Source organism: Streptomyces sp. NPDC052016 (genome assembly GCF_044548445.1).
Lineage (GTDB): Bacteria > Actinomycetota > Actinomycetes > Streptomycetales > Streptomycetaceae > Streptomyces.
Genome location: NZ_JBIUBX010000006.1, coordinates 170,026 through 282,584 on the forward strand (window position 1 = coordinate 170,026; position 112,559 = coordinate 282,584).

Here is a 112,559-nt window from a genome sequence, read left to right on the forward strand (position 1 = left end):
CGCCGGCCTCGTGCTCGACAACGCGCGCATGTACACCCACCAGGAGTCCGTCGCCGAGACGCTCCAGGACAGCATGCTGCCGCACATCCCGCCGCGGATGGCGGGCTGCGACATCGCCACCCGCTATCTGCCCGGCACCCTGCTCGGCCGCGTCGGCGGCGACTGGTTCGACTCCGTGAAACTGCCCGGCGCCCGCACCGCGCTCGTCGTCGGGGACGTCATGGGCCACGGTCTCAACTCCGCCGCGATGATGGGCCAGTTGCGCACGGCCGTCCAGACCATGGCCGCCCTCGACCTGCCGCCCGCGCAACTCCTGCGCAACCTCGACGACCTCGCCCAGCGTCTCGGCGACACCTACCTCGCGACCTGCCTGTACGCCGTCTACGACCCGATCGCGGGCGAACTGCACCTCGCCAACGCGGGCCACATCCCGCCCGTGCTGGTCCGCGCCGACGACGGCCGCAGCCGGCTGCTCGACCTGCCCACGGGAGCGCCGATCGGCGTCGGCGGAGTGCCCTTCGAGGCGGTGCGCGTACGCGTGGAGCCCGGCGACCGGCTGGTCATGTGCACCGACGGCCTGGTCGAGATGCGCGGCGAGGACATCGGCGTGGGCCTCGCCACGCTCTGCGAGTCGGCCGCCCACCCGGCCGCCTCCATGGACGACGCCTGCGACACCGTCATCCGCGCCCTCAACACCCGTGGCGGCCGCAAGGACGACGTGGCCCTGCTGATGGCCCGCCTCAACGGCATCGCCCCCGACGACGTCGCCGAGTGGACCTTCCCCCTCGACCCGCGCCAGGCCGGCCGGGCCCGCGCGGTGGTCCGCGAACAGCTCCACGCGTGGGGGCTGCCGAAGCTCGCCCACTCCGCCGAGCTGTTGGCCGGTGAGCTGGTCACCAACGCCGTACGGCACTCCCACGCCCGGCCCGTCGCCCTGCGGCTGGTCCGCGGGGACACCCTGCTGTGCGAGGTGGACGACGACGACCACGAGCTGCCGACCCTGCTGAGCGCCGGCCCCGGCGACGAGTACGGACGCGGGCTGCGCGTGGTGAGCACACTGGCCCGCGCGTGGGGCGCCAGCCGTACCGGCGGCGGCAAGTCCGTCTGGTTCGAACTCACGCTGCCCGGGCACTGAGCCGGGGCGCGACCGGGTGCGCTCTCGAACGGGGCGCGAAGGAACGCGCCCCCGCGCTTGTCCGTACCATCGGGGAGCGATACACCGTACTGGGCCGTCACCAACGACGGATCGGCCGCGCACCCTGGGGAGTTGGGCATGAGCGTGACGAGTCGGTACCGGGATGCCTGGGAGGGTTTCTGGCGGGAGGCCCCCGAGGAGGCGGGCGGGGTGTTCTGGGACGCCGACCCCGCGGTGACCGCCGCCCGTCACCTCGCCTTCTTCGAGCCCCGGCTGGTCGATCCCGGACTGCCGCTGATCGACCTGGGCTGCGGCAACGGCACCCAGACCCGTTTCCTCGCCGACCGGTTCCCGCACGTCATCGGCGTCGACCTGGCCGCCGCGGCCCTCGACCACGCCCGCCGTACCGACCCCGCCGGGCAGGCGTCGTACCGGCAACTGGACGCCGCCGGGAAGGGCGAGTCCGAGTCGCTGCACGCCGAACTCGGCGACGCCAACGTCTACATGAGGGGCGTCCTGCACCAGTGCGAGCCCGGCGACCGGCAGCCGCTGGTGGACGGGATCGCCGCGCTCCTCGGCGACCGCGGCCGCGCCTTCCTCGTCGAACTGTCGGAGGCCGCCCGCCCCGTCCTCGGCAATCTCGCCCAGAGCCCCGACGGGCCGCCGCCGAAGCTCGCGCCGGTCCTCCGGCACGGCATCGCCCCCGGCGAGGTCGCGGACGACGCGGTGCCGGTGTACCTGGGCGCCGCCGGACTCACCGTCCTCGCCTCCGGCGACCTCCCGCTCACCACCACCGAGTTCCTGCCCGACGGCACCCGGATCGAGCTGCCGTCGAAGTGGTTCCTGGCCGGCCGGACGGTGTGAGCACGGTCACAGTACGAAGGCGCTCGTCCGTCGTCACACTCGTGCGGCGCGCGGTGTCGGGGAGGTGAAGGAAGCCCGGAAGGCCCGGAACCCGGGAGCCCCGGACCCCCCGATGAGGAGTCGCCGCCATGTCCACCGCCTACGTCGTCGTCACCGTGCTGGGAGCCGTCATGGCCGGGTTCTCGGCCGCCTCCGTCTTCCTCGAGGCCGAGTGGACCGTGAAGCCGCTGGCCGACTACGGCGTGCCCCGCCCGTGGTGGCCGTGGCTGGGCGTCGCCAAGGCCGCCGGGGCGGTCGGGCTCCTGGCCGGGCTGTTGGTTCCCGTCGTCGGAGCGCTGGCCGCCGCCGGCCTGGTGCTGTACTTCCTCGGGGCCGTCGTGACGGTGCTGCGGGCCCGCTGGTTCTCGCACGTGCCGTTTCCGCTGGTCTACGCGGCGCCGGCGGCGGCCTCGCTCCTGCTGTGGTTCTGAGGGCCGGTCAGTCCCCGGGCGCGGCGGGACCGGACGCCTCGGGAGCGCGCGCGGCGGGGCCGGGACCGGCCGGGCCGAGCACGACGGCACCGAGCCCGGCGGGATCGGGCAGCGCCACCTCGATCCCGGCCAGCCGCTCCCGGTCCGCGACGGCGTCGATCCGTGTGATCCCCCCGTCCGTGAACGTGAAGAGGAGCACCAGCCGCAGTCGGCCGTGCGGCGCCATCGCGAGGCCGACCCGGCCGTCGAGCAGTGCGGCACCGGTGAACCGGGCCCGGCCCGTCGCCGCCATCGCTCCCTCGGCGACGGGACGGGCGCCGCTGACCGTGATCGGCTCCGGCGTCGGCACGACGAACCGGTCGGCGGTCAGCACCACGTCGGGGTGCAGCAGGGACAGGAGCGCCTCGAAGTCCCCGCCGCGGGTGGCGGCCAGGAACGCGTCGACCACCTCCCGCTGCCGGCCCAGGTCGGCGGCGGGGGCGGTCCCGCCCCTGACCCGCCGCCGGGCCCGGCTCGCGAGCTGCCGGGCGGCGGCCGGTGTGCGCTCGACGAGCGGGGCGATGCCGTCGAACGGCACCGCGAACAGGTCGTGCAGCACGAACGCCAGCCGCTCGTCGGGGGTCAGCGTGTCCAGCACGACCAGGAGCGCCACCCCGACCGAGTCGGCCAGCAGCGCCTCCTCCTCGGGGCCGGCCGCCTCCCGGGCGTCGGCCGTGTACGCCTCCAGCGGCTCCTCCCGCCGTGTCCGGCGCGCACGCAGCAGGTTCAGGCTCACCCGGCCCACCACCGTGGTCAGCCAGGCGGTGAGGTTCTCCACCTGGCCGATGTCGGCCCGGGAGGCGCGCAGCCAGGTCTCCTGCACGGCGTCGTCGGCCTCGGCGAGCGAGCCGAGCATGCGGTGGGCGATGGCCCGCAGGCGCGGCCGCTCCGCCTCGAAGCGTTCCGGCGGCAGGGTGTGCGTCGTCATGAGTCCCCGTTCGTGTCTGCCTCCGCGGAGGGTTCCGCGAGGAGATCAGAGCAGAGGAGCGTCCCGCGGGTTCCCTGGATGCGCGCGGACGAGATGTGATGCGCACCACACGGCCGGGATTGGGTACGCGACCGGGGCGATGTCCGTACCCAGGGCCGAACGGGCGCAGCCGCGCGGCCTGCCGGGCTTCGACGACGGCGTCGTCCTGCTGGATCTGCTGGCCGCGCTGCCGCAGGACCGGCGGGAGGCGTTCGTGCTCACCCAGCTCCTCGGTCTGCCCTACAGCGAGGCGGCCGAGCGCAGCGACTGCCCGGTCGGCACCGTGCGCTCGCGCGTGGCCCGCGCCCGCGCCACGCCGACCGGTCTGCTCCTCGAGGCGGACGAACCGGCCGTACTGGCGGCCTGACCCGTCCCGGGGAGGTCCACCGGCATGCCGCGTGGACCTCTCGGAGCCTCGGGATGCCTCGGGATGCACCCCGGCGACCGGGAGCGCGACGGGCCACCCGCGCGGCCCCGGCGCCCCGCACTGCGGCCGCACCGCGCACCCCACCCGGCCGCCGCCCTCGCGCGCCGGAAGCGGGTGTACCTCCCCGGTACCGGCCGGGAACCAGTGCCCCACCTCTCGGGAAAGAGGCGGTTCGCGACCCGGCGGCCACGGACCCCGTCGTCTTCGTGGCCGCCCGCGTCGCCGGCGCGTAACGTGACACCGCATGAAGATCCTCATCAGCGCCGACATGGAGGGTGCCACCGGCGTCACCTGGCCGGCCGACGTGCTGCCGGGGACGCCGCAGTGGGAGCGGTGCCGGACCCTGTTCACCTCGGACGTCAACGCGGCCGTCCTCGGCTTCTTCGACGGCGGCGCCGACGAGGTCCTCGTCAACGAGGCCCACTGGACCATGCGCAATCTCCTCCTCGAACAGCTCGACGAGCGGGTGCGGATGCTCACCGGGCGGCACAAGGCGCTGTCCATGGTGGAGGGTGTCCAGCACGGCGACGTCGACGGCGTCGCGTTCGTCGGCTACCACGCCGGCGCCGGCATGGAGGGCGTCCTCGCCCACACCTACCTCGCCAACTCCGTCACCGGGGTCTGGCTGAACGACGTACGGGCCAGCGAGGGACTGCTCAACGCGCACGTCGTCGCCGAGTACGGGGTGCCCGTGGTGCTGGTCACCGGGGACGACGTGGCCTGCGAGGACGCGCTCGGATACGCGCCGGAGGCGCTGAAGGTGGCGGTCAAGGACCATGTGTCGCGCTACGCCGCCGTGTGCCGCACGCCGGGCCGGACCGCCGCCGACATCCGGGCGGCGGCGACGGAAGCGGTCGGCCTGGCGGTCCGTCACGAACCGGTGCGCGGCGGTCCGTTCACCGTCGCCGTGGAGTTCGACGCCGAGCACCTGGCGATGGCGGCGACGGTCGTGCCCGGAGTGGCCCGGATCGGGGAGCGCAAGGTCGCGTACACCAGCGGCACCATGTACGAGGGCATCCGTACGTTCAAGGCGGTCACGACGGTCGTCGCGGCCGCGGTGGAGGAGCAGTATGGCTGACGCGCAGGCGAGGGACGAGGTGGTGCGGTTCACCTCCGACCTCATCCGGATCGACACCACCAACCGGGGCGGCGGGGACTGCCGGGAGCGGCCCGCCGCCGAGTACACGGCCGCACTGCTCGCGGAGGCGGGCGCCGAGCCGACGCTCCTCGAGCGCACCCCGGGCCGCACCAACGTCGTCGCCCGCATCGAGGGCACCGACCCGGCGGCCGACGCCCTCCTCGTCCACGGTCACCTCGACGTCGTGCCCGCCGAGGCCGCCGACTGGAGCGTGCACCCCTTCTCCGGGGAGGTGCGCGACGGCGTCGTGTGGGGGCGGGGCGCGGTCGACATGAAGAACATGGACGCGATGATCCTCGCCGTCGTCCGCGCCTGGGCCCGGGAGGGCGTCCGGCCGAGGCGTGACCTCGTCCTCGCCTTCACCGCCGACGAGGAGGACAGCGCCCGGGACGGCTCCGGTTTCCTCGCCGACGAGCACCCCCACCTCTTCGAGGGCTGCACCGAGGGCATCGGCGAGTCCGGCGCGTTCACCTTCCACGACGGCGGCGGACGCCGGATCTACCCCATCGCGGCGGGGGAGCGCGGCACCGGCTGGATCAGGCTCACCGCGCGGGGGCGCGCCGGGCACGGCTCCAAGGTCAACCGGGAGAACGCGGTGACCCGTCTCGCCGCCGCGATCACCCGGATCGGCGCGCACGAGTGGCCTCTGCGGCTGACGCCCACCGTGCGGGCCGCGCTCACCGAACTCGCCGCCCTCTACGGCATCGACGGCGGCCTCGACGACGTCGACGGCCTGCTGGAGAAGCTCGGACCGGCGGCCGCGCTGGTCGAGGCGACCGTCCGCAACAGCGCCAACCCGACCATGCTCGCAGCCGGTTACAAGATCAACGTGATTCCGGGTGAGGCCGTCGCGTATGTCGACGGGCGGTATCTGCCGGGCGGCGAGGACGAGTTCCGCGCCACCCTCGACGAACTCACCGGGCCCGACGTGGACTGGGAGTACCACCACCGCGAAGTCGCCCTCGAGGCGCCGGTGGACTCGCCCACGTTCGCCCGGATGCGGGCCGCCGTGGAGGAGTTCGCGCCCGAGGGGCACGTCGTCCCCTTCTGCATGCCCGGCGGCACCGACGCCAAGCAGTTCTCGCGGCTCGGGATCACCGGCTACGGCTTCGCGCCGCTGAAGCTGCCGGAGGGCTTCGACTACGCGGCCCTCTTCCACGGCGTCGACGAACGCGTCCCCGTCGAGGCCCTCCACTTCGGCGTGCGCGTACTCGACCGCTTCCTGCGGACGGCCTAGGCGAGCGGGGGAGAACGTGCAGATCCTGCCGTACGGTTCCTGGCCCTCGCCCCTCGACGCGCGTCTCGCCGCCGCGCACGGCGGACGGCCCGAGTACGTCGGCTTCGTCGGCGACGAGGTGTGGTGGACCGCGCCCCGGCCCGCCGAGGGCGGCCGGCGCACCCTCGTGCGGCGGCGCGCGGACGGGACGGAGGAGTCCGTGCTGCCCGCGCCGTGGAACGTGCGCAGCCGGGTCCTGGAGTACGGCGGACAGCCCTGGGCCGGCGCGGTCCACGAGGGCCGGACCCTGGTGGTGTTCGCGCACTTCGCCGACCAGCGGCTGTACCGGTACGTGCCCGGCGGCGAGCCCCGGCCGCTGACTCCCGTCTCCCCGGTGGGCGGCGGACTGCGCTGGGCGGAGCCCCAGGTGCTGCCGGAGCGGGGCGAGGCGTGGTGCGTACTGGAGGAGTTCACCGGCGAGGGGCCGACCGACGTGCGCCGGGTCCTGGCCGCCGTACCGCTGGACGGGTCGGCCGCGGACGACCGCGGCGCCGTCCGTGAACTCACCGACGACCGGCGGAGGTTCGTCACCGGGGCGCGGCTCTCGCCGGACGGCCGCCGGGCCGCCTGGCTGACCTGGGACCATCCGCGGATGCCGTGGGACGGCACGGAGGTGGTCGTCGCCGAGGTCCGCGCCGACGGGACGCTCGGGGCGGGCCGGGTCGTCGCGGGCGGCCCGCGGGAGTCGGTGGCGCAGGTCGACTGGTCGACCGACGGCCGTCTTCTGTATACGAGCGACCGTACGGGCTGGTGGAACCTGTACCGCGACCACGAGCCCGTCTGTCCCCGCGAGGAGGAGTTCGCCGGCCCGCTGTGGAAGCTGGGCCGGCGCTGGTTCGCCCCGCTGGACAGCGGGCTCGTCGCCGTCGTGCACGGCCGGGGCGCCGCCGCGCTCGGCATCCTCGACCCCGAGACGGGCGAGATCGTCGACGTGGCCGGACCGTGGACCGAGTTCGAGCCCACGCTCGCGGCGCACGGCCCACGCGTCGTCGCCGTCGGCGCCAGCCCGCGCAGTGCCCACGAGGTGGTGGAGGTGGACACCCGCCCCCACGCTCCGGCGAACCCGCGCGGGGGCGCCCCCGTCGGCCGGGCGCGGGTCGTCGGGGCCGCGCACGACGACACCGTCGCCCCCGCCTACTACCCGGAACCCCGGATCCGCACCTTCACCGGCCCCGACGGCCGGGAGATCCACGCGCACGTCTACCCGCCCCACCATCCCGGCTGCGCCGCCCCGGACGCCGAGCTGCCGCCGTACGTCATCCACGCGCACGGCGGCCCCACCGACCGGGCACCGCTCGTGCTCGACCTGGAGATCGCCTACTTCACCTCCCGGGGCATCGGGGTCGCCGAGGTGAACTACGGCGGGTCGACCGGATACGGGCGGGCCTACCGCGACCGGCTGCGCGAGCAGTGGGGTGTGGTCGATGTCGAGGACTGCGCGGCCGTCGCCCTCGCCCTCGCCGACGAGGGCACCGCCGACCGGCGGCGCCTCGCGATCCGCGGCGGCAGCGCCGGCGGCTGGACCGCCGCCGCCTCCCTCGCCGGCACCGACGTCTACGCCTGCGGCACCGTCGTCTACCCCGTCCTCGACCTGGTGGCCTGGGCGACGGGCGGAACGCACGACTTCGAGTCCCGCTACCTCGACACCCTCGTCGGACCGCTCGCCGAGGTGCCCGCCCGGTACGCGGAGCGCTCGCCCGTCGAGCACGCCGACCGGATCACCGTGCCGTTCCTGCTGCTGCAGGGACTGGACGACGTGATCTGCCCGCCCGCCCAGGCCGAACGCCTCCTCGCCCGCCTCGCGGGACGCCGGGTCCCGCACGCCTACCTCGCCTTCGAGGGGGAGGGGCACGGCTTCCGGCGGGCGGAGACCATGGTGCGCGCCCTGGAGGCCGAGCTGTCCCTGTACGCTCAGGTGTTCGGGCTGCGCCCGCCCGGCATCCCCACCCTGGAGCTCGTGCAGTGAAGGACCTCAGGCGGCCCGCCCGTCTCGCCCCCGGTGCCCGGGTCGCCGTCGTCGCACCCAGCGGACCCGTCGCCGAGGAACGGCTCCAGGCCGGGCTCGACGTGCTGCGCGGCTGGGACCTCGATCCGGTGCCCGCACCCCATGTCCTCGACCGGCACCCCGAGCTGGGCCATCTCGCGGGCACCGACGCCGACCGGGCCGCCGACCTCCAGCGGGCCTGGTGCGACCGTGCCGTCGACGCGGTGCTGTGCGCACGGGGCGGCTACGGCGCCCAGCGCGTGGTCGACCTGCTCGACTGGGACGCGATGCGGGCCGCCGGCCCCAAGGTGTTCGTCGGCTTCAGCGACGCGACCACGCTCCACGAGGCGTTCGCCGTACGCCTCGGCCTGGTCACCCTGTACGGCCCGGTGGCCGCCGGCGTCGACTTCGTCAAGAACGCCCGCGCGCAGGACCACCTGAAGGCCACTCTGTTCGCCCCGGAGACCGTCCGCACCCTCACCTCCTCCGGCACCGCCCTCGCCCCCGGCCGGGCACGGGGCGTCACCCTCGGCGGCTGCCTCGCCCTGCTCGCCACCGGCCACGGCACCCCGCACACCCGCCCCGGCGCCCGCGGCGGGCTGCTCCTGCTGGAGGACGTGGGGGAACCGCCCTACCGCGTCGACCGCTGGCTCACCCAGCTCCTGCGCACCGGCTGGCTCGACGGCGTCGCGGGCGTCGCCCTCGGCTCCTGGGACCGGTGCGGGCCCTACGAGGAACTGCGTCCCGTCCTCTCCGACCGGCTCGGCGGGCTCGGGGTGCCCGTCGTCGAGGAGCTCGGCTTCGGGCACTGCGAAGGAGCGCTGACCGTGCCGTTCGGGGTGGGCGCCGAACTCGACGCCGACGCCGGCACGCTCACCCTCGACGCGCCCGCCCTGGCGTGACACGCGGCGCGTCACCCGGAGGGCAGACGCCGCCGTGCGGGCGTGCGGCGTGCGGCCCACCCTGATCGCATGAGCCCGAAGACCTCCGAGAGCGGCGGGAAGGCCGGCGGCCGGGGGCCGGCGCTGACGCCCTCCCGGATCACCACGTCGGCCCTGGCGATCCTCGGCTGGTCCTCATCTTCGAGAACACCCGCGCCATCAGGATCAGACTGCTGATCCCCGAGGTGACGATGCCGCTGTGGACGGCACTGCTCGCCACCGGCGTCATCGGCGCGCTGTGCGGCGCGTACTCCAGGAGACGCGACTGACGGCCGCGGCGCCGCGAGGCGCCCCGTCGTACGCTGGGCCGGTGCCGCACACCGCATCCCGCTACCTCGCCGAGGGCCCCCGCGTGGGCATACGCCACTTCACCTACGCGGACGGCGCCGAGTTCACCGCACGGGCCCGGGAGAGCAAGGACCTGCACCATCCGTGGCTGTTCCCGCCCGCCACCGCCCAGGCGTACACCGCGTACGCGGGCCGGCTCATCGAGGACCCCACGAAGGCCGGCTTCCTGGTGTGCACCCTGGACGACGGCGCCATCGCGGGGTTCATCAACATCAACAACATCGTCGAGGGCGGCTTCCAGTGCGGGGCGCTCGGCTACGGCGCCTTCGCGCACGCGGCCGGACGCGGCCTGATGCGGGAGGGCCTCGACCTCGTGGTGGGACACGCCTTCGGGCCCATGCGGCTGCACCGGCTCGAGATCAACGTGCAGCCCGGCAACGCCGCCTCGATCGCCCTCGCCCGCGCCTGCGGGTTCCGCCTGGAGGGCTTCTCCCCGAAGATGATCTACATCGACGGGGACTGGCGGGACCACGAGCGGTGGGCGCTCACCGTCGAGATGCGCCGTCCGCGCGCCTGACGCCCTTCCGGTTGACCTTCATCGTGTCGAGGTCCGTGACCGTCGACCTCAGCCCCGTGAAGCCGTAGCCCAGCTCCCGCAGCCGCTCCCCGGCGCGGTCCTCGGCGAGCAGGCCCGCCATCTCCTCGCCGTCCGCCGGGTCCGACACCACCACGAAGCGCATCGAGAAGTGCTTCAGCGGCGACGGCGCGTACGACAGTGTGCCCTCCTCGGTGAACCGCATGCTGCTCAGACCGTGGTCGGCGGCCTCGGCGAGCAACCGGGCCCGGGCCTCGTCGCCGAGGCCGTCCCAGCTACCGCGGACGATGACCCGGTAGGTGTGCTGCTCGCTCACGATCACTCCTCGGCACAACTCGGTGGACGGTCGACTGTACGTCGGCGAGGATGCGTCGCATGCCGAATTTCGTCGTGGTGGACGCCCCCTCCAACCTGGGCCTGCGCCCACCCGCCCCCGGCACCGTGCCCGGCTGCCACAAACTCGCCGGGGCGCTGCGCGAGCAGCGGATCGTGCAGCGGCTGGGCGCCCGGGAGGGCGGGGTCGTCGTCCCGCCGCGCTACGACCGGGGGAACTGGCGGGAGGGCGACGGCGTCTTCAACGCGGCGGGCATCGCCGCCTACACCCGCAGGCTCGCCGACCGGATCGAGCGCCACGTGCGCGCCGGTGACTTCCCCGTCGTCCTCGGCGGGGACTGCTCCATCCAGCTCGGCGCCTCCCTCGCGCTGCGCCGCATCGGGCGGTACGGGCTGGCGGCCGTGGACGCGTCCCCCGACTTCCGGCACCCCGGCAACTCCGACCGGATCGGCGCGGCGGGCGGCGAGGAGGTCGCCATCGCCACCGGGCGCGGGCAGGAGGACCTCACCGACCTGGAAGGGCTGCGGCCCTACCTGCGGGACGAGGACGTGCGGTTCTTCGGCATCCGCGACTGCTTCACGGACGACCGCGCCGAACTCCTCGCCCTGAAGATGCCCGTCGTCACCGTCGGCGAACTGCGCGAGTGGGGACCGGCGGCCCTCGCCGAGGCCACCGCCCAGGCCTTCGCGATTCCCGAACTGGACGGCTTCTGGGTGCACCTGGACGCCGACGTGCTGGACCCCACCGTGATGCCCGCCGTCGACAGCCCCGACCCCGACGGCCTGTTCCCCGACGAACTCGTCGCGCTGCTGCGGCCGTTGCTCGCCTCCCCGCACTGCGTCGGCCTCAACGTCACCATCTACGATCCCGATCTGGACCCCGAAGGCACCGCGGGCGCCCTCCTCACCGACGTCGTCGTCGCCGCCCTCGGCCGCACCTGACCGGCGCCCGCCTCACCCCTGACGACGGTCGACGTACTCGTACACCGACCCGTCGGGGTGCCGTGCGATCAGGTTGCGGCCCACCGGCGTCGGCACCGGGCCCGCGATGACGTCCGCGCCCAGCTCGGTGAGCGTCTTGTGCGCTTCGTCGACGTCCGTCACGGCGATCGTCGCCGCCACCTTGCGCAGCACCTCCAGCTCGCTCTCCGGCCCGCTCATCAGCAGGAAGCAGCCGACCGCCGCCACCTGGACCCCACCGCGCCCGAATCGCAGCGCCGGGGCGCCGGCGAGCCGTTCGTAGAAGGGGACGGCGGCCTCGAGATCGTCGACGCAGACACGCAGAGTGGCTCCCAGAATGTCCATGCGGCGAGCCTAGTGGGGGCGGCCGGAGAGGGAAGATCCCTTCACCCGATCCCCCGCCGCCCGGCCGCCCGGCGTGCCGCCCGGTCGTGACGACCGGCCGCGAAGCCGTCCCGGAGGCGGCCGTTCCGGCCGGCGCACGCTGTTCCCCCGTCACCTCCCCTGTCGCCGGGCACGGCCGCGGCAGGACGGCGGATCGCCGGGACGACCGTCTCACTGCCGCGGCCCCGGCGGTCCGGTACACCCGAGGAGCCGATGGAGAGCCCACGCGCACAGCGGGGCGGCCGGAGTTACACGCCCGTCACCCCGGGTACCCGGCGGTCATGGAGCGCATGGATCACCTGGAGCATCTGGACAAGCATCTGGTCGACGAACTGGCGCAGGTGGCACGCGAGACGATCCGCGAGGAGCTGCGCGAGCAGACCCGCAAGCAGCGCCGCACGGCCATGCTGTACGCCGCGTCCGGCGCCCTCGCGCTGTACGCGGGCGCGGCCGTCGCGCTCGCCGTGGGACTGGCGCTCGGCATCGGACTGCCGGACTGGACCGCCGCGCTGATCACCGCGGCGATCCTCGGCGTCCTGGCGTACGTGCTGCGCGGCGCCGCCCGGCCGCACCGGCACCCCGCCCACGAGGCCGGCCAGGACGCCGCGCACGGGCGGGTCGTCGGCGGGACGCCGCCCGCCGGGCCGCCCGGTGGGCTCGGTCTGCCGTACCCGCCGATGCCCTCCACCGCACCCGGCGCGGACGTGCCGCGTCCGGCCGAGGCGCCGCGGACCGACGACATCGACCCCGAGTCGCCGCACCACCGGGCGTGATGCGGGGTGCGGACACCTTGGGGCCCGGTCGGAAAGGGCCGGGTGGTGGTGGTGACCGGGGCCACGGGCGGCATCGGCCGTGCCGCGGCCCGGGCCTTCGCCGCGCGCGGCGACCGGGTCGCCCTCCTGGCCCGGGGGCGTGAGGGCCTCGCCGCGGCGGCGGACGACGTGCAGCGCGGCGGCGGCGAGGCGCTCGTCGTGACCGTCGACATGGCCGACGCCCAGGCGGTCGAGGACGCGGCACAGAAGGTCGCCGACGCCTTCGGGCGTATCGACGTTTGGGTCAACAACGCCTTCACCGGGGTCTTCGGGCCCTTCACGGAGATCACCCCGGACGAGTTCCGCCGGGTGACCGAAGTGACCTACCTGGGCTATGTGTTCGGCACCCGCGCCGCCCTGCGCCACATGCTGCCGCGCGACCGCGGCACCATCGTGCAGGTCGGCTCCGCGCTCGCCTACCGCGGGGTGCCGTTGCAGGCCGCGTACTGCGGGGCCAAGCACGCCATCCAGGGGTTCAACGAGTCGCTGCGCTGCGAACTGCTGCACTCGGGCAGCCGGGTGCGCACGACGATGGTGCAGCTCCCCGGTGTCAACACCCCCCAGTTCGACTGGGTGCTGAACCGGATGCCGGGGCGGCCCCGGCCCGTGGCGCCCGTGTACCAGCCGGAGGTGGCCGCCCGGGCGATCGTGCACGCCGCCGGGCACGCGCGGCGGCGGGAGTACTGGGTGGGCGCCTCCACGGCGGCGACGCTGGCCGTCAACGCGGTGCTCCCCGGCTTCCTCGACCGCTACCTGGCACGGACCGGGTACGAGTCACAGCAGGACCAGCGGGCGGACGGGGCCGTGAACGGCGGCCCGGGCAACCTCTGGAGCCCCGCCGACGGCCCCCATGGGCACGACTACGGGGCGCACGGGCGCTTCGACGACGAGTCCGTCGCCCGGGACCCGCAGGTGTGGGCCTCCCGCAACCGGGGACGCGTCGGCGCCGGGCTGCTGGCCGCGGGCGTGGGCGCGGCAGTGACCGCGGGCCTGCGCCGCCGCACCCACGCGTGACGGACGCGCGCCTGACCGACGGCGCTGACCGACGGCGCCTGACCGGCGGCCTGCGGCTGTTCTTCGGCCGGGGCGGGTCTGCGGTCCCTTTATCCCGACGGGTCTGCGGCTGCTTTTCGGCCGCGTGGGCTTGTGGCTGTCCTTTGGCCGCGTGGGCTTGCGGCTGTCCTTCCGGTCGGCCGGGGTCTGCGGCTGCTCTTCGGCCCGGAGGTCTGGGGGCTGGTCTTCGGCCGCGTCGGCCTCCGGCCGTCCCTCAGCCGCGACGGATCTGCGGCCGCCTCCACGGCCTCGCGGCCCTGTGGGCGTCCCACGACCGTGTCGGCGAGCCTGTTGAGCCTGTGTGCGGTGGTCCTGCGCCGTCCCCGGACAGTGGCGCCGACGCAGGCCCCGCACCGCGGCCTGCGGCCGACCACGAACCTGCCGCCTGAGCCGGAGCGCTGCGCTTCGGACCTGCGGCCTGCCGTCCGGCGTCGGCGCACCTGCGGCCGGCCGCCGCCTGCTACCCGGCGCGCCCGCGCCCGCCGCTCGACCGCACATGCATCGGCGCGCCGACGGCCGCCGTGCGGCCTCGCGCAGCAGTGGGCGTCACAGATGTGCGGGGCCCCTGCCTTTCTGCCGACTCGCAGATTCGCGGTCAGCGGGGGACCGCTGGCTCCACCGGACCTGCGGTCCGCTCCACCGCCTCACAGCCCTCCCAGCCGATCCCCGCACGTCGGGCGGCTGTGTCCCCCGGTACTCCGCCGCTCCACGTCGCAGCGTCATTCGGTGCCCCGGTGCCCCGGTGCCCCGGTGCCCCGGTGCGTCCGGCCGCATCGTCCCGTCGGGGGACCCGGCTTGCCGTCCGCCCGGAGGCAGTCGTCGTCGCCGGCGCTCACCGTCGGCGGTGAGCGCGCGGGCACCGCCGCGACCCCGCACCGGACGCAGCCCGGTACGCAGCCCGGCGGGGCAGCGCCTCACGGCCACCACCCGCCTCACGGAAGCTGCGGCAGCACCTTGGTCCGGTAGAAGTCGAAGAAGCCCCGCTGGTCGGGGCCGATCTGGTTGACGTAGATGCGGTCGAAGCCTGCGTCCGCGAACGCCTTCAGGGCCGTGACGTGCTCGTCGGCGTCGTCGCCGCACACCGTGTTCTCGCGCACCATCTCCTCGGTGATCAGCGGCTGGAGCTGCTCGAAGTGGCTCGGCGTGGGCAGGATCTGGCCCATCTCGCCGGGCAGCAGCTGGTTCGACCACAGCCGGTGGACCGTACGGACCGCCTCGTCGCGGTCGGTGCCGTAACAGACCTTCGTGCCGCCGCTGACCGGCTTGGTGCCGCCCCCGCCCTTGCGGAACTGCTCCACCATCGGCTCCTCCGGCATCATCGTGATGTAGCCGTCGCCGACGCGGGAGGCGAGCGCCGTCGCCTTGGGACCGAAGCCCGAGATGTCGATGGGGATCGGCTCGTCGGGGACCGTGTAGAGGCGGGCGTTCTCCACCGTGTAGTGGGTGCCGTGGTGGCTGACCTCCTCGCCCGTGAACAGCCGGCGCATGACGTGGATCGCCTCCTCCAGCATCTCCAGGCGCACGTGCGTGGGCGGCCAGGGGTCGCCCAGGATGTGCTCGTTGAGGGCCTCGCCCGAGCCGACGCCGAGGCGGAAGCGTCCGCCGGTCATCACCGCGGACGTGGCGGCGGCCTGCGCGACGACCGCCGGGTGCATGCGCACGGTCGGGCAGGTCACCGCCGTCTCGAGGGGCAGCGACACCGCCTCCGACAGGGCGCCGATCACCGACCAGACGAACGGGCTCTGGCCCTGCGCGTCGTTCCACGGGTGGTAGTGGTCGGAGATCCACAGCGACTGGAATCCGGCCTGCTCGGCCATCCGTGCCTGCTCGATCAGGTCCGCGGGGGCGAACTCCTCGCAGGACAGGAAGTAGCCGTACTCGGGCATAACTGCACCTCCGCCGGTGTGCCGCGGGTGGGTCCGGTCGCCGCCCGGGTACCCGGCGCGAAGGCGGGAAACCGGGCCGGCAGGCGCCCCCACCCACCCCCGCCGGACGTTTGGCGGCCCTGGCCAGGGGGACGCGGAAACCCTCGTACGACACACGCGTACGACACCGACCGCCGGAGGCGAACCGTGAGTCGACCCCGCATCGTGATCGTCGGAGCCGGTTTCGCCGGGTACCGGACGGCCCGCACCCTGGCGCGGGCCGCCCGGGGCCGGGCCGAGATCACCCTGCTGAACCCGACCGACTACTTCCTGTACCTCCCGCTGCTGCCCCAGGTGGCCGCCGGCATCCTCGAACCCCGCCGGGTCACCGTCTCCCTCACCGGCACCCTGCGGGACGTGCGGCTGGTGCTCGGCGAGGCCGACCGCATCGACCTCGACGGGCGCACCGTCCACTACACCGGCCCCGAGGGCGAAGCGGGCACCCTGGCCTACGACCGGCTGGTGCTCGCCGCCGGCAGCGTCAACAAGCTGCTGCCCATCCCCGGTGTCGCCGAGCACGCGCACGGCTTCCGCGGCCTGCCCGAGGCGCTCTACCTGCGTGACCACGTCACCCGCCAGGTGGAGCTCGCCGCCACCGCCGGGGACGCGGCACAGTGCGCGGCGCGCTGTACGTTCGTGGTGGTCGGCGCCGGCTACACGGGCACCGAAGTGGCCGCGCAGGGGCAGCTCTTCACCGACGCGCTGGTGCGCTCCCACCCGCTGCGCAAGGGCATGCGCCCGCGCTGGATGCTCCTCGACATCGCCGAGCGCGTCCTGCCCGAGCTGGACGAGAGGCTGTCGCGGACCGCCGACCGGGTGCTGCGCGAGCGGGGCGTGGACGTGCGCATGGGGACCTCCGTGAAGGAGGCCACCCGCGACGGAGTGCTGCTGACCGACGGCGAGTACGTCGAGACCCGCTCCCTGGTGTGGTGCGTGGGCGTACGGCCCGATCCGCTCGCCGAGTCGCTCGGGCTGCCGATGGAACGCGGCCGGCTCCTCGTCGAGCCCACGCTGCGGGTGCCGGGCCGGCCCGAGGTGTTCGCCTGCGGTGACGCGGCCGCCGTGCCGGACCTGGAGAATCCCGGCCAGTACACGCCGATGACCGCGCAGCACGCCTGGCGGCAGGGCAAGGTCGCCGGACACAACATCGCGGCGTCGCTGACCGGCGGCACACTGCGGCCCTACCGGCACAAGGACCTGGGCTTCGTCGTCGACCTCGGCGGGGTCAAGGCCGCCGCCAACCCGCTCGGCATCCCGCTCTCCGGGCTGCCGGCCGGCGCGGTCACCCGCGGCTACCACCTCGCCGCCATGCCCGGCAACCGCGTCCGCGTCGCCGCCGACTGGCTGCTGGACGCCGTACTGCCGCGCCAGGCCGTCCAGTTGGGCCTCGTCCGATCGTGGGCGGTGCCGCTGGACACGGCGTCGCCTGAACTGGCGCGGGTGCCCGGCGCGGGCGAGGCGACCCCGGCCACGCATGAGTCCGGGCCCCGGGCGGCCGGCCCCGACGCCCCCGCGGAAGGGGACGGCCGGACGGTTCTGGGCGGGGGAGGGGGCGAGGACACCTCGCGGACGATCACCGCGCCGACGCCCGAACCCGTGCGCACGGAGCCTGCGAGCCGTCGGGTGGAGGAGGCTTCCGGGACCGACGCGCCCGCCGCCGGGAGTGCGGTGGGCGGGGGCGGGGATGAGGACACGTCCCGGACGATCACCACGCCGACGCCCGAACCCGTGAAGAGCGGGCCCGCGAAGAACCGACCGGGCCCGGAACCGGCGAAGAACCAGCCGGGCGCAGAGCCGGCGAAGAACCAGCCGGGCGGAGAGCCCGCCAGGAACCAGCCGGGCCCCGAGCCCGCCAGGAGCCGGCCGGCCGCGGAGCCGGCCGGCGGCAGGCCGGGCCCGGAGCGGGCGAGGAACCGGCCGGACCGAGAGGCCGCGGAGAAGGGGGCACGCCCGGAACGCGTCGGGCACGAACCCGCCCCCGGCCCCGTGCGGCGCCACGACACCCCCGCGAAAGGAGACCAGTAACCCGATGGACACCGCCGAACTCACCGCCCTCGGACAGCAGTTGCGCGTCGACAGCGTCCGCGCCTCCGCCGCCGCGGGCTCCGGGCACCCGACGTCCTCCATGTCGGCCGCCGACCTGGTCGCGGTGCTGCTGGCGAACCACCTCCGCTACGACTTCGACCGCCCCGCCCACCCAGGCAACGACCGCTTCGTCCTGTCCAAGGGCCATGCCTCGCCGCTGCTGTACGCGGCCTACAAGGCGGCCGGCGCCATCGACGACGAGGAACTGCTCACCTTCCGCAAGCTCGGCAGCCGGCTCGAGGGGCACCCCACCCCGCGGCGGCTGCCCTGGGTCGAGACCGCCACCGGATCGCTCGGGCAGGGGCTGCCGGTCGGCGTAGGCATCGCGCTGGCCGCGAAGCGGCTGGACCGCTCCGAGGCACGCGTCTGGGTGCTGTGCGGTGACAGCGAACTGGCCGAGGGGTCGGTGTGGGAGGCCGCCGAGCACGCGGGCCACGAGCACCTCGACAACCTCACCGCGATCGTCGACGTCAACCGGCTCGGCCAGCGCGGCCCCACCCGGCACGGCCACGACCTCGACGCCTACGCCCGCCGCTTCCAGGCGTTCGGCTGGCACACCGTAGAGATCGACGGCCACGACGTCGACGCCGTCGACCGCGCCTACGGGGAGGCCTGGTCCACCAAGGGCCAGCCCACCGCGATCCTCGCCCGCACCCTCAAGGGCAAGGGCGTCGAGGCCGTCCAGGACCGCGAGGGACAGCACGGCAAGCCGCTCCCGGACGCCGACGAGGCGATCGAGGAGCTCGGCGGCCCCCGTGACCTGCGCGTGGAGGTCCACGAGCCGCCCGCCGCCCGCCTGCTGCACTCCGTCCCCACGGGCCATCTCGACCTGCCCCGCTGGGAGAAGGGCGACCCGGACAAGGGTGTCGCCACCCGCGACGCCTACGGGCAGGCCCTCGCCGCGCTCGGCACCGCCCGCGCCGACGTCGTCGCCCTCGACGGAGAGGTCAGCGACTCCACCCGCGCCGAGTTCTTCGCCAAGGAGCACCCCGACCGGTTCTTCGAGTGCTACATCGCCGAGCAGCAGCTCGTCGCCGCCGCCGTGGGTCTCGCGTCGCGCGGCTGGGTGCCGTACGCCTCCACGTTCGCGGCCTTCCTGACCCGTGCGTACGACTTCGTGCGGATGGCCTCGGTCAGCGGGGCCGGGATCAACCTGGTCGGCTCGCACGCCGGTGTGGCCATCGGGCAGGACGGGCCCTCGCAGATGGGCCTGGAGGACCTGGCGATGTTCCGGGCCGTGCACGGCTCCACCGTGCTGTACCCGTGCGACGCCAACCAGACGGCCCGCCTGGTGGCCGCCATGGCCGGCCTCGACGGCATCCGGTACCTGCGCACCTCCCGCGGTGCCGGCCCGGTGATCTACGGGCCCGACGAGGAGTTCCCGGTGGGCGGCAGCAAGGTGCTGCGCTCCTCCGACCGGGACCGGCTGACCCTCGTCGCGGCCGGCGTCACCGTGTCCGAGGCGCTGAAGGCCGCGGACCTCCTGGCCGGCGAGGGCATCCAGGTCCGGGTGATCGACCTCTACTCGGTCAAGCCCGTCGACCGGGCCACCCTGCGGCGCGCCGCCGAGGAGACCGGCTGCCTGGTGACCGTGGAGGACCACCACCCGGAGGGCGGCCTCGGCGACGCCGTGCTGGACGCCTTCACCGACGGACGGCCGCTGCCGCGCCTCGCGCGCCTGGCCGTGCGGACGATGCCGGGCTCCGCGAGCCCCGGCGAGCAGCTGCACGCGGCCGGGATCGACGCCGAGTCCGTCGCGGCCTCCGCCCGGCTGCTGGTGGAGACGGCGGTCGTGCCGTGAGCGGTGGGGACGACGTCCGCAGGGTGCGCGTCGGACGCCGCAGCGTCGAGGTCCACCGGCCGGACAAGGTGCTGTTCCCGGGCGGCGAGAACGGCAAGGAGTACACCAAGGCGGACCTCGTCGCCTACTACCGGTCGGTGGCCGCGTTCATGCTGCCGCACCTGCGCGGCCGGCCCCTGATGCTGGAGCGGCATCCCGAGGGCGTCGACGGGCCCCGCTTCATGCAGAAGAACACCCCCGGGCACTACCCGGACTGGATCACCCGCGTGGAGGTGGCGAAGGAGGACGGAACCGTCCGCCACACCGTGTGCGACGACTCCGCCACCCTCGCCTTCCTCGCAGACCAGGCCTGTCTCACCCTGCACCGCTGGCTCTCCCGGTCCGGCCACGTCGACCGCCCGGACGTGATGATCTTCGACCTCGACCCCTCCGGTGACGACTTCGGCGCCGTGCGCGCGGCCGCCCGGTGGCTGGGCGAACTGCTCGACGAGATCCGGCTGCCGTCGGCGCTGATGACCACCGGCTCGCGCGGCCTGCACGTCGTCGTCCCGCTCGACGGGCAGCACGACTTCGACGAGGTCCGCGCCTTCGCCCGGGACGCCGCCGAACTGCTCGCCGCCGAGCACCCCGACCGGCTCACCACGGCCGCCCGCAAGAAGGACCGCGGCGACCGCCTCTACCTGGACGTCCAGCGCAACGCCTACGCCCAGACCGCCGTCGCCCCCTACACGGTGCGCGCCCGCCCCGGCGCGCCCGTGGCCACGCCCGTCGCCTGGGAGCAGCTCGACGATCCCGACCTCGGCCCCCGCCGCTGGACGATCGCCGACGCCGCCGAGCAGGCCCGCGACGACCCGTGGTCCGGGGTGACGAAGCGTGGCCGGTCCCTGCGCCCGGCCCGGCGCCGCCTGGACGCCCTGCGCGCCTGACACCGCATGGCACATACACATACCGTCGGTACGCAGTGGGTTCCGCCCGACGGCGCAGACCCGTGCTCTCGTGAAGGTTTGGCCAAGGACCTTCCGGCCACCCGAAGGAAGAGGTGGCCATGGCGAACACAAAAGACACAGCACATGCGCGGACTTCACACAACTCCGACGACGACAAGGACGACGACGTGACGGAAGACCGGCCGAGCCCCATGGAGGTGCTGCGTCAGGCGCGCAGTCAGCTCGCGGAGCTGACCGGCATGACCGCCGAGAGCGTCTCGTCGTTCGAGCAGACGCAGGACGGCTGGTCGCTGGAGGTGGAGGTCCTGGAACTCGCCCGGGTGCCCGACACGATGAGCCTGATGGCGAGCTACCAGGTCGACCTCGACCCCCAGGGACAGCTCATCGGCTACCGGCGCGTCCGCCGCTACGAGCGCGGGCGGGCCGACGCACAGCGGCCCGGCGGCCGTTAGGCCCCGCCCCGCGCACCGACCCACACCCCACACCGCACCACCCGGAACACCACCACCGAGACACATCACCACCGAGACACATCACTACCGAGACAAGGAGGCGCGGTCGGCATGACCGTTGTCCCGGCACAACAGACCGGCGGCGGGGGCGGCAGCAGCGGCCTCTACGACGTGCTGGAGCTCGTCCTGGACAGGGGGCTCGTCATCGACGCGTTCGTGCGGGTCTCCCTGGTCGGCATCGAGATCCTGAAGATCGACGTCCGGGTCGTCGTGGCCAGCGTCGACACGTATCTGCGTTTCGCCGAGGCGTGCAACCGCCTCGACCTGGAGGCCGGCCCGCGCAAGAGCCCGGGTCTGCCCGACATGGTCGGCGAGATCACCGAGTCCGGCGCGCGCGGCAAGTCCAAGGGCGCCCTGTCCGGCGCCGCCGAGACCATCTCCGGCGCCTTCAAGCAGGCACGTGAGGAGAGCGAGGCCGAGCGGCCGCGTGCCGCCCGCAAGGCGCCCTCCTCCCGCAGGAAGGAGGAGCAGGAGTGAGCACGTACGTCTACGGCATCACCGCGCGCTCGAACGCGGGTCTGCCGGAAGGCCTGGGCGGTGTCGGCGAGCCGGCGATGCCGGTGCGCGTGCTGACGGAGGGCGAGCTCGCCGCGATCGTCAGTGACGCGCCCGAGAACCTGCGGCCCAAGCGCAGGGACCTGCTCGCCCACCAGAACGTCCTCGCCGAGGTGGGCGCCGACGGCTGCGTGCTGCCCATGCGGTTCGGCAGCGTCGCCCCCGACGACGCGGCCGTCACCGGGGTGCTCGCCGAACGTGCCGAGCACTACCTCGAGCGGCTGGGGGCCCTCGAGGGCAGGGTCGAGTACAACGTCAAGGCCACGCACGTAGAGGAAGCCGTGCTGCACCAGGTGATGGCGGAGAGCCCGGAGCTGCGGGCCCTCGCCGAGGCCAACCGGCAGGCCGGCGGCGGCACCTACGAGCAGCGGCTCCAACTGGGCGAGATGGTCGCCGCCGCGGTCAAGGCGCGCGAGGCCCAGGACGCGGCCGACGTCCAGCAGAGGCTGGAACCGCTGGCGGCCGCAGCCAGCGTGGGCCCGGAGTCCACGGGCTGGCTGGCCAACGTGTCGTTCCTGGTGGCGCGGGAGAAGGCCGCGGAGTTCGCGAACGCGGTGGACGAGCTGCGCAAGGAACGGCCGCACCTCGACCTGCGGCTCAACGGGCCGCTGCCGCCGTACAGCTTCGTCGAGCCCGGCCCGGCACAGCCCGCGGGCACGGCCGGGGAGTAGCAGGAGCAGCAGGAGATCACCAGCCACTCGAGCGGAGGGAGAGGAGAGATGGGCCTGATATCGGAGGTGCTGCTGTTGCCGTTCGCACCGGTGCGCGGCAGCGCGTGGGTGATCGAACAGGTAGTGCGCGAGGCGGAACGGATCTACTACGACCCCGCCACGGTCCGGGCGGACCTCTCCCGCCTCGAGGAGCAGTTGCACGCCGGCGAGATCACGGAGGAGGAGTTCGACCGCATGGAGGACGAACTCCTTGACCGGCTGGAGATCGCCACGCGCCGGAGCACGGGAACGGACGACGGGACGGCACGATGAACCGAACGGCAATGGGCCTCGCGATAGGGGCCGGGTACCTCCTCGGACGTACCAAGAAGCTGAAGATGGCCATGGCGGTCGGCTCGCTGGTCGCCGGCAAGAAGCTGAACCTGACGCCGAAGGCGCTGGCCGACCTGCTCTCCCAGCAGCTGCGGGACAACCCGCAGTTCAAGGAGATCGGCGACCAGCTCCGCCAGGACCTGCGAGGCGTCGGCAAGGCGGCCTCCGGGGCCATGGTCGAGCGGCAGATGACCTCGCTCGCCGACAGGCTGCACGGCCGTACGGCCCAGGTCCGCGACCAGCTCGGCGGCGTGGTCCCCGACGTGCCGGGCACACCGTCGCGCCGGGACGACCGGGAGGCGGACGAGGAGCACGAGGAGCCGGAGTCCGCGCGCGGCGACGAGGGCCGGGACGAGGGCCGGGGCGACGCGGGCGAGGAGCCGCGGCGCAAGGAGCCGGAGGGCCGCAAGGCGCCCGCGAGGACGGCACCCGAGAAGAAGGAGAAGAAGGGGCCCGCCAAGGCGAGTGTCAGGAGGACCCCCAGGAAGGCGCCGGCGGGCGGGACGGCCAAGAAGACCACGGACGCGGCCCGGAAGGCGGCGACGACCACGGCCTCCCGAGTCCGGGGAACCAAGGGAGGCGATGAAGGATGACCGAGACCCTCGGATCCGCGAAGTCCGCCGCCGGCCGGGCGACAGGCGGCAACCTGCTTTCCGGCGTCGCCCAGAGCGAGGCCGCGGACCGGCTCAAGGCGGAGGTGCAGGAGTACCTCGCCGCCCAGGCCCAGCGGGCACTGGCCGGCGTCGGCCGCAAGCTCGGCGAGACCACCGTCAAGCTCAACGACATCGCCGAGGGCAAGAGCCCCGGCTTCGCCAAGCTGGCCCTGGACGGCGGCCGCAAGATCGCCGAAGGCAAGGGCCCGCTGCGCACCGCGCTGGAACTGGGAGCCTCCCGCGCCAAGGAGGGCGTGACCGGCGCCCTGCAGAACCTCGGCGGCGGCCAGAGTAAGCGCAAGCGCGGCGCGGGCAAGAAGCCCACGGTCATCATGGAGCACATCGACGTCGGCGTGCCGCTGCGCACCGCCTACGACCAGTGGACCCAGTACCAGGACTTCAGCACCTTCGCCAAGGGCGTCAAGAACGCGAGCCGCGCCGACGACACCACCAGCGACTGGCAGGTGAAGATCTTCTGGTCCAACCGGAGCTGGAAGGCGAAGACGACCGAGCAGGTGCCGGACGACCGGATCTCCTGGACGTCCGAGGGAGCCAAGGGCACCACGAGAGGCGTCGTGTCCTTCCACTCGCTCGCCGACAACCTCACCCGCGTCCTGCTGGTCATCGAGTACTACCCGACGGGCCTGTTCGAGAAGACGGGCAACATCTGGCGCGCCCAGGGCCGGCGCGCCCGCCTCGACCTGAAGAACTTCGCCCGCTTCGTCACCATCAAGGGGGAGGTGGACGAGGGCTGGCGCGGCGAGATCCGCGACGGTGAGGTCGTCCGCTCCCACGAGGACGCGCTCGCCGAGGAGCGTGAGGAAGGCGAGGAGGCCGAGGGGCGCGAGGAAGAGGAGGGCGCCGAGGGTCGCGAGGAAGAGGAGGAGACCCCGTACGGCGAGGAGGACGAGGCCCGGTCCGACGCCGACGAGGACCGCGACGAGAGCGAGGAGGACGAGGAGGAAGAGGACCAGGAGGGGTACGACGAGGGCGAGTACGACGAGAACGAGTACGACGAAGAGGCACCCGAGGACGAGGAAGAGGACGAGGAGGAGTACGACGACGAGGCCACTTACGAGGCCAGGAGCGGTCGATGAGCCTGCCGAGCCGGATGCCGGAGCCGTACGGCCAGGGCGGCGGCGCCAACCTCGCCGACATCCTGGAACGGGTCCTCGACAAGGGCATCGTCATCGCCGGCGACATCCGGATCAACCTGCTCGACATCGAACTGCTCACGATCAAGCTCCGCCTCATCGTCGCCTCGGTCGACAAGGCCAAGGAGATGGGCATCGACTGGTGGGAGGACGACCCGGAGCTGTCCACCCGCGCCAGGCGTGACCAACTCGCCCGTGAGAACGCCGAGTTGCGTGAACGGCTGGCGCGGCTGGAGCAGCTCGAGCCCAGTCGCGCCCCCCGCACCCAGGAGGAGTCGCCATGACGGGACTGCGGTACGTGTACGCCGTCTGCCGGCCCTTCAGCGCGCCGCTGCAGGCCGAGCTGACCGGCGTGGGCGGCGCGCCCGCGAAGCTGCTGCACCACCACGGCCTGGTCGCCGTCGTCAGTGACGTACCGGCGCGCGACTTCGCCGAGGAGCCGTTGCGGGCGCACCTGGAGGACCTGGACTGGCTCAGCGCGACCGCGCGCGGTCACCAGCAGGTGATCGACGCGCTCACGGTGGTCACGACGCCGCTCCCGCTCCGGCTCGCGACCGTATTCCGGGACGACAGCGGCGTTCGCGTCATGATCGAGGAGCGCGAGGAGGACTTCCGGCGCACCCTGGACCGGCTCCAGGGGCGCGTGGAGTGGGGCGTGAAGGTGTACGTCGAGGCGGAGGCGCCGGAACCGGCCGCGTCCGCGGCGCCGGCGAAACCCGCCTCCGGCCGGGACTACCTGCGCCAGCGCCGTATGCGGGCGAGGGCGCACGAGGACACCTGGCAGCGGGCCGAGCGGTTCGCGGGCCGGCTGCACACCCTGCTCTCCGAGCACGCCGACGCCGCCCGACTCCACCCGCCGCAGAACTCCGCCCTTTCCCGGGCCTCCGGGCAGAACGTGCTGAACGCGGCCTATCTGGTGCCCCGCGCGGAATCCGAGGAATTCGTGGAAATAGTCGACCGCACGAAGGGCGAGGAGCCAGGAATGCGCGTGGAACTCACCGGGCCGTGGGCTGCCTATTCCTTCGTGGACCTCGAATTCTCCGAGACGCCGGAAAGTGCGGAGGAGGTCACCGGGGAGAGCGAGAAAGAGATCCGGGAACGGGCCGACGCGCAGGCCGCCGAGGAGGGCTCATGACCGTCGTGGAACGCCGTGAGGTCGCCCTCGTCGACCTGCTCGACCGGCTGCTGGCCGGCGGGGTCGTCATCACGGGCGACCTCACGCTGCGCATCGCGGACGTCGATCTCGTCCGCATCGACCTGAACGCCCTGATCAGTTCCGTGAACGAGAACGTTCCAGCGCCTTGGGGGGAGCGGGCGTGACCACACCACGCACACCACGCAACCGGCTCGACCTGGAGCCCGACACCGTCGAGCGCGACCTGGTCAAGCTCGTCCTGACCGTCGTGGAGCTGCTGCGCCAGCTGATGGAGCGGCAGGCGCTGCGCCGCTTCGACCAGGGCGACCTCAGCGAGGAGCAGGAGGAGCGCATCGGGCTCACCCTGATGCTGCTCGACGACCGCATGGCCGAGCTGCGCGAGCGCTACGGCCTGCGGCCCGAGGACCTCAATCTGGACCTCGGGCCGCTCGGACCGCTGCTCCCCCGCGAGTGACCACGACTCCCGGGGGCTACTTCACCACCTGTACCAGCGGCTCCTGCCGCCCGCCGCGGTCGTTCCGCGCATCAGGAAGCCGAGAAGCCACAGGACGAGAACCGCGAGCGCGATCCACCACAGCACTTCCACTGCGAATCCGGCGCCGAAGAGAATCAATACCAGAAGCAGTACCAGCAGGATGGGAACCATAGTGTGAACCTCCTGCTTTCCGTGTTTCCTTGATTTCGCGAATCAGGCGTCCTTTCGGCACAGAATTTCTCCGTGCAGGACACCGAACCACCCGTCCTCCCGCTTTCCCCATTCCCGCCAGGCCTCCGCCACGGCCCGCAGCTCCTCTTCGGTGGCGTGCCCGCCGTCGGTGGCGCGCCCGGCGTACGCGGAGGCCACCGTCCGGTCCGCCCACAGGCCGCTCCACCACGCCCGCTCGTCGGGGGTGCTGAAGGTCCAGGTGCTGGAGGTGGCGGTGACGTCGGTGAAGCCGGCCGCGAGCGCCCAGGACTTCAGGCGGCGTCCGGCGTCCGGCTCCCCGCCGTTGGCGCGGGCCACCCGCCGGTACAGGTCCAGCCAGTCGTCCATGCCGGGCAGCTCCGGGTACCAGGTCATGGCCGCGTAGTCGGAGTCCCGTACGGCGACGAGCCCGCCGGGCCGGACCACCCGCCGCATCTCGCGCAGCGCCTGCACCGGGTCACCGACGTGCTGGAGGACCTGGTGGGCGTGGACCACGCAGAACGTGTCGTCGGGGTGGTCCAGGGCGTGGACGTCGGCGACCGCGAAGTCGACGTTGGTCAGGCCGCGCCCGGCGGCAGTGGCCCGCGCCTGCTCCAGGATTCCCGGGGCGTGGTCCACGGCGGTGACGTGCCCGTCGGGGACCAGGGCCGCCAGGTCGGCGGTGATGGTGCCGGGCCCGCAGCCGACGTCCAGGATCCTCATGTGGGGCCGGAGGGAACCGAGCAGGTAGGCCGCGGAGTTGGCGGCGGTGCGCCAGGTGTGCGAGCGCAGCACCGACTCGTGGTGCCCGTGCGTGTAGACGGCGGTCTCCCGTGCTGCCGGCATGGCTGTACCCCTTCTCGACGGACCGGTCCCCGGGCTCCGGAGAGCCCGGGGCGACACCCGCCACCGTACGCCCTGTGCCGAATGGTGAGATCGTTTGTTCTGCTATGTGGACTGACGGTTCGTCAGTCCGACGGGGTGGGCCGGTACACCGTCAGGTGCTCGGGCAGTTTCTCCAGCGTCACCTCGCCCTCCACATGGGTGACCTCACCGTCGAGGGCGAGGAGCGTGCCGGGGGCGACGTCCTTCAGACGGAGCCGACCGACCTGCACGGCCGCGTGGACGGGCGAGCGCGTGAGGGGACCCGCGAAGGCCGCGGCGAGCAGACGCAGGGCGGGCCTGCGGCCCCCGTGCACGACCCGTACGTCAAGGCGGCCGTCGGCCAGGTCGACGCGGCGGCCCGGGGCGAGACCCATGCGGTGGTAGGTGCCGTTGCCGGCGAACAGCAGCCACAGCGGACGCGTCCGGCCACCGAGCTCGGCCTCCAGCGGATGCCGGTCGGCGCGCAGTACGCGCAGGGCCGCGAGGACACCGGCGGGCCAGCCGCCGATCCGGTGCGACCAGCGGTCCCGCTCGCGCACCAGCTCCGGGTACACGCCCAGGCTGCACGTGTTGAGGAAGATGCCCTGCCGCTCCCCGCAGGTGACCCGGCCCACGTCCACGCGCACCGCCTCGCCCTCCCGCACCGCCCGGCCCAGCGTCCGCACGTCCTCCACGCCCAGGTCGTACGCGAAGTGGTTGAGCGTGCCGCCGGGCACGACGGCCAGCGGCAGCCCGTGGCGCAGGGCGACCTCGGCGGCCGTGTTCACCGTGCCGTCGCCGCCGCACACGCCGAGGACGCGGGCGCGGGCCGCCGCCTTCTCCAACTCGGCCGGCACGTCGGAGGGTTCGCACTCGACGAGCTCCGCGAGCGGCAGCGCGTCGTGCAGCGCGCGGACCCGGTCGGCGGTCCCGGCGGCGGTGTTCACCACGACCACCAGGCCCTCCCCGTCGGGCAGCGCCGGCGCGGCGGCGCGCGGCCGGGCCGGCGGAACGGCCGCGACACGGGCCGGCACCAGGCCCCGTACGGCGAACGCGGCGCCCACGCCCAGGGCGGCGCCGGCGAGGACGTCGCTCGGGAAGTGCGCGCCCGTGTAGACGCGGGACATCGCCACCGAGAACGCGACCGGCGCCACCGCCGCCCCCCACGCCGGTGACTCCAGGGCGACCCCGGTGGCGAAGGCCGCCGCCGACGCGGAGTGTCCGGACGGGAAGGACGTGGTGATGGGCTGCCGCTTGAGCTGCCGGACCAGCGGCACCGGATCGAGCACGGGCCGAGGGCGGCGCACCGAGCGCTTGCCGAGGGTGTTGATCGTCAGGGAGGCCAGGCTCAGCGAGGCGAGGCCACGGGCGGCGGCCCGGCGGGCCCGCGGGGTGCGGCTCGCCGCGATCGCGGCGGCCGCCGCGAACCACAGGACCCCGTGGTTGGCGCCGCGGCTCAGCCGCGGCAGGACCGGTTCGGCGCCGGGCCAGCGGCGCTCGGCGGCGAACTCGAACAGCCGGCAGTCGAGGGCGAGCAGCCGGTCGCGCAGCGCATGCCGGCCGGGTCGGGGCACGGTCAGATCGACGTCTGGGCTCATGGCCTGCGGGTACCCTGAGGTGGCCGCTTCCTGCGCGGGGAGGGCGCGTCGACACCCGGAGGCCGGCCGTATGCGTCTGATCCTCGTCCGCCACGGCGAGACCCCGACCAACGTGGACTACCTGCTCGACACCACCGCCCCCGGGCCGGGACTGACCGCGCTCGGCGAGCGGCAGGCCGCCGCGCTGCCCGGGGTCCTCGCCGGCGAGGACATCGAGGCCCTCTACGCCTCGACCTTGGTCCGCACCCAGCTCACGGCCGCCCCGCTGGCCGCCGCCCGCGGCCTCGAGGTGCGCGTGCGCGACGGCATCCGCGAGATCTCCGCGGGCGACCTGGAGATGCTGCCCGGCCATTCCGAGCTGGGCGAGCGCTACCTGCGCACCGTCTTCGCCTGGGCCGCCGGGGACACGGATCTGCGCATGCCGGGCGGCGAGAGCGGCGCCGAGTTCCTCGCCCGCTACGACGCCGTGGTCGCCGAGGCCGCCGGCAGCGGCGCCGCCGGCGTCGCCCTCGTCAGCCACGGCGCCGCCATCCGCACCTGGTCGGCCGCCCGCGCCCACAACGTGGACGTCCCCTTCGCCGCCGCCCATCGCCTCGCCAACACCGGTGTCATCGTCCTCGAGGGCTCCCCGGCCGACGGCTGGAAGGCCCTGACGTGGGCGGGCGCGACCGTCGTACCCGCGGGCGAGGGCGGACCCGCGGGGGAGCCGCTGGGCGGGGGCCGGTGAGAGGTGCCCCCGGGGCTCGCGAGGGCGTGGCCCGAACCCGCCCTCGGGCGTTCGCTCCCGGGAGGGTCCGCCGAGTCGGGGGCGGGCGCTCAGGACGCGTGCGGCGAGCGGCCGGTCCCGCCGGCCGCGGGCCGGGGACACCGGAGGGTCCGCAGAGCACGCCGGGCGCTCACGCCCCGTGCGGCGACCGGTTGGTCCGGCCGGTCCGGCCGGTCCAGCCGGCCGCGGCCGGTGTCGGCGGCCCCGGTCACGGCGGGCGCACCGCCGTGCGCCCGGACGCCGTCCGACCGCGGGAACCGCGACAACCGGTGCCGACCGGCCGCCCGCGCGAGAGCCTGCCGCGATAACGGTTTGCCGTGACTGACGGGCGGCCCGCAGAATGCCACCCCATGGGACATCTGGAAGCCGCGCACCTCGAGTACTACCTCCCCGACGGGAGGGCGCTGCTCGGCGACGTGTCCTTCCGGGTGGGAGAAGGCGCCGTCGTGGCCCTCGTCGGGCCCAACGGCGCCGGCAAGACCACTCTGCTGCGGCTGATCTCCGGCGAGCTGAAACCGCACGGCGGCACCGTCACCGTCAGCGGCGGGCTCGGCGTGATGCGCCAGTTCGTGGGCTCCGTACGCGACGAGACGACCGTACGCGACCTGCTCGTCTCCGTCGCGCCGCCCGGCATCCGGCAGGCCGCGCAGGCCGTCGACCGGGCCGAGCACGCCATCATGACCGTCGACGACGAGGCCGCCCAGCTCGCCTACGCGCAGGCCCTCGCCGACTGGGCCGAGGTGCGCGGGTACGAGGCCGAGACGCTGTGGGACATGTGCACCACGGCCGCGCTCGGCGTGCCCTACGACAAGGCGCAGTGGCGGCAGGTGCGTACGCTCTCCGGCGGCGAGCAGAAGCGGCTGGTGCTGGAGGCGCTGCTGCGCGGCACCGACGAGGTGCTGCTCCTCGACGAACCGGACAACTACCTCGACGTCCCCGGCAAGAGGTGGCTCGAGGAGCGGCTGAAGGAGACCCGCAAGACCGTCCTGTTCGTCTCCCACGACCGGGAACTCCTCTCCCGCGCCGCCGAGAAGATCGTCTCCGTCGAGCCCGGACCCGCCGGCGCCGACGCCTGGGTGCACGGCGGCGGCTTCGCCACCTACCACGAGGCGCGCCGTGAACGCTTCGCCCGCTTCGAGGAGTTGCGCCGCCGCTGGGACGAGAAGCACGCCCAGCTGAAGAAGCTCGTCCTGAACCTCCGCCAGGCCGCCTCCGTCAGCCACGAGATGGCCTCCCGCTACCAGGCCGCGCAGACCCGCCTGCGCAAGTTCGAGGAGGCCGGGCCGCCGCCCGAGCCGCCGCGCGAGCAGGACATCACCATGCGCCTGAAGGGCGGCCGCACCGGGGTGCGGGCCGTCACCTGCGAGGGACTCGAACTGACCGGCCTGATGAAGCCCTTCGACCTGGAGGTCTTCTACGGCGAACGCGTCGCCGTCCTCGGCTCCAACGGCTCCGGCAAGTCGCACTTCCTGCGCTTGCTGGCCGGCGAGGACGTGGCGCACACGGGCCGGTGGAAGCTCGGCGCGCGCGTCGTCCCCGGGCACTTCGCCCAGACCCACGCCCACCCCGAGCTCCAGGGCCGCACCCTCCTGGACATCCTGTGGCAGGAACACTCCCAGGACCGGGGCGCCGCCATGTCGAGGCTGCGGCGCTACGAACTGACCCACCAGGCCGAGCAGACCTTCGACCGCCTCTCCGGCGGCCAGCAGGCCCGCTTCCAGATCCTCCTCCTGGAGCTGGAGGGCGTCACGGCCCTGCTCCTGGACGAGCCGACCGACAACCTCGACCTGGAGTCCGCCGAAGCTCTGCAGGAGGGCCTGGAGGCCTTCGACGGCACGGTCCTCGCGGTCACCCACGACCGCTGGTTCGCCCGCTCCTTCGACCGCTACCTCGTCTTCGGCAGCGACGGCCGCGTCCGCGAGACGCCGGAGCCGGTGTGGGACGAGCGCCGGGTGGAACGGGCCCGGTAGTCACTGGGGCCGGCGACGACGCCGGGCACGAAGCCGGCCCGGCTCGTCCGGCGCCGCCGCCGGCCACGGGAGGAACCCGCCCCGGACCGCCCGCGGGCGGTCCGCGAACCGTCCGGCTTCGCGGGCGCCCGGTTCGCCGGCGGAGGTCGTGCCCGGTGGCGGGAACGTCACTTCCAGCGGAGCAGCGCGCCCATGCCGCCCACGGGGGCCTCCTCGTCCGCCGCGGAGACCACGAGGACCGGCGCGTCCGTGGCGACCGCCGAGCGGATCAGGGCGTCGTCCGCCCGAGCCGCCCACGAGTGCTGCTCACCGAGCGTCCGCAGCTCCGTACGGCGCACCGCCAGCTGGTCCGGGTCCTCGCCGATCCACACCTCGCGGCGGGTGTCCGGGGCCTCGGCGCAGATGATCAGCTCGTCGATCCGGTGCTCCCGGGCCGCCTCGACCAGCGCGGGTACACCCTCCACGGCCCCGGCCCGCCCCTCGTCGTCCGGTGCGCGGGCGGCCAGGAACCGCTCCAGCTCGGCCTCCGTCCGCCGGCGGGTGTGCTCGGCGCGGGCCGCCTCCACGTCCTCGTCCAGCAGGCGGCTGCCCGTCCCGTGCCGCGCCTCCACCACCCGGTCCTGCAGCCGCTGCGGCAACCGCTCGTGCACGGCCCGCCGCTCCCGGTCGTCACCGACCAGGATCAGCAGGTCCGCCTGGGTCTCCTCCTGGCAGACGGACAGCGCGTCGGCGATCTCCGCGGCGTTGTGCTCCCAGGTGTTCTCCACCTTCAGCTGGAAGTGCCGCTCGGACCAGTCGACGGACGACGTGCGGTGGATGGGGTGCTGCCGGCCGGTGACGGAACCCGCCTCCTCCCGTCCCAGCCCGCTGCGCAGCTCGAAGTCCGCGCCCTTGCGGTCGATGTACGCCACCACGCACACCGGGTCCTGGCCGGCCAGCTCCAGCAGCGGTGCGACCCGCGGCAGGGGCCCCCACTCCGCCATGTCGCCCTGCGGGGGCCGGGCGAGCGGCGGATCCAGGACGACCTCGCCGGCGCGGGCGAACAGGGCCCGCCCGTTCGGCTCGGAGGAGCGGCGCAACTCCTCGATCGCGTTCTCCACCGCCCGGCAGGTCGCCTCGTCCGCGCCCTGGTCCGCCAGCCGGCGGGCCATCGCGGACGCCGTGAGATGCCGTTCGTGGGCCGTGCTCTCCGTGTGCCGGGAGGTGTCGACGTACACGGAGGCCCAGGGGCCGGAATGTTCGTACAGTGGATGCAGGAAAGCGAGATCCATGGCTCCCTCCCGGTTGCCGCTCGAGGGTCGGTGCTCCTCAGGCGGGTACCCGAACCCCATGGACGAACACGACGAGTGGGGCACGACGATGACCGGAGTCGACCCGGACCGGCTGGACGACCAGCAGCTCATGAAGGAGCTGGAGACGATCCACCGCACGCGCCACGACACCCTGCTGTACGGCTCGAACGACGCGCTGCGCGCCCACAACGACCGCATGGCCCAGTTGGAGGGCGAGTACCTGCGCCGCAACCCGCGCCGCTCCGTCACGCCCGGACGCACCCGTGAGGGCGCCCGGGAGCGCGATGCCGCGGACGACCAGGGCGGCAAGAGCGCGGCCGGGACCCCGGTCGGCAAGTGGGGCCCGGGCAGGACGGGCCGCCCCGGCGGGGCCTGAGCCCCTCGCGGCCGCGAGGCCGCTGGGAGACCATCTCGGCTCGGGACGCCGAGCGGCCCGGACGTCAGTCCTCCCACGTCAGTCTCGGCGAACGCGGACGGACGGTCCGCGGGCGCTCGCTCGTGACCGGCGGAACACCGCCGTGGGCGAGCGAGCGCGGTCGGCGGACCGTCCAGCGTGTCGTTCCCGACCAGGCCCCATCGACCGGGGAGACCGTCAGCCGGCCGCCTCCTCGGCGAACACGTCCAGGAACGTCTCGCAGAACGCCTTCAGGTCGCCCGGCTTGCGGCTGGTCACCAGCTTGTTGGGCCCGTTGTCACAGACCTTGACCTGCTCGTCCACCCAGGTGGCGCCGGCGTTGCGCAGGTCGGTCCGCAGACTGGGCCAGGATGTCAGCACCCGGCCGCGTACGACGTCCGCCTCGACGAGCGTCCACGGCGCGTGGCAGATCGCGGCGACCGGGAGGCCCTGCTCGAAGAACTCCTTGACGAACGCCACCGCCTTGTCGTCGGTGCGCAGGAAGTCGGGGTTGGCGACGCCGCCCGGCAGGACCAGCCCGCCGAAGGACTCCGCGGAGACCTCGCCGACGACGGCGTCGACCCCGAACGTGTCCGCCTTGTCGAGGTGGTCGAAGGCCTGCACCTCACCGGACTCGGTGGACACCAGCGCGGGCTCGTGGCCCGCCTCCACCGCCGCCTGCCAGGGCTCGGTCAGCTCGACCTGCTCGACGCCCTCGGGAGCCGTCAGAAACGCGATGCGCATGATCGTTCAATGTCCTTTCGTGGCACGCCGGTGGGACTCGTCGCCCCCGGCACGCTGCTTCTTCCTGGCCTTGGTGGCCGCCCGCCGGCAGCGCAGCAGCTCCTCGCCGTAGGGCAGGAGCACGCACGTGCCGATCGCGGCGGCGATGCCCGCGAGATAGGCACGGGACAGCGGGCGTCGGCGCGGCACCAGCCGCCATGCGCCGGGATCGCCGCGCCCACCCCGCGCCAGGGACCTCACCTGGTCGGCGTGCAGGCACATCAGCGACGCCAGGGCGGCGAACGGCAGCGACTCCAGGAAACTGTGGATGTGCTGCTCGACCGGCCTGACCTCGCGCTCGCTGTCGACGGCCGTGCGGACGTCCCACAGCGCGGTCGCCTCGTGCACCGCGGCACCCGCCAGCTGCACCGACAGCAGCAGCGGGTTGACCTCGTAGCGCAGGGTGAGCGCGATGGGCAGGCCGACCTCGGCCATCATCAGGGAATGGATCAGGGACTCCTTCGTGCCCGCGGTGTCCTCGATCCGGGTACGGCGGTGCATCGCCCAGTCGGCGATCCCGGGCACGAACCAGCTGGGCAGCAGCCCGTACAGCAGGTAGCGGGTGGTCGCGTCACCGACATCCACGGTGGTGCCGGCCGCAGCGGTCTCCGCGGCCCGGTCACGGCTCATCCGCCGCCCCTGACCAGCGTCTCCGCCAGCTCCTGCACAGTGCTGTAGCGCTCCTTGTGCGGCAGCCGCCGCACCGCCTCCACGAGGGCGTCCGGCGCGTTCTTGCGGCGCAGGGCCCGGGCGAGTTCCTCCGCGCCCGCGGGGAAGGAGCTGCGGCCCAGGAGCCGGGCCAGTTCCAGCCGCACCTTCTCCAGCGACGCGCGCGGGTTGCCCGGCACCACCGGACCGCCCCAGACCTCCGGGTCGTCCTCGGCGGACGGCTCGGGGTCGTGCCACTCCTCGCTCCGCGTGGGGTGTCCGGACCTGAGCAGACCCTGCAGTTCGTGCTTCATCTCGTCGTCCCGGTGGACACTCAGCCGGTCACTGCCTCGCTGCATGTCTCCCTCCACATCTTCGGTAGCCGGCCCACCGCGTACCCGTGCGGCGCGGGCCGACACGGGATACGTGCCGCCGATGTCCCGCACCGCGCGGGGGCGCCGGCTACTTCCTGTCCCGGCCCGGCAGGAACTCCTGAATCTTCGCCTTGAAGCCCTGCTTGATCATCGAGCCGCGGTCCGCGTCGCCCTTGAGGATCGACGCGGCCGTCGCCTCCATCTGCTCCCAGGTCGCGTGCGGCGGGATCGGCGGCACGGCCGGGTCGGTGAGGAACTCGACCACCGCGGGCCCGTCCGCCTCCAGCGCCGTACGCCACCCCGCCTCGACGTCCTCCGGCTTCTCCACCCGCACCCCGGTCAGGCCCAGGGAGCGGGCGAACGCCGCGTACTGCACGTCCGGCAGCTGCTGCGAGGGCAGGAACGAGGGGGCGCCGCCCATGGCGCGCATCTCCCAGGTGACCTGGTTGAGGTCCTGGTTGTTCCACACGGCGACCACCAGCCGCGGATCCAGCCAGCGGTTCCTGTACTTCGCCGCCGTGATCAGTTCCGCCATGCCGTTCATCTGCATGGCCCCGTCCCCGACCAGCGCGATCACCGGCCGGTCCGGGTGGGCGAACTTCGCGCCGATCGCGTACGGCACCCCGCAGCCCATCGTCGCCAGCGTCCCCGACAGCGAGCCGCGCATACCGGGCCGCAGGGTCAGGTGCCGGGCGTACCAGTTCGCCACCGAGCCCGAGTCGGAGGTGAGGATCGCGTCGTCCGGCAGCAGCGGGTCCAGGGCGCGGGCGACGTACTCCGGGTTGATCGGGTCGGCGGACAGCTCCGCCCGCCGCTCCATCACCTCGCGCCAGTACCGCACGTTGTCGCACACCGTCTCGAACCACTCGCGGCCGCGTTCCCCGCCCGACCTCAGCATGGGGATCAGCCGACGCAGCGTCTCCCTCGCGTCGCCGACGAGATTCACCTCGTACGGGTAGCGCATGCCGACCATGTGCGGGTCGATGTCGATCTGCACGCCCCGCGCCTTGCCGAACTCCGGCAGGTACTGGGTGTAGGGGAAGGAGGAGCCGATGGTCAGCAGGGTGTCGCAGTCCCGCATCAGCTCGTACGACGGGCGGGTGCCCAGCAGGCCGATGGAGCCGGTGACGTAGGGGAGTTCGTCGCTGAGGACGTCCTTGCCGAGCAGGGCCTTGGCCACGCCCGCGCCGAGCAGTTCGGCGATCCGCTCCACCTCGGCGCGCGCCCCGGCGGCGCCCTGGCCGACCAGGATCGCCACCTTGTCGCCGGAGTCGAGGATCTCCGCCGCCCGCCGCAGCGACTCCTCCGAGGGGACGGTCGTCCACGCGCTCCGGTCCAGGCTGGAGGGCACCATCTTGAACTCGTGCGTGGGCGGCGAGTAGTCCAGCTCCTGCACGTCCCCCGGGACGATGACCGCGGTGGGGCAGCGGCGCGCGTACGCCGTGCGGATCGCCCGGTCCAGCACGTTGGGCAGCTGCTCGGGGACCGTCACCGTCTCCACGAAGTCGGAGGCGACGTCCTTGAACAGCGTGTGCAGGTCCACCTCCTGCTGGTAGGAGCCGCCCATCGCGGAGCGGTGCGTCTGGCCGACGATCGCCAGCACCGGCACATGGTCCAGTTTGGCGTCGTACAGGCCGTTGAGCAGGTGGATCGCGCCCGGCCCCGACGTCGCCGCGCACACCCCGAGACGGCCGCTGAACTTGGCGTACCCGACCGCCTGGAACGCCGACATCTCCTCGTGCCGGGACTGAATGAACCTCGGCCGGTCCTCGGCCCGCCCCCACGCGGCGAGCAGGCCGTTGATGCCGTCGCCCGGATAGCCGAAGACCTGCTCCACACCCCAGTCGCGCAGGCGCTGCAGGATGTGGTCGGAGACCGTGGTGCTCATGAAGGGGACCTCCCCGGTAGGAGACGAGGGCACGGGGTGCAGGGCGTAACCCGTGTCGAGTGACCCCGAGGGCCGCCGGGAAAACCTGGACGGGTGTTTGCGGACGGGGGCCGGGGGCAGGCGCACACACAGTGCTTCGGACCGGAGGCACGTCCGTGGGACACCGCCGCGGCGGCCCCGGCAGACCGTCCGGATGCTGCCGCGCGTTCCCACGCCGACCGGCCAACCCAGAGCACTTCCAAGGGAGTTGCTACGCATCATGCGAAACCGAGCGAGCGCGAAGCACCACCCGCACGACGACGCCCCCGACACCGCGCAGGCCTTTTGCCGGCTCGCCACCCTTCCCCCCGGCCCCCGGCGCGACACGCTCCGCGGCCAGATCGTCGAGGCCTGGCTGCCCATGGCCGACCGCCTCGCCGGACGCTTCCGCAGCCGCGGCGAGAGCTACGAGGACCTGCGCCAGGTCGCGGCCCTCGGCCTCGTCAAGGCCGTCGACCGCTACGACCCCGCACGCGGCAACGCCTTCGAGAGCTACGCCGTCCCCACCGTCACCGGCGAGATCAAGCGGCACTTCCGCGACCACATGTGGACGCTGCACGTGCCGCGCCGCATCCAGGACCTGCGCAACCGTGTCCGGTTCGCCTGCCAAGACCTGTCCCAGACAGTCTCCGGACGCCGCCCCACCGTCGCCGAGATCGCCGAGCAGGCGCAGCTCACCGAGGAGGAGGTGCGCGAAGGGCTCGAGGCGCTGGAGAGCTTCACCGCTCTGTCCCTGGACGCGGAGATGCCCGGCAGCGAGGACGGCTACTCGCTCAGCGACGCGCTCGGCACGTCCGATCCCGCCCTCGACACGGTGGTCGACCGCGAGGCCGTGAAGCCGCGGCTGGCCGCGCTGCCGGAGCGGGAGCGGGCGATCCTGTACATGCGGTTCTTCGGGGACATGACGCAGAGCCGGATCGCCGAGCAGCTGGGGATCTCGCAGATGCACGTGTCCCGGCTGATCAACCGGTGCTGCGACCGCCTGCGGGAGCAGGTGCTGAAGGACGCCGGGTAGGCGAGGCGGGCGGGTTTTCCACCGGCTCACCCGGGACGCCGGGTAGGCGCGGCGGGAGGGTTTTCCACCGGCTCACCCGGGACGTCACCCGCTCGGCGGGCCTCGTTCCCGCCAATGGCGGGTGGTCGCGCGCGGCCATGGGCGGCGCGGGCTGTGATGGCTGTGGGACACGGACGTCGTGCCCCGCAGCCGTCGGCCGAAGGAGCCGTCCCATGCGCCGCACCGCCCGTGTCCTGTCCGTCGCCGCCTTGGCCGGTGCCGTACTGGCCGGTGGCGCTCCAGCCGCGTCGGCCGACCCGACGGCCGAGACGGGCCCTGCCACGGCCGCCCCGGACGGCAGCGTCACCGTCTCCGTCGCCTGCGACCCGATCGGCGTTCCCGCCCCCCGGACCGTGGACGCGACCTCGGAGGCCTTCGCCGAGGGCACCGTGCGGCTGACCCTGGTGCCCGGCGACGACGAACTGTCCGGCCCCGCCTACCGCGGCACCGCCCGGATCGCCCCCGCCGACGACCTCGACGTACCGGAGGCGGCGGCCGGCACCGGCTCCGCCTGGACCGTCGACGGCGTCTGCCCGGCGCCGCCCGACGGGAAGGCCGCCCGGTGGAGCACGACCTTCGACGTCTCCCGCGACGACGAGCCCGCCTGCGCACCGTCCGGCGGCGCGGGGTGTGAGGGCGACGAGGAGAAGTGCACCCCCCACGGCGCTGGGTGTGAGGAGGACGAGCCGGAGTGCACTCCGTCGCACGGAGCGGGGTGTGAGGACGGCGAGGACGGCGAGGAGAAGTGCGGCCCTTCACACGGCGCGAACTGCGAGGACGGCGAGGACGGCGAGGAGAAGTGCGACCCTTCGCACGGTACGGGGTGTGAGGACGGCGTCTTCGAGGCCTACGACGACCTCCCGGACGGCGAGGACGGCGAGGAGAAGTGCACCCCGTCGCACGGTGCGAACTGCGAGGACGGGACGACATGCGCGCAGGGGCACGGGGAGGACTGCGCGAAGGGCGAGTCCTGTTCATGGGACCACGGGAAGGAATGCGGCGCCGAGAAGCCCTGCCGCGAGGACCACGGCGACCCCGGCTGCACCGGCGCCCCCGCCGTCCGGCACGGCGTCCACGCCGGCGCCGGAGGCGCGTTCGGCGGCTCCGTGCCCGCCCTGGCCGCCGGCGGACTGCTGATCGCCGGCGCCCTCGGCGCCGCCGTGCACCGGCTGTGCCGCCGCGACCCGGCGGAGGACGTCTGAACCGCGCGCCCGCGCGTCGGCCCGCCTCACGCTGTGACCGGCGCAACCACGGGAACCGGCCATGGGACGACGGCCCGCGGGGTACTCAGAGCCCGAGAGCACATCCGGCCCCGTACGAGACGTCCCGCACCACCCGGCACGCGGGGGAGCAGACCGCCCCGGCACCGCGGGGCGGCGCACCCACCGGCCGGCGACAGCACAGGGCACCAGGCACGGACTGCGCGGAGGACCGCATGCGGCGCACGGAACCGGAAGGGCACGGCCCTGTCCGTTACGGGCCGCCGCTGCCCCCGGACGGACTGCCGGTGCCGCCCGGGCTCGCCTCGGTGCTCGCCGCGGCCGCCACCCGCGCCGACGCCGAACCGGTCGGCGGCGGACGCACCCTGCGGGAGGCCGCCTGCGACTACTGGGAGCGGCGCGGCACACCCACCGGGCCCGAGCGGGTCGTGGCCGGCCCCGGCGCCCCCGCCCTGCTGCTCGCGCTGACCGCCGCCGTCGGCGGCGACGTCCTGGTGCCCCGGCCGTGCGCGGCCTGGTGGGCGCCGGACGCACGCCTGCTGGGAAGACCCGTCTTCCATGTGGCGACGCCCGCCGAGTGCGGCGGCGTCCCGGACCCGTACGCCCTGCTGGAGACCGTGCGCCGGGTCCGCGCCGAGGGAGGCGACCCACGGCTGCTGGTCCTGTCCGTCGCCGACGACCCCACCGCCACCGTCGCCCCGCCCGAGCTGCTGCACGAGGCCGTGGAGGCCGCCGCCGGGGAAGGCCTGCACCTGGTCAGCGACGAGACCTGGCGCGACACCCTGCACGACCCGCACGACACCGTGCTGGTCAGCCCCGCCGAGATGCTGCCCGATCGGGTCACCGTGGTCAGCGACCTCGCCGGCGCCCTGCTGCCCGCGGGCTGGCCGGCCGCCGTCGCCCGCTTCCCCGCCACCGCCGACGGAGACGACCTCCACGCGCGCGTGCTCGACGTCCTCACCGCCCTCGACGCCCGTGTCGCCGCGCCGGTCGCCGCGGCCGCCGCCCACACCCTGACCGAACCCGAGCCGGTCACCGAGCGCGTGACGGCCGCCGTACGCCTGCACGCGCGGGTGGCCGCCGCCGCGCACGCCGCCGTGGAGGCCGCGGGCGCCCTCGCCCCGCCACCGCGGGCCGGCCGGCACCTGTACGTCGACCTCGCGCCGCTGCGCCCCGCGCTCTCCGCGCGGGGCGTCGGCGACGCGCAGGACCTGGAAGACCTCCTCACCGACCGGCTCGGCATGCCCGCGCCGGGCGGCCACCGCTTCGGCGACGACCTCGGGGCGCTGCGCGTCCGCCTGTCCACCGGCGCGCTGCTGGGCGGCACGGACGAGGAGCGCACGGAATGCCTCATGTCACCCACTCCGTTGGAACTGCCGCACGTGCAACGCGCGTTGATCCTCCTGAGGTCCGTCTTCGACGATCTCCGTGACGACGCTCGGCGATGGGAGCCCCCTCGATGACGCAGCAGTCCGAGTCGACCACCCCCACCGGTGCCCTCGCCGCGAGCGCGACCGGTACGAGCGCCACCGTGCGGGAAGCCGGCCACCCGGCGGCCCCCGCCCCCCTGGCGTCTGCCGTCCCGCCGCCGGCCGAACCCCGCCCGCTGGGGGAGCGGCGGGTGTGGCCGCGCACCTTCCACGACCGGTTGACCGCCCCGCTGCCCGGCCTCAAGGCCATCGCCCGCTTCGCCCGCGAGGGCTCCGTACGACCCGGCAAGGAGGGCCTCGCCGACATCGCGCGGCTGCCCGTCGAACCCGGCCCGCTGCCCCGCGTGGACGCCCGCACCGTCGCCGTCACCTGGGCGGGGCACGCCAGTTGGGTGCTGCGCGTCGGCGGCCTGACCGTGCTGACCGACCCGGTCTGGTCCCGCCGCATCCTCGGCACCCCGGCCCGCATCACCCCCGTCGGCGTCCCCTGGGAGGCGTTGCCGCCCGTCGACGCGGTCGTCATCAGCCACAACCACTACGACCACCTGGACGCCCCCACACTGCGCCGACTCCCGCGCGACACCCCGGTGTTCGTGCCGGCCGGCCTCGGCCGCTGGTTCCACCGCCGCCGCTTCACCCGCGTCACCGAGCTCGACTGGTGGGAGGCGGCCGAACTGTCCGGCGTCCGCTTCGACTTCGTCCCCGCCCACCACTGGTCCAAGCGCTCCCTCGTCGACACCTGCCGCTCCCTGTGGGGCGGCTGGGTGCTCACCGACCCCGACGGACAGCGCGTCTACTTCGCGGGCGACACCGGCTACGGCCACTGGTTCTCCCGCATCGGGCAGCGCTACCCGGGCATCGACCTCGCCCTGCTGCCCATCGGCGCCTACGACCCGCGCTGGTGGCTCAGCGACGTCCACTGCGACCCGGAGGAGGCGGTGCGGGCGGCGCGGGACCTCGGGGTGCGCCGCATGGCGCCCATGCACTGGGGCACGTTCGTGCTGTCCGCCGAGCCCGTCCTCGAACCCCTCCTGCGCGTGCGGGCCGCCTGGGAGGAGGCCGGACGCGACCGCGACGACCTGTGGGACCTTCCGGTGGGAGGCTCACGGATCCTGGACCCGGCACGCCCGTTCGTCAGGCCGCCCTCGTCCTTCGGACACGACGCCACAGACTCGGTGCCACGCTGATCACCACGGTCAGCACGACCGCGGCGACCACGCCCTCCCACGGCTCCGGGAACAGCGAACCCCCCAGGATGCCGATCAGCTGGTAGGTCACCGCCCAGGCCAGGCAGGCCGGCAGGTTGCCCCGGGCGAAGCGGCGCAGCGGCCACGTCGCCAGCAGGCACGCCAGCATCACCGGGATGCGGCCCGCCGGCACCAGCCGGGACACCACCAGCACCGCCGTGCCGTGGTCGGTCAGCTTCGCCTGCGCCTGCGCGAGCCGCTCCTCCGGCGCCCGGGACCGGATCGCCTCCAGCCAGCGCGAGCCGTTCTTCGACGCCAGACCGCGCCGGCCCAGCCAGTACAGCGCCACGTCACCGAGGAACGCCGCCAGCGACGCCGTCACGAACACCAGCAGCAGCGAGAACGGCGCCGTCTGGTGGAAAGCGACCACCGCCGCCGAACTCACCAGCGCCCCGGTCGGCACCACCGGCACCAGCGCCCCGATCAGCACCAGCAGGAACAGCGACGGATAGCCGATCGCCTGCTGTGTGGACTCCGTCGGCACGACCGTCGTGACCGCGGCGGACAGCGACGGCGTCACCGCGGCACCTCCAGGCGCACCGTCTCCCCGTGCCCGAGGCGGTGCACCGCCACCTCCGGCGCCCGCTCGGCCGCCAGGCGCACGAACTCGTCACCCGGGGCGTGGAATTCATGGGGGCGCACGGCGTCCATCCCGATCGGCCAGTACGTGCCGTAGTGCACCGGCACCGCACCGCGCGGCGCCAGCCGGGCCAGCGCCTCGGCCGCCCGCCCCGCGTCCAGATGTCCCTCCCCGAGGTACGGTCCCCAGCCGCCCACCGGCAGCAGCGCCACGTCGACCGGCCCCACCTCCTTGGCCATGTCCTCGAACAGGCCCGTGTCCCCGGCGAAGTACGTCCTCGCCGCGCCCTCGACCACGTACCCGAGCGCGGGGGAGCGGTGCGGGCCCACCGGCAGCCGCCGCCCGTCGTGCCGCGCCGGCACCGCCCGTATCCGCACACCGCCCACGGACACCTCGTCACCGGGCGCCATCTCGATCCGCCGCAGGTGCGCCAGGCGCCGCAGACCGGGGACGGCGCGCGGCGCGCCCCGGGGCACCAGCAGGCGCGTGCCCGGCGCGAGGCGCGCCAGCGAGGGCACGTGCAGGTGGTCGGCGTGCAGGTGCGACACCAGCGCCACGTCCGCCCGCCAGGCGTCCGGCGGGGGCGGCGCACCCCTGCGGCGCCGCAGGTGTGCGAGCCTGCGGGCGAACAGGGGATCGGTGAGCACACGGACGTCCGAGTCCTCGACCGTGCAGGTGGCGTGACCCCACCAGGTGACCTCCACCGGCACCTCTTTCGCCTCCTTCGCGCGACTCCCCCGAAGCCTACGGGCAGGAGTAGGGTCGGCGGCGAAACCCGGAGGTGAGGGGGACGCCATGGGACCGGTGCGGGTCACGGCGATCGCGAGTCTGACGCCGCTGGAGGAACTGGACGCCGATCCCTTCCTGGTGGATTCCCGCGGCCAGCACGCGATGTGCGCGCGGTGGGCCGCCGAGCGCGGCTACGTCGTCAGCCGCGAGTTGCTCGTGCGCGGACTGCGCGCCGACCACGACGTGCTGTGGGACGGCGTCCGGCCCGGCGTCGACCTGTTCGTCGCGCCCAGCCGGCGGGTGCTGGAGAGCGCGCTGTCCTCCGTGGAGGAGTTCACCGCGGAGTGCGCGCGGCGCGGGGTGCGGGTGGAGACCGTGGGCTGCGCCGAACCCGCCTACGACGCGCAGATGAAGGCCCGCGTCCACCGCAGACTGTCGATGCCGACGGCCGGCTACGACGGCGGCTGACGCCTCGGAACGGCGGCTGACGCCCCAGTGCGGCGGAACCCGCGCCGATACGGCGGAGGGGACGCCTCGGGGCGGCGCATCAGCGCCGGTACGGCAGGTGACGCCTCGGGGCGGCGGATGACGCCCGGATACGGCGGATGACAACCAGGTACGGCGGATGACGCCCCGGCACGGCGGGAGACGGGGTTCGGGTTCGGCGGGGGACGGTGACGGGGTTCGGGTAAGGCGGGGGAGACCTCCGGGGTCGGCCGGGGAGACCTCCGGGTTCGGGTAAGGCGGGGGAGACCTCCGGGGTCGGCGGGGGAGACCTCCGGGTTCGGTGGGGGATGACCCCGAGGTGGCCCTCCGGCGCGATGTGACAGGGTGGAGGCGGCTCGCACGGGCGACGGGGCCGGATGGTGAGGTGGACGGGGCGTGGGTGCAGGGCGTTGGCGGCGGGCGGTCAGTCAGGCCGGGCGGAGCGTCGCGGTGTGGGGCGTGTCCACGGTCACGATGCTCGTGCTGGCGGGCATCCTGCCCGACTTCCGGCTCCAGTCGCCCGACGGTGACAGTGCTACCACCATCGCCGTCACCGCGGCCGTCGGCGCCGGTGTGTTCGGTGTGCTGTCCGCCCTCGCCTGGCCCCTGCTGGTCCGCCTGCTGCTGCTCGTCCCCGCGCTCGTCCTCGGCCTGCTGGTCTTCTTCCTCAACGGCTCGCTGCTTCTGCTGGCGCTGCGTCTGAACCCGTCCGGGCAGAGCGAGGCGGCGCCCGAGACCGCCGTCATCGTCGCCGCCGTGATGTCCGCGGTGGCCTCCGCGACGGGCGGTGCCCTCGCCGTGCGCGACGACGACGCCTACCGGCGCCGTCTGTACCGCCTCGCCGACCGCCGCCGCCGGGGCGGCCCGGCCTGCCCGTCCGCTCCCGGCACCGTCTTCCTCCAACTCGACGGCGTAGGCCACGACGTCCTCGTCGCCGCCGTCGGCAAGGGCCTCATGCCGACGATCGCCCGCTGGCTCGGCCACGACACGGGTCACGACGCGGACCCGAAGGCCGGGCAGCACGGCATGGAGCACGGCGCTCGGCCCGGCGCGCGGGGGCACGCCGATCGGGGCGCGGGGCACGGCATGGCGCACGGGGTCGGGGACGGCGCCGGGCACGCCGTGGGCGAGGGCTCCGGGGACGGTGCGGGGCACGGCGCCGTCCACGGGGCGGGGTACGGCGTGAGGAGCCTCGTTCCGGGGCATGGCGCGGTCGAAGACGCCGGGCAGGGAACCGGGCACGGCGACGGGCACGGCACGGGTCACCACCCGGGCCGCAGCACCGCGCCCGGCCCCGCTCACGGCCCCGCGCCCGGCCCCGGCCACCTCCCCGGGCAGAGCTCCCGCCCCCGCTCCCGTCCCACCCACCGGCTCACCCCGTGGCGCACCGACTGGTCCAGCCAGACCGGTGCCAGCCAGCTCGGCATCCTGCACGGCAGCAACCACGACGTCCCCGCCTTCCGCTGGTACGAGAAGGAGACCCGGGAGGTGATGGTCTGCAACCGCCCCACCAGCGCCGCCGAACTCCAGCGCCGCGCCGTGGAACGCACCGGTGACGGCGGGCTGCTCTCCGCCGACGGCGCCAGCCGCGGCAACCTCTTCGGCGGCGGCGCCGACGAGCAGGCCCTCGTGCTGTCCATAGCGACCCGCCGGCGCAGCCCCGCGAACCGCTCCCGCGCGGGCTACTTCGCGTACTTCTCCGACCCGGCCAACGCCGTGCGCACCGCCCTGTCGTTCGTCGCGGAGGCCGCCCGCGAGGTCGGCCAGTCCACCCGTGCCCGCCTGCGCAAGGAGCGTCCGCGCGTCGCCCGCGGCGGCCTCTACCCCTTCATCCGCGCCTTCGCCACCGTCGTCGAACGGGACGTCGTCGTCGCCGCGGTGATGGGCGACCTCCTCGCCGGCCGCACCGCCGTCTACGCCGACCTCGTCGCCTACGACGAGGTCGCCCACCACTCCGGCCCGCTCGGCCGCGACGCCGAACAGGTCCTGGCCCGCCTCGACCGGTCGCTCGCGCTCATCGAGAAGGTCGCCGAGCACGCCCCCCGGCCGTACCGGATCGTCGTCCTGTCCGACCACGGCCAGAGCCCCGGCGAGACCTTCCGCGCCCGTTACGGCCTCACCCTCGGCGACCTGGTGCGGGCCGGCTGCGGGCTGCCCGTGCCGCGCAGGGCCGAGCGCACCCACAGCGGCGCCGAGGCCCGCGCGGCCGTCCGGGCGGCCCTGCGCCGGCCCGTCGAGGAGGGCGACGAGCAGCACCGCCCCACCCGCGGCTCGGAGCCCGTCGTGCTCGCCTCCGGCAACCTGGGCCTGGTCTCCTTCCCCGACGTGCCGCACCGCATGAGCAAGGAGGAGATGGACGCCCGGCACCCCGCCCTGCTCACCACCCTCGCCAACCACCCCGGCATCGGCTTCCTGCTCGTGCGCAGCGAGGAGCACGGCGGGGTGGTGCTCGGCCCGTACGGCACGGAGATCCCCGTGGACCGGCTCGACGAGGAACCGGGCCCGCTCGCCGGTTTCGGTCCGGGAGCCGTCGAGGCGGTCCGCCGCACCCACTCCTTCCCGCACGCCGCCGACATCATGGTCAACTCCTTCCACGACCCCGCCGACGGGGAGGTCCTCTCCTTCGAGGAGCAGATCGGGTCCCACGGCGGTCTCGGCGGCGCCCAGGCCAAGCCGTTCCTGCTGTCCCCGCTCGCCCTGTCCGCGCCCGTCGCCGACGGCGAGGACCTGATCGGCGCCGAGCATGTCCACCGCGTCCTGCGCCGCTGGCTGCGCGAGTCCGACGGGCCGCAGGTGCCGCTGGAGCCGGCGCGGGAGGAGCGCGCCGCCTGAGAAAAACCGGCTGCGCCCCGGGAGCGGTACACCCACACTGTCCGTACCGATCCGCGCCCTCGCGCGCCCTCTTCCGCATCCCGCAAGGAGTTGCCGCTTTGCAGGCAGCCGTCACCGTCACTCCGGCCCGTGTTCCCGAACTGCTGCTCGGCCTCGCCACCGTGCGGCCCGTGTTCCTCTGGGGCGCCCCCGGCATCGGGAAGTCCTCCCTGGTACGGGACTTCGCCACCTCCCTCGGGCTGGAGTGCGTGAGCCTGCTCGGCACCCAGCTCGCCCCCGAGGACCTCATCGGCGTGCCGCAGATCCGTGACGGACGGTCGGTGTTCTGCCCGCCGGAGGCCATCGCCCGCGACGAGCCGTACTGCCTGTTCCTGGACGAGCTGAACGCGGCCACGCCCGATGTGCAGAAGGCGTTCTACTCGCTGATCCTGGACCGCCGCATCGGCAGCTACGAGCTGCCGAAGGGCTCGATCGTCATAGGCGCCGGCAACCGCGCCACCGACAACGCCCTCGCCCGCCCGCTGGCCTCCGCGCTGGTCAACCGCCTCACCCACGTCCACCTGGAGGTCTCCGCCCGGGACTGGCTGACCTGGGCGGTGGAGAACGGCATCCACCCGTGGGTCCTGGACCACCTCACCGACCGCCCCGACCACCTGTGGTCCAAGCCGCCGAAGACCGAGGAGCCGTTCTCCACGCCCCGTTCCTGGCACATGCTCTCCGACGCGCTGCACTCCTTCGGCCGCGACCTCGACGAGGACACCCTGAAGGTCCTCGCGCACGGCACGCTGACCCCCGCGCACGCCACCGCCTTCTGCGGCTACGTCAAGATCGTCCGCAGCCGGTACGGCATCGAGGCCGTCCTCAAGGGCGACGCGCCCTGGCCGCACCGCGTCGAGGACCGCGACCTGCTCTACTACCTCGCCGAGTCCTTCCGCGGCCGGCTCGTCAAGGAACTCCCCGCCGTCAAGGAGCACATGTCCGCGAACGGCCGGCAGACCGCGTACCGCGCCAAGTCGCTGCTCGTGCAGCTCGCCGAGATCTCCGTCGAGGTCGCCCAGACCGTCATCGCCTCCGACGCCGACGGCAACCCCGTGCTGCCCGCCTGGTTCCTGGTCGAGGCCGCCCGGGACATGCCCCGGCTGGTGGAGGCGCGGCGGTGAGCGGCCGCGGCCGCAAGAAGCGGGACCTGGCCGGGGAGGCCTTCGCCGAGGGGATGCGGCTGGTCCGCGCCAACCCGGCGCTGGCCGCCCTCGACTTCGACGTCTGCCGCCAGGAGGAGTGCGCCCTGGCCCCCCGCGACGGCCTGGTCCGCGTCGACTCCGACGGCACCCTGCACGCCCACCCCGCCCGCATCGCCGACCCCGCCCACTGGGCCTGGTCACTCGCGCACGCCGCCCTCCACCTGGGCTTCGGTCACGTCCCGGCGGCCAAGGGCGACCGGATCCAGCCCGACCGGTACGAGCTGGCCGCGCGCTGCACCGTCGTCAACCGCTTCCTGCTGACCTTCCCCGTCGGCCGCACCCCGGACGAGCTGCCGCAGGCCTACCCGGACGGCGACGAGGAACAGCTCGCGGACCGCTGGCGGCGCACCGGCCTCCCGGCCGCCTACGCGCGCTGCGGCACGGCGGGCGCCGAACCCGACCAGCTGCTGGTGCCGTGGGAGGGCTGGTTCGGCGGGCAGCTCCCCGACTGGCAGCTGGCGTTCGCCACCGCCCTCACCCGCACCGTGTCCGCCGCGATGGACGTGGCGGGCGGCCGCCGCGACACCCTCGACGGGGAGGCGCCCGGGCGGCGCCCCTGGGAGCAGGCGCTCGGCTGGTTCATCTCCTCGTACCCGCTGCTGGGCGGCATCGCCGCCGGCATCGAGCTGGTGGCCGACGCCGAGCTCGCCCGCGCCCACGGCATCCAGATCGCGGCCGTGAACCCCGAGGCGGGCGAGATCTACGTCAACCCCCTGCGCCAACTGGACGCCGAGGAATGGCGGTTCGTCCTCGCCCACGAGATGCTGCACGCCGCGCTGCGCCACCACGACCGCTGCGGCCCCCGCGACCCCTACCTGTTCAACGTCGCCTGCGACTACGTCATCAACGGCTGGCTGCGCGAGATGCAGGTCGGCGCCATGCCCGACGGCCTGCTGTACGACCCGGAACTGGCCGGCCTGTCCGCCGAGGAGGTTTACGACCGCATCGCCGGCGACCTGCGCCGCATGCGCCGCCTCGCCACCCTGCGCGGCCGGGGCGTCGGCGACGTCCTCGGCGGCCCGCTGGGTTCCCCGCCCCGCGACCACGTCGACCTCGACGGTTTCTACCGCCGCGGCCTCGCCCAGGGCCTCGACCTGCACGAGCGGCAGGAACGGGGCTTCCTGCCCGGCGGGCTGGTCGAGGAGATCCGCGCCCTGAACCACCCGCCCCTGCCCTGGGACGCCCGACTCGCCCGCTGGTTCGACGAGTTCGTGCCGCGGCCGGAGCCGCTGCGGTCGTACGCCCGTCCCGCGCGCCGCCAGGCCTCCACCCCCGACATCCCCCGCGCCGGCCGCTGGTTCCCGCCCGAGGAGGTGCCCCGCTGCACCTTCGGCGTCGTCCTGGACACCTCCGCCTCCATGGACCGCGCCCTCCTCGGCAAGGCGCTCGGCGCGATCGCCTCCTACGCCGAGGCCCGTGACGTACCGGCCGCCCGGGTCGTCTTCTGCGACGCGGCCCCGTACGACGCCGGCTACCTGCCGGTCGCCGAGATCGCCGGGCGGGTGCGCGTCCACGGACGCGGCGGGACGGTCCTGCAGCCGGGCATCGACCTGCTGCACCGCGCCCGCGACTTCCCGCCCGGCGCACCGGTCCTGGTGATCACCGACGGCTGGTGCGACGTCCTGCGGGTGCGCCGCGAACACGCCTACCTCGTCCCGCAGGGCCGTCACCTGCCGTTCACCCCGCGTGGGCCGGTCTTCCGGGTGCGGTGAAGCCGAGTGTGATCGGATAAGGGCAGGAACCCTCAACGGGACCCCATGCGAAAGGAAGAACCGTGGCAACCACGCGCTCCGCACACACCGTCTGGGAAGGCAGCCTGCTCGACGGCAACGGCGTCGTCACCTTCGACTCCTCCGGCGCCATCGGCGAGCAGCCGGTCACGTGGGCCGCCCGCAGCCAGGAGCCCAGCGGCAAGACCAGCCCCGAGGAGCTGATCGCGGCCGCCCACTCCAGCTGCTTCTCCATGGCCCTCTCGCACGCCCTCGCCGGCGCCGGCAACCCGCCCTCCAGGCTCGTCACCTCCGCCGACGTCACCTTCCAGCCGGGCGAGGGCATCACCGGCATCCACCTCACCGTGGAGGGCACCGTCCCCGGCCTCGACAACGACGGCTTCGTCTCCGCCGCCGAGGAGGCCAAGGTCAACTGCCCCGTCAGCCAGGCCCTGAAGGCCGTACCGATCACGCTGTCGGCGAAGCTCGCCTGAGCGGCGCACGACCTGCCCGGGGGTGCGGGGCGTCCACCACGGACGGCTCGCACCCCCGTTCGGTTCACGGAGGCCGGACCGGGTATGACGGGCTGTGCCCCAGGACCGGCTCCGGGGGCGACGGAAGGACGACGACGGTGCCGACAGCCGCCGCACCCGGCACGGGAAGGTGAGCCCATGGGGTCACGCCCCGCCGTCTCCGCACACCGCGGAGGCTCCGAGGTCTGCGGCGCCGCCACCCGGGAGGCGTACGAGGACGCCCTCGCCTCCGGTGCCGAGTACGCCGAGTTCGACGTCCGGCGCACCGCCGACGGCGTGTTCATCGTCCACCACGACGCCCGTGCCCGCCGGACGGGACCGCCGCTGTCGCGGATCGGCTACGCCGAACTGTGCGACCGCGCCGGGTACGCCGTCCCCGTCGTCGAGGACGTCATGGCGCTGGTCGCCGGGAGGGTCGTCGGGCACCTCGACCTGAAGGAGAGCGGGTACGAGCGCGAGCTGATCGACCGGGCGGTGGCGCTGCTCGGCCGGGACGGCTTCGTCGCGACCACCCTCGAGGACCGCTCCGTCGCCGCGATCACCCGCTCCTTCCCCGGCGTGCGCACCGCCCTGTCGCTGGGCCGGGACCGCGCCGAGATCGCGGCGGGCCGGCTGGTGGGCACCCGGGCGGGCGAGCTGTTCCCGATGCGCCGCCTGCGCGCCTGCGGCGCGCACGGTGTCGCCGTGCACCGGCGGCTCGCCCGCGCCACCGTGCTGCGCGCCGCGGCCCGGCACGGCCTGTTCACCATGGTGTGGACGGTCAACGAGGACGCCGCGCTGCGCGTCTTCCTGGCCGACCCGCGCGTGGACGTCCTGATCACGGACCGGCCCCGGCGGGCGGTGGAGCTGCGCGGGGAACCGCATCGAACGCTTCCGGCGGGGCACCTGTCCTCCTGACCGGCAACGAACCGTCCGCCTGCTGCCCGACCGGGCGCACGGGATCCGTGAACCGGGCGCACGACGGCACGTCCAGGGGGTACTCGGCACCCCGAGCGGGTGGCGCACCGCGGCCCCCAGGAGCGGGGACCCAGGGGCCCCATTGACAGGAGCCCGCTCAGGTTTTGTGCTGGAACTCGGCAAGCGCGGGGCTCCCTGGCGGAAGGGGACAGCGATGGGACGTCCGGTCGGCATCGATCTCGGGACCACGAACTCGGTGGTGGCCGTCCTGGAGGGCGGCGAACCCACGGTCATCGCCAACGCGGAGGGCGCCAGGACCACCCCGTCGGTCGTGGCCTTCGCCAAGAACGGCGAGGTGCTCGTCGGCGAGGTCGCCAAGCGGCAGGCGGTCACCAACGTCGACCGCACCGCCCGCTCGGTCAAGCGCCACATGGGCGACGCGGGCTGGCGCTTCCCGGAGCACGGTGACGTGGACGGCACCCGCTACCGCGCCCAGGAACTGTCCGCCCGCGTCCTGCAGAAGCTGAAGCGGGACGCCGAGTCCTACCTCGGCGAGGACGTCACCGACGCGGTGATCACCGTGCCCGCCTACTTCGACGACGCCCAGCGCCAGGCCACCAAGGAGGCCGGGGAGATCGCCGGCCTGAAGGTCCTGCGGATCATCAACGAACCCACCGCCGCCGCCCTCGCCTACGGCCTCGACCGCGGCGAGGAGCAGACCGTCCTCGTCTTCGACCTCGGCGGCGGCACCTTCGACGTCTCCCTGCTGGAGATCGGCGACGGCGTCATCGAGGTCAAGGCCACCAACGGCGACACCCACCTGGGCGGCGACGACTGGGACCAGCGGATCGTCGAGCACCTGGTGAAGAAGTTCAAGGGCCAGTACGGCATCGACCTCGGCAACGACAGGATGGCGCTGCAACGGCTGCGCGAGGGCGCCGAGAAGGCGAAGATCGAACTGTCCAGCTCCTCCGAGACGTCGATCAACCTCCCCTACATCACCGCCTCCGCCGAGGGCCCCCTCCACCTCGACGAGAAACTGACCCGCGCCCAGTTCCAGGAGCTGACGGCCGACCTGCTCGACCGTTGCAAGACGCCCTTCCACCAGGCCGTCAAGGACGCGAACATCAAGCTGTCCGCGATCGACCACGTCATCCTCGTCGGCGGCTCCACCCGGATGCCCGCGGTGACCGAACTGGTGCGGGAGCTCACCGGCAAGGACCCCCACAAGGGCGTCAACCCCGACGAGGTGGTCGCCGTCGGCGCCGCCCTGCAGGCCGGTGTCCTCCGCGGCGACGTCAAGGACGTCCTGCTCCTCGACGTCACCCCGCTGTCCCTCGGCATCGAGACCAAGGGCGGCATCATGACGAAGCTCATCGAACGCAACACCACGATCCCCACCCGCCGTTCGGAGATCTTCACCACCGCCGCCGACAACCAGCCCTCCGTCGGCATCCAGGTCTACCAGGGCGAACGCGAGATCGCCGCCTACAACAAGAAGCTCGGCGTCTTCGACCTCACGGGCCTCCCGCCGGCCCCGCGGGGCGTCCCGCAGATCGAGGTGGCCTTCGACATCGACGCCAACGGCATCATGCACGTCTCCGCCAAGGACCTGGCGACCGGCCGCGAGCAGAAGATGACCGTGACCGGCGGCTCCGCCCTCCCCAAGGACGACATCGACCGCATGATGCGGGAGGCCGAGCAGTACGCGGAGGAGGACCGCAGGCGCCGGGAGGCCGCCGAGACCCGCAACCAGGCCGAACAACTCGTCTACCAGACCGAGAAGTTCCTCCGCGACAACGAGCAGCAGGTGCCGGCCGACACCAAGGGCGAGGTCGAGTCGGCGGTCGCGGAGCTCAAGACGCTCCTGGAGCAGAACGCCGACACCGGCGCCCTGCGCGCGGGCGTCGACAAGCTCGCCACCGTCAGCCAGCGCATGGGCCAGGCGATGTACGCACAGGCCCAGCAGACACCGACGGGGGACGGAGCGCCGGGCGGGGCGGGCGGCGGCTCGGCCGGGCAGCAGGACGACGAGACCGTCGTCGACGCCGAGATCGTCGACGACGACCGCGACGAGGCCAAGGGCGCCTGACCTCCCGCGCACGGTGCGCGCCCCGCGGGGCGCGCACCGCCCGTACAGAGGCGGGCGCCGGAGCGACCCGTGCGGGATTCGGTACGACTCGGCCCGTGCCGGCGGTCAGGCCTTGCGGGCGACCCCCGCCTGCACGAGCCCCGAGCGGTCAGGCCTTGCGGGCGACCCCCGCGTACACCGGCACGATGCCCTCCGCCTGGAGCGCCACGTCCTCGGGGTCCGGCCGCCACCCGGAGACCGGGATCACGCCCGGCCCGAGCAGTTCGAGGCCCTCGAAGAAGCGGGAGAACTCCGCCAGCGAACGGGGGTGGAAGGGGGTGCCGCTGCGCCGGAAGTGGTCCGCGGCCTTCCCGATGGCCTCGGGATTCAGGTCGGGGGTGACCTGGGACAGGATCAGGTGGCTGCCCGGCGCGAGCGCGGCGACGTACCGCCGCAGCAGCCCGTACACGTCGTCGCCGGCCGGGTCCTCGTCCAGATAGTGGGTGAGCGCCACCAGCGACAGGGCGACCGGGCGGTCGAAGTCCAGCGACTCGGCCGCCCGGCCCAGCAGCGTGTCCAGGTCACGGACGTCGGCGTGGACGTACCGGGTGGAGCCCTCCGGCGAGCCGTGCAGCAGTGCCTCCGCGTGCCGGAGCACGATCGGGTCGTTGTCCGCGTACACCACCCTGGCCTCCGGGGCGACGGACTGCGCGACCTGGTGCAGGTTCGGCTCGGTGGGGATGCCGGTGCCGATGTCCAGGAACTGGCGCGTACCCGCTTGGGCGACGGTCCGCACGGCGCGCTGCATGAACCGCCGGTTGGCGCGCGCCCCGCGCAGCACCGTGCCGTCCACGGCGAGGATCCTGCGCGCCAGCTCCTCGTCCACGGGGTAGTTGTCCTTGCCGCCCAGCCACCAGTCGTACACGCGCGCCGGATGCGGCCTGCCGGTGTCGATGCGGACAGGCGCTCCGAACTCGGATCCGGTCATGCGAGCTCTCCTCCTGGAACGTGGTGGCGGCCGGAGCCGGGTGGACACGGCCCTGCTCAGAAGTCCCCGCGGGCCTCCCGCAGGAGCTTCCTGGTGCGGGGCGCCGACGCGGCGTGCGTCGTCATGTGGTCGAGGACCTCCAGATGGGCGGAGACCTCGGTGCGCGAGTCGAGGTACAGGGCGCCGGACAGGTACTCGCTGACCACCATGTCGGGCAACTCCGGCTCGGCGAACCGGAACAGCGAGAACGGCGCGTACGTCCCCGGATGCGGGCCGGCCGCGAACTCGGCGACCTGCAACGTGATCCGGTCGCGTTCGGCGAACTCCAGCAGTCTGTCGAACTGTTCGCGCATCACTGAGGCGTCCACGCTCACCGGGCGGCGCAGCACCGTCTCGTCCATCACCACCCACAGGTGCGGCGGGTCCGGGCCGTCCAGCAGCCGCTGGCGGGCCATGCGCAGCGACACGTGCCGCTCGAGCGCCTCCGGGCTGCTCCGCCCGACCGTCCCGGCCTCCAGCACGGCCCGCGCGTACGCCTCGGTCTGCAACAGCCCCGGCACGAAGTGCGGTTCGTAGGAGCGGATCAGACGCGCCGCGCCCTCCAGGCTCACGTACAGGCTGAACCACTCCGGCAGCACGTCGTGGAACCTCTGCCACCAGCCGGGCCGGTTCGCCTCCTCGGCGAGCGCGACGAACGCGGAGGTCTCCTCCTCGGACACCCCGTACGCCTCCAGCAGCACCTGCACGTACGGGATCTTCAGCGCGACCTCGGCCGTCTCCATGCGCCGTACGGTCGCCGGGGCCACGCGCAGCGCACGCGCCGCCTCCTCGCGGCCGAGGCCGGCCGCCTCACGCAGCTCCTGCAGCCGCCTGCCGAGTACCACCTGGCCCACCGTGGGCGCGGGCCGCCGCTCACTCACGCCACGTCTCCCCTACGTGTCGAGGCACGCGGGCCAGTGTGTCATGTTCGGGCCGAGGTCACACGACCGTCCGGAGTCCGACAGGACGGGAGTCGCCTCATGTGGGAACTCCGGTGGACCAGGCGGCTCCCGGCGGCGGTCCGGCGTGCCGCCGCGCATGCCCGCCGCGGTGGCGGGTACGACCCCTCCCGTACGGGGGCGTCGCGGAAGCGGCCGAAGAGCGAGGAGTGTCGGAAGTGATTCGAAAGCTGCAGGCGGTCGCGCTGGACTGTGCTGATCCGGTACGGCTCGCGCAGTTCTACGCGGACCTGCTCGGCGGACGGGTGGTCGCGGACCCGGAGGACTCCGGGTGGGTCGAGGTGCACGGCTTCGAGGGGACCCCGCTGGCCTGCCAGCGGGTGGACGGCTACCGACCGCCCCAGTGGCCCGGCCAGGAGCGCCCCCAACAGCTCCACCTGGACTTCGACGTGGACGATCTCGACGGGGAGGAGAAGCGGGCGCTCGCCCTCGGGGCGACCGTGCTGGAGCGGACGGACCAGCTCCGCCCGGGGGCCAACTGGCGGATCTACGCGGACCCGGCCGGCCATCCGTTCTGCCTCTGCCTCCACTGAGTCCGTCGGGCCGTGCGGGCCTCTTGTGTGTTTGCCGCCGGCCGGCCCGGTCGGATAGGAAGCCCTTCATGCTGAAGGGCGACAAGGTCGGGCTGAGGGCCCGGCACGAGGACGACATCCCGATCCTGCGGGCGGAGCTCTACGACGACGTGGTCAACGGCTCGCGGGCCGAAAGCGGGCCGTGGCGGCCGATCACGCCCGGCTCGAAGGACCCGCGGCTCGTGGTGGACGACAAGGAGCAGGGCCACGTCCCGTTCTCCGTGGTGGAGCTGGAGGGCGGCACGCTGGTCGGCACCGCGACGCTGTGGGGCATCGACAACCACAACCGGTCCGCGCACATCGGCCTCGGGCTGCTGCCGGCCTCGCGCGGCAAGGGTTACGGCACCGACGTGGTCGCGGTGCTGTGCCACTACGGTTTCGTCGTGCGCGGCCTGCACCGGCTGCAGATCGAGACGCTGGCGGACAACGCCGCGATGCTGCGCTCCGCCGAGCGCAACGGCTTCGTCCGCGAGGGCGTGCTGCGCTCCTCGGCCTGGGTGCTGGGCGAGTTCCTGGACGAGGTGCTGCTCGGCCTCCTCGCCCAGGACTGGAAGCCGGACGCGAAGGGCTGAGGCGGGCCCGGCAGTTCTGTCTCTTTCCACTGAGCCGTCGCCGTCGAGCCGGCTCTGGCGTCGTCCGTGATCCGCCGGACGGAACCCGGCGGTGACGCACCGGAAAACCAGTGGAGCAGCGCCGCCGTGCGCCACTACGGTGCTGCCGAACCAGTCGTCTGAGCAAGGACGTGCCGTTGTACACCGTGTGAGACCTCCCGAGCGCTGAATCGTCGCGCGTCGCGCATCCGCGCCGCGCTGCCTTTTGCTGCGGACTTCTCACTGAAACCGGTGTACTTCTGTGCTCAACAACTGGGTCGTCATGCCCACCTGCCTGCCGCTCGTTCTCCGCCGTTGCCACACGTGCGCGTCCGAGCGCTTCCGCCCGAGCGGCAGATTCCGCGTCAACGCACACCACAAGCTCATCGACGCCTGGCTCCTCGTGCTCTGTACCGCGTGCGGGGACACCGCGAAGCTCACGGTCCTGGAGCGGGTGAACGTGCGCTCCGTACGGCCTGACCTGCTGGACCGACTGCACGACAACGACCGTGACCTGACAGCCGAGTTGCTCCAGGATCCGGTCGTGCGGCGCCGCAATCGCATCGTCCTCGACTGGGACGGCGCCTGGCGCCTCGACACCGGCGGATCGGATCACCTCGACCGCGAGGTGATCGACGTCTCGGTCCGCTTCGCGGCACGGATCCCTGTCCGGCCGGTGCGACTGATCGCTGAAGGATGCGGTCTGTCGCGGGCCGAGGTGGAGGGACTGATCACGGAGGGGAGGCTCGTCTCGGCGGTTCGGCTGAGCGGCAGGCTCTCCGGCGACTTCACCTTCACGCTGAAGCGCTGAGCCCTCCTCGGGACCGGGGCCTGTCCGGCGAGATCCGCCGGGCAGGCCCTGAGATCCCCGCCCGGGAGCGTGGCCGCCGTGCATGACCCCGGGAGTAATCGACCCGACCTCCCACGGACGGGATCGTGGTGGCGACGGGTTCCGGGCCGGCGCACTCCGGTCCGGAACCCGTCGCCCAGGCCGCGTCCCGACTCCGACGGAGGGTGATTCCTCATGTCCGCCACCCAGCCCACCGCGCTCACCGCCCTTGCCCGCACCGCCGAGCCGCACACCGCGCTGCGCCGCTTCCTCGCCCTGGACGCCGTGGTCACCGGCGCCAACGGCCTCGCCTACCTCGCCGCCTCCGGACCGCTCGGCCGCCTCCTCGGCGTCGACCCGGGCCTGCTGCTCGCCCTCGGCGCGTTCCTCACGGCGTACGCGGCCGGCGTCGGTCTGCTCGCCTCCCGTGCCCGCCCGGCCGCCCTGCCCGTGCGCGTGGTGATCGAGGCCAACCTCACCTGGGCCGTCGTCAGTTGTCTTGCTCTCGCCCTCTGGCTGTCGCCGACCGCGGCGGGCGCCGTGTGGACGGTGCTGCAGGCGCTGACGGTGGCCGGCTTCGCGGCGCTCCAGCACCTGGCGCTGAAGGCCCGCCAGCACTGACGTGCCTCAACCCGCCAGTGCGTGCAGGTACTTGACCGTCGCCGGGTCGGCCGGGAGGAACGTCTCGATGGCCAGCTCGGCGACGGTCACGTCCATCGGCGTGTTGAACGTGGAGATCGACGAGATGAACGACAGCGTCCGGCCCTCGTGCTCGATCCGCAGCGGCAGCGCGAAGTACGGCACGAACTCCTCCTGTTCGCTCTCCGCTTCGCTCTCCGGAGCACTCTCCGGCACCGGAAAGGCGGCGACCTCCTCGTAGAGCTCCCGCAGCGGCGCCGAGCGGTGCAGCGCGATCTGACGTTCCATCTGGGAGAGCAGGTGCCCCCGCCATTCACGCAGGTTGCGGATACGGGGCGCGAGACCCTGCGGGTGGAGCGTCAGCCGCATCGCGTTCAGCGGGGGAGCGAGCAGGGACTCCGGGATCCCGTCCAGCAGCATCATGATCCCGCGGTTCGCCGCCACGACGTCGTACATCGCGTCCACGACCAGCGCGGGGTACGGCTCGTAGCCCTGGATCAGTCGCTCCACGCCCGCGCGCAGCGCGTCCATCGCCGGGTCGTCCAGCGGGGTCTCGCGGTAGTGCGGGGCGTAACCGGCCGCCAGCAGCAGCGCGTTGCGCTCCCGCACGGGCACGTCGAGGTGTTCGGCGAGCCGCAGCACCATCTCCTCGCTGGGCCGGGAACGGCCGGTCTCGATGAAGCTGATGTGCCGGGCGGAGGAGTCCGCGCGCAGCGCCAGCTCCAGCTGGCTCACCCGCCGCCGCTCCCGCCAGGCCCGCAGCAACGGGCCGACGCCCTGGCCGGAGGGGGCGGCGGAGGCGCGGGCGCCGGAGGCGACAGTCATGCCCCCGACCGTAGTCGAGCGGCGGCACGCACCACGACCCCGGGGCGACCGGATCCGGCCACGCCGACCGAAACGGACCGAGGAGGGGGCGAGGCGGCAGCCGGTTCGCCGGCGGGCCGGGGCAGGCGTAGCCCGGCGACGCTCCGGGAACGCTGTGACCAGCACCGCCGTACCCCTGCTGTGGCAGGCTGGACGGGTACGCGACACCCAGGAGAGGAGCCGGCCCATGGCCGTCGAACCGCTGTCGCAGAAGGAGATCGAGGACCGGCTGGCCGAGCTGCCCGGCTGGTCCCTCGACGCGGACCGCCTCACCCGCTCCTACCGGCTCGCCTCCCACTTCGCCGCCACCGCCCTGGTCATCCACGTCGCCCAGGTCCAGGAAGAGCTCGACCACCACTCCGAGCTCACCCTCGGCTACAACACGGTGTCCCTCGCCGTGAACACCCACAGCGTGGGCGGCGCCGTCACCGACCTCGACTTCCGGCTCGCCCGCCGGGTGGAGGACCTGGCCCCGGGCCACGGGGCGCACTGACCCGCGCCACGGACCGGACGGAAACGGGGGACGCGCGTGCTGGACTACGACAAGGAAGCCGAACGCTACGACGCCTCACGCGGCGGCGAGCCCCGGGCGGCCGCCGCCGCGCAGGCCGTCCTGAGCCTGGTGCCGGACGGGGCGCGCGCCCTGCTCGACGTGGCCTGCGGAACGGGCATCGTCACCCGGCGGCTCGCGGCCGGACGCGACGGCCTCCGGGTGACCGGCGTCGACCTCGCCTCGGCGATGGTCCGCCACGCCGCCGCCCGCCTGCCCGGCGCGGTCGTACGCGCCGACAGCCGCCGGCTTCCGTTCCGCGACGGCGAGTTCGACGCCGTCAGCAGCGTGTGGCTGCTGCACCTCGCGGAGAGCGACGCGGACGCGCGCGCGATCGTCGCCGAGTGCGCCCGCGTCCTGCGCCCCGGCGGCGTGTACGTCACGACGGTCGACAAGGCCGCCGCGCACAACGTCGGCAGCGACATCGACGCCGTGCTCGCCTCCCGGCCGCCCCGCGCGGCCCGCGACGGGGCGGCGCTCGTCGAGTCCTACGCCGCCGCATGCGGCCTTCTCCCTGCCGGGCGGGCCGGATTCCCGGGCCGGGGACAGGGCCGCAGCCCCCGCCGCACGGTCGCCGACCTGCGAAGGGGCTGGTTCGTCACCCTGCCGCCGGGGGATCCCCTCGCGGAACGGTTCGCCGAGCGGCTGGCCCGGCTGCCCGACCAGGACCGGCCGCGGCCCGACCCCTGGTTCACCCTCCGGGCGTTCCGTAAGCCGGCCGTGCGGCCTCCGGCCGCCTGAATCTCACGATTCCTCCGGTCACCGGGCGCTCCCCGCCGAACGCCGCCCCGGCCGGCCACCGATTCGCCACACCCCGGCAACCTCCCGTCCGCCGACGGCGACTGACCGGGCGGAACCCATCCGTCCTCCCGGGAGGTACGCCTCGTGCAGCACCCGCACCCGCCCACCCACCGCAGACGACGCAGGACCGCCGCCCTCGCCGCGGCGGCCGCCGCGACCGTCCTGGCCGGAGCCGGCCTCACCACGCTCACCACGGACACCGCCGAGGCGGCCACGGCCCGCCAGGTCGAGAAGCTCGACCGGGGTGTCGTCAGCGTGTACACCGGCAGCGGCAACCTGGTCAGCTGGCGCTGGCTCGGCACCGATCCGAACGACGTCTCCTTCAACGTCTACCGGGCCGGGACCAAGGTCAACTCGACCCCGGTCACCGGCTCCACGAACTTCTTCCACTCCGGCGCCCCCGCCCACGCCGACTACACCGTCCGCGCGATCGTGGGCGGCGTCGAGCAGGCCGACTCCGTCCACGCGGTCCAGCTCCGCACCGGCTACAAGGACGTGCCGATCAGCCCGCCCGCCGGCGGCACGACCCCCGACGGAGTGGCCTACACCTACGAGGCGAACGACGCCTCCGTCGGCGACCTCGACGGCGACGGCGCCCTCGAGTTCGTCCTGAAATGGCAGCCCACCAACGCCAAGGACAACTCCCAGTCCGGCTACACCGGTAACACGATCGTCGACGGCGTCAAACTCGACGGCACCCGGCTGTGGCGCATCGACCTGGGCCGCAACATCCGCTCCGGCGCCCACTACACCCAGTTCCAGGTGTACGACTACGACGGCGACGGCAAGGCCGAGGTCGCGATGAAGACGGCCGACGGCACGGTCGACGGCACCGGAGCGGTGATCGGCAGCGCGTCCGCGGACCACCGCAACTCCAGCGGCTACGTCCTGTCCGGACCCGAGTTCCTGACCATGTTCGACGGCCAGACGGGCAAGGCGATGCAGAGCGTCGACTACGTTCCGGCCCGCGGCACCGTCTCCTCCTGGGGCGACTCCTACGGCAACCGCGTCGACCGCTTCCTCGCGGGCACCGCCTACCTCGACGGCTCCCGCCCCTCCCTCGTCATGGCCCGCGGCTACTACACGCGGACGGTCGTCGCCGCCTGGGACTGGCGCAACGGCTTCTTCACCCGCCGCTGGACCTTCGACACCAACTCCTCCACCAACGGCGGCAAGGGCTACGACGGCCAGGGCAACCACAGCCTGTCGGTCGCCGACGTCGACGCCGACGGCAAGGACGAGATCGTGTACGGCGCGATGACCGTGGACGACAACGGCGCGGGACTGTGGACGACGAAGCTCGGCCACGGCGACGCCGGTCATGTCGGGGACCTCAACCCGTCCCGCGCGGGCCTGGAGTACTTCAAGGTCTCGGAGGACTCCAGCAAGCCCGGCTCCTGGATGGCCGACGCGCGCACCGGCGCCGTCCTGTGGCAGACCGCCTCGGGCGCCGACAACGGCCGCGGCGTCGCCGCCGACGTCTACGCCGGCAGCGCGGGAGCCGAGGCCTGGTCCGCCTCGGACACCACCCTGCGCTCGGCGACCGGCGCCTCCCTCGGCCGCGAGCCCTCCAGCATCAACTTCCTGAGCTGGTGGGACGGCGACACCGTCCGCGAACTCCTCGACGGCACCCGCGTCGACAAGTACGGCACCTCCGCGGACACCCGGCTGCTGACCGCGTCCGGCGTCCACTCCAACAACGGCACCAAGGCCACCCCGTCCCTGTCCGGGGACATCCTCGGCGACTGGCGCGAGGAGGTCGTCTGGCCGACGACGAACAACACGGCCCTGCGCATCTACTCCACGCCGACCGAGACCGGCACGAAGATCACCACTCTGCTGCACGACACCCAGTACCGCACGGCCCTCGCCTGGCAGAACACCGCCTACAACCAGCCCCCGCACCCGAGCTTCTTCATCGGCAGCGGGATGGCGACGGCGCCCAGGCCGACGGTCTACACCCCGTAGGCCGCGCGCCCTGTCCCCGCGTGCCGGCGGGGGCTGTCGTCGGCGCCGGCCGATGGCAGCCCCCGCCGGCGACCGCTGCATGCCGTGGGTTCAGGTGCCGGCCGTGCGTGGACGGACCCGCGCCTCGTCACGGTCCCGCCCGGGTGGAGCCGCGGTGATCGGCCCGGTGTCTGCCGCCGAGCATGACACCCAGAGCGATCATGCCGACGCCGAGAGCGAAGTGGAGCCAGTCGTCGGCGCTGTTCAGGGGCACGAAATTGGCGCCGGTGTCCTTCTCCACGATCAGCCCGTACAGCCACAGGACCAGGTAGACGGCGCCGCCGCCGATCAGGAAGGTGCGGGCCGAGGCGAAGCCACGGGCCATGACGAGGCCCGCGATGCCGAACAGCAGGTGGACGATGTTGTGCAGGATCGACACCTGGAAGATCCCCAGGAGCCGGGCCTCGGAGTGGTGCGAGGCGAACTGCATCTCGTTGTAGCCGGTGGTGATGCCCGGGATGAACCCGAGGACGCCCACCAGGAGGAAGACCAGCCCCACCACCTGTGCGGCCTGCTGGACGGGGGTGCGGGCGGGGGTCGTGAGAGGGGTGCGTGCGGTCATCGCAGAAAGACCTTACATTCGGTACAAAACGGTCATTCTGTGATCGTGTACCCGGAGCCGGGAGGTGCAAGCCTCGCCGTTCGCCGTAAGGGCGCGCGCCGCGGCACGCGCCCTCCCGTCCCCTCCCGCCGGCCGGGTCAGGTCACCGCGCAGGTCCGGTCACCCAGCTTGAACGACGTCGGTTTCGTGTTCGTCGTCCCCGACGAGGTGCCCGTGAAGCCGAAGCTCACGGACGAACCGGCCGCCACATGGGCGTTCCAGCCGACGTTCTTCGCCGTCACCGCCGCGCCCGACTGCGTGTACTCGGTGTTCCACGCCTGCGTGACCCTCTGCCCGTCCGCGAAGGACCAGCCGAGCGTCCAGCCGCTCCAGGCGCCCGTGCCCGTGTTGGCGAGCTGCACGTCCGCCTGGAAGCCGCCCGACCACTGGTTGGTGACCTTGTACGTCACCGCGCAGCCGCCGGTCGGCGTCGGCGTCGGATCCGTGCCGCCGCCGGTGTCGGAGGTGTCGCCGTAGACGACACCGCGTCCGTTCGTCGACACGTAGACACGGCCGTAGACCCTCGGGTCACCGGTGATCGCCGCACCCGTCCAACCCCACTGGTGGGCGTCGTCGTTGATGCGGGTCCACGTCGCGCCCCTGTCCGTGGAGCGGAAGATGCCGCGCACACCGCCGACCTTCGCGCTGGTGTACAGCGTCTGGTACGAGGCGCCCGGCGCCGCCTTGCCGAAGCCGATCGTGTCGGCCTGCTCGACGTTCGACAACTTGGTGAAGCTCGCCCCGCCGTCGGTGGAGTGCCACAGCCCGTACGCGCCGTCCGCCGCGCCGCCCGCCAGCCAGATGTCGCCCTTCGCGCCGGGCAGCGCCTTGAAACGCACGCTGTCGCCGCTCGGGAGCCCACTCGCCGCGGAGGCGGTGAACGTCGCCCCGCCGTCCGTACTGACGTAGAACGTCCCGGACTTGAAGCCGTAGAAGGTCCTCGCGTCGACCCGGTCGGACTCGACGACCGCCCCCGCCGGGATACCGGCCGACGCCGACCAGGAGTTGCCGAACCCGGTCGTGTACTGCACACCCGTCCCCACCGGGCTCCACACGAACCGGCTGCCGTCGGCCGCCGCGGCGACCGTACCGCCCTCGCGCACCCCCGAAGGGTCCGTCCCCGCGAACCAGTTGGCGCCGTTGTCCGTCGAGAACGCGATGTGCGGGCCCGAGTCCAGGTTGCCGACCCGGACCACCGTGTTCGGGGCGGACTCGGCGAAGTCCACACTCGTGGTGGTCGTGAAGTTGGGCGAGGTGTACATCATCGACGGCACCTTGGTGAGGTCCGTGTGCCGGAAGCCGCCGATGTCACCGAGGGCGCTGAGCAGCGGGGCGCCCGACGGGGGAGAGGCCAGGTCGTTGACGGCCGTCTCCTCCAGGCCCTGCACCATGGGCCTGATGGTGAACTGGCCTCCGCTGTCCCAGTTCGTCAGGTTCTCGGTGCCGTAGATCGTGGCGCCCGTCCCGTACATCATGCGACCGGAGTCGAACGGGTCGATCTCCAGCGCCTCCGTCATCCAGCCGAGTTTGGGCGTCTGCTCGGGCGGCGACGGGTTGGCGCCCCAGGTCAGCCACGGGGAGGACGAGACGTCCATCGTGTAGCGGTTTGAGCGGTCGGGGTACGACGTGTAGTCCCAGGCCTTCGTCCAGGTCGCGCCGCTGTCCGTGGAGCGGAAGAGCTGCGTGTCCGGCCACCAGGAGCTGTACGCCGTCGCCATCACCGTGCCGGGCCTCTGCCGGTCGACGGTCAGTCCGCTGAAACCGTAGTAGGTGTCGGCCTCGGCGACCGGGCTGATGTCCGTCCAGGTGCCGGTCGCGGTCGCGTACCGCCACAACCGGCCCTTGCCGCCGTCGTACGGGCCGCCCTTGTCGCTGTAGGCCAGGTACAGGTAGCCGTTCTCCGCGTCCAGCACGCCCTTGTGGGCGAGGTACCCGGTCGGCTGCCCGGCGACCCGCTGCCAGGTCGCGCCCGCGTCCGTCGACCGGTACACGGCGTTGTCCTTGTCGGCGACCCCGACGTAGATCGTCTTCGTCGCGTCGCCGGACGTGCCCGTGGACTCGTCGAAGGTCACCCAGACGATGCCCTGGTTGTCACTGGCGTACCCGGAGGTGTCGCTCGGATCCTGCACGTAGTTCCCGACGTTGGGGAAGTTCGCCACCTGCGACCAGGTGACGCCCGAGTCGGTCGAACGCCACAGCCCCTTCCCGCTGGGCGCGCCCAGGTACAGCACGCTGTTCCTGTTCGGGTCGACCGCCAGGCGCTCGCCCATGCCGCGACCGGGCATGTTGCCGCCCAGCTTGAACGGCAGACCGGTCTTCTGCCAGCTCGTGCCCCGGTTCGAGGAGCGCATGACCGCGCCGTTCTTCGGGTCCCAGCCGTTGGTGTACGTGCCGACCGCCGCGTACACCCTGTTCGGGTCGACGGAGTCGGAGGCGATGCTCACCACGCCCGTGTGGCCCCAGTCGTCCCAGCCGACCGAGTCCAGCAGCGGCGTCCAGGTCTTCGTCGACTCCTGCCAGCGGTAGGCGCCGCCGATGTCGGTGCGGGCGTAGGCGAGGTTCTTCTCGGTGCGGTTGAAGACGATGCCGGGGACGAAGCCGCCGCCGTCGATCCGGGCGTTCTTCCAGGTGTAGGTGTCGGCGGCGATCGCGGCCCGCGCGGAGTCGGCGGCCAGCGCGGGCGGGGTGCCCGCGAGCAGGCCGGCGGCGAGCGCCAGGGTGGCCGTGAGGATGCGGGTTCTTCGCACGGTGGGGGTCCTTCCTCGCGAAGCCGGGTGAAGGAATGCGCCTCGCCGGCGGCGGATCGAGGGGGGCGCGCGGCGGGGCGTGCGACAACCGGGCGGTCCCCTGTGCGGGTGGGGACCGCCCGGCGCGGTACGCGGAGTTTTCAGCGGGGACTTATTCGAGGAGCTCCGCGTACGAGCCCATGGCCAGGGCGATGTCCGCCTGGGCCCAGAACCGGTGGTACGTGAAGGACGGCGCGGCCCCGCCCGCGAGATAGGACTCGATCTTCGACCAGGCCGGGTCGTCCTCGTAGAAGGAACGGATCGAGTCGAACGTCGACGACGAGTCCACCGCGTCGCCGTTCGGCATGGTGCCGCTCCAGCCGCTCGGGACGTGAAGCGGGTCGTCGAAGCGGTTGTAGTCGGCGCGGGTCTCCGGGACGGCGATGCCCAGGCTGTCCTGGTGGTGGTTCCACATGCCGTCGAGGAGCGCCTTCGCCGTCGTCGCGGCCGCGGTGTCACCGGAGCGGTCGGCGTAGTACGTCAGGGTCTTGGCGTACGCGGCCGCCACACCGACGTCGTTGGTGTAGTCGGCGACGGTGACGTGCAGTCCCGTGTTGGCGCCGGGACTCGACGGGTTCCAGGTGTCGGGCTGGCCCGACCACTGCAGCGTCGAGGGGAACCGGAAGGTGCCGTCCGGGTTGACCGTGGTGTGCGCCAGCGCCCAGTCGACCCACTTGTCGAGGACGGCCTTCGCGGCCGCGTTCCCCGTCTGCTGGTAGTACTCGGCCACCCGCTCCATCGACCACGCCTGGAAGCCGAACCACTGGTTGGACGGCGGGTCGTGGTAGACGGGCTGCTGGTCGTAGTACATGCCGTAGAAGGTCGACTTGCCGGCCGGCGGCGTCGCGTACCGGCCCGCCCAGCTGTTGGTCGCCCCGCCCGCGATGGCGCCCTCGCTGGACTGCAGCCAGCGGTAGAACTCCACCTGCCGTTCCAGGGACTTGGCCCAGTCGGCCTGCCCGGTCGCCGACTTCGGCTTCAGCGGCGCGTAGGCGCTGAGCGCGTACGCGGCCAGGGGGTTCTGGTAGCCGCCGTGCGCGTGGCTGGAGCCGATGCGCCAGGCCCAGCCGGCGCTGGTGTCGGTGGCGCCGCCCCACGCGTAGTACCAGGACAGCAGGTAGTGCGAGGCGTCCTTGCCGGTGCCCGCCGGGCAGGCGGAGGCGCCGACACAGTTGCCGACCTTCTTGAAGTACTTGTCGAACATCGCATACCGCAGGTAGTCGCCCATCTTCGCGGCCTTGCCGACGGTCGCGGAGACGTCACCGCCCTTGCCCTGCTGCTTGGCCCAGATGTCCGCCCAGTACGCCGCCTGCACCGCCCGCGCGTCGGCGTCCGGCGCGTTGGTGAACTTCCACTGCTTGGCGTATGAGGCGTCACCGGTGAACAGGTCCAGGTAGCCGTTCGGGCCGCCGTACTTGAACGCGTCGCAGGTCGGCTGCGGCACCGTCTCCCACACAGACTCCTGCGCGCCGCGCTGGAAGGTGTTGATGTACGACGGGCCGGTGTCCGACGGGCCGGCCTCGCACTTGCCGGGCGAGTTGCCGTAGCCGTAGACGTTGTCGACGTCCTGCAGCCAGTGCATACCGTAGACGTCGTCCGTACCGTATGCGGTCTTCAGTTCACCGGCGATCGGATCCGGCCCCACCGACACACCGGCGTCCAGCTTCGCCGGGTACTCCTCGGGTGTGTCCAGCTCCGGCGCGTACGTCGCCGGCTTCGACGCGTTGTAGAAGGAGTTCGTCGGCTGGTCGGCGTGGGTCGGGATCATGTACTTCTCCATGATCTCCCAGGCGCCGTTGAACCTGGTCCAGTCGCCCGTGACCTTGCCGTACATGGCCTGCAGCCACAGGAGGTAACTGTAGGCCTCCGACGTGGTCTCGTGGCCGTGGTCCGGGGCCTCGACGATCAGCGTCTCCACCGAGTGGTAGGGGATGCCCTCGGGGGAGAAGTAGCCGTTCGCCGGATTGGTGATCTTCCCGTACAGCTGAAGGAAACGGGCGTCGTACTCCTTCGACGCGGCGATCTGGGTGACGGTCACCGAGGCCTTGGCGTGGCCGGTGGCCGTCGACTCGAAGGTCGCCGCACCCGTGCCGGTGGCGTTGCCCGTGATGGTCACCTTCTGGGCGGTGTTCCAGTTCGACGGGGTGAACGTGAGGCTCGCGCCTCCGGTCACCGTCAGGCCCGTGTTCCCGCCGGTGCGGGCGGTGGTGACGGTCACGTCGGCGGACGGCTGCGTCGACAGCTTGACGTCGTACGAACCCGTCCTGCCCTGCTGCACGGCGAGCTGGTTGGTGGAGGCCACCACGGACGGTCCCGAGGCGACCGTGATGCCGACGGGCGTCGAGGACGCGGACGCGCCCAGGCTGTCGTACGCCTTCGCCACCAGCGAATGACTGCCCACGGTCAAGCCGGAAGCCGACAGCGTGTACGGCGCGCTGGTGTCGGTGCCCAGCAGCGTCGTGTCGTCATAGAACTCGATCTTGGTGATCGTCGCGTTGTCGGCGGCCGCGGCCGTCGCCGCCAGCGGCACCGCGTCCCCCTGGGTGTACACGGCGCCCGGCGCGGGGCTGGTCAGTACGGTGACGGGGGGCTGATGGGCGCCGACGCACGGGGTGCCGTTGACCGAGAACGAGGTCGGGGCGGCGTTGCTGCCGCTGTAGGTGAACTGCGCGCCCGTGCCGACCGCCGCGCCGGCGGCGATCGTCCCGTTGTACGAGGCGTTGTTCACGGTGATCTGCTGACCGGACTGCGACCAGGTCCCGTTCCAGCCGTTGGTCAGCTTCTGGTTGCCGGCGTACGAGTACGTCAGGGTCCAGCCGGTGATCGGGTCCGTGCCGCGGTTGGTGAGGGTCAGATCCGCGGTGAAGCCGGAGCCCCAGTCGTTGGTCTTGTAGTCGACGCTGCACTGAAGTGCCGCCGCCTGGGCCGGAGTCGAGCTCGTGCTCAGCATGGCCAACGGAAGCGCGAGGGCCGCCACGACGGCGGTCCACAGCCGCCGCGCCGCGCGGCGTCTGCGTGAGGGATCCATGGTGCTGGTTCCTCCTTGCGGCTCGGAGAAGTGGGGAGGAGCAACAAGCCTTGAACCAGTGGGAGCGCTCCCATAGTGGGGAGGGGGTGGAGTGCGGTCAAGGTGCTTGAAGAGTCGAAAAGATTCGACGCGGGATGTTGAGGGAAAGTCAGCGGCTCCCCTGTTCTTTGCCGACACTTGGCGCTAGCTTCGTTGACACCAGTGGGAGCGATTCCATCAGTCGGCGCGTCCGCCACGACGTGCCCGAGCTGCAAGGAGTCGCTCATGCGACACCCCCCGCGTTCAGTACTTTTAGCCGTCACCGGCACGCTCTCCCCGACGAACCGCCCGCGCTGCGCGGCGCCGCGAACGAGCCCGTGGACGCCGACGGCGCCACTCGCCACCCGCTCGAGAACGACGCCGCGGTGGTGCTCGACCAGTTCGACGAGCCCCGCCCGGACCGCGCCACCTCCACGGCGGCCACGGCCATCCAGGGGTGGCGGTGCCGGCGGGACGGCGGCACCTGCCCCGGCATCGGGTACGAGGTCGCCGGTATGCGGGATCTCGTCGACGCCATACGGTCCACCGGCGCCCGCACCGTGATCCTCGCCGACGGATACACCCCCGGCGACGGCCTCGGTCGGCGGCCGGCCCGCCGGCCCACCGACCACGCGGGCCGTCCCGCCGCCCGGCACGTGGACGCCTTCCACACCTGCTCCCACGCGAACTGCCGGAGCTCCACGCTCTCCTGGGCCGGTCCCTCCTTCCGCGCGACGACGGAACGCCCACCGCGCACGGCATCGGGCTGCGCGCCCACCTGCGCGCCCTCACCACCCGGCACCCACAGCAACCGACCCCGCAGCAATACACACCGCAGCAACCGACCCCCGCACCGACCGACACCCGCAACCGACAAGGAAACCCGCACTCATGAGCCGTAGCAGAACAGCGATACTCGCCGCGATGGCGCTGGTCGCCGGCGCCTCCGGGACGGCCCTCGCGGTCGTCCCCGGTGACACCGGCATCGCCGCCGTGCCCTGCACCGTCGACTACAAGGTGCAGAACGACTGGGGCAGCGGCTTCACCGCCAACGTCACCGTCACCAACAACTCGGCCGCCAAGTCGAGTTGGGCGGTGAAGTGGACCTACGCCGGCAACCAGAAGGTCACCAGCGGCTGGAACGCGAAGGTCACCCAGTCCGGTACGGCCGTCACCGCGGCCAACGAGAGCTACAACGGAGCGCTGGCCACCGGCGGTTCGGTCAGCTTCGGGTTCCAGGGCACCTACAGCGGCAGCAACGCCGTCCCGACCACGTTCACCCTCGACGGCGTCACCTGCAATGTCGACAGCGGCGGCCCCACCGACCCGGGCCCGACCGACCCCGGCACCCCCGGCAGCAGGGTCGACAACCCCTACGCCGGCGCCAAGGTCTACGTGAACCCCGAGTGGTCGGCGAAGGCCGCCGCAGAACCCGGCGGCAGCCGCGTCTCCAACCAGCCCACCGGCGTCTGGCTGGACCGCATCGCCGCGATCAACGGCGTCAACGGCGGCATGGGCCTGCGCGCCCACCTCGACGAGGCACTGCGGCAGAAGGGCACCGGCGAACTCGTCGTCCAGCTTGTCATCTACAACCTGCCCGGCCGTGACTGCGCGGCCCTCGCCTCCAACGGCGAGCTCGGCCCGACGGAGATCGACAAGTACAAGACGCAGTACATCGACCCGATCGCCGCGATCCTCGCCGACTCCAAGTACGCCTCGCTGCGGATCGTCACCACTGTCGAGATCGACTCGCTGCCCAACCTCGTCACCAACACCGGCAGCCGCCCGACGGCCACCCCGCAGTGCGACGTGATGAAGGCCAACGGCAACTACGTCAAGGGCGTCGGCTACGCGCTCAACAAGCTCGGTGACGTCGCCAACGTCTACAACTACGTCGATGCCGGCCACCACGGCTGGATCGGCTGGGACGACAACTTCGTCGCCTCCGCCAACATCTTCAAGGAGGCCGCCACCGCCGAGGGCGCCACGGTGGGCGACGTCCACGGCTTCATCACCAACACGGCCAACTACAGCGCCCTGAAGGAGAACAACTTCACCGTCAACGACACCGTGGGCGGCAAGTCGGTCCGCGAGTCGAAGTGGGTCGACTGGAACCGCTACGTCGACGAGCTGTCCTTCGCCCAGGCCTTCCGCAACCAGCTCGTCTCGGTCGGCTTCAACACGAACATCGGCATGCTGATCGACACCTCCCGCAACGGCTGGGGCGGCACCGCCCGGCCCGGCGGCCCCGGCGCGCCGACGGACGTCGACACCTACGTCAACGGCGGCCGCTACGACCGCCGCATCCACATCGGCAACTGGTGCAACCAGTCCGGAGCCGGCCTCGGCGAGCGCCCGCAGGCCAACCCGGCCACCGGGATCGACGCCTACGTGTGGATGAAGCCGCCGGGGGAGTCCGACGGCTCGAGCCAGGCCATCGACAACGACGAGGGCAAGGGCTTCGACCGCATGTGCGACCCGACGTACACGGGCAACCCCCGCAACGGCAACAACCTGTCGGGTGCCCTGCCCAACTCCCCGCTGTCCGGGCACTGGTTCTCCGCCCAGTTCCAGCAGCTGATGCAGAACGCCTACCCGCCGCTGTCCTGACCGGGTGAAACGGGGCGGAGCTCCCGCCGGAACCGTGTCGGCGACGACCGTGTTCCGGCGGGAGCTCCGCCCGGCGCCGAGGGCGGCCACGTGCCCGAGGACGGAGGCCCCCACCGCGCCACCATCCCGTGCTCGAAGGGCCGGGAGCTGCCGCTTCCCGCGCCCGTTTTTTTGCCGCCTCGGCAACAGCGGTGGCCTGCGGCCGGTACGTCGGCGCACGCTGGCGGCATCCGGACGAGAGGCTGACCACCATGGCGCACCAGCAGCACGCACACCACGGCGACGAGAGCAACACCCACGGCCGTCACGGTCACGGCCACGACGGCCACGACGGCCACGACCACGGCCACCACCACGGACACGGCCATGACACCGACATCGACTGGGCCGAGATGGCCCCGCTCCTGGAGGCCCAGGCCGAGCTGTTCACACCCCTGTACGAGCGTGCCCTGACCTGGCTGGCGAGGGAGGTGACCGAGCCGGGGCTGATCGTCGACGCGGGCAGCGGCCCCGGCGTCGTCTCCTGCCTGTTCGCCGAGACGTTCCCCGGCGCGCGGGTCCTGGCCGTCGACGGCAGCGAGCCCCTCCTGGAACGCGCCCGCGCGCGGGCCGCCCGCCTCGGCCACGGCGACCGCTTCGGCACACTCGCCGGCGAGCTCCCCGGCATCCTCGACGAGATGGACTACCCGGCCGACCTGATGTGGGCCGGACGCAGCCTGCACCACCTCGGCGACCAGCGCGCCGCCCTCGCCGCGTTCGCCGAGCGACTGGCCCCCGGCGGCACCCTGGCGATCATGGAGGGCGGTCTGCCGTCCCGGTTCCTGCCGCGCGACCTGGGGTTCGGCCGCCCCGGCCTCGAGGCACGGCTCGACGCGCTGGAGGCGGAGTGGTTCGCCCGGATGCGGGCCGACCTGCCCGGCTCGGTCGCGGAGGCCGAGGATTGGGCGGCCCTGCTGAACACCGCGGGCCTGAAGCACACCCGCACCCGCAGCTTCCTCCTCGACCTGCCCGCCCCCGCCTCCGACCGGGCCCGCGCCTACATCGCCGCCTCCCTCACCCGGCTGCGCGACGGTTTCGGCGACGCCCTCGACGCCGACGACCGCGCCACGCTGGACCGGCTGCTCGACCCCCAGGACCCGGCGGGCGTCCACCGCAGGCCGGACGTCTTCGTCCTGGCGGCCCACACCGTGCACACGGCCGTCAAGCCGGCCTAGACGTCAACCCGCCCCGGCCGGGCTTGACCTGGAGAGCGCTCCAAGTGGTGGACTGCGTGCCGTCCACGCATCGCACTGGGGGTACACCATGGTCGACTCGCCCGACTCGCAGGACGCACCGGTCGCTCTGATCACCGGCGGCGGCAGCGGCATCGGCGCCGCCGTCGCGCGGCAGCTGCTGGACGCCGGACACCGGGTCACCGTCACCGGCCGCGGCGAGGAACGGCTGCGCTCCTTCGCCGCGGAGCTGGGGAACCCGGAGACGCTGCTGACGGTCGCCGGCAGCACCGCCGACTACGACTCCATACAGTCGGCGGTCGACCGTACGCTCGAGCGATACGGTCGACTGGACACCGTCGTCGCCAACGCCGGCACCGCCACCCACGACTCCGTCGCCGAGGGCGACCCGGCCGGCTGGACCGACATGGTCCTCACCAACGTGCTGGGCCCCGCCTTCCTCGTCCGCGCCTCCATCGACGCCCTCAAGGAGACCCGGGGACGGATCGTGCTCGTCGGCAGTGTCGCCGGCTTCGTGCCCACGCCGGGCAACATCTACGGGGCGACGAAGTGGGCGGTGACCGGGCTCGCGGAGAACACGCGCCGCCAGGTCACCGAGTGGGGCGTCGGCGTGACCCTGATCGCGCCCGGCCGGGTGGAGACCCCGTTCTGGGACGGCTACGGCAGCCTGCCGCCCGGGCATCTGCTGACCGCCGACCAGATCGCCGACTCCGTGGTGTGGGCGATCCGGCAGCCCGAGGGCGTCGACGTCAACACCGTCGTCGTACGCCCCGTCGGACAGCCCAACTGAACCCGTCGGGGCGCCCTCACAACGGGGGCGCCCCGACGGGGCCCAGGCGCACTCCGCGCCCGGAGACGTGTCAGGCCACGTCGAACGTGGCCGGGTCCGGGCCGATGCGCCGGTCCTCGTTCAGCGCGCTGATCGCGGCCAAATCCTCGGTGTCCAGGCTGAAGTCGAAGACCTCGATGTTCTCCTTGATCCGGGACGGCGTCACGGACTTCGGGATCACGACGTTGCCGATCTGCAGGTGCCAGCGCAGCACCACCTGGGCCGGGGTGCGGCCGTGCTTCCGCGCGATCGCGACGATCGCCGGAACCTCCAGCAGGCCCTTGCCCTGGCCGAGCGGCGACCACGCCTCGGTGGCGATGCCCTGCTCCTCGTGGAAGGCGCGCGAGGCGTGCTGCTGCAGGTGCGGGTGCAGCTCGATCTGGTTGACCGCCGGGATGACCGACGTCTCCCCGATCAGCCGCTCGAGGTGCTCCGGCAGGAAGTTGGAGACGCCGATGGCCCGCGCGCGGCCGTCCGAGAGGAGCTTCTCGAACGCCTTGTACGTGTCGACGTAGGTGTCCCGGGCCGGCAGCGGCCAGTGGATCAGGTACAGGTCGACGTAGTCCAGGCCCAGCTTCGCCAGCGAGGTGTCGAACGCGCGCAGCGTCGCGTCGTACCCCTGGTCGCCGTTCCACAGCTTGGTGGTGACGAAGATGTCCTCGCGGGGCACGCCGGAGGCGGCGACGGCCTTGCCGGTGCCCTCTTCGTTGCCGTAGATCGCCGCTGTGTCGATGCTGCGGTACCCGGCCTCCAGCGCGGTGGCGACCGCCTGCTCCGCCTCGTCGTCCGGCACCTGCCAGACGCCGAAGCCCAGCTGGGGCATCTCGACGCCGTTGTTGAGGATGATCGGGGGAACCTTGCTGCTCACGAGCTCTTGATCCTTCGGTTGTCCGTCAAGTGTTCCTTCCCATCGTCAACGATCACGAGACCTGATGCATTCCTGACAGCCGAATTCCGCCCCGCGCGCCTCAGGTGCGGTACAGCGCGTCGACCTCGTCGGCGTAGGCCTTCTCGATGGCCTTGCGCTTCAGCTTCAGCGAGGGGGTGAGCAGCCCGTGCTCCTCGGTGAAGGGCTGGGCGAGGATGCGGAAGGTGCGGATCGACTCGGCCTGCGAGACCAGGGTGTTCGCGGCGACCACGGCGCGGCGCACCTCCGTCTCGAGGTCCGCGTCACGCACCAGCTCGGCCGGCGTCAACGGCGGTTTCCGGCGCATCTGCAGCCAGTGTTCGACGGCCTCCTGGTCGAGGGTGACCAGGGCGGCGACGAACGGCCGGTCGTTGCCGACGACGATGCACTGGTTGACCAGCGGATGGTCGCGCACCCGCTCCTCCAGCAGCCCCGGCGAGACGCTCTTGCCCCCGGAGGTGACGAGGATCTCCTTCTTGCGGCCGGTGATGGTGAGGTAGCCGTCCTCGTCGAGCGAGCCGAGGTCGCCGGTGGCCAGCCAGCCGTCGTGCAGCGTCTCGTCGGTGGCCTTGGGGTTGTTGAGGTAGCCCTGGAAGACGTTGTCGCCGCGCAGCCAGATCTCGCCGTCGTCCGCGATGTGCACGGTCATGCCCGGGATGGGCCGGCCCACGGTGCCGTAGCGGGTGTGGCCGGGCGGGTTCGCCGTCGCGGCCGCCGTCGACTCCGTCAGGCCGTAGCCCTCGTAGATCTGCACGCCCGCGCCGGCGAAGAACAGGCCCAGCCTGCGGTCCATCGCGGACCCGCCCGACATGGCGTGCCGCACCCGGCCGCCCATCGCGGCGCGCATCTTCGAGTAGACCAGCTTGTCGAACAGTTGGTGCTGCAGACGCAGTCCCGCCGACGGCCCGGGCCCGATGCCCCACGCCTTCGCCTCCAGCGCCTCCGCATAGTCCACGGCCACCGCGACGGCCTTCTCGAACGGCCCCGCCTTGCCCTCCCGCTCCGCCTTGCGGCGCGCGGCGTTGAAGACCTTCTCGAAGATGTACGGCACGGCCAGGAAGAACGTCGGCCGGAACGCGGCCAGGTCGGGCAGCAGGGCGGCCGCGTTCAGCTGCGGCTGGTGACCGAAGCGCACCTTGCCGCGGATCGCGGCGACCTGCACCATCCGCCCGAAGACGTGCGCGAGCGGCAGGAACAGCAGCGTGGCCGCCTCGTCGCCCTTGCGGGAGTGGAACACCGGCTCCCAGCGCTCGATGACGGTGTCCGCCTCGAACATGAAGTTGCCGTGCGAGAGGACACAGCCCTTGGGGCGGCCCGTCGTGCCGGAGGTGTAGATGACCGTGGCGACGGAGTCGGGCGTGACCGCCTCCCGGTGCCGGTGCACCACGTCGTCCTCGATGGAGGCGCCCGCGTCGTACAGCTCCTGCACGCACCCCGCGTCCAGCTGCCACAGCCGCCGCAGCCGCGGGAGGCGGTCGATGACGGTGGCGATCGTCATCGCGTGGTCCTCGTGCTCCACGACCGCGGCCGTGACCTCCGCGTCGTACAGCATCCAGAAGCACTGTTCGGCCGACGACGTCGGGTACACGGGGACGACCTGGGCGCCGATGGTCCACAGGGCGAAGTCGAAGAGGGTCCACTCGTAGCGGGTGCGGGACATGATCGCGACACGGTCGCCGAAGCGGACGCCCTGCGCGAGCAGGCCCTTGGCGAGGGCGAGCACCTCGTCACGGAACTCGCCCGAGGTCACGTCCCGCCACTCGCCCTGCTCGTCCTTGCGGCCGAGAGCGACGTGCCGCGGGTCCTCCTGGGCGTGCCGGAAGACGACGTCGGCCAGTCCGCCCACCGGCGGTGCCAACGCCAACGGAGGGTTGGAAAACTCGCGCAAACCCCACACCCCGCTTCTCATGGCCGCACAGCGCGTGAAAGCTACCCCACGCCTGCGCGGGAGGGGAGAGGGCCGGAAAGCGAGCGATGCTCTCGTCTGCGCTGGTCAGTGCAGGAAAATGGGCTCACATGCGGAAGGGTCGGACAGAAAACTGACGACGGAGTAAGTTTCGGTGCCGTAATCTCCACCGAATCTGCCCGACCCGCTTACGCGGCCCGCCCTCCGCCGCGAAGCACGGCTCCGGGTCGGTTCGCTCTTCTCCTCTCAGCGCGGGAGCGACGGATTCCGTTACACCACGGGCATCGCCGCAGGCGCACTGCGGGCATCCCCGCAGGCGCACTCCGGCGTCACCACGGGCATCACCGAAAAGCCGCCGCCGCACCCGCCCCACGCGGGGCCTCAGGCGCCCGTACCCGCCCCTGACCCCCGGTCCGGCCCGCCGGGGCGCGGGCGCGGCCCCCGCCGGTGCAGCCGGTCGCCGCCCGCCAGGATCGCCGCCGCCAGCGCGTCCGCCGCGCCCTGGGCGGACGTACGGCGCCGGCCGTGCACCAGCACGAAGTCCACCCGGCCCAGCTCCGGCAGGCCCGACCGGTCGGGGACGCGGACCAGACCGGGCGGAATCAGCCCCCGCGAATGCGCCATCACCCCCAGGCCCGCGCGGGCCGCCGCGACGAGCCCGTTCAGACTGCCGCTGGTGCACACGATCCGCCACGCCCGTCCCTGCCGCTCCAGCGCCTCCAGCGCGAGGGCCCGGGTGATGCCCGGCGGCGGGTAGACGATGAGCGGCACCGGCCGGCCGGGCTCCACGCGCAGCCGCTCCGCGCCGATCCACACCAGCTCGTCGTGCCAGACCAGCTCACCGCGCGGGTCCTCGGGCCGCCGCTTGGCCAGCACCAGGTCCAGCTTCCCGGCCGCGAGCTGTTCGTGCAGCGTCCCGGACAGCTCCACCGTCAGCTCCAGGTCGACCTCCGGGTGGTCGTGCCGGAAGCCCTCCAGGATCTCCGGCAGCCGGGTCAGCACGAAGTCCTCGGAGGCGCCGAAACGCAACCGGCCGCGCAGCCGGGTGCCGGTGAAGAACGCCGCGGCCTGCTCGTGCACCTCCAGGATCCGGCGCGCGAAACCGAGCATCGCCTCGCCGTCCTCCGTCAGCTCCACCGAGTGCGTGTCCCGCGTGAACAGCGTCCGCCCGGCCGCGTCCTCCAGGCGCCGTACGTGCTGACTCACCGTGGACTGGCGCAGCCCGAGCCGCCGGGCGGCCTGGGTGAAACTCAGGGTCTGGGCGACCGCCAGGAAGGTACGCAGCTGAGAGGGGTCGTACACCCCTGCCACGGTACCCGCTCATCGCGGATCGTGATGACAGTCAGAACGGTATGACGGATTCCCGATCACGGAGGTCAGGAGGACGATGGAGGGGGGCCCTCCGGGCCCGCGCACCGACGGAACGAACGAGCAAGTGGAGCACCGTGAAACGCCTGCGCCTGCCGAGCTGGATGCCGATCGACCCGTACATCCTGCTGTTGCTCGGGACGGTGGGCCTCGCGGCGCTCCTCCCGGCGCGCGGCACCGCCGCCGACGTGGCCTCCGGCGCCTCCACCGCCGCGATCGCCTTCCTCTTCTTCCTCTACGGCGCCCGCCTGTCCACCCGGGAGGCGCTGGACGGGCTGAAGCACTGGCGACTGCACGTCACCGTCCTGGCCTGCACCTTCATGGTCTTCCCGCTGCTGGGCCTGGCCGCCCGCGGTCTCGTCCCGGTGTTCCTCACCGAGCCGCTCTACCAGGGGCTGCTCTTCCTCACCCTCGTCCCCTCCACCATCCAGTCGTCGATCGCGTTCACCTCCATCGCCCGCGGCAACGTGCCCGCCGCGATCTGCGCGGGCTCCTTCTCCTCCCTCGTCGGCATCGTCGTCACCCCGCTGCTGGCGGCCTCCCTGCTCGGCAGCACCGGCGGCGGCTTCTCCGCCGACTCCCTCGTCGAGATCGTGCTGCAGCTCCTCGTGCCGTTCGTCGCCGGACAACTGCTGCGGCACTGGATCGGCGGCTTCGTCGCCCGCCACAAGAAGGTCCTCGGATACGTCGACCGCGGCTCGATCCTCCTCGTCGTCTACACCGCGTTCAGCGAGGGCATGGTCCAGGGCGTCTGGCACCAGGTCAGCCCCGTCCGGCTCGCCGGACTCCTGGCCGTGGAGGCCGTCCTCCTCGCCGTCATGCTCGCGCTGACCTGGTACGGCGCCAAGGCGCTGCGCTTCGGCCGGGAGGACCGCATCGCCATCCAGTTCGCCGGCTCCAAGAAGTCCCTCGCCTCCGGGCTGCCCATGGCGAGCGTCCTGTTCGGCGCGCACGCCTCCCTCGCCGTGCTGCCGCTGATGCTCTTCCACCAGATGCAGCTCATGGTGTGCGCGGTGATCGCCAAGCGCCGCTCCCGTGACCCGGAGCCGGAGACCGCCACCGCGCCCGCGCCGCCCGCGGCGTCACGCACCGCGGTCGACACCGGGCGCCGTGCCCGCTGAGCCGCACCCCGTACGGCCGGCTACGGGCGTCCTTCCGCGTACGGCGCCACAGCCCACCGCCGGCACCGCGCCTCGCCGCCGCCCACCGCCGCGCGCCGGTGAACGCCGTCGAACGCCGGCCGTTCACGGACCTGTTGATCCGGATTTCCGGCACGGACGGCTGCCGAGGGTTAACGTTCCGTCATGACCGTACCCCTCGCGCTCGACGCCCCGCGTACCGCACTCGTCCTGGTCGATCTGATGGACCGGATCGTCGCGCTGCCCCTGGAGCCCCGCAAGGGCACCGAGGTACTGGCCGTCGCCGAGGAGCTGGCGGGCACGTTCCGGGCGGCCGGGGCCCTCGTCGTCCTCGTCCGCGTCGAACGCCCCGGCGTCGCCGAACAGCCGCCCGGCAGCGCCCTCGCCCACGGCCTGCCGCGCGAAGGCGACCTGGAGATCGTCAAGCGGACCGTCGGCGGCTTCCAGGGCACCGGCCTGGACGACCGACTGCGCCGGCACGGCGTCACCACCCTCGTGTTCGGCGGCATCGCCACGAACCTCGGCGTCGAGTCCACCGCCCGCGCCGCCGGCGACCTCGGCTACGACCTCGTCTTCGTCGAGGACGCGATGGCCGCGCTCACCGGCGCCGAGCACGAGGCGTCGGTACGGCTAGACTTCCCCCGGCTGGGCACGGTCGTACGCGCCGGCGACGTACGGTTCACGACCGGGCGAGCCGGAGACTGAGACGGGGCCCCTGCGGCGCAGGGGGCGCTCCCCGCCGGTCGGGGCCCCGCCGCCGTGCCGCGGGCAACCGCCTCAGCCCCGGGCGGCCGCGGTCCGCAGGGCGATGCGGTCCTCACCCGCGTACACGTTCATGGAACTGCCCCGCAGGAAACCCACCAGCGTCAGCCCGGTCTCCGCGGCCAGGTCCACCGCCAGCGACGAGGGCGCCGACACCGCCGCGAGCATCGGGATGCCCGCCATCACGGCCTTCTGCGCCAGCTCGAACGAGGCCCGCCCCGACACCAGCAGGATCGTCCGCGACAGCGGCAGCTCGCCGTTCTGCAGGGCGCGGCCGACCAGCTTGTCGACCGCGTTGTGCCGGCCCACGTCCTCCCGGACGTCCAGCAGCTCGCCGTCCTCGGAGAACAGGGCCGCCGCGTGCAGCCCCCCGGTCCGGTCGAACACCCGCTGGGCCGCGCGCAGCCGGTCGGGGAGGCTCGCGAGCAGCTCCGGTTCGACACGGACCGGGGGAGTGTCGGCGATGGGCCAGCGGGCCGTCGTACGGACCGCGTCCAGGCTCGCCTTGCCGCACAGGCCGCACGAGGACGTGGTGTAGACGTTCCGCTCGAGGGTGATGTCGGGGATCGTGACGCCGGAGGAGGTCTTCACGTCCACGACGTTGTAGGTGTTCGAGCCGTCCACGGTCGCGCCCGCGCAGTAGACGATGTTCAGTACATCGGATGCGGCAGCCAGTACACCCTCGCTGACCAGGAATCCGGCCGCCAGCGCGAAGTCGTCGCCGGGCGTGCGCATGGTGATGGCGAGCGGCTTGCCGTTGAGCCGGATCTCCAGCGGTTCCTCCGCGACGAGCGTGTCCGGCCGGCTGGACACCGCCCCGTCGCGTATGCGGAGCACCTTGCGTCGTTCGGTGACTCGTCCCATGTCGTGATCAGCCCCGGTTCTGTACGTGCTGGTAGCCGAAGCGGCCCTTGATGCAGAGGTTGCCGTGGGTCACCGGGTTGTCGTGCGGCGAGGTGACCTTCACGATCTCATTGTCCTGCACGTGGAGCGTGAGGTTGCAGCCCACGCCGCAGTACGCGCACACGGTCGTCGTCCGCGTCTGCGCCGACTCGTCCCAGGTGCCCGCCGCCCGCCGGTCGAACTCCGACTTGAACGACAGCGCCCCCGTCGGACAGACCTCGATGCAGTTCCCGCAGTACACGCACGCCGAGTCCGTCAGCGGCGCGTCGTGCTCGACCGCGATCCGGGCGTCGAAACCGCGCCCCGCCACGGAGATCGCGAAAGTGTTCTGCCACTGGTCACCGCAGGCGTCGACGCACTTGTAGCACAGGATGCACTTGTCGTAGTCGCGGACGTACAGGTCGTTGTCCACCCTCGGTTCCTCGTTCACCCGCGCCGCACCGGGGCCGAAACGATCCGGCTTCGCCTCGTACTCCTTGATCCATTCCGCGACCTTCGGCGTCGTGGACAGATCGACCGACGACGCGAGCAGTTCGAGGACGACTTTGCGGCTGTGCCGGGCGCGCTCGGTGTCGGTACGGACCTCCATGCCGGTCTCCGCCCTGCGCGAGCACGCCGGGACCAGGGTGCGCGACCCCTCGACCTCCACCACGCAGACACGGCAGGCGTTCTTGGGCGTGAGCGTGTCCCCCTGGCACAGCGTCGGCACGTCCTTCCCCGCCGCCCGGCACGCGTCCAGGATCGTGGAACCCTCCGGCGCGCGGACCGGCTCGCCGTCGATGGTGAACTCCAGCAGCCGACGCGGGATCCCCAGCGGTGTCACGGTCATTCGTACGCCCCCAAGCGGTCGATGGCGGATTCCACGGCGTTCCACGCGGTCTGTCCCAGGCCGCAGATCGAGGCGTCCCGCATCGCCCGCCCGACCTCCCTGAGCAGGGCGATGTCGTCGGCGGCGGCCGCGCCGGTGCGCTCCACGATCCGCTGCAGCGCCTCCTCCTGCCGGACGGTCCCGACCCGGCACGGCACGCACTGCCCGCACGACTCGTCACGGAAGAACTCGGCGATGCGCAGCAGGAGCCGGGGCAGCGGGACCGTGTCGTCGAAGGCCATCACGACCCCCGAGCCGAGCGTCGTACCCGCCTCCCGCGTGCCCTCGAAGGTGAGCGGGATGTCGATCTCGTCCGGCCGTACGAAGCCGCCGGCCGCCCCGCCGAGCAGCACCGCGCGCAGCCGGCCGCGCACCCCGGCCCGCGCGAGCAGCTCGCCCAGCGTCGCACCGAACGGCAGCTCGTAGACCCCCGGCCGCTCCACACTGCCCGACACGCAGAACAGCTTCGGACCGGTGGACCTCCCCGTGCCGATCGCCGCGTACGCCGCCGCCCCCATGGTCAGGATCGGCAGCACGTTCACCAGCGTCTCCACGTTGTTCTCGGCCGTCGGCTTGCCGAAGAGGCCCTTCTCCACCGGGAACGGCGGCTTCGAGCGCGGCTCGCCCCGGTAGCCCTCGATGGAGTTGAACAGGGCCGTCTCCTCACCGCAGATGTACGCGCCCGCGCCGCGACGGATCTCGATGTCGAAGGCGTAGCCCTGGCCGAGGATGTCGTCGCCGAGCAGACCACGCGCCCGCGCCTGGTCGACCGCATGCTGCATACGGTGTATCGCCCGCGGATACTCGCCGCGCAGATACAGGTAACCCCGGTGCGCGCCGACCGCGTACGCGGCGATCGTCATCGACTCCACCAGCGCGTACGGATCACCCTCCATCAGCACCCGGTCCTTGAAGGTGCCCGGCTCCGACTCGTCGGCGTTGCACACCAGGTAGTGCGGGTGGTCGGGCTGCGACGCGGTGGCCTGCCACTTGCGCCCCGTGGGGAAGGCGGCGCCGCCGCGCCCGACCAGCCCGGAGTCGGTGACCTCGCGGATGACGCCCGCCGGGCCGAGCGCGAACGCGCGGCGCAGCGCGCTGTAGCCACCGTGGGCACGGTAGTCGTCGAGGGACGACGGGTCCACGACACCGACGCGGCCCAGCAGCAGGAGACCGGCGTCACCCGTCTGCGGGACCGCCGCCACCGCGGGCGGTTCCTCCGGCGCGGAGTCCGGCGCGGTGGCGGCGAGCACGGCCTCGCGTACGGTCGCCGGCGCCGACACCGCCGTACGCACCGGATCGCCCGCCCGGATCGCCAGGGCGGCCGGGGCGCGTTCGCACAGGCCGAGACACGGACTGCGCTCGACGTGCACGCCTGGACCGACGCCGGAGACGACGCCCTCGCACAGCTCCCGCGCGCCGGCGGCCGTGCACGCCAGGTCCGTGCACACGTGCAGCACGGTCGAGGCACGCGGCCTGACGGAGAACATCGCGTAGAAGGTGGCGACCCCGTACGCCTCCGCGGGCGGCACGGTCAGCCGGCGGCACAGGTAGTCCAGGGCGCCCTCGCTGATCCAGCCGACCCGGTCGTTGATCGCGTGCAGCCCCGGCAGCAGCAGGTCCCGTCGGTCGCGGGCCTCCCGTCCGCCGCGCGCCCACCGCAGGTCCGCGTCCGTGCGGTCGGCGCCCTCCCAGGCGGACTGCGGGGGGCCGAGCAGGGCGTCGACGGCCGCCCGTTCGTCGTCCGTCGGCTTGCTGTCGCCGAAGTGCAGGTCCACGACGTCACCTCACACTGGTCGGGGCCGGGAGCTTCTCGATCCGGATCGCCGACGCCTTGAACTCCGCCGTCCCCGCGATCGGGCAGTTGGCCTCGATCGTCAGCCGGTTGGTGTCCACCTCGTCGGGAAAGTGCATGGTCATGAAGGCGAGCCCGGGCCGCAGCGCGGTGTCGACCCACACCGGGGCCACCACCGATCCGCGCCGGGACGCCACCCGGACCTCCTCGCCGACCACCACTCCGTAGCGCTCGGCGTCCTCCGGGCACAGCTCGACGTACTCCCCGCGCCGCAGCGGGGAGGCGTAACCGCCGCTCTGCACACCGGTGTTGTAGGAGTCGAGCCGCCTGCCGGTGGTCAGCCGGATCGGGTACTCCTCGTCCGTCAGATCGACCGGCGGATCGTGCCGCACGATCCCGAACGGCGCCCGCCTCCCCCGCCGCTCGGGGTCCTTCTCCCACAACCTGCCGTGGAGATAGGTGGGTTCGAGGCGTTCGGTGCTCGGACACGGCCACTGGATGCCCTGGTGCTCCTCGAGCCGGTCGTACGTCATCCCGTAGTGGTCCGGGGACACCGACCGCAGCTCGTTCCACACGGTCTCGGCGTCGGCGTACTTCCAGTCGTGGCCGAGACGGGCCGCCAGGTCGCAGAGGATGTCGATGTCCTCCCGGGCCTCACCGGGAGGCGTCACCGCACGCCGTACCCGCTGGACCCGCCGCTCGCTGTTGGTGGTGGTGCCCTCGGTCTCCGCCCAGCCGGCGGTCGCCGGCAGCACGACGTGCGCCAGCTCGGCCGTCTTCGTGAGGAAGATGTCCTGGACGACGAGGAAGTCCAGCGCCCTCAGCCGCCGCACGGCCTGCTCGCTGTCGGCCTCCGACTGCGCCGGGTTCTCACCGATGCAGTAGACGGCCTTCAGGGCGCCGTCCTCCATCGCCTCGAACATCTCCGTCAGGTTCAGCCCGTAGTGCGGCTGGATCACGGTGTCCCAGGCCGACTCGAACTTCAGCCGTACCTCCGGATCGAGGATGTCCTGGAAGCCGGGCAGACGGTTGGGGATGGCGCCCATGTCGCCGCCGCCCTGCACGTTGTTCTGGCCGCGCAGGGGCTGCAGCCCCGAACCGTACCGGCCGACGTGTCCGGTGAGCAGGGACAGGTTGATCAACGCGCGGACGTTGTCGGTGCCGTTGTGGTGCTCGGTGATGCCGAGGGTCCAGCACAGCTGGGCGCGCTCGGCGCGCGCGTAGGCGTGCGCCAGCTCCCTTATCGCCGCCGCCGGCACGCCGGTCACCTTCTCGGCGAGCGACAGCGTCCACGGCTCCACGAGGGCCGCGTACTCCTCGAAACCCGTGGTCGCCCGCTCGATGAACGCCCGGTTCGCCAGCCCGGCGTGGATGATCTCGCGGCCGATCGCGTGGGCCATCGGGATGTCGGTGCCCACGTTGAGGCCGAGCCAGCTCTCCGCCCACTCGGCGGTGGACGTCCGCCGCGGGTCGACCGCATACAGCCGACCGCCGTTCCGGACCCCCTTGAGGACGTGCTGGAAGAAGATCGGATGCGCGTAACGGGCGTTGGAGCCCCACATCACGATGACGTCCGTGTGCTCGATCTCCTCGTACGAGGACGTCCCCCCGCCCGAGCCGAAGGCGGCCGACAGGCCGGCGACGCTCGGCGCGTGACACGTCCGGTTGCAGGAGTCGACGTTGTTGGTGCCCATGACGACCCGGGCGAACTTCTGCGCCACGTAGTTCATCTCGTTCGTGGCCCGCGCGCAGGAGAACATGCCGAACGCGCCGCGCGCGGCGGCCAGGCCGCGGGCCGCGCGGTCCAGCGCCTCCTCCCAGCTCGCCGGCCGGAACGGTTCGTCGCGGGAGTCGCGGACGAGTGGACGGGTGAGCCGGGTGTAGGTCTTCGGTCCGCGTTTCCTCGTGCTCTTCATGCGGCGCTCCTCAGCGCGAGCAGGTCCGAGATGGCGTGCACGGTGCGCAGCGTGGGCACCTCGACGCCGGTGATCTCCGCCAGCTCGACGACCGCCGCGAGCAGTACGTCGAGTTCGAGCGGTTTGCCGCGCTCCAGGTCCTGGAGCGTGGAGGTGCGGTGGTCGCCGACGCGCTCGGCACCCGCGAGCCGGCGCTCGATGGAGACGCCCACCTCGCAGCCGAGGGCCTCGGCGACGGTGAGCGTCTCGCGCATCATCGTCTCGATGACCTGGCGGGTGCCGCCGTGCAGGCACATCTGCCGCATGGTCGCTCGGGCCAGCGCGCTGATCGGGTTGAAGGAGATGTTGCCGAGCAACTTGAGCCAGATGTCGTTGCGCAGGTCGGGCTCGACCGGGCACTTCAGCCCGCCCGCCTTCATGGCCTCGCTGAACGCCAGGCAGCGCTCCGAGACACTGCGGTCGGGCTCGCCGACCGAGAACCGGGTGCCTTCCAGGTGCCGTACGACGCCCGGCCCTTCGAGCTCGGTGGCCGCGTAGACCACGCAGCCGACGGCCCGTCGGGGCGCGAGCACCGCACTGACCGCGCCGCCCGGGTCCACGCTCTCGACGCGGTGGCCGTCGTAGGGGCCGCCGTGCCGGTGGAAGTACCACCAGGGAATGCCGTTCTGAGCGGCGATCACCGCCGTGGTCTCGTGCAGAAGGGGCTCGATGAGCGGCCCGCACGCCGCGTACGAGTTGGCCTTCAGGCCGAGGAAGACGTAGTCGACCGGGCCGATCTCGCCCGGGTCGTCGGTGGCGTGGGCGCGGGCGGTGAAGTCGCCGCGCGGGCTGAGCACCCGTACCCCGTGCCGCCTCATGGCCGCGAGATGCGGTCCACGGGCGACGAGGTGGACGTCGGCGCCGGCGCGGTGGAGCGCGGCACCGACGTAGGCGCCGATCGCACCGGCGCCGAGGACTGCGACTTTCATGGTGAGGGAGCTCCGTTCGGTCGAGGGTACCGAGGAACTGCCGAACGCTGTCGACTGAATATTGTCTACAGTATGGTGGTGGGGGCGGCAAGGGTCCGCGCAGCACCACGGGCGGCAAGGTCCGCGCGCCACCACGGACGGCGGGGGTCCGGCATCATTACGGCCGCCCGGAAGACGACCGCCCCGGACCGCGCCCCTCGCGGCAACCGGCCCGTCCGACGACCGTTCGGCGCATCCTGCATACCGCTCACCGCATACGGTCGACGCGCCGTCTTCTCAACTCCCGCGCCGCTTCCTACCGTTCCGGACTCATGAGTCCCCCTGTCGCCCCACCCGGCTGGAGCCGCTGGCTCGTCCCCCCGGCCGCCCTCTCGGTCCACCTCTCCATCGGACAGGCCTACGCCTGGTCCGTGTTCAAGCCGCCGCTGGAGTCCGCCCTCGGCCTCAGCGGCACCCAGAGCGCACTGCCCTTCCAGCTCGCCATCGTCATGCTGGGCCTGTCCGCCGCGTTCGGCGGCACCCTCGTCGAACGCAACGGCCCCCGCTGGGCGATGACCGTCGCCCTGGTCTGCTTCTCGTCCGGCTTCCTGATCTCCGCCCTCGGCGCCGCCACCGAGCAGTACTGGCTGATCGTCCTCGGCTACGGCTTCGTCGGCGGCATCGGCCTCGGCATCGGGTACATCTCACCCGTCTCCACCCTCATCAAGTGGTTCCCCGACCGGCCCGGCATGGCCACCGGCATCGCCATCATGGGCTTCGGCGGCGGCGCGCTCATCGCCTCGCCCTGGTCGGCGCAGATGCTGGAGTCGTTCGGCGCCGACCACTCCGGGATCGCCCTCGCGTTCCTCGTCCACGGGCTCTCGTACGCGCTCTTCATGCTGCTGGGCGTCCTCCTGGTACGGGTGCCGCGAGCCGCGGAGCCGGCCGCCGGCGACGGGCCGGCCGCCGTGCAGGGGGTGCAGGTCTCGGCCCGCAGCGCGGTGCGCACCCCGCAGTTCTGGTGCCTGTGGGTCGTGCTCTGCATGAACGTGACCGCCGGCATCGGCATCCTGGAGAAGGCCGCCCCGATGATCACGGACTTCTTCGCCGACACCTCCACACCCGTGTCCGTGACGGCCGCCGCCGGCTTCGTCGCCCTGCTGTCGGCGGCCAACATGGCGGGCCGCATCGGCTGGTCGTCGACCTCGGACCTCATCGGGCGCAAGAACGTCTACCGCCTGTACCTGGGCGCCGGCGCCCTCATGTACGCGCTGATCGCCCTCGTCGGCGACTCCTCCAAACCCCTGTTCATCCTGTGCGCGCTGGTGATCCTCTCCTTCTACGGCGGAGGATTCGCGACCATCCCCGCCTACCTCAAGGACCTGTTCGGCAGCTACCAGGTCGGCGCGATCCACGGGCGCCTGCTCACCGCCTGGTCCACGGCCGGCGTCCTCGGCCCGCTGATCGTCAACTGGATCGCCGACCGGCAGGAGGAGGCCGGCAAGCACGGCTCGTCCCTCTACACCCTCTCCCTGTTCATCATGATCGGGCTGCTCGCCGTCGGATTCGTCGCCAACGAACTCGTCCGCCCCGTCCACGTCCGCCACCATCACGTCCCCGCCCCGAGAGAGGCCGCCGATGCCGCACGACCCCCGTCCCAGCAGCCCGAGTCCGCCTGACCTCGCCCACCCCCGGCCCGGCTCCGGCGAGGGGAGCCGCACGCCGCTCATCGCCTTCTCCTGGCTGTGGGTGGGAGCGCCGCTCGCCTACGGACTGTACGAACTCGTGCGGAAGGCGACGCAGTTGTTCACCGGGTAGGCGCGCCGCGGGGCCCGGCGCCCTGCCGCACGCTCGGTCGCGGGCGCCCGAGCGCAGACGGGGAACGCACTGTTCGGGCGTCCGGGGGTTAGAGGGAAGCCGACAACCCCGGCGCCCGATTCCTGTCGCTTCACCTGACGTCGTACCCGTGAGTCACTGATCAGACTGGTGCATCCCGCTACCCACGGCACCGAGGGGACCACCCAATGAACGGCTCGCGCATCGCCGCCGTCGGCCACTACCAGCCCGCCAGGATTCTCACCAACGAGGACCTGGCGGGCATGGTCGACACCAGTGACGAGTGGATCAGGAGCCGGGTGGGCATCAGCACGCGCCACATCGCCGAACCCGACGAGCCCGTGGACGAACTGGCCGCGCACGCCGCCGCCAAGGCGCTCGCGACGGCCGGGCTCACGCCCGCCGACATCGACCTGGTGCTGGTCGCGACCTCCACGGCCGTCGACCGCTCACCCAACATGGCCGCCCGGGTCGCCGCCCGCCTCGGCGTCCCGCGCCCGGCCGCGATGGACGTCAACGTCGTGTGCGCCGGGTTCACCCACGCCCTGGCCACCGCCGACCACACCGTGCGGGCGGGCGCCGCGAGCCGGGCCCTGGTCATCGGCGCCGACAAGATGTCCGAGGTGACCGACTGGAGCGACCGCACCACCTGCGTCCTCGTCGGCGACGGAGCCGGCGCCGTCGTGGTCGAGGCCTGTCCCGCCGGCGCCGAGCCCGGTATCGCGCCCGTGCTGTGGGGCTCGGTGCCCGAGATGGGGCACGCGGTGCGCATCGAGGGGCAGCCGGCCCGGTTCGCGCAGGAGGGGCAGAGCGTGTACCGCTGGGCCACCACCCAGCTGCCGCCGCTCGCCCGGCAGGCGTGCGAGCGGGCCGGGCTCGCGCCGGCGGACCTCGCCGCCGTCGTCCTGCACCAGGCGAACCTGCGCATCATCGAGCCCCTCGCGGAGAAGATCGGCGCCGTCAACGCCGTCGTCGCCCGCGACGTCACCGAATCGGGGAACACCTCCGCCGCCAGCATCCCGATCGCCTTCTCCAAGCTGGTGGAGCGCGGCGCCATCTCCAGCGGCGACCCGGTGCTGCTCTTCGGCTTCGGCGGCAACCTGTCGTACGCGGGGCAGGTCGTACGCTGCCCGTGACGGGCGGCGCCCGGCGGCCGGGCGGGGGCGATGTGACGCGGTCGACGGCGCCCGGCCCTGGCTACAGTGGGCCGTAGACTGTAGACGAAAGACAATCGATACTGGCTTTCCGGCTGCAGGCGCCCGGCGCCCGGCGCTGCCCAGGAGGGGGACCGACCGATGTTGTCGACAGGACTGCCGCAGGGTGCGGTGCCCAAGCTCGAACGCCCCGGCCCGCTGCGCGAACGCGTCTACGAGGCGCTGCTGGAGCTCATCACCACCCGCGCGCTGCAACCCGGACAGCACCTCGTCGAGAGCGAACTCGCCGGCCACCTCGGCGTCTCCCGCCAGCCCGTGCGCGAGGCGCTCCAGCGGCTGAACACCGAGGGATGGGTCGATCTGCGGCCCGCCCAGGGCGCGTTCGTGCACGAGCCCACCGAGGAGGAGGCCGACCAACTCCTCACCGTGCGAACCCTGTTGGAGGCGGAGGCCGCGCGGCTCGCCGCCTCGCACGCCGACAAGGCCGGCATCGAGGCGCTCGACGAGATCCTGGCGCAGGGCATGCTGGCCGTCGCCTCCGACGACGTGGACGCCGCCGTCGCCCTCAACGCCCGCTTCCACGCCAAGATCATGGAACTCGCGGGCAACGCGGTCCTCGCCGAGCTCGCGGCGCAGGTCGACCGCCGGGTGCGCTGGTACTACACGCCGATCGCACGGCAGCGCGGACACCAGTCCTGGATCGAACACCGCGACCTCATCGCCGCGATCTCGGCGGGGGACGAGCAGCGCGCCACGCAGCTCATGCGCGAGCACACCGAGCACACACGCCGTTCTTACCACGCACGTCAGGGGGCTTAGCGCGGCTGGGCGACGCGCGGATCGGCTGCGGCGGATCGCCTGGGGCGGATCGCGGCTCGCGGTGGACCGTCTACGGCCGTCGTCCACGGGAGGGCGGGTCGGCGGGCCTGCGGCCGACAGCCGACAGCCGACAGCCGGTGAGCCGGAGGGGAGCCGGGCCGTCTCCGTGGAACGGGGCAGCATCCGGCGTCGGGCAACGCCCAGCCCCACGAGCGCTTGAACGCACCGGCCCACCCACCTTTGTCCTGCGAGTGGAGAAAGTCGGCGGCAATGCACGCACGACTTCTTCCCACTCCCGGCGACCGCTGCTACGTTCCCCTCCAAAGCCCGACGACAGGCGGTCGATTGAGGCGGGGAGGGGCTCGTGAGGCGCATGACGGCACGACCCGCGAACGCGCATCAGGCGCGGCTGCTCAAGCTGCTGCGCGACGGCGGACCCAACTCCCGCGCCCAGCTCGGCGACCAGGTCGACCTGTCGCGGTCCAAGCTGGCCGTGGAGGTGGACCGCCTCCTGGAGACGGGCCTCGTGGTGGCCGACGGACTCGCCGCCTCGCGCGGCGGCCGCCGCTCCCACAACGTCCGGCTCAACCCCCACCTCCGCTTCCTCGGCGTCGACATCGGCGCGACCTCGGTCGACGTCGCGGTCACCAACGCCGAACTGGAGACCCTCGGACACCTCAATCAGCCCTTCGACGTGCGCGAGGGACCGGTCGCGGTGTTCGAGCAAGTCCTCGCCATGGCCGCGAAGCTGAAGGCGACGGGACTCGCCGAGGGCTTCGACGGCGCGGGCATCGGCGTACCCGGGCCGGTCCGCTTCCCCGAGGGCGTACCGGTCGCGCCGCCGATCATGCCCGGCTGGGACGGCTTCCCCGTACGGGAGGCGCTCAGCCAGGAACTCGGCTGCCCCGTCATGGTCGACAACGACGTGAACCTCATGGCGATGGGGGAGCAGCACGCCGGCGTCGCCCGCAGCGTCGCCGACTTCCTCTGCGTCAAGATCGGCACCGGTGTCGGCTGCGGCATCGTCGTCGGCGGCCAGGTCTACCGCGGGACGACCGGCAGCGCCGGCGACATCGGGCACATCCAGGCCGTACCCGACGGACGCCCCTGCGCCTGCGGCAACCGGGGCTGCCTGGAAGCCCACTTCAGCGGCGCGGCCCTGGCCCGCGACGCGGTGGAGGCGGCGCGGCAGGGCCTCTCGGCGGAACTCGAGGCGCGGCTGGAGACGCACGGCGGCCTCACCGCCGCCGACGTCGCCGCCGCGGCCGCCGCGGGCGACGCCACCTCCCTCGACCTGATCCGCGAGGGCGGCAACCGCGTCGGCCAGGTCATCGCCGGACTCGTCTCCTTCTTCAACCCCGGCCTCGTGGTGATCGGCGGCGGGGTGACCGGCCTCGGCCACAACCTGCTCGCCGCCATCCGCACCCAGGTCTACCGCCAGTCACTGCCCCTGGCGACCGGCAACCTGCCCATCGTCCTCGGGGAGTTGGGACCCACCGCCGGTGTGATCGGCGCGGCCCGCCTGATCAGCGACCACCTCTTCTCACCCGCGTGACACCACCCCCGTAACCACACCTCTCCCCTCCCGGCCGCACAAGGCTCCTTCCACTCGCACAGAGCTGTTCACCCCCCCGCACGGCGCCCTGCTCTGCCCTGCTCCGAGACCGCCCCACCTCGGCCGCGTCGTCCACACCGCGCCCGCCCGCGAACTCGACGAACACCGCGTACCCGACCTCGTCATGGAAGGAAGCCCGCCGTCATGACGCAGCCCGTCTCCCCGACCGGAGGCAGTGCCGACAAGGTCCCCTCGGCCACCGGGGGCCCGGCCTGGCGTGCCCTCCTGTTCCGTGCCGACGTCCGGACCCTCTCCCTCCTCGGCGTCCTCGCCGCGCTGATCGTCATCGGCGGCATCACCAGACCCGACGAGTTCCTCGACACCCGCAACCTCCAACTCGTCCTCACCCAGGCCTCGGTGATCGGCGTCGTCACCGTCGGCATGACCTTCGTCATCACCTCCGGCGGCATCGACCTGTCCGTCGGCGCGATCGTCGCCCTCGCCTCCGTGTGGGCGACCACCCTCGCCACCCAGGAGTACGGCTTCGGCGGCATCCTCCTCACCTCCGTCCTCGTCGGCCTGGGATGCGGCCTGGTCAACGGCCTGCTCATCGCGTACGGCGGGATGGTCCCCTTCATCGCCACGCTCGCCATGCTCGCCTCCGCCCGCGGACTCGCCCTGCAGATCACCGACGGCAAGACACAGATCGTCACCGTCGACGGCATCCTCGACCTCGGCGAACGCGACGCCTACGTGCTCGGCGTACCGCCCCTCGTCATGGTGTTCGCCGTCGTGACGATCATCGGCTGGCTGGTGCTGAACCGCACCACGTTCGGCCGGCGCACCGTCGCCGTCGGCGGCAACGCGGAGGCCGCCCGGCTCGCCGGCATCGACGTACGCCGCCAGCGCCTCTACCTCTACCTGCTCTCCGGACTGTGCTGCGGCATCGCCGCCTTCCTGCTGATCATCCTGTCCGGCTCGGGCCAGAACACCAACGGCAACCTCTACGAACTCGACGCCATCGCCGCCGCGATCATCGGCGGCACCCTCCTCAGCGGCGGCCGCGGCACGATCACCGGCTCCGTCCTCGGCGTCCTGATCTTCACCACGATCACCAACATCTTCGCCCTGAACAACCTGCAGAGCGACGTCCAGCAGATCGCCAAGGGCGCGATCATCGTCGCCGCCGTGCTGGTCCAGCGCCGTACCGCGAGCACGACCTGAGGAAAGGGTTCACCGCCATGCCAGAGCCGACGTCATTCACGAGCCGCTTCACCAGCCGCAGAGGACTGCTCCTCACCACCGCCGCCGTCTCGGCCGGCACCCTCCTCACGGGTTGCACGAGCAACGACCCCAAGGAGGAACCGGCGGCGAACGATCAGCCGGCCGCCGACGACAAGCCCGGCAAGCAGGTCACCATCGGCTTCGCCGGCCCTCAGGCCGACCACGGCTGGCTCAACGCCATCAACGACAACGCCAAGAACCGCGCGAAGAAGTACTCGGACGTCACCCTGGAGATCACCGAGGGCTCCAACGACACCGCCCAGCAGATCGGCCAGATCGAGACCCTCATCAACAAGAAGGTCGACGTCCTGGTCGTCCTCCCCGCCGACGGCAAGGCCCTCACCCAGGTCGGCCTGAAGGCGATGCGGGCCGGCATCCCCGTCGTCAACCTCGACCGGATCTTCAACACCCCGCAGGCGTACCGCTGCTGGATCGGCGGCGACAACTACGGCATGGGCCTCAACGCCGGCCACTACATCGGCGAGAAGCTCAAGGGGAAGTCCGACGCCCGCGTCATCGAACTGGCCGGCCTGGACAACCTCGAACTGACCAAGCAGCGCACCCAGGGCTTCGACGACGCCCTGAAGAACTACCCGAACATCAAGAAGGTGGCCCGCCAGGCCGCCGAGTTCACGGTCGAGTCCGGGCAGGCCAAGATGGCCCAGCTCCTGCAGGCCCAGCCGAAGTTCGACGCGCTGTGGAACCACGACGACGACCAGGGCGTGGGCGCGCTGCGCGCCATCGAACAGGCAGGCCGGGACGACTTCCTGATGGTCGGCGGCGCCGGCGCCCTCTCCGCCTTCCAGGCGATCAAGCAGGACGACGGCGTCCTGAAGGCGACCGTCCTGTACCCGCCGACCATGGCCGCCTCCGCGATCGACCTCGCCCGCGCGCTCGGCCAGGGCAAGGGCGTCGGCGGCCTCGCCGAGTTCGAGATCCCCGCGTCGATCACCCTCTACTCGGCGGTCGTCGACAAGGAGAACGTCGACCAGTACATGTCCACCGGGTTCCGGTGAGGCGGACGGCCCGGCCGGGGCGGGAACGCCGACCACCGGCCGGGCCCGTACCGGACACGGCCCGAAGCCGCCTCGCGCGTCCGGGCCACCGGCCGCCCGCACGGCACGCCGCCGGTCGTGTCCCGTGCGGTCCCGCCGGACGGCGACCACCGGTGCCGGACCCACCCCGACCCACCGCCCGGCCGGGCCCACGCCCGCCGCTCCCGGGCCACCGCCCGCCCTGAGGCGCCCGCGCCCGAAGAGCCCGCGCCGCCCACCGCGCAGGCCGCACCCCCCACCGCGCCACGACGAGGAGGACACCTGCATGGAACAGCCGCAGCAGTCAGCGCGACCGGAGGCCGGCAAGCCACCGCTGCGCGTCGGCATGGTCGGCTACGCGTTCATGGGCGCCGCCCACTCCCAGGGCTGGCGCACCGCGGGCCGCGTCTTCGACCTGCCCCTCCGGCCGGTCCTCGCCGTGCTCTGCGGCCGTGACGCGACCGCCGTACGCGCGGCGGCCGACCGGCACGGTTGGGCGGCGACCGAGACCGACTGGCGGGCGCTCGTCGAGCGGGACGACATCGACCTCGTCGACATCTGCACGCCCGGCGACAGCCACGCCGAGATCGCCCTCGCCGCGCTGGCAGCGGGCAAGCACGTCCTGTGCGAGAAGCCCCTCGCCAACACCGTCGAGGAAGCCGAGACCATGGCCGGCGCCGCCGAAGCCGCGTACGGAAACGGGCAGTTGGCGATGGTCGGCTTCAACTACCGGCGTGTCCCCGCCACCGCGCTGGCCCGGCGGATGATCGCCGACGGCCTCCTCGGCACCCTGCGCCACGTACGGATGACCTACCTCCAGGACTGGCTCGTCGACCCGGAGTTCCCGCTGACCTGGCGACTGCGCCGCGAACTGGCCGGCTCCGGCTCGCTCGGCGACCTCGGCGCCCACATCGTCGACCTCGCCCAGCACCTCGCGGGGGAGCGCCTGGCCGGGGTCTGCGGGCTCACCGAGACGTTCGTGCGCCAGCGGCCCCTGCCGGGCGGGGCGACCAGCGGCCTGGCCGCCGGATCCGGCACCGCGGGCACCGGCACGGTGACCGTCGACGACGCCGCCCTGTTCACCGGGCGCTTCACCTCCGGCGCCCTCGCCTCCTTCGAGGCGACCCGCTACGCCACCGGACGCAAGAACGCCCTGCGCCTCGAACTCAACGGCGACCGAGGCTCGCTCGCCTTCGACCTGGAACGCCTCAACGAACTGTGGTTCCACGACGCCACCGAACCCGGTACCCACGCCGGCTTCCGCCGCATCCTCGTCACCGAACCCGACCACCCCTACCTGGACGCATGGTGGCCCCCGGGCCACGGCCTCGGCTACGAGCACACCTTCGTCCACCAGGCCCGCGACCTCGTCCACGCCATCGCCGAGGGCCGCCGGCCCGAACCCTCCTTCGCCGACGGACTCCAGGTCCAGCGCGTCCTCGCGGCGGTGGAGGAGAGCGCCCAGAAGAACTCCGTCTACACCCCGATCGCCGACTGAGGAAGGCCCCCGGCATGCCGCGCAGGTTCACCGTCTTCACCGGCCGGTGGACCGACCCGCCCCCGGACGCCTACTCGCGCGCTCGGGGCACCACTTCGAGGTCGACAAGGCGCTCGCCGACCCCGCCTATCTCGCCCCGCGCCGCCGGCTCCCCGACGCGTACGACCTCGAGTGCTGGGCCGCCTCCCACCACTCGGTGCTTCACCGGCTCCGCCGGCCAGGTGTCCTTCGGCGACGTCCGGATCAAGGAACCGCCCGTCCAGGGCCACTGAACGGCGGCGGGCGGAGGACGCCGGACCTCCGCCCGCCGTCACCTCCCCTTCCTCCAGCGGAGGTTCCTCCACGACAAAGAGGCCGTTCCTGTCCGCGCCCCGCCTTCACGTTCGCGCGGCGGTCGAGCGAGCACCTGCACTCGCTGCGCGAGAAGTGCTGAACGCGCCCCCGCGCGCGTGAGGCGGCCCTCCCCGCATCCTGGCCGGGGAGGGCCGCCTCACGCGCGCGGGCCGTGCCCGCTCAGCCGGCCGCCGGCGGGGCGTGGCGCGCCCCGCCCGCTGCCGCCGACGCGGTGGCCACGGCCGCGGGAGTCGGTCACGTCAGGGTGGGGACGGTGCGCGGCGTCGGGGTGTGCCGGTGAGGCGCGGGCTGCGACGGGGCCGGGCGCCCGCGCCCTCGGCGTGGGGCGTGGGCGGGCGTCACGCCGTCTCCTCGCCGAGCGGTTGCGGGTTCGGGACGATGCGCTTGGCCTTGGGACGTCCGGGCGGGTGCAGGAACAGGGCGACGAAGCCCGCGAACAGGGAGATCGAACCCGCCAGGACGAACGCGCCGGCGTAGTCCCAGGCGCTCACCACCACGGCGCCCATGCCGGAGCCGAGCAGGCCGGAGACCAGCTTCGACGAGTAGACCAGGCCGTAGTTGGAGGCGTTGTTGTTCTCTCCGAAGTAGTCGGCGGTCATCGCGGCGAACATGGGGAAGATGGCGCCGCCGCCGAAGCCGGAGATCGACGAGAACAACAGGAACAGCGGCAGGTTCCCGATGTTCCCGGAGAAGAGGATGCCGTACTGCGACAGGCCGAGGACGATGCAGACGAAGATCAGGCACTGCTTGCGGCCGTACCGGTCCGACAGCCAGCCGATGACCCCGCGGCCCGTGCCGTTCACGATCGCCTTCAGGGACATCGCCGTCGCCACGATGCCGCCCGCGAAGCCCGCCTCGTCACCGAAGGGCACCTGGAAGGCGATGCCGAAGATGTTCACGCCCGAGGTGCACAGCAGACAGAACCACATGAGGGCCACCCGGCCCGTCCTCCACGCCTCCAGCGGGGTGTACTGGTGCACGGCCGGCGGGTTCTTCTCCAGCGCGCGCCGGGCACGCGCGTCGTCGGGCTTCTTCAGCGGGTCGACGTCGGCCGGCCACCAGTTCTTCGGCGGGTCGCGGAAGAAGTTGCCCGCCACCGCCACCACCGTGGCCAGGAAGAGGCCCACCGAGACCAGCACCCAGCGGAAGTTGGTGAGGTCCATGTAGCCGGTGAAGAGGAAGACGAACGGGACGGACCCGTAGGCGAAGCCGCCGTTCACGAAGCCCGTCTTGCCACCCTTGCGCTCCGGATACCACTTGGCGACCATGTTCACGCAGGTCGCGTACACCATGCCCGCGCCCATGCCGCTGAACATGCCGAAGCCGATGTAGGCGACGATCACGTGCGGCGCGAAGGCGAGCGACAGGTACCCCAGCAGTGTGCCGACCGCGCCGCACATCATCGCCCAGCGGGCGGGCAGCCGGCCGCTCTCGCGGAGCTTGCCCGCGGGGAAGGCCACCGCGGCCTGGAAGAACACCCACACGCCGAGCATCCAGAAGATGTGGCCGCTGCTCCAGCTGTGCGCCGTGTGCAGGGTGTCCTCGGCGGACGCGAACGCGTACTCGGCCGAGCTGATGCCCATCATGCCCACCCACGGCAGGATGACCATCCACTTGCGTTTGCGGCCCATGATGTCGATGTCGGTCTCACCGACGCGGTAGACGCGTCCGTTGGCGTCGGTCACCTCACGGTAGGGAACCGAGGTCGGTAGATCGGTCGTTGTCATGTCGTGTAGCACCCCTCGCGTCGAAAGTTCTGGCCAGCGCCCCCTGTCCAATGCCTTTCGTGTGCGCACGGGTCCCGGGGCCGGCCGACGCGCACCGTCGGCCGGCCCCGCGCCGGGTCACCTCATGAACCGCCCCCCAACAACCCCGCCGCGCGCGCCCAGCGGTACTTGGCGCCGAGCACGGCCACCGGCCTCTCGGTCGTGTACGGGTAGGCGACCACGCCCCGCTCATAGAGGTACTGGCAGGCCTCCTCGACCTCCACGTCACCCGCGAGCGACGCCACCACGGGCTTCTCGACGCCGCGTGCACGGAACTCGGCCACCACGCGCGCGGTGAGCTCGGCGAAGACCATCGGCGGGGTGACGATGGTGTGCCAGTAGCCGAGGACGAGCGCGTGGATGCGGGGGTCCTCCAGGCCGAGGCGGATCGTCGCCTCGTACGTCGACGGCGGCTCGCCCCCGGTGATGTCGACCGGGTTGCCCGCGGCGCCGAACGGCGGGATGAACTCCCGGAACGCCGCGTCCAGATCCGGCGGGATCTCCATCAGCGTCAGACCGTTGTCGGTCACCGCGTCCGACAGCAGCACACCGCTGCCGCCCGCACCCGTGATGATCACGACGTTGTCGCCCCGGGGAGTGGGGAGCACCGGCAACGCGCGCGCGTACTCCAGCATGTCGTTCAGCCCGGGCGCCCGGATGACACCCGCCTGCCGCAGGATGTCGTCGTAGACGGCGTCGTCGCCCGCCAGCGCCCCCGTGTGGGAGCCGGCGGCCTTCGCACCCGCCGCCGTCCGCCCCGCCTTCAGCACGACGACGGGCTTCTTCGGCACGGTCTCCCGCGCCGCCTCGACGAAGGCGCGCCCGTCCTTGAGGTCCTCCAGGTGCATCGCGATGCACTGGGTGTGCGGGTCCTCGCCGAACCAGGTCAGCAGGTCGTCCTCGTCCAGGTCCGACTTGTTGCCGAGCCCCACGATCGCCGACACGCCCGTCTTCGTGGTCCGCGCGAAGCCCAGGATGGCCATGCCGATGCCACCGGACTGCGAGGTCAGCGCCACCCCGCCCTTGACGTCGTACGGCGTGCAGAACGTGGCGCACAGGTCCTGCCAGGTCGAGTAGTAGCCGTAGATGTTCGGCCCCAGCAGCCGGACGCCGTACCGCTCGGCGATCGCCACGATCTCCGCCTGGAGCGCGTGCTCACCGGTCTCCGCGAAGCCGGAGGGGATGAGGACGGCGTTGGGGATCCTCTTGCGTCCCACCTCCTCCAGGGCCGAGGCCACGAACTTGGCGGGGATCGCGAAGACCGCCACATCCACCTCACCGGGAACGTCCGTGACACTCTTGTACGCCTTGCGGCCGAGGATGTCATCGGCGCGGGGGTTCACCGGATGGATGTCCCCGGCGAAACCGCCGTCGACGAGGTTGCGCATCACCGAGTTGCCGATCTTGCCCGGCTCGTTGGAGGCGCCGATCACGGCGACGGACGCCGGCTGCATCAGGCGGCGCATCGACGTGAGGATCTCCGCGCGCGTGTAGCGCCGTCGCTCCTTCACGGGCGTCTCGGACAGGATCACGCGGATGTCCGCGGCGACCGCGCCCCGGGGCGTGGCGATCACCGGGTTGAGGTCCACCTCGGCTATCTCGGGGAAGTCGGCCACCAGTTGGGACACCCGCCGGATCTGCTCGGCGACCGCCCACCGGTCCACCCCGGCCTGCCCGCGCACCCCGCGCAGCACGTCCGCCGCCCGGATCGAGTCCAGCATGGACAGCGCCTCGTCGGCGTCCACGGGAGCGAGGCGGAAGGTGACGTCCTTGAGCACCTCCACCAGCACCCCGCCCAGCCCGAACGCCACGACCTTCCCGAACGTGGGGTCGGTGACCGCGCCGACGATCACCTCCTGCCCCTTCGGCAGCAGCTCCTGGATCTGCACGCCGTCGATGCGCGCCGCCGCGTCGTACGCGCGCGCGTTGTCGACGATCGTGTGGAACGCCGCCCGTACCTCCGCCGCGCCCTCGACGCCGACGAGCACCCCGCCGGCGTCGGTCTTGTGCAGGATGTCCGGCGACACGATCTTCATCACGACGGGCCCGCCGAAGCGCGCCGCGTACGCCACGGCCTCCTCGACGTCCCGCGCCAGCTCCTCACCCGGTACGGCGATCCCGTACGCGTCCGCGACCACCTTGCCCTCGGGCGCGGTGAGCGCGGTGCGTCCCTCGGCCCGCACCGCGTCGAGCAGCGCGCGCACCCTCAGCACCCGGTCCTCGGCCATCACGTCAGATCACCCCGTTCGACTTGAGCAGGCGCAGCTCCTCGTCCCCGAGGCCGAGCTCGCCGACGTAGACCTCTTCGTTGTGCTCGCCGAGCAGGGGCGAACCGGTCACCTCGACGGGGGAGTCGGAGAGCTTGAGCGGGCTGCCGACGGTGACGAACTCGCCCCGCTCGGGGTGCGGTACGCGCACCACCATCTCGTTGGCGATCAGCGACCGGTCCTCGATGATCTCCTTGGTGGACAGGATGGGACCGCAGGGGATGTTGTGGGCGTTGAGCCGCTCCAGCACCTCCCACTTGGGCAGGGTCGAGGACCACTCCTCGATCAGCTGGAACATCTTGTTCAGCTTGGGCAGCCGGGCCTCCGGCGTCGCCCACTCCGGGTCGTCGGCCAGTTCGGGCCGGCCGATGAGCTCACTGATCGGCTTCCAGCCGACGGGCTGCACGATGACGTACACGTAGTCGTTCGGGCCGCCGGGCGCGCACTTGACCGCCCAGCCGGGCTGCCCGCCGCCGGAGGCGTTCCCGGACCGGGGAACCTCGTCGCCGAAGTCCTCGTTGGGATATTCGGCGAGCGGGCCGTGTGCCAGGCGCTGCTGGTCGCGCAGCTTCACCCGGCAGAGGTTGAGCACGGCGTGCTGCATGGCCACATTGACCCGCTGACCGCGCCCGGTGTTCTCGCGCTGGAACAGCGCCGCGAGGATCCCCGCCACGGCGTGGACGCCCGTGCCCGAGTCACCGATCTGGGCCCCCGTCGCCAGCGGCGGCCCGTCCTCGAAGCCGGTGGTCGACATCGACCCGCCCATGGCCTGCGCGACGACCTCGTACGCCTTGAAGTTGGTGTACGGGCCGTCCCCGAACCCCTTGATGGAGGCGTACACGATCCGCGGATTGATCTCCTGGATGCGGTCCCAGGTGAAGCCCATCCGGTCGACCGCGCCCGGACCGAAGTTCTCGACCATGACGTCGGAGCGCCGGATCAGCTCGGTGAGGAGTTCCTTGCCGCGCTCGGTCTTGGTGTTGAGGGTGATGCTCCGCTTGTTGCAGTTGAGCATCGTGAAGTAGAGGGAGTCGACGTCCGGGAGGTCGCGCAGCTGCTTGCGCGTGATGTCACCGGAGGGCGCCTCCAGCTTGACCACGTCCGCGCCGAGCCAGGCGAGCAGCTGGGTCGCCGACGGTCCGGACTGGACGTGCGTCATGTCCAGCACGCGGATGCCTTCGAGAGCCTTGGTCATGACAGGCGCTCCTCACTTGTACATGGTCTGGTTCATGGTTCCGGGGGCGTACGCGTCGGGGTCGACCCAGACGTTGATCAGCGAGGGCTTCCCGGATTCGCGGGCGCGCCGCAGCGCGGGGCCGATGTCGGCGGGGTCGCGCACCTCCTCGCCGTGACCGCCGAGCATCTGCGCGAACTTGTCGTAGTGGACGTCGCCGAGGGTGTTGCCGACCCGCTCGCGTTCCTTGCCGTACTTGGCGGCCTGGCCGTAGCGGATCTGGTTCATCGAGGAGTTGTTGCCGACGATGCCGACGAAGGGCAGGTCGTAGCGCACGAGTGTCTCGAAGTCCCATCCGGTGAGGGAGAACGCGCCGTCGCCGAAGAGCGCGACGACCTCCTTGTCGGGCCGGGCCTGCTTGGCCGCGAGCACGAACGGGACGCCGACGCCGAGGGTGCCCAGCGGGCCGGGGTCCATCCAGTGGCCCGGCGACTTGGGCTGCACGACCTGCCCGGAGAAGGTGACGATGTCGCCGCCGTCGCCGATGTAGATCGAGTCCTCGGTGAGGAAGTCGTTGATCTCGCTGACCAGGCGGTAAGGGTGGATCGGCGAGGCGTCCGACCGCAGCTGCGGCAGCCGCTTCTCCAGGGCGGTCTGCTCGGCGGCGCGCAGCTCGTCCAGCCACTCCTTGCGCCGCGACGCGCCCCCGTTGAGGCGCCCGGAGGCCGCCTCGGTCACCGACTTCAGCACCAGGCCCGCGTCGCCGACGATGCCGAGGTCGACGTCGCGGTTCTTGCCGACGGTGCGGTAGTCGAGGTCGATCTGCACGACGGTCGCGTCCGGCGACAGCCGCTTTCCGTAGCCCATGCGGAAGTCGAACGGGGTGCCGACGATGACGATGACGTCGGCGTTGGTGAAGGCGTAGCGGCGGGAGAGCTGGAAATGGTGCGGGTCTCCCGGCGGGAGGGTGCCGCGGCCCGCGCCGTTCATGTACGCGGGGAGGTTCAGTGTGCGGACCAGTTCGATGGCCGCCTCGGTGCCGCGGGTGGTCCACACCTGGCTGCCCAGCAGGATCGCCGGCTTCTCGGCGTGCACGAGCAGGTCGGCGAGCTTCTCGACGGCCTCCGGGTCGCCGGCCGAGCGGGTGGAGGCCCGGTAGGCGCCGGGCTGGGGCACACGCGCCTTCGCCACCGGCACCCTGGCGTCGAGGACGTCGCGCGGGATCTCCAGGAAGGACGGCCCGGGCGCGCCGTGGTAGCACTCGCGGAAGGCCATGGACACCATGTCCGCGGCGCGCGCCGTGTCCGGCACGGTCGCCGAGAACTTGGTGATGGGCGCCATCATGTCGACGTGCGGCAGGTCCTGCAGCGAGCCCATCTTGTGCTGGGTGAGGGCTCCCTGGCCGCCGATCAGCAGCATCGGGGACTCCGCGCGGAAGGCGTTGGCGACGCCGGTGACGGCGTCGGTGGTGCCGGGGCCGGCGGTGACGACGGCGCAGCCGGGCTTGCCGGTGATGCGGGCGTATCCGTCGGCGGCGTGGGCGGCGACCTGTTCGTGGCGGACGTCGACGACTTCTATGCCCTCGTCGACGCAGCCGTCGTAGATGTCGATGATGTGGCCGCCGCAGAGGGTGTAGATGCGGTCGACCCCCTCTGCCTTGAGCGCCTTGGCAACGAGATGACCACCGGAAATCACGTCCTGGGTGTCGTCGGGCATGGCGAAGTCCCGTCCCTTCGTAGGGGGTTGGAAGGCTCTCGCGGTACATTGCATACAGTCGACGAATACTGTATGAATCTCGTTATCCCGCATCCGGTGGGTGGTGTCCAGGGGGCGTGCGGCACTTTCAGTCATCGGAGTTCGGCCTCGCGATGACTTCGCAGACGGGAGCCGAGATGGACCTGTACGAACACCAGGCAAGGGAACTCTTCGAGGAACACGGCATCGTGGTGCCGCGCGCCGAGGTGACCGACTCGCCCAAGGAGGCGCGGGAGATCGCCCGCCGGCTCGGCGGCCGCGTCGTCGTCAAGGCGCAGGTCAAGACGGGAGGACGCGGCAAGGCGGGCGGGGTCAAACTCGCCGCCGATCCCGCCGCCGCCGAACTGACTGCCCGTCAGATCCTCGGGATGGACATCAAGGGGCACACCGTCGGCACGGTGATGCTCGCGCAACCCGTGGAGATCGCGGACGAGTTCTACGTCTCCTACGTCCTGGACCGCGCGGCCGGCCGGTTCCTCGCGATCGCCTCCGCCGAGGGCGGCATGGAGATCGAGGAGGTCGCCGCCAGCCGACCGGATGCCGTCACCCGTATGCACATCGCGCCGGCCGAGGGCGTGACCTCCGCGAAGGCCACCGAGATCGTCGAGGCGGCCGGACTGCCCGCGCAAGCCGTGGACGTCCTGGTGCGGCTCTGGCAGGTCCTGGTGCGCGAGGACGCCCTCCTCGTCGAGGTCAACCCGCTCGTCCGCACCCGGCAGGGCCGGCTCGTCGCCCTCGACGGCAAGGTCACCCTCGACGACAACGCCTCCTTCCGGCAGGCGCGTTGGGGCGACGTCGCCGCCGAGGACGGCGACCCGCTGGAGACGGCCGCCGCGGCCAAGGGCCTGAACTACGTCCGGCTCGACGGCGAGGTCGGCATCATCGGCAACGGCGCCGGACTCGTCATGTCCACCCTCGACGTGGTCGCCGGCTGCGGAGCCCGCCCCGCCAACTTCCTCGACATCGGCGGGGGAGCCTCCGCCCAGATCATGGCCGACGGCCTCTCCGTCGTCCTGTCCGACCCCGCCGTGAAGTCGGTCTTCGTCAACGTCTTCGGCGGCATCACCGCGTGCGACGCGGTCGCCGACGGCATCGTGCGCGCGCTGGACACCGTACGGCTGACCAAACCGCTCGTCGTCCGGCTCGACGGCAACAACGCCGCCCGCGGGCGGGCGATCCTCGACGAGCGCCGCCACCCGCTCGTGGAGCAGGCCACCACCATGGACGGCGCCGCCCGCCGTGCCGCCCGACTCGCCACCGCAGCCTGAAGGGGACCGGACACCATGGCCATTTACCTCACCAAGGAGAGCAAGGTCCTCGTCCAGGGCATGACCGGCGGCGAGGGCATGAAGCACACCCGCCGCATGCTCGCGGCCGGGACGAACGTCGTCGGCGGCGTCAACCCGCGCAAGGCCGGCCGCACCGTCGACTTCGACGACCGGGCCGTCCCCGTCTTCGGGTCGGTCGCCGACGGTATGCGGTCGACCGGCGCCGACGTCTCCGTCGTCTTCGTCCCGCCCGCCTTCGCCAAGGCGGCCGTCACCGAGGCCGCCGACGCCGGCATCGGCCTGGCCGTCGTCATCACCGAGGGCATCCCCGTCCACGACTCCGTCGCCTTCACCGCCTACGCGGCCGCCCGCGGCACCCGCGTCATCGGCCCCAACTGCCCCGGCCTGATCAGCCCCGGCCAGTCCAACGCCGGCATCGTCCCGGCCGACATCACCAAACCCGGCCGTATCGGCCTGGTCTCCAAGTCCGGGACGCTGACGTACCAGCTCATGTACGAGTTGCGGGACATCGGCTTCTCGACCTGTGTCGGCATCGGCGGCGACCCGGTCGTGGGCACCACCCACATCGACTGCCTCGCCGCCTTCCAGGACGACCCGGACACCGATCTCGTCGTCCTCATCGGCGAGATCGGCGGCGACGCGGAGGAACGGGCCGCCGCCTACGTCCGCGACCACGTCACCAAGCCGGTCGTCGGCTACATCGCCGGCTTCACCGCGCCCGAGGGAAAGACGATGGGGCACGCGGGCGCCATCGTCTCCGGCTCGTCCGGAACCGCGCAGGCGAAGAAGGAGGCGCTGGAGGCGGCCGGGGTGCGGGTGGGGAGCACACCGACCGAGACGGCGAAGCTCGTGCTCGACCTGCTGGGACATCGGCCCTGACGCCCGCCCGGTGCGGCCGGTCCGCGGCCGGCGCCGGAGCCGTACCGGGTCGCGTGCCGCGGCCCGCGGGCACCTCCGGCGTCCACGGCCCGGTACGGCCCCGGGCCCGCGCCGTCCCCCACCACCCCTCCAAGGAAGGCCCTCCTGGCCCCCTTCCTCTCGACCGTGCACCGAGAGCGGAGCAACCGCATGACCACCACCCTCACCCTCAAATCCGGCACCTCCTGGGCCGACGCCTGGCGCCGCTGCCTCGCCGCCGCCCCCGAGGCCTTCCGCGACGACCGGGTCCTCAACCTCTGGAACGGCGCCTGGCAGGCGGACGGCCGGACACTGCCGGCGACCAGTCCGGTCGACGGCAGCCCCATCGCCGGACCGCCCCGCCTGGACGGCGCCACCGCCCACCGGGCCGTCCGCGCCTCCCTGGACCAGCACCGCGCCTGGCGGCACCTCCCACCGGCGGAACGCCGCGCCCGCGTCGCCGCCACCCTCGACGCCCTCGCCGCCCACCGCGAACTCCTCGCGCTGCTGCTCGTCTGGGAGATCGGCAAACCGTGGCGGCTCGCGCAGGCCGACGTCGACCGTGCCGTCGACGGCGTGCGCTGGTACGTCGACGGCATCGAGGAGATGACGGCCGGGCGGGCCCCGCTGGACGGCCCGGTGTCCAACATCGCCAGCTGGAACTACCCGATGAGCGTGCTCGTTCACGCGGTGCTGGTGCAGGCACTGGCGGGCAACGCGGTCATCGCCAAGACCCCGACCGACGGCGGTGTCGCCTGCCTCACCCTGGCCTGCGCGCTCGCCGCCCGCGAGGGCGTCCCCGTCACCCTCGTCAGCGGCAGCGGGGGCGAGCTGTCCCAGGCGCTGGTGCGGGCGCCCGAGATCGGCTGCGTCTCCTTCGTCGGCGGCCGCGACACCGGCGCCGCGGTGGCCACGGCCGTCGCCGACCTCGGCAAACGGCACATCCTCGAACAGGAGGGACTCAACACCTGGGGCATCTGGAACTACTCGGACTGGGACGCGCTCAGGGCCGTGATCCCCAAACTCTTCGACTACGGCAAGCAGCGCTGCACCGCGTACCCGCGGTTCGTCGTTCAGCGCGGGCTGTTCGACGCGTTCCTCGCGGCGTACCTCCCGGCGGTGCGCACGCTGACGGTCGGACACCCGCTGGCCGTCGAGCGGCGCGACGACCCCTACCCGCGGCTGGACTTCGGGCCGGTCATCAACGCGGCCAAGGCCAAGGAACTGCACGACCAGGTCGCCGAGGCCGTCGACCGGGGCGCGGTCCCGCTGTACCGCGGGAGCCTCGCGGACGCCCGCTTCCTGCCCGGCCAGGACACCTCGGCCTACGTCCAGCCGGTCACGCTGCTCAACCCGCCGCCGTCCTCCCCGCTGCACCACGCGGAACCGTTCGGCCCGGTCGACACCATCGTCCTGGTCGACACCGAGGCGGAGCTGCTCGCCGCCATGAACGCGTCCAACGGCGCGCTGGTCGCCACGCTCTCCACGGACGACCGTGCCACCTACGACCGTCTGGCCCCGCACATCCGCGCGTTCAAGGTCGGCCACGGCGCGGCCCGCTCCCGCGGCGACCGCGACGAGCTCTTCGGCGGCCTGGGCGCGTCCTGGCGGGGTGCGTTCGTCGGCGGTGAGCTGCTGGTCCGGGCGGTGACACAGGGACCGGCGGGGGAGAGGCTGCCGGGCAACTTCCCGGACTACCAGCTGATGCCCTGACCTCCTCCCGTTCCCGGGCGGCGCCGACAGCGGTGGGCGCCGCCCGGCCACCGGGTGAGAAGCGCTCCGGACGGCAGTGCCGGCCGACCACCGGCCGTCGGCCGTCGACCGCCGACCGCCGACCGCCGGCCGTCGACCGCCGCCTGTGGCCAGGGCGTCGCACGGCGGCCGTGACCGTCCGGTCACTTCCCGTCGACGCCCCGGGGGCCTCCCTCGGACCGGACCCGGCCGGGCGTCCGGCCAGCGGATATGCAGGTGAGAGGCACTCCGAAAGCTTGGTATTGTTGTCCATGTCGCCGCGGGGAACACCCCCCGTGCTGCGGCAGACACCTGGTCCGGGTGGCGGAATGGCAGACGCGCTAGCTTGAGGTGCTAGTGCCCTTTATCGGGCGTGGGGGTTCAAGTCCCCCCTCGGACACTTATCACCCTCCGTATCGAGCGCAATTCGCTCGGTGAGCGGGGTGGTGGATCTGTCGACACGGCCCGTATCCGGGATTCCTCCGGATGCGGGTTTCGTTGTTTCTTTGACCTTTTCGGTCCGCGGAACGGTTCCGTACGCCTCCATTACCCCTCGAATGCCGCGGAACCCCGTTTATCGGTTGCCCCCGGCGAGGGGTGTCGCGCGGTTGTCGGGCCGCTGCCGACGCGCTCTCTGACGGGCAGTCAATGTTCATCAGGCGCCCCTATGTTGGCTGTCTGCGATCGCATCGTGTGGTGATACGATCACCGCGCTTGTAGAGCGGGCGGATGGGTGCAAGACGACATCCCCGACTACGGGGACAGTCCGGGCGGTGACCCCGGTGCGGGCGGTCCGCCGGTCCACCCGCATTGACGGGAATTCAGCAACTGGCCGTCAGTCGCCTGAAGAGAGTCTTATGACTGATTACATACAGAACCCGGTACTCTGGGCTCTCCTCGTCGCCGTACTCGCCGCAGCCGCCGTCATTGTTCGCCAGCGCAGGGCGGCGCGGACGTTAAGGCAGGAGTTCGCAGACCTCCGGGATCGGCACGCCGAACTGGAGAACGGGTACGCGAAATCCGTCGAGGCAGCCCAGGAAAGAGCCGAAGAGGCAACCAAAACGGTCCTGAAGTCCGCCATGCGGACGCTCCAGGGCCTCGCCGCGGAACAGCAGTTGATCGTCTCCCGGCTGCAGAACAAGTACGGCGAGTCGGTCATCCTCCAGGACCTGCTGGAGATCGACCACACGAACTCCCAGTTCGGCCGCCGCGCCCAGTCCATCGCCGTGCTCTGCGACGGCTGGCTGGGCCGCCAGCGCGACGTGGCCTCCGTGTACGACGTGGTCCGCAGCGCGCAGGGCAGGATCCGCCATTTCCGGCGGGTGGAAATTCTTTCGCAGGTCGATTTCGGCATCACGAGCCGTGCCGTCGAGCCGGTGGCACTCGCCCTCGCCGAACTCCTCGACAACGCGACCAGCTATTCCAGCCCCGACACGGTCGTCGAAATCAATATTCGCACCGTGCCCAAGGGTATTTGCATCGTCGTCGACGACGCCGGTGTCGGAATGAACGACGAGGAGCGGGCCCGCGCCGAGAAACTCCTCACCAGCGAGCGCGTCTCCGGGGTCTCCGGACTCGGCAACCCGCCGCAGTTCGGCTTCGCGGTGATCGGCGTGCTCGCCGAGCGCTTCGGTTTCGAGGTGTCCGTGGACTCCACCTCGCCCTACGGCGGCGTGCGGGCGGTCCTCCTCCTGCCCCACGACCTGCTCACCAACGCGCCCGAGCAGAAGGAACCGGCCCCGGTCGCACCCGCCGCCGCCCCCGTCCGCAGCGGCCCCGAACCCGCGCCGGCCACGACCACCACCGCGGACGGCCTGCCCAAGCGGCGCCGCAAGCGGCCGATGGCCATCGTGCCCGGCACCGCGTCCACCGCCCCCGCCTCCGCCCGCTCGGGCGCGGAACGGGCGTCGATCATGGGCGCCTTCCAGCGCGGCACCCAGACCGGCCGGGCCACGCATGCGGACCCCGCGGAACAGTCGAGCAGCACACGTGGTGCAAGCAGCGAAGGGCATGAGGTCTCGTGAACGACGATCTGTCATGGATGCTGGACAGCGCCCTGGAGATTCCCGGGGCCCTGCACGCCGTCCTGATCTCCGCCGACGGCCTGTTGATGGCCCGGACGCAGGACTTCGACAAGGACGACGCCGACCGCGTGGCCGCCGCGATGAGCGGCGTGCAGTCGCTCAGCCGCTCCCTCGCCTTCTTCTGCGAGGACGCGCAGCAAAGGTGGCGGCAGACGCTGGTCGAGTTCGACGGAGGCTGGGTCTTCCTGATCTCCGCCGGTGAGGGCGCCTACCTCGGCGTCTCCGCCTCCCCGGACGTCGACATGGCGGACATCACCTTCCGGATGCAGCAGCTCGTCGGCCAGCTCGGCAAGGCCCTGACGACGCCGCCGCGCGAGAACCTCGGCGTGCGGTCATGACCGGTTTCGACGAACTCGAGCCGCAGACGCCGGAGTTAGTGCGTCCGTACGTCATCACCAAAGGGCGCGGACTGCCCGACGAGGAGCAGCTCTCCCTCATCACGCTGGTCACGGCCGCCGCCGACCACCAGCAGCGGCCCACCCGGCTGTCCCCGGAGGAACAGAACCTGCTCGACCTGTGCTCGGCCGGCTACCTCTCGGTCGCCGAGATCGCGGGGCACACCCACCTGCCGCTCGGCGTGGTGAAGATCCTCCTCGCCGCCCTCACCGAGGGCGGCTACCTCATCACCCGCCCGCCCGTACAGCGGGCCCCCCTCGCCGACCGGGAGATCCTGGAGGAGGTGCTGAATGGTCTCAGGGCCAAGTTTGGATGAGACGGCGTACGTCCGCGGCGGCGCCACACAGACGGCCGTGAAGATCCTCGTCGTCGGTCACTTCGCGGTGGGCAAGACCACGTTCATCGGGGCGATCTCCGAGATCGAACCGCTGTCCACCGAGGAGACGATGACCCGCGCCGCGGAGTCCGTCGACGACCTCAAGGGCGTCCAGGGCAAGACCACCACCACGGTCGCCATGGACTTCGGCCGTCTCACCATCAGCGACCGCGTCGTGCTCTACCTGTTCGGAACGCCGGGCCAGCAGCGCTTCGTCCAGATGTGGGAGGACATGGCCCGCGGCGCGCTCGGCGCCCTCGTCCTCGTCGACCCCGAGCGGCTCGCGGACTCCTTCGCCGTGATCGACCTGATCGAGCAGTACGGACTCGACTACGCCATCGCCGTCAACCACTTCGACGGCGCCCCCCTGCGGGACGAGAGGGCCCTGCGCGAGGCACTGGACCTGCTCGACGACACCCCCGTCGTCACCTGCGACGCGCGGGACGAGCAGTCGTCGGCCGAAGCGCTCATCACCCTCGTTCGCCACCTGCAGGACCGTGCCCACTAGGAGCAGACATGGACCAGCCCACGGCTCCCGTGCCCCCGCCCGGGTGCCCGGCGCACAACAGCGGCGGCCGCGTGCCGCTGTACGGCCCGGAGTTCGCGGCCGACCCGCAGGCCTACTACACCTACCTGCGCCACTACGGGCCGACCGCGCCCGTCGAGCTCTCCCCCGGAGTCGAGGCCACCCTCGTCACCGACTACGCCACCGCCCTGCAACTGCTGCAGGACTCCGGCTCGTTCCGCAAGGACGCCCGGCGCTGGCGTGACCTCAACGACGGGAAGATCGCCCCGGACAGCCCGGTCGTGCCGGTCCTGGCGTACCGCCCCAACTGCATGTTCAGTGACGGCGCCGACCACCTGAGGCTGCGTCAGGCCATCACCGACACCATGGCCCGGGTGGACTCCCGCCGACTGAGCCAGTCCACCGAGCGGATCTCCGACTTCCTCATCTCCCGGTTCGCCGACCGAGGCTCGGCCGACCTGCTCGGCGGCTACGCCAGGCAGCTTCCGCTGTTCGTGTTCAACGAGCTCTTCGGCTGCACCGCCGACATCGGCGACCGCGTGTTCTTCGGCATCTCCGGCATGTTCGACGGCATCAACGCCGAGAAGGCCACCGCCGTGCTGTTCGAGGCCGTCGGCGAACTCGTCGCGCTCAAGCGGTCCAAGCCGGGCGACGACGTCACGTCCTGGCTGATGCAGCACCAGGCCGGGCTGACGGACGAGGAGATGGTGCACCAGCTCGCCCTGCTGCTGGGGGCGGGGGCCGAGGCTCTGGTCAACCTCATCGGCAACACCCTGCACCGGCTGCTCACCGACGACCGCTACGCCTACAAGGGCGGGCTGATCGAGGAGGCGATGGACGACACGCTGTGGGAGAACCCGCCCATGTCGAACTACGCGCCCCACTACCCGGTGTCCGACATGGAGTTCGCCGGCCGGCAGCTGACGGCGGGCGACCTGGTGCTGGTGAGCTTCGCCGCGGCCAACACCGGTCCGGCGCTGTCCGCGGCGCGCCAGGCGGGCAGCAGCCGGGCGCACCTGGCATGGAGCGCGGGACCGCACGCCTGCCCCTCCAAGGACCCCGCCCGGCACATCGCCGTCGCGGCCATCGAGAACCTGCTCAACAAGCTGCCCGACGTCGAACTCTCCGTGCCGGAGGACAGCCTGACCTGGCGTCCGGGGCCCTTCAGCCGGGGCCTCGCCACCCTTCCCGCACGGTTCACGCCGGTCCAGCCGGTGCGCCGCCCGACCGCGCAGACCCGCGCGGACACGACCGCGTCCCAGGGCGCGGCCACGACCCGGAAGCCCGAACGGGCCGGCGTGTGGAGCCAGTTCCTCAACTGGCTGACGAGGTGATTCACACAACATCCACGGCCTCCCCGACAACCGCATGATGGTTGAAGCACGGGGGTAGTGAGCACCACGGTATCCGTGTTGTTCACGAGAAGAAGGAGGTGTCGTGGACCTCATCCCCCTCGACGCCACCCCCGTCCGACCCTCCGCGGGACGACCCCGCAGAGGGCCGCACATAACCGGGGGGCGTACCACCGTCCCCACCCTCAGGTCCCAACTTCACAGGCAGCACAGCCGGATACCCGCCCCGCCAGGCGGGTATCTTCTTGCCCGCCCCACGGCGCCGGGGGAGTCCCGGTGACCGCCGCCGGGCTCGAAGGCCGCGGCACGTCGGGGGCGCCGACGCTCGGCGCCCTGACCGCCGGCCAGCTGGTGCGCCTGTGCGACGTCGCCGGGCTCGGCCTCGCCGACGCCTACGCCTACGCCACCGTACTCATCGAGGCGCTGGGCCCGGTCGCCGAGCGGCCGCTGAACCTCCCGCCGGTCTACCGGACCTACCTGTCCGACGACCACACACCGGTCGAGTACTCGCTCTCCTTCCTCCCGGACGGGGCGCCCGCACTCCGCGTCCTGCTGGAACCCGGCTACCCGGCGGGCGGGCGGATGGACCGGAACGGGCGCGCGGGACTCCGGCTGATGCGTGACATGGCACAGCGGTGGAACGTCACCACCGACCCGCTGGACGAACTGGAGGACCTGTTCTTCCCGCCGAACCCCCAGGGCCCGCTGGCTCTCCTGTGCGCCTTGGAGCTACGTCCCGGCGGCGTGCCCCGGGTCAAGGTCTACCTGAATCCGGCCGCTCGGGGAGAGGAACGTTCCGCCGAGACGGTGGCGGAGGCCCTGCGCCGGCTCGGCCACCGGCGGGCGTCCGCGTCACTGCCCGCGGCCGACGGCTACCCCTTCCTCGCCCTCGACCTGGGTGACTGGGAGTCGCCCCGCGTCAAGGTCTACCTGCGCCACGACGGCCTCGCCGCCGAGGAGGCGCCCGCCCTGTGCCGTATGGACCCCGGCCCCGGCCCGGCGGAGCTCGAGGAGTTCGTCCGGACGGCGACCGGCCTGGACGCGGACTCCTCCCGGACGGGCGGCACGACGGCGCGGCTCACCGGGCGGCCCGTCCTGACCTGTCACTCCTTCACCGGGACGGACGGCGACGGCCCCGGCGGCTTCACCCTCCACGTCCCGGTCAGGGACTACGCCCGGCACGACGAAGAGGCCATGGCCCGCGCCGTGACCCTCCTCGGCCGTTACGGCATGGACCCCGCCCCGCTGCTGCGTGCAGCGGCCGCCGTCACCTCCCGGCGGCTCGAGGACGGCGTGGGCCTCATCGCCTACCTGGCGCTGGCCCACCAGCACGGCCGCCCGCCGCGCGTGACGGCGTACGTCTCCGCGGAGGCCTACGAGGTCCGCCCGCCCCTGGGTCTCAGGCCGGCCCGGGTCGCGACCGCCGGCGGGCGTTAGCGCACGTCAGGGGAGCCGTACGCCGATGTCGCCGGACCGCTCCCCTGGTGCACCGCGGCACCCGTCCGCCCCGCCGTGGTACCGCCGCCGCCCGGACCGGCCGGGCGGTGCGACGAAGCGGGCCGGCGTGTGCCGGAGACACCGGCAGGGCCGGCCGCCAGGTGAGTACGGACGACGGACTGTCACACTCGCGCCGAGCTGTCCGGGTGCGGCGCCGCACTGCCCCGCGAGCAGTGCCGACGTACCGTCACTTCGCGCACTCCTCCAGGTACGGCGTCACGCTCCCCGCGAGCACCGCCGACGCCCGTCACACCTCGCGCAGTTCCTCCAGGTACGGCGCCACGTTGACCTGGATCGACGCGCCCTCCGTCTGCCCGTACTGGCCCGCGATACCGCCGAGGTGCGCGGCGATCTCCTTGCGCATGACCTCCGGCTCCGGCAGGACGGTCTCACCCGTGATGATCCGCGCGACCCAGCGTGCCTGGGCCTCCACGAGCCGGGTGATGGAACCCAACGGGCGGATCAGGCCGATGAAGTACAGCCCGGGGCGGTCGGCCGCCACGATCCGCTTGTACAGCTCGACCGAGCCCCGCGGGCCGACCGGGCACTCGGCGGGCAGGAACGGGAAGGCCATCCGGTAGCCGGTGCAGTAGACGATCGCGTCGGCCCGCGCGGAGGTGCCGTCGGTGAAGGCCACCCGGTCGCCGTCGAGGAAGTCG

102 protein-coding genes, 1 tRNA gene and 1 pseudogene (2 of these 104 only partly in view) are annotated in these 112,559 nt (G+C 72.7%); 71 read left to right on the forward strand and 33 right to left on the reverse strand.

Annotation, left to right across the window (positions count from 1 at the left end):
* From ACIHAR_RS10185 to ACIHAR_RS10195, 3 genes are all read left to right on the forward strand, one after another.
* Positions 1-1,135 carry the final stretch of a SpoIIE family protein phosphatase gene (locus ACIHAR_RS10185; RefSeq protein ID WP_400018438.1) on the forward strand. 1,328 nt of this gene lie to the left of the window's left edge, so 1,135 of the gene's 2,463 nt are visible here — the last part of the coding sequence; its start codon lies off the left edge, out of view; its stop codon occupies positions 1,133-1,135.
* A gap of 138 nt (positions 1,136-1,273) precedes the next feature.
* Positions 1,274-1,999: a methyltransferase domain-containing protein gene (locus ACIHAR_RS10190; protein ID WP_400018440.1), complete on the forward strand. Its 726-nt coding sequence runs from the start codon at positions 1,274-1,276 to the stop codon at positions 1,997-1,999.
* A 128-nt stretch (positions 2,000-2,127) separates the two neighbouring features.
* Complete coding sequence (locus tag ACIHAR_RS10195; RefSeq protein ID WP_400018442.1) at positions 2,128-2,469, forward strand: DoxX family protein; 342 nt, start codon at positions 2,128-2,130, stop codon at positions 2,467-2,469.
* 7 nt (positions 2,470-2,476) lie between these two features.
* Here the strand turns inward: ACIHAR_RS10195 and ACIHAR_RS10200 are convergent, their stop codons facing one another.
* The gene (locus tag ACIHAR_RS10200; RefSeq protein WP_400018444.1) at positions 2,477-3,364 is read right to left on the reverse strand and encodes a sigma factor; all 888 of its coding nucleotides are present in this window, start codon (positions 3,362-3,364) and stop codon (positions 2,477-2,479) included.
* Between ACIHAR_RS10200 and ACIHAR_RS10205 the strand changes: the two genes are divergently transcribed.
* The 7 genes and pseudogenes from ACIHAR_RS10205 to ACIHAR_RS10235 all read left to right on the forward strand — a co-directional run bounded on the left by ACIHAR_RS10205 (position 3,294) and on the right by ACIHAR_RS10235 (position 10,106).
* Positions 3,294-3,842 carry a sigma factor-like helix-turn-helix DNA-binding protein gene (locus ACIHAR_RS10205; protein WP_400018446.1) on the forward strand — a complete coding sequence of 183 codons (549 nt, stop codon included), beginning with the start codon at positions 3,294-3,296 and terminating at the stop codon, positions 3,840-3,842. The two genes, ACIHAR_RS10200 and ACIHAR_RS10205, sit on opposite strands and share 71 nt — an antisense overlap.
* Positions 3,843-4,146: 304 nt before the next feature.
* The gene (locus tag ACIHAR_RS10210) at positions 4,147-4,980 is read left to right on the forward strand and encodes a M55 family metallopeptidase (protein WP_365459381.1); all 834 of its coding nucleotides are present in this window, start codon (positions 4,147-4,149) and stop codon (positions 4,978-4,980) included.
* Positions 4,973-6,277, forward strand: a complete 1,305-nt coding sequence (locus tag ACIHAR_RS10215) for a M20/M25/M40 family metallo-hydrolase (RefSeq protein ID WP_400018449.1) — start codon at positions 4,973-4,975, stop codon at positions 6,275-6,277. The genes ACIHAR_RS10210 and ACIHAR_RS10215 overlap by 8 nt, the downstream gene beginning before the upstream one ends.
* A gap of 16 nt (positions 6,278-6,293) precedes the next feature.
* Positions 6,294-8,282, forward strand: a complete 1,989-nt coding sequence (locus ACIHAR_RS10220; protein ID WP_400018451.1) for a prolyl oligopeptidase family serine peptidase — start codon at positions 6,294-6,296, stop codon at positions 8,280-8,282.
* Positions 8,279-9,202, forward strand: a complete 924-nt coding sequence (locus ACIHAR_RS10225; RefSeq protein WP_400018454.1) for an LD-carboxypeptidase — start codon at positions 8,279-8,281, stop codon at positions 9,200-9,202. The genes ACIHAR_RS10220 and ACIHAR_RS10225 overlap by 4 nt, the downstream gene beginning before the upstream one ends.
* Before the next feature lie 69 nt (positions 9,203-9,271).
* Positions 9,272-9,510: pseudogene (locus tag ACIHAR_RS10230) on the forward strand (DUF1049 domain-containing protein).
* Positions 9,511-9,551: 41 nt separating this feature from the next.
* Positions 9,552-10,106, forward strand: coding sequence for a GNAT family protein (locus ACIHAR_RS10235; protein WP_365459396.1), 555 nt, complete (start codon positions 9,552-9,554; stop codon positions 10,104-10,106).
* On the opposite strand, the gene ACIHAR_RS10240 is transcribed toward ACIHAR_RS10235, so the two are convergent.
* Positions 10,075-10,440: a DUF6204 family protein gene (locus ACIHAR_RS10240; protein ID WP_365459399.1), complete on the reverse strand. Its 366-nt coding sequence runs from the start codon at positions 10,438-10,440 to the stop codon at positions 10,075-10,077. The genes ACIHAR_RS10235 and ACIHAR_RS10240 overlap by 32 nt on opposite strands.
* A 59-nt stretch (positions 10,441-10,499) precedes the next feature.
* On the opposite strand from ACIHAR_RS10240, the gene ACIHAR_RS10245 reads away from it, so the two are divergent.
* Entirely contained in the window at positions 10,500-11,399 is a 900-nt protein-coding gene (locus ACIHAR_RS10245; protein ID WP_400018457.1) for an arginase family protein, read from the forward strand.
* A gap of 12 nt (positions 11,400-11,411) precedes the next feature.
* Here the strand turns inward: ACIHAR_RS10245 and ACIHAR_RS10250 are convergent, their stop codons facing one another.
* On the reverse strand, positions 11,412-11,762 hold the full coding sequence (locus ACIHAR_RS10250; protein WP_365459405.1) for a VOC family protein: 351 nt from the start codon (positions 11,760-11,762) through the stop codon (positions 11,412-11,414).
* A gap of 320 nt (positions 11,763-12,082) precedes the next feature.
* On the opposite strand from ACIHAR_RS10250, the gene ACIHAR_RS10255 reads away from it, so the two are divergent.
* Together ACIHAR_RS10255 and ACIHAR_RS10260 are read left to right on the forward strand one after the other, a co-directional pair.
* Positions 12,083-12,574 carry a phage holin family protein gene (locus ACIHAR_RS10255; protein ID WP_400018462.1) on the forward strand — a complete coding sequence of 164 codons (492 nt, stop codon included), beginning with the start codon at positions 12,083-12,085 and terminating at the stop codon, positions 12,572-12,574.
* Positions 12,575-12,580: 6 nt separating this feature from the next.
* On the forward strand, positions 12,581-13,627 hold the full coding sequence (locus ACIHAR_RS10260; RefSeq protein WP_400018464.1) for an SDR family oxidoreductase: 1,047 nt from the start codon (positions 12,581-12,583) through the stop codon (positions 13,625-13,627).
* Between the two features lie 971 nt (positions 13,628-14,598).
* On the opposite strand, the gene ACIHAR_RS10265 is transcribed toward ACIHAR_RS10260, so the two are convergent.
* On the reverse strand, positions 14,599-15,552 hold the full coding sequence (locus tag ACIHAR_RS10265; RefSeq protein WP_365459411.1) for an LLM class F420-dependent oxidoreductase: 954 nt from the start codon (positions 15,550-15,552) through the stop codon (positions 14,599-14,601).
* A 204-nt stretch (positions 15,553-15,756) separates the two neighbouring features.
* Here ACIHAR_RS10265 and ACIHAR_RS10270 point away from each other — a divergent pair, with 204 nt between their 5' ends.
* The 13 genes from ACIHAR_RS10270 (at position 15,757) to ACIHAR_RS10330 (ending at position 25,951) form a co-directional block, all read left to right on the forward strand.
* The gene (locus ACIHAR_RS10270; RefSeq protein ID WP_400018608.1) at positions 15,757-17,616 is read left to right on the forward strand and encodes an FAD-dependent oxidoreductase; all 1,860 of its coding nucleotides are present in this window, start codon (positions 15,757-15,759) and stop codon (positions 17,614-17,616) included.
* 4 nt (positions 17,617-17,620) lie between these two features.
* Positions 17,621-19,477 (forward strand): transketolase, encoded by a 1,857-nt coding sequence (locus ACIHAR_RS10275; RefSeq protein ID WP_365459416.1) that lies wholly within the window; start codon positions 17,621-17,623, stop codon positions 19,475-19,477.
* Complete coding sequence (gene ligD / locus ACIHAR_RS10280; protein WP_400018467.1) at positions 19,474-20,403, forward strand: non-homologous end-joining DNA ligase; 930 nt, start codon at positions 19,474-19,476, stop codon at positions 20,401-20,403. The genes ACIHAR_RS10275 and ligD overlap by 4 nt, the downstream gene beginning before the upstream one ends.
* Positions 20,404-20,522: 119 nt before the next feature.
* Entirely contained in the window at positions 20,523-20,876 is a 354-nt protein-coding gene (locus ACIHAR_RS10285; protein ID WP_365459422.1) for a gas vesicle protein, read from the forward strand.
* Between the two features lie 111 nt (positions 20,877-20,987).
* A complete protein-coding gene (locus tag ACIHAR_RS10290) occupies positions 20,988-21,413 on the forward strand; it encodes a gas vesicle structural protein GvpA (RefSeq protein WP_400018469.1) in 426 nt (141 codons plus the stop codon).
* Entirely contained in the window at positions 21,410-22,162 is a 753-nt protein-coding gene (locus tag ACIHAR_RS10295; protein WP_400018471.1) for a GvpL/GvpF family gas vesicle protein, read from the forward strand. The genes ACIHAR_RS10290 and ACIHAR_RS10295 overlap by 4 nt, the downstream gene beginning before the upstream one ends.
* Before the next feature lie 48 nt (positions 22,163-22,210).
* Positions 22,211-22,474: a gas vesicle protein GvpG gene (locus ACIHAR_RS10300; RefSeq protein WP_365459431.1), complete on the forward strand. Its 264-nt coding sequence runs from the start codon at positions 22,211-22,213 to the stop codon at positions 22,472-22,474.
* Entirely contained in the window at positions 22,471-23,127 is a 657-nt protein-coding gene (locus tag ACIHAR_RS10305) for a DNA primase (protein WP_400018474.1), read from the forward strand. Before ACIHAR_RS10300 ends, ACIHAR_RS10305 begins: the two co-directional genes overlap by 4 nt.
* A complete protein-coding gene (locus ACIHAR_RS10310; protein WP_400018476.1) occupies positions 23,124-24,284 on the forward strand; it encodes an SRPBCC family protein in 1,161 nt (386 codons plus the stop codon). Before ACIHAR_RS10305 ends, ACIHAR_RS10310 begins: the two co-directional genes overlap by 4 nt.
* Positions 24,281-24,625 (forward strand): gas vesicle protein, encoded by a 345-nt coding sequence (locus tag ACIHAR_RS10315; RefSeq protein ID WP_365459440.1) that lies wholly within the window; start codon positions 24,281-24,283, stop codon positions 24,623-24,625. Before ACIHAR_RS10310 ends, ACIHAR_RS10315 begins: the two co-directional genes overlap by 4 nt.
* Positions 24,622-25,476 carry a GvpL/GvpF family gas vesicle protein gene (locus tag ACIHAR_RS10320; RefSeq protein WP_365459443.1) on the forward strand — a complete coding sequence of 285 codons (855 nt, stop codon included), beginning with the start codon at positions 24,622-24,624 and terminating at the stop codon, positions 25,474-25,476. The genes ACIHAR_RS10315 and ACIHAR_RS10320 overlap by 4 nt, the downstream gene beginning before the upstream one ends.
* Positions 25,473-25,661 (forward strand): gas vesicle protein, encoded by a 189-nt coding sequence (locus ACIHAR_RS10325; protein ID WP_365459446.1) that lies wholly within the window; start codon positions 25,473-25,475, stop codon positions 25,659-25,661. Before ACIHAR_RS10320 ends, ACIHAR_RS10325 begins: the two co-directional genes overlap by 4 nt.
* A complete protein-coding gene (locus tag ACIHAR_RS10330; RefSeq protein ID WP_365459449.1) occupies positions 25,658-25,951 on the forward strand; it encodes a gas vesicle protein K in 294 nt (97 codons plus the stop codon). Before ACIHAR_RS10325 ends, ACIHAR_RS10330 begins: the two co-directional genes overlap by 4 nt.
* Before the next feature lie 21 nt (positions 25,952-25,972).
* Here the strand turns inward: ACIHAR_RS10330 and ACIHAR_RS10335 are convergent, their stop codons facing one another.
* From ACIHAR_RS10335 to ACIHAR_RS10345, 3 genes are all read right to left on the reverse strand, one after another.
* Complete coding sequence (locus ACIHAR_RS10335; protein WP_365459452.1) at positions 25,973-26,143, reverse strand: hydrophobic protein; 171 nt, start codon at positions 26,141-26,143, stop codon at positions 25,973-25,975.
* Positions 26,144-26,185: 42 nt separating this feature from the next.
* Positions 26,186-27,007 carry a class I SAM-dependent methyltransferase gene (locus tag ACIHAR_RS10340; protein WP_400018480.1) on the reverse strand — a complete coding sequence of 274 codons (822 nt, stop codon included), beginning with the start codon at positions 27,005-27,007 and terminating at the stop codon, positions 26,186-26,188.
* 122 nt (positions 27,008-27,129) lie between these two features.
* Positions 27,130-28,623, reverse strand: coding sequence for a bifunctional phosphatase PAP2/diacylglycerol kinase family protein (locus ACIHAR_RS10345; RefSeq protein ID WP_400018482.1), 1,494 nt, complete (start codon positions 28,621-28,623; stop codon positions 27,130-27,132).
* Between the two features lie 70 nt (positions 28,624-28,693).
* Between ACIHAR_RS10345 and ACIHAR_RS10350 the strand changes: the two genes are divergently transcribed.
* Both ACIHAR_RS10350 and ACIHAR_RS10355 read left to right on the forward strand, forming a co-directional pair.
* Positions 28,694-29,350, forward strand: a complete 657-nt coding sequence (locus tag ACIHAR_RS10350; RefSeq protein ID WP_365459461.1) for a histidine phosphatase family protein — start codon at positions 28,694-28,696, stop codon at positions 29,348-29,350.
* Between the two features lie 389 nt (positions 29,351-29,739).
* Positions 29,740-31,359, forward strand: a complete 1,620-nt coding sequence (locus tag ACIHAR_RS10355) for an ABC-F family ATP-binding cassette domain-containing protein (protein WP_400018484.1) — start codon at positions 29,740-29,742, stop codon at positions 31,357-31,359.
* A gap of 167 nt (positions 31,360-31,526) precedes the next feature.
* On the opposite strand, the gene ACIHAR_RS10360 is transcribed toward ACIHAR_RS10355, so the two are convergent.
* The gene (locus tag ACIHAR_RS10360; protein WP_365459467.1) at positions 31,527-32,630 is read right to left on the reverse strand and encodes a Vms1/Ankzf1 family peptidyl-tRNA hydrolase; all 1,104 of its coding nucleotides are present in this window, start codon (positions 32,628-32,630) and stop codon (positions 31,527-31,529) included.
* Between the two features lie 58 nt (positions 32,631-32,688).
* Between ACIHAR_RS10360 and ACIHAR_RS10365 the strand changes: the two genes are divergently transcribed.
* Positions 32,689-33,027 (forward strand): DUF6158 family protein, encoded by a 339-nt coding sequence (locus ACIHAR_RS10365; RefSeq protein WP_365459470.1) that lies wholly within the window; start codon positions 32,689-32,691, stop codon positions 33,025-33,027.
* 216 nt (positions 33,028-33,243) lie between these two features.
* Here ACIHAR_RS10365 and ACIHAR_RS10370 read toward each other — a convergent pair whose 3' ends face one another.
* The 4 genes from ACIHAR_RS10370 to ACIHAR_RS10385 all read right to left on the reverse strand — a co-directional run bounded on the left by ACIHAR_RS10370 (position 33,244) and on the right by ACIHAR_RS10385 (position 36,738).
* Entirely contained in the window at positions 33,244-33,789 is a 546-nt protein-coding gene (locus tag ACIHAR_RS10370) for a type 1 glutamine amidotransferase domain-containing protein (RefSeq protein ID WP_365459473.1), read from the reverse strand.
* A gap of 6 nt (positions 33,790-33,795) precedes the next feature.
* Positions 33,796-34,458 carry a diguanylate cyclase gene (locus tag ACIHAR_RS10375; protein WP_365459476.1) on the reverse strand — a complete coding sequence of 221 codons (663 nt, stop codon included), beginning with the start codon at positions 34,456-34,458 and terminating at the stop codon, positions 33,796-33,798.
* Positions 34,455-34,835, reverse strand: coding sequence for a DUF2795 domain-containing protein (locus tag ACIHAR_RS10380; RefSeq protein WP_365459479.1), 381 nt, complete (start codon positions 34,833-34,835; stop codon positions 34,455-34,457). Before ACIHAR_RS10380 ends, ACIHAR_RS10375 begins: the two co-directional genes overlap by 4 nt.
* A 103-nt stretch (positions 34,836-34,938) precedes the next feature.
* A complete protein-coding gene (locus tag ACIHAR_RS10385; RefSeq protein WP_365459482.1) occupies positions 34,939-36,738 on the reverse strand; it encodes a thiamine pyrophosphate-requiring protein in 1,800 nt (599 codons plus the stop codon).
* Between the two features lie 259 nt (positions 36,739-36,997).
* On the opposite strand from ACIHAR_RS10385, the gene ACIHAR_RS10390 reads away from it, so the two are divergent.
* From ACIHAR_RS10390 to ACIHAR_RS10405, 4 genes are all read left to right on the forward strand, one after another.
* Positions 36,998-37,792, forward strand: a complete 795-nt coding sequence (locus tag ACIHAR_RS10390; RefSeq protein WP_400018488.1) for an RNA polymerase sigma factor SigF — start codon at positions 36,998-37,000, stop codon at positions 37,790-37,792.
* Positions 37,793-38,004: 212 nt separating this feature from the next.
* Positions 38,005-39,033: a hypothetical protein gene (locus ACIHAR_RS10395; RefSeq protein ID WP_400018490.1), complete on the forward strand. Its 1,029-nt coding sequence runs from the start codon at positions 38,005-38,007 to the stop codon at positions 39,031-39,033.
* A gap of 233 nt (positions 39,034-39,266) precedes the next feature.
* A complete protein-coding gene (locus ACIHAR_RS10400) occupies positions 39,267-40,514 on the forward strand; it encodes an aminotransferase class I/II-fold pyridoxal phosphate-dependent enzyme (protein WP_400018492.1) in 1,248 nt (415 codons plus the stop codon).
* Entirely contained in the window at positions 40,511-41,668 is a 1,158-nt protein-coding gene (locus tag ACIHAR_RS10405) for an MBL fold metallo-hydrolase (RefSeq protein ID WP_400018494.1), read from the forward strand. The genes ACIHAR_RS10400 and ACIHAR_RS10405 overlap by 4 nt, the downstream gene beginning before the upstream one ends.
* Here the strand turns inward: ACIHAR_RS10405 and ACIHAR_RS10410 are convergent.
* Together ACIHAR_RS10410 and ACIHAR_RS10415 are read right to left on the reverse strand one after the other, a co-directional pair.
* The gene (locus ACIHAR_RS10410) at positions 41,616-42,248 is read right to left on the reverse strand and encodes a VTT domain-containing protein (RefSeq protein WP_365459497.1); all 633 of its coding nucleotides are present in this window, start codon (positions 42,246-42,248) and stop codon (positions 41,616-41,618) included. The genes ACIHAR_RS10405 and ACIHAR_RS10410 overlap by 53 nt on opposite strands.
* Entirely contained in the window at positions 42,245-43,018 is a 774-nt protein-coding gene (locus tag ACIHAR_RS10415; RefSeq protein ID WP_400018497.1) for an MBL fold metallo-hydrolase, read from the reverse strand. The genes ACIHAR_RS10410 and ACIHAR_RS10415 overlap by 4 nt, the downstream gene beginning before the upstream one ends.
* 85 nt (positions 43,019-43,103) lie before the next feature.
* Between ACIHAR_RS10415 and ACIHAR_RS10420 the strand changes: the two genes are divergently transcribed.
* From ACIHAR_RS10420 to dnaK, 7 genes are all read left to right on the forward strand, one after another.
* The gene (locus ACIHAR_RS10420) at positions 43,104-43,505 is read left to right on the forward strand and encodes a hypothetical protein (RefSeq protein ID WP_365459503.1); all 402 of its coding nucleotides are present in this window, start codon (positions 43,104-43,106) and stop codon (positions 43,503-43,505) included.
* A 468-nt stretch (positions 43,506-43,973) separates the two neighbouring features.
* Entirely contained in the window at positions 43,974-46,355 is a 2,382-nt protein-coding gene (locus tag ACIHAR_RS10425; protein WP_400018610.1) for a phage holin family protein, read from the forward strand.
* Positions 46,356-46,453: 98 nt separating this feature from the next.
* The gene (locus ACIHAR_RS10430) at positions 46,454-47,515 is read left to right on the forward strand and encodes an ATP-binding protein (protein WP_388748015.1); all 1,062 of its coding nucleotides are present in this window, start codon (positions 46,454-46,456) and stop codon (positions 47,513-47,515) included.
* A 53-nt stretch (positions 47,516-47,568) separates the two neighbouring features.
* Complete coding sequence (locus ACIHAR_RS10435; RefSeq protein WP_365459587.1) at positions 47,569-49,308, forward strand: hypothetical protein; 1,740 nt, start codon at positions 47,569-47,571, stop codon at positions 49,306-49,308.
* A 62-nt stretch (positions 49,309-49,370) separates the two neighbouring features.
* Entirely contained in the window at positions 49,371-49,799 is a 429-nt protein-coding gene (locus tag ACIHAR_RS10440; protein WP_365459509.1) for an OsmC family protein, read from the forward strand.
* A gap of 177 nt (positions 49,800-49,976) precedes the next feature.
* Positions 49,977-50,735: a glycerophosphodiester phosphodiesterase family protein gene (locus ACIHAR_RS10445; protein WP_400018501.1), complete on the forward strand. Its 759-nt coding sequence runs from the start codon at positions 49,977-49,979 to the stop codon at positions 50,733-50,735.
* Between the two features lie 214 nt (positions 50,736-50,949).
* Positions 50,950-52,827, forward strand: coding sequence for a molecular chaperone DnaK (gene dnaK, locus ACIHAR_RS10450; RefSeq protein WP_365459515.1), 1,878 nt, complete (start codon positions 50,950-50,952; stop codon positions 52,825-52,827).
* Positions 52,828-52,975: 148 nt separating this feature from the next.
* Here the strand turns inward: dnaK and ACIHAR_RS10455 are convergent, their stop codons facing one another.
* Entirely contained in the window at positions 52,976-53,794 is an 819-nt protein-coding gene (locus ACIHAR_RS10455; RefSeq protein WP_400018504.1) for an SAM-dependent methyltransferase, read from the reverse strand.
* A 56-nt stretch (positions 53,795-53,850) separates the two neighbouring features.
* Positions 53,851-54,714, reverse strand: coding sequence for a helix-turn-helix transcriptional regulator (locus tag ACIHAR_RS10460; RefSeq protein WP_365459521.1), 864 nt, complete (start codon positions 54,712-54,714; stop codon positions 53,851-53,853).
* Positions 54,715-54,950: 236 nt separating this feature from the next.
* On the opposite strand from ACIHAR_RS10460, the gene ACIHAR_RS10465 reads away from it, so the two are divergent.
* The 4 genes from ACIHAR_RS10465 (at position 54,951) to ACIHAR_RS10480 (ending at position 57,404) form a co-directional block, all read left to right on the forward strand.
* Positions 54,951-55,325 carry a VOC family protein gene (locus tag ACIHAR_RS10465; protein ID WP_365459524.1) on the forward strand — a complete coding sequence of 125 codons (375 nt, stop codon included), beginning with the start codon at positions 54,951-54,953 and terminating at the stop codon, positions 55,323-55,325.
* A gap of 68 nt (positions 55,326-55,393) precedes the next feature.
* Entirely contained in the window at positions 55,394-55,936 is a 543-nt protein-coding gene (locus tag ACIHAR_RS10470) for a GNAT family protein (RefSeq protein ID WP_365459527.1), read from the forward strand.
* Between the two features lie 280 nt (positions 55,937-56,216).
* The gene (locus ACIHAR_RS10475; protein WP_400018507.1) at positions 56,217-56,765 is read left to right on the forward strand and encodes a DUF1062 domain-containing protein; all 549 of its coding nucleotides are present in this window, start codon (positions 56,217-56,219) and stop codon (positions 56,763-56,765) included.
* Positions 56,766-56,978: 213 nt separating this feature from the next.
* Positions 56,979-57,404, forward strand: a complete 426-nt coding sequence (locus ACIHAR_RS10480; RefSeq protein WP_365459533.1) for a hypothetical protein — start codon at positions 56,979-56,981, stop codon at positions 57,402-57,404.
* A 6-nt stretch (positions 57,405-57,410) separates the two neighbouring features.
* On the opposite strand, the gene ACIHAR_RS10485 is transcribed toward ACIHAR_RS10480, so the two are convergent.
* Positions 57,411-58,247, reverse strand: coding sequence for a helix-turn-helix domain-containing protein (locus tag ACIHAR_RS10485; RefSeq protein WP_400018510.1), 837 nt, complete (start codon positions 58,245-58,247; stop codon positions 57,411-57,413).
* A gap of 226 nt (positions 58,248-58,473) precedes the next feature.
* On the opposite strand from ACIHAR_RS10485, the gene ACIHAR_RS10490 reads away from it, so the two are divergent.
* The 3 genes from ACIHAR_RS10490 (at position 58,474) to ACIHAR_RS10500 (ending at position 61,605) form a co-directional block, all read left to right on the forward strand.
* A complete protein-coding gene (locus tag ACIHAR_RS10490) occupies positions 58,474-58,779 on the forward strand; it encodes a 4a-hydroxytetrahydrobiopterin dehydratase (RefSeq protein WP_365459539.1) in 306 nt (101 codons plus the stop codon).
* A gap of 36 nt (positions 58,780-58,815) precedes the next feature.
* A complete protein-coding gene (locus ACIHAR_RS10495; protein WP_400018512.1) occupies positions 58,816-59,577 on the forward strand; it encodes a class I SAM-dependent methyltransferase in 762 nt (253 codons plus the stop codon).
* A gap of 144 nt (positions 59,578-59,721) precedes the next feature.
* The gene (locus ACIHAR_RS10500; protein ID WP_400018514.1) at positions 59,722-61,605 is read left to right on the forward strand and encodes a rhamnogalacturonan lyase; all 1,884 of its coding nucleotides are present in this window, start codon (positions 59,722-59,724) and stop codon (positions 61,603-61,605) included.
* A 127-nt stretch (positions 61,606-61,732) separates the two neighbouring features.
* On the opposite strand, the gene ACIHAR_RS10505 is transcribed toward ACIHAR_RS10500, so the two are convergent.
* From ACIHAR_RS10505 to ACIHAR_RS10515, 3 genes are all read right to left on the reverse strand, one after another.
* Positions 61,733-62,206, reverse strand: coding sequence for a DUF4383 domain-containing protein (locus ACIHAR_RS10505; protein ID WP_400018516.1), 474 nt, complete (start codon positions 62,204-62,206; stop codon positions 61,733-61,735).
* 137 nt (positions 62,207-62,343) lie between these two features.
* On the reverse strand, positions 62,344-64,992 hold the full coding sequence (locus ACIHAR_RS10510) for a cellulose binding domain-containing protein (protein WP_400018518.1): 2,649 nt from the start codon (positions 64,990-64,992) through the stop codon (positions 62,344-62,346).
* Positions 64,993-65,143: 151 nt separating this feature from the next.
* On the reverse strand, positions 65,144-68,059 hold the full coding sequence (locus ACIHAR_RS10515; protein WP_400018520.1) for a glycoside hydrolase family 48 protein: 2,916 nt from the start codon (positions 68,057-68,059) through the stop codon (positions 65,144-65,146).
* A 356-nt stretch (positions 68,060-68,415) separates the two neighbouring features.
* Here ACIHAR_RS10515 and ACIHAR_RS10520 point away from each other — a divergent pair, with 356 nt between their 5' ends.
* From ACIHAR_RS10520 to ACIHAR_RS10535, 4 genes are all read left to right on the forward strand, one after another.
* The gene (locus ACIHAR_RS10520) at positions 68,416-68,979 is read left to right on the forward strand and encodes a hypothetical protein (protein WP_400018522.1); all 564 of its coding nucleotides are present in this window, start codon (positions 68,416-68,418) and stop codon (positions 68,977-68,979) included.
* Complete coding sequence (locus ACIHAR_RS10525) at positions 68,969-70,687, forward strand: glycoside hydrolase family 6 protein (RefSeq protein WP_365457835.1); 1,719 nt, start codon at positions 68,969-68,971, stop codon at positions 70,685-70,687. Before ACIHAR_RS10520 ends, ACIHAR_RS10525 begins: the two co-directional genes overlap by 11 nt.
* Positions 70,688-70,938: 251 nt before the next feature.
* Positions 70,939-71,901, forward strand: coding sequence for a class I SAM-dependent methyltransferase (locus ACIHAR_RS10530; RefSeq protein WP_400018525.1), 963 nt, complete (start codon positions 70,939-70,941; stop codon positions 71,899-71,901).
* 88 nt (positions 71,902-71,989) lie between these two features.
* Positions 71,990-72,709 carry an SDR family oxidoreductase gene (locus ACIHAR_RS10535; RefSeq protein ID WP_400018527.1) on the forward strand — a complete coding sequence of 240 codons (720 nt, stop codon included), beginning with the start codon at positions 71,990-71,992 and terminating at the stop codon, positions 72,707-72,709.
* A 70-nt stretch (positions 72,710-72,779) separates the two neighbouring features.
* Here the strand turns inward: ACIHAR_RS10535 and ACIHAR_RS10540 are convergent, their stop codons facing one another.
* From ACIHAR_RS10540 to ACIHAR_RS10550, 3 genes are all read right to left on the reverse strand, one after another.
* Positions 72,780-73,616 carry an aldo/keto reductase gene (locus ACIHAR_RS10540; RefSeq protein ID WP_365457838.1) on the reverse strand — a complete coding sequence of 279 codons (837 nt, stop codon included), beginning with the start codon at positions 73,614-73,616 and terminating at the stop codon, positions 72,780-72,782.
* Positions 73,617-73,716: 100 nt separating this feature from the next.
* Entirely contained in the window at positions 73,717-75,543 is a 1,827-nt protein-coding gene (locus tag ACIHAR_RS10545) for an AMP-dependent synthetase/ligase (RefSeq protein WP_365457840.1), read from the reverse strand.
* 399 nt (positions 75,544-75,942) lie between these two features.
* Positions 75,943-76,863 carry a LysR substrate-binding domain-containing protein gene (locus ACIHAR_RS10550; RefSeq protein ID WP_400018530.1) on the reverse strand — a complete coding sequence of 307 codons (921 nt, stop codon included), beginning with the start codon at positions 76,861-76,863 and terminating at the stop codon, positions 75,943-75,945.
* A gap of 170 nt (positions 76,864-77,033) precedes the next feature.
* On the opposite strand from ACIHAR_RS10550, the gene ACIHAR_RS10555 reads away from it, so the two are divergent.
* Complete coding sequence (locus ACIHAR_RS10555; protein ID WP_365458538.1) at positions 77,034-78,050, forward strand: bile acid:sodium symporter family protein; 1,017 nt, start codon at positions 77,034-77,036, stop codon at positions 78,048-78,050.
* Positions 78,051-78,233: 183 nt separating this feature from the next.
* Positions 78,234-78,773 carry an isochorismatase family protein gene (locus ACIHAR_RS10560; protein ID WP_400018533.1) on the forward strand — a complete coding sequence of 180 codons (540 nt, stop codon included), beginning with the start codon at positions 78,234-78,236 and terminating at the stop codon, positions 78,771-78,773.
* Between the two features lie 72 nt (positions 78,774-78,845).
* Here ACIHAR_RS10560 and fdhD read toward each other — a convergent pair whose 3' ends face one another.
* From fdhD to ACIHAR_RS10585, 5 genes are read right to left on the reverse strand one after another with little or no spacing between them, the layout of a single operon-like run.
* Positions 78,846-79,694 (reverse strand): formate dehydrogenase accessory sulfurtransferase FdhD, encoded by an 849-nt coding sequence (gene fdhD / locus ACIHAR_RS10565; protein ID WP_365457849.1) that lies wholly within the window; start codon positions 79,692-79,694, stop codon positions 78,846-78,848.
* A 7-nt stretch (positions 79,695-79,701) separates the two neighbouring features.
* Complete coding sequence (locus tag ACIHAR_RS10570) at positions 79,702-80,562, reverse strand: 2Fe-2S iron-sulfur cluster-binding protein (RefSeq protein ID WP_400018535.1); 861 nt, start codon at positions 80,560-80,562, stop codon at positions 79,702-79,704.
* Entirely contained in the window at positions 80,559-82,376 is a 1,818-nt protein-coding gene (locus tag ACIHAR_RS10575) for an NADH-ubiquinone oxidoreductase-F iron-sulfur binding region domain-containing protein (RefSeq protein ID WP_400018538.1), read from the reverse strand. The genes ACIHAR_RS10570 and ACIHAR_RS10575 overlap by 4 nt, the downstream gene beginning before the upstream one ends.
* 4 nt (positions 82,377-82,380) lie before the next feature.
* Entirely contained in the window at positions 82,381-84,309 is a 1,929-nt protein-coding gene (locus ACIHAR_RS10580; RefSeq protein ID WP_365457858.1) for a molybdopterin-dependent oxidoreductase, read from the reverse strand.
* Positions 84,306-85,277 carry a 2-dehydropantoate 2-reductase gene (locus tag ACIHAR_RS10585; RefSeq protein ID WP_365457861.1) on the reverse strand — a complete coding sequence of 324 codons (972 nt, stop codon included), beginning with the start codon at positions 85,275-85,277 and terminating at the stop codon, positions 84,306-84,308. Before ACIHAR_RS10585 ends, ACIHAR_RS10580 begins: the two co-directional genes overlap by 4 nt.
* A gap of 311 nt (positions 85,278-85,588) precedes the next feature.
* On the opposite strand from ACIHAR_RS10585, the gene ACIHAR_RS10590 reads away from it, so the two are divergent.
* The 8 genes from ACIHAR_RS10590 (at position 85,589) to ACIHAR_RS10625 (ending at position 94,436) form a co-directional block, all read left to right on the forward strand.
* On the forward strand, positions 85,589-86,935 hold the full coding sequence (locus ACIHAR_RS10590; RefSeq protein WP_400018540.1) for an OFA family MFS transporter: 1,347 nt from the start codon (positions 85,589-85,591) through the stop codon (positions 86,933-86,935).
* The gene (locus tag ACIHAR_RS10595; protein WP_365457867.1) at positions 86,895-87,074 is read left to right on the forward strand and encodes a hypothetical protein; all 180 of its coding nucleotides are present in this window, start codon (positions 86,895-86,897) and stop codon (positions 87,072-87,074) included. Before ACIHAR_RS10590 ends, ACIHAR_RS10595 begins: the two co-directional genes overlap by 41 nt.
* A gap of 206 nt (positions 87,075-87,280) precedes the next feature.
* The gene (locus ACIHAR_RS10600; RefSeq protein WP_400018543.1) at positions 87,281-88,228 is read left to right on the forward strand and encodes a beta-ketoacyl-ACP synthase III; all 948 of its coding nucleotides are present in this window, start codon (positions 87,281-87,283) and stop codon (positions 88,226-88,228) included.
* Between the two features lie 159 nt (positions 88,229-88,387).
* Positions 88,388-89,065, forward strand: coding sequence for a GntR family transcriptional regulator (locus tag ACIHAR_RS10605; protein WP_365457873.1), 678 nt, complete (start codon positions 88,388-88,390; stop codon positions 89,063-89,065).
* Positions 89,066-89,438: 373 nt separating this feature from the next.
* Positions 89,439-90,620, forward strand: a complete 1,182-nt coding sequence (locus tag ACIHAR_RS10610) for an ROK family transcriptional regulator (protein WP_365457876.1) — start codon at positions 89,439-89,441, stop codon at positions 90,618-90,620.
* 204 nt (positions 90,621-90,824) lie between these two features.
* Positions 90,825-91,844, forward strand: a complete 1,020-nt coding sequence (locus ACIHAR_RS10615) for an ABC transporter permease (RefSeq protein WP_400018546.1) — start codon at positions 90,825-90,827, stop codon at positions 91,842-91,844.
* A 17-nt stretch (positions 91,845-91,861) separates the two neighbouring features.
* Positions 91,862-92,920, forward strand: a complete 1,059-nt coding sequence (locus ACIHAR_RS10620; protein WP_400018548.1) for a substrate-binding domain-containing protein — start codon at positions 91,862-91,864, stop codon at positions 92,918-92,920.
* Between the two features lie 304 nt (positions 92,921-93,224).
* Positions 93,225-94,436, forward strand: coding sequence for a Gfo/Idh/MocA family protein (locus ACIHAR_RS10625; protein ID WP_400018550.1), 1,212 nt, complete (start codon positions 93,225-93,227; stop codon positions 94,434-94,436).
* A gap of 692 nt (positions 94,437-95,128) precedes the next feature.
* Here ACIHAR_RS10625 and ACIHAR_RS10630 read toward each other — a convergent pair.
* The 4 genes from ACIHAR_RS10630 to ACIHAR_RS10645 all read right to left on the reverse strand — a co-directional run bounded on the left by ACIHAR_RS10630 (position 95,129) and on the right by ACIHAR_RS10645 (position 101,713).
* A complete protein-coding gene (locus ACIHAR_RS10630) occupies positions 95,129-96,517 on the reverse strand; it encodes an OFA family MFS transporter (protein ID WP_365457887.1) in 1,389 nt (462 codons plus the stop codon).
* A gap of 122 nt (positions 96,518-96,639) precedes the next feature.
* Positions 96,640-98,784 (reverse strand): acetate--CoA ligase family protein, encoded by a 2,145-nt coding sequence (locus tag ACIHAR_RS10635; RefSeq protein WP_400018552.1) that lies wholly within the window; start codon positions 98,782-98,784, stop codon positions 96,640-96,642.
* 4 nt (positions 98,785-98,788) lie between these two features.
* Entirely contained in the window at positions 98,789-100,018 is a 1,230-nt protein-coding gene (frc, locus tag ACIHAR_RS10640; RefSeq protein WP_365457893.1) for a formyl-CoA transferase, read from the reverse strand.
* Between the two features lie 12 nt (positions 100,019-100,030).
* Positions 100,031-101,713 (reverse strand): thiamine pyrophosphate-binding protein, encoded by a 1,683-nt coding sequence (locus ACIHAR_RS10645; RefSeq protein ID WP_400018555.1) that lies wholly within the window; start codon positions 101,711-101,713, stop codon positions 100,031-100,033.
* A gap of 176 nt (positions 101,714-101,889) precedes the next feature.
* On the opposite strand from ACIHAR_RS10645, the gene sucC reads away from it, so the two are divergent.
* From sucC to ACIHAR_RS10695, 10 genes are all read left to right on the forward strand, one after another.
* Positions 101,890-103,020 (forward strand): ADP-forming succinate--CoA ligase subunit beta, encoded by a 1,131-nt coding sequence (gene sucC, locus ACIHAR_RS10650; RefSeq protein WP_400018613.1) that lies wholly within the window; start codon positions 101,890-101,892, stop codon positions 103,018-103,020.
* Positions 103,021-103,035: 15 nt separating this feature from the next.
* Complete coding sequence (sucD, locus tag ACIHAR_RS10655) at positions 103,036-103,920, forward strand: succinate--CoA ligase subunit alpha (protein WP_365457899.1); 885 nt, start codon at positions 103,036-103,038, stop codon at positions 103,918-103,920.
* A 189-nt stretch (positions 103,921-104,109) separates the two neighbouring features.
* On the forward strand, positions 104,110-105,651 hold the full coding sequence (locus ACIHAR_RS10660; protein WP_400018557.1) for an aldehyde dehydrogenase family protein: 1,542 nt from the start codon (positions 104,110-104,112) through the stop codon (positions 105,649-105,651).
* 333 nt (positions 105,652-105,984) lie between these two features.
* Positions 105,985-106,069: transfer RNA gene (locus ACIHAR_RS10665), tRNA-Leu, on the forward strand.
* Positions 106,070-106,526: 457 nt separating this feature from the next.
* On the forward strand, positions 106,527-107,693 hold the full coding sequence (locus ACIHAR_RS10670) for an ATP-binding protein (RefSeq protein ID WP_365457905.1): 1,167 nt from the start codon (positions 106,527-106,529) through the stop codon (positions 107,691-107,693).
* Positions 107,690-108,091 carry a roadblock/LC7 domain-containing protein gene (locus ACIHAR_RS10675; RefSeq protein WP_264925766.1) on the forward strand — a complete coding sequence of 134 codons (402 nt, stop codon included), beginning with the start codon at positions 107,690-107,692 and terminating at the stop codon, positions 108,089-108,091. Before ACIHAR_RS10670 ends, ACIHAR_RS10675 begins: the two co-directional genes overlap by 4 nt.
* Positions 108,088-108,465: a DUF742 domain-containing protein gene (locus ACIHAR_RS10680; RefSeq protein WP_365457908.1), complete on the forward strand. Its 378-nt coding sequence runs from the start codon at positions 108,088-108,090 to the stop codon at positions 108,463-108,465. The genes ACIHAR_RS10675 and ACIHAR_RS10680 overlap by 4 nt, the downstream gene beginning before the upstream one ends.
* Positions 108,440-109,033: an ATP/GTP-binding protein gene (locus ACIHAR_RS10685; protein WP_365457911.1), complete on the forward strand. Its 594-nt coding sequence runs from the start codon at positions 108,440-108,442 to the stop codon at positions 109,031-109,033. Before ACIHAR_RS10680 ends, ACIHAR_RS10685 begins: the two co-directional genes overlap by 26 nt.
* Before the next feature lie 8 nt (positions 109,034-109,041).
* Positions 109,042-110,385, forward strand: coding sequence for a cytochrome P450 (locus ACIHAR_RS10690; protein WP_400018559.1), 1,344 nt, complete (start codon positions 109,042-109,044; stop codon positions 110,383-110,385).
* 294 nt (positions 110,386-110,679) lie between these two features.
* Positions 110,680-111,840, forward strand: coding sequence for a tryptophan dimethylallyltransferase family protein (locus ACIHAR_RS10695; RefSeq protein ID WP_400018562.1), 1,161 nt, complete (start codon positions 110,680-110,682; stop codon positions 111,838-111,840).
* A 307-nt stretch (positions 111,841-112,147) separates the two neighbouring features.
* On the opposite strand, the gene ACIHAR_RS10700 is transcribed toward ACIHAR_RS10695, so the two are convergent.
* Positions 112,148-112,559, reverse strand: the 3' portion of a protein-coding gene (locus ACIHAR_RS10700) for a flavin-containing monooxygenase (RefSeq protein ID WP_400018564.1). It continues 875 nt past the right edge of the window; the window shows 412 of its 1,287 coding nt (coding positions 876-1,287); the start codon falls outside the window, past its right edge — the gene reads right to left on this strand; its stop codon occupies positions 112,148-112,150.

What these genes read in the sequence shown, in the direction of transcription:
- ACIHAR_RS10315 (WP_365459440.1), top strand. Translation starts at nt 24,281, where the DNA reads ATGAGCCTGCCGAGCCGGATGCCGGAGCCGTACGGCCAGGGCGGCGGC.
- ACIHAR_RS10310 (WP_400018476.1), top strand. Translation starts at nt 23,124, where the DNA reads ATGACCGAGACCCTCGGATCCGCGAAGTCCGCCGCCGGCCGGGCGACA.
- ACIHAR_RS10390 (WP_400018488.1), top strand. Translation starts at nt 36,998, where the DNA reads ATGCGAAACCGAGCGAGCGCGAAGCACCACCCGCACGACGACGCCCCC.
- ACIHAR_RS10285 (WP_365459422.1), top strand. Translation starts at nt 20,523, where the DNA reads ATGGCGAACACAAAAGACACAGCACATGCGCGGACTTCACACAACTCC.
- ACIHAR_RS10300 (WP_365459431.1), top strand. Translation starts at nt 22,211, where the DNA reads ATGGGCCTGATATCGGAGGTGCTGCTGTTGCCGTTCGCACCGGTGCGC.
- frc (WP_365457893.1), bottom strand. Translation starts at nt 100,018, where the DNA reads ATGACCAAGGCTCTCGAAGGCATCCGCGTGCTGGACATGACGCACGTC.
- ACIHAR_RS10290 (WP_400018469.1), top strand. Translation starts at nt 20,988, where the DNA reads ATGACCGTTGTCCCGGCACAACAGACCGGCGGCGGGGGCGGCAGCAGC.
- ACIHAR_RS10400 (WP_400018492.1), top strand. Translation starts at nt 39,267, where the DNA reads ATGCGGCGCACGGAACCGGAAGGGCACGGCCCTGTCCGTTACGGGCCG.
- ACIHAR_RS10560 (WP_400018533.1), top strand. Translation starts at nt 78,234, where the DNA reads ATGACCGTACCCCTCGCGCTCGACGCCCCGCGTACCGCACTCGTCCTG.
- ACIHAR_RS10630 (WP_365457887.1), bottom strand. Translation starts at nt 96,517, where the DNA reads ATGACAACGACCGATCTACCGACCTCGGTTCCCTACCGTGAGGTGACC.
- ACIHAR_RS10525 (WP_365457835.1), top strand. Translation starts at nt 68,969, where the DNA reads ATGAGCCGTAGCAGAACAGCGATACTCGCCGCGATGGCGCTGGTCGCC.
- ACIHAR_RS10625 (WP_400018550.1), top strand. Translation starts at nt 93,225, where the DNA reads ATGGAACAGCCGCAGCAGTCAGCGCGACCGGAGGCCGGCAAGCCACCG.
- ACIHAR_RS10480 (WP_365459533.1), top strand. Translation starts at nt 56,979, where the DNA reads ATGTCCGCCACCCAGCCCACCGCGCTCACCGCCCTTGCCCGCACCGCC.
- ACIHAR_RS10250 (WP_365459405.1), bottom strand. Translation starts at nt 11,762, where the DNA reads ATGGACATTCTGGGAGCCACTCTGCGTGTCTGCGTCGACGATCTCGAG.
- ACIHAR_RS10620 (WP_400018548.1), top strand. Translation starts at nt 91,862, where the DNA reads ATGCCAGAGCCGACGTCATTCACGAGCCGCTTCACCAGCCGCAGAGGA.
- ACIHAR_RS10200 (WP_400018444.1), bottom strand. Translation starts at nt 3,364, where the DNA reads ATGCTCGGCTCGCTCGCCGAGGCCGACGACGCCGTGCAGGAGACCTGG.
- ACIHAR_RS10670 (WP_365457905.1), top strand. Translation starts at nt 106,527, where the DNA reads ATGACTGATTACATACAGAACCCGGTACTCTGGGCTCTCCTCGTCGCC.
- ACIHAR_RS10210 (WP_365459381.1), top strand. Translation starts at nt 4,147, where the DNA reads ATGAAGATCCTCATCAGCGCCGACATGGAGGGTGCCACCGGCGTCACC.
- ACIHAR_RS10690 (WP_400018559.1), top strand. Translation starts at nt 109,042, where the DNA reads ATGGACCAGCCCACGGCTCCCGTGCCCCCGCCCGGGTGCCCGGCGCAC.
- ACIHAR_RS10365 (WP_365459470.1), top strand. Translation starts at nt 32,689, where the DNA reads ATGGACGAACACGACGAGTGGGGCACGACGATGACCGGAGTCGACCCG.
- ACIHAR_RS10610 (WP_365457876.1), top strand. Translation starts at nt 89,439, where the DNA reads ATGACGGCACGACCCGCGAACGCGCATCAGGCGCGGCTGCTCAAGCTG.
- ACIHAR_RS10595 (WP_365457867.1), top strand. Translation starts at nt 86,895, where the DNA reads ATGCCGCACGACCCCCGTCCCAGCAGCCCGAGTCCGCCTGACCTCGCC.
- ACIHAR_RS10685 (WP_365457911.1), top strand. Translation starts at nt 108,440, where the DNA reads ATGGTCTCAGGGCCAAGTTTGGATGAGACGGCGTACGTCCGCGGCGGC.
- ACIHAR_RS10515 (WP_400018520.1), bottom strand. Translation starts at nt 68,059, where the DNA reads ATGGATCCCTCACGCAGACGCCGCGCGGCGCGGCGGCTGTGGACCGCC.
- ACIHAR_RS10320 (WP_365459443.1), top strand. Translation starts at nt 24,622, where the DNA reads ATGACGGGACTGCGGTACGTGTACGCCGTCTGCCGGCCCTTCAGCGCG.
- ACIHAR_RS10350 (WP_365459461.1), top strand. Translation starts at nt 28,694, where the DNA reads ATGCGTCTGATCCTCGTCCGCCACGGCGAGACCCCGACCAACGTGGAC.
- ACIHAR_RS10530 (WP_400018525.1), top strand. Translation starts at nt 70,939, where the DNA reads ATGGCGCACCAGCAGCACGCACACCACGGCGACGAGAGCAACACCCAC.
- ACIHAR_RS10405 (WP_400018494.1), top strand. Translation starts at nt 40,511, where the DNA reads ATGACGCAGCAGTCCGAGTCGACCACCCCCACCGGTGCCCTCGCCGCG.
- ACIHAR_RS10660 (WP_400018557.1), top strand. Translation starts at nt 104,110, where the DNA reads ATGACCACCACCCTCACCCTCAAATCCGGCACCTCCTGGGCCGACGCC.
- ACIHAR_RS10645 (WP_400018555.1), bottom strand. Translation starts at nt 101,713, where the DNA reads ATGCCCGACGACACCCAGGACGTGATTTCCGGTGGTCATCTCGTTGCC.
- ACIHAR_RS10585 (WP_365457861.1), bottom strand. Translation starts at nt 85,277, where the DNA reads ATGAAAGTCGCAGTCCTCGGCGCCGGTGCGATCGGCGCCTACGTCGGT.
- ACIHAR_RS10605 (WP_365457873.1), top strand. Translation starts at nt 88,388, where the DNA reads ATGTTGTCGACAGGACTGCCGCAGGGTGCGGTGCCCAAGCTCGAACGC.
- ACIHAR_RS10305 (WP_400018474.1), top strand. Translation starts at nt 22,471, where the DNA reads ATGAACCGAACGGCAATGGGCCTCGCGATAGGGGCCGGGTACCTCCTC.
- ACIHAR_RS10395 (WP_400018490.1), top strand. Translation starts at nt 38,005, where the DNA reads ATGCGCCGCACCGCCCGTGTCCTGTCCGTCGCCGCCTTGGCCGGTGCC.
- ACIHAR_RS10370 (WP_365459473.1), bottom strand. Translation starts at nt 33,789, where the DNA reads ATGCGCATCGCGTTTCTGACGGCTCCCGAGGGCGTCGAGCAGGTCGAG.
- ACIHAR_RS10360 (WP_365459467.1), bottom strand. Translation starts at nt 32,630, where the DNA reads ATGGATCTCGCTTTCCTGCATCCACTGTACGAACATTCCGGCCCCTGG.
- ACIHAR_RS10265 (WP_365459411.1), bottom strand. Translation starts at nt 15,552, where the DNA reads ATGCCCGAGTACGGCTACTTCCTGTCCTGCGAGGAGTTCGCCCCCGCG.
- ACIHAR_RS10555 (WP_365458538.1), top strand. Translation starts at nt 77,034, where the DNA reads ATGCCGATCGACCCGTACATCCTGCTGTTGCTCGGGACGGTGGGCCTC.
- sucC (WP_400018613.1), top strand. Translation starts at nt 101,890, where the DNA reads ATGGACCTGTACGAACACCAGGCAAGGGAACTCTTCGAGGAACACGGC.
- ACIHAR_RS10435 (WP_365459587.1), top strand. Translation starts at nt 47,569, where the DNA reads ATGCGGCTGGTCCGCGCCAACCCGGCGCTGGCCGCCCTCGACTTCGAC.
- ACIHAR_RS10490 (WP_365459539.1), top strand. Translation starts at nt 58,474, where the DNA reads ATGGCCGTCGAACCGCTGTCGCAGAAGGAGATCGAGGACCGGCTGGCC.
- ACIHAR_RS10205 (WP_400018446.1), top strand. Translation starts at nt 3,294, where the DNA reads ATGTCGGCCCGGGAGGCGCGCAGCCAGGTCTCCTGCACGGCGTCGTCG.
- ACIHAR_RS10245 (WP_400018457.1), top strand. Translation starts at nt 10,500, where the DNA reads ATGCCGAATTTCGTCGTGGTGGACGCCCCCTCCAACCTGGGCCTGCGC.
- ACIHAR_RS10580 (WP_365457858.1), bottom strand. Translation starts at nt 84,309, where the DNA reads ATGAAGAGCACGAGGAAACGCGGACCGAAGACCTACACCCGGCTCACC.
- ACIHAR_RS10485 (WP_400018510.1), bottom strand. Translation starts at nt 58,247, where the DNA reads ATGACTGTCGCCTCCGGCGCCCGCGCCTCCGCCGCCCCCTCCGGCCAG.
- ACIHAR_RS10345 (WP_400018482.1), bottom strand. Translation starts at nt 28,623, where the DNA reads ATGAGCCCAGACGTCGATCTGACCGTGCCCCGACCCGGCCGGCATGCG.
- ACIHAR_RS10470 (WP_365459527.1), top strand. Translation starts at nt 55,394, where the DNA reads ATGCTGAAGGGCGACAAGGTCGGGCTGAGGGCCCGGCACGAGGACGAC.
- ACIHAR_RS10195 (WP_400018442.1), top strand. Translation starts at nt 2,128, where the DNA reads ATGTCCACCGCCTACGTCGTCGTCACCGTGCTGGGAGCCGTCATGGCC.
- ACIHAR_RS10355 (WP_400018484.1), top strand. Translation starts at nt 29,740, where the DNA reads ATGGGACATCTGGAAGCCGCGCACCTCGAGTACTACCTCCCCGACGGG.
- ACIHAR_RS10340 (WP_400018480.1), bottom strand. Translation starts at nt 27,007, where the DNA reads ATGCCGGCAGCACGGGAGACCGCCGTCTACACGCACGGGCACCACGAG.
- ACIHAR_RS10615 (WP_400018546.1), top strand. Translation starts at nt 90,825, where the DNA reads ATGACGCAGCCCGTCTCCCCGACCGGAGGCAGTGCCGACAAGGTCCCC.
- ACIHAR_RS10600 (WP_400018543.1), top strand. Translation starts at nt 87,281, where the DNA reads ATGAACGGCTCGCGCATCGCCGCCGTCGGCCACTACCAGCCCGCCAGG.
- ACIHAR_RS10325 (WP_365459446.1), top strand. Translation starts at nt 25,473, where the DNA reads ATGACCGTCGTGGAACGCCGTGAGGTCGCCCTCGTCGACCTGCTCGAC.
- ACIHAR_RS10385 (WP_365459482.1), bottom strand. Translation starts at nt 36,738, where the DNA reads ATGAGCACCACGGTCTCCGACCACATCCTGCAGCGCCTGCGCGACTGG.
- fdhD (WP_365457849.1), bottom strand. Translation starts at nt 79,694, where the DNA reads ATGGGACGAGTCACCGAACGACGCAAGGTGCTCCGCATACGCGACGGG.
- ACIHAR_RS10635 (WP_400018552.1), bottom strand. Translation starts at nt 98,784, where the DNA reads ATGGCCGAGGACCGGGTGCTGAGGGTGCGCGCGCTGCTCGACGCGGTG.
- ACIHAR_RS10590 (WP_400018540.1), top strand. Translation starts at nt 85,589, where the DNA reads ATGAGTCCCCCTGTCGCCCCACCCGGCTGGAGCCGCTGGCTCGTCCCC.
- ACIHAR_RS10215 (WP_400018449.1), top strand. Translation starts at nt 4,973, where the DNA reads ATGGCTGACGCGCAGGCGAGGGACGAGGTGGTGCGGTTCACCTCCGAC.
- ACIHAR_RS10335 (WP_365459452.1), bottom strand. Translation starts at nt 26,143, where the DNA reads ATGGTTCCCATCCTGCTGGTACTGCTTCTGGTATTGATTCTCTTCGGC.
- dnaK (WP_365459515.1), top strand. Translation starts at nt 50,950, where the DNA reads ATGGGACGTCCGGTCGGCATCGATCTCGGGACCACGAACTCGGTGGTG.
- ACIHAR_RS10455 (WP_400018504.1), bottom strand. Translation starts at nt 53,794, where the DNA reads ATGACCGGATCCGAGTTCGGAGCGCCTGTCCGCATCGACACCGGCAGG.
- ACIHAR_RS10445 (WP_400018501.1), top strand. Translation starts at nt 49,977, where the DNA reads ATGGGGTCACGCCCCGCCGTCTCCGCACACCGCGGAGGCTCCGAGGTC.
- sucD (WP_365457899.1), top strand. Translation starts at nt 103,036, where the DNA reads ATGGCCATTTACCTCACCAAGGAGAGCAAGGTCCTCGTCCAGGGCATG.
- ACIHAR_RS10275 (WP_365459416.1), top strand. Translation starts at nt 17,621, where the DNA reads ATGGACACCGCCGAACTCACCGCCCTCGGACAGCAGTTGCGCGTCGAC.
- ACIHAR_RS10570 (WP_400018535.1), bottom strand. Translation starts at nt 80,562, where the DNA reads ATGACCGTGACACCGCTGGGGATCCCGCGTCGGCTGCTGGAGTTCACC.
- ACIHAR_RS10505 (WP_400018516.1), bottom strand. Translation starts at nt 62,206, where the DNA reads ATGACCGCACGCACCCCTCTCACGACCCCCGCCCGCACCCCCGTCCAG.
- ACIHAR_RS10190 (WP_400018440.1), top strand. Translation starts at nt 1,274, where the DNA reads ATGAGCGTGACGAGTCGGTACCGGGATGCCTGGGAGGGTTTCTGGCGG.
- ACIHAR_RS10420 (WP_365459503.1), top strand. Translation starts at nt 43,104, where the DNA reads ATGGGACCGGTGCGGGTCACGGCGATCGCGAGTCTGACGCCGCTGGAG.
- ACIHAR_RS10375 (WP_365459476.1), bottom strand. Translation starts at nt 34,458, where the DNA reads ATGAGCCGTGACCGGGCCGCGGAGACCGCTGCGGCCGGCACCACCGTG.
- ACIHAR_RS10255 (WP_400018462.1), top strand. Translation starts at nt 12,083, where the DNA reads ATGGAGCGCATGGATCACCTGGAGCATCTGGACAAGCATCTGGTCGAC.
- ACIHAR_RS10380 (WP_365459479.1), bottom strand. Translation starts at nt 34,835, where the DNA reads ATGCAGCGAGGCAGTGACCGGCTGAGTGTCCACCGGGACGACGAGATG.
- ACIHAR_RS10535 (WP_400018527.1), top strand. Translation starts at nt 71,990, where the DNA reads ATGGTCGACTCGCCCGACTCGCAGGACGCACCGGTCGCTCTGATCACC.
- ACIHAR_RS10680 (WP_365457908.1), top strand. Translation starts at nt 108,088, where the DNA reads ATGACCGGTTTCGACGAACTCGAGCCGCAGACGCCGGAGTTAGTGCGT.